At 65.3% G+C, this 113709-nt stretch carries 103 protein-coding genes (1 of these 103 only partly in view); 51 read left to right on the top strand and 52 right to left on the bottom strand.

Annotation, left to right across the window (positions count from 1 at the left end):
* From tkt to ACO1XS_RS05120, 6 genes are all read right to left on the bottom strand, one after another.
* On the bottom strand, positions 1 to 1335 hold the 5' portion of the coding sequence (gene tkt / locus ACO1XS_RS05145; RefSeq protein WP_486390148.1) for a transketolase. It extends 774 nt beyond the left edge of the window; only the first 1335 of its 2109 coding nucleotides appear in the window; the start codon lies at positions 1333 to 1335; the stop codon falls past the left edge of the window.
* A 21-nt stretch (positions 1336 to 1356) separates the two neighbouring features.
* Entirely contained in the window at positions 1357 to 2229 is an 873-nt protein-coding gene (locus ACO1XS_RS05140) for a phosphoribulokinase (RefSeq protein WP_331565965.1), read from the bottom strand.
* 73 nt (positions 2230 to 2302) lie between these two features.
* Positions 2303 to 3388, bottom strand: coding sequence for a class 1 fructose-bisphosphatase (locus tag ACO1XS_RS05135; RefSeq protein WP_331565967.1), 1086 nt, complete (start codon positions 3386 to 3388; stop codon positions 2303 to 2305).
* 22 nt (positions 3389 to 3410) lie between these two features.
* Entirely contained in the window at positions 3411 to 4367 is a 957-nt protein-coding gene (gene cbbX, locus ACO1XS_RS05130) for a CbbX protein (protein ID WP_486390147.1), read from the bottom strand.
* Between the two features lie 2 nt (positions 4368 to 4369).
* Positions 4370 to 4798, bottom strand: coding sequence for a ribulose bisphosphate carboxylase small subunit (locus ACO1XS_RS05125; RefSeq protein ID WP_331565971.1), 429 nt, complete (start codon positions 4796 to 4798; stop codon positions 4370 to 4372).
* A 49-nt stretch (positions 4799 to 4847) separates the two neighbouring features.
* Positions 4848 to 6329: a form I ribulose bisphosphate carboxylase large subunit gene (locus tag ACO1XS_RS05120; RefSeq protein WP_331565973.1), complete on the bottom strand. Its 1482-nt coding sequence runs from the start codon at positions 6327 to 6329 to the stop codon at positions 4848 to 4850.
* Positions 6330 to 6809: 480 nt separating this feature from the next.
* On the opposite strand from ACO1XS_RS05120, the gene pqqA reads away from it, so the two are divergent.
* The 3 genes from pqqA to ACO1XS_RS05105 all read left to right on the top strand — a co-directional run bounded on the left by pqqA (position 6810) and on the right by ACO1XS_RS05105 (position 8370).
* Positions 6810 to 6884, top strand: a complete 75-nt coding sequence (gene pqqA / locus ACO1XS_RS05115) for a pyrroloquinoline quinone precursor peptide PqqA (RefSeq protein WP_331566094.1) — start codon at positions 6810 to 6812, stop codon at positions 6882 to 6884.
* A 103-nt stretch (positions 6885 to 6987) separates the two neighbouring features.
* Positions 6988 to 7605, top strand: a complete 618-nt coding sequence (locus ACO1XS_RS05110; protein WP_331566096.1) for a DUF447 domain-containing protein — start codon at positions 6988 to 6990, stop codon at positions 7603 to 7605.
* Positions 7606 to 7632: 27 nt separating this feature from the next.
* Entirely contained in the window at positions 7633 to 8370 is a 738-nt protein-coding gene (locus tag ACO1XS_RS05105) for a (5-formylfuran-3-yl)methyl phosphate synthase (RefSeq protein WP_331565975.1), read from the top strand.
* Between the two features lie 79 nt (positions 8371 to 8449).
* Here the strand turns inward: ACO1XS_RS05105 and ACO1XS_RS05100 are convergent, their stop codons facing one another.
* The 3 genes from ACO1XS_RS05100 to ACO1XS_RS05090 all read right to left on the bottom strand — a co-directional run bounded on the left by ACO1XS_RS05100 (position 8450) and on the right by ACO1XS_RS05090 (position 11322).
* Complete coding sequence (locus tag ACO1XS_RS05100) at positions 8450 to 9070, bottom strand: amino acid kinase family protein (RefSeq protein ID WP_331565977.1); 621 nt, start codon at positions 9068 to 9070, stop codon at positions 8450 to 8452.
* 63 nt (positions 9071 to 9133) lie between these two features.
* Positions 9134 to 10264 (bottom strand): hydantoinase/oxoprolinase family protein, encoded by a 1131-nt coding sequence (locus tag ACO1XS_RS05095; protein ID WP_486390146.1) that lies wholly within the window; start codon positions 10262 to 10264, stop codon positions 9134 to 9136.
* On the bottom strand, positions 10246 to 11322 hold the full coding sequence (locus ACO1XS_RS05090; protein WP_486390145.1) for an ATP-grasp domain-containing protein: 1077 nt from the start codon (positions 11320 to 11322) through the stop codon (positions 10246 to 10248). The genes ACO1XS_RS05095 and ACO1XS_RS05090 overlap by 19 nt, the downstream gene beginning before the upstream one ends.
* 12 nt (positions 11323 to 11334) lie before the next feature.
* On the opposite strand from ACO1XS_RS05090, the gene ACO1XS_RS05085 reads away from it, so the two are divergent.
* The 10 genes from ACO1XS_RS05085 (at position 11335) to pqqE (ending at position 21315) form a co-directional block, all read left to right on the top strand.
* Positions 11335 to 12072, top strand: coding sequence for a HisA/HisF-related TIM barrel protein (locus tag ACO1XS_RS05085; protein WP_486390144.1), 738 nt, complete (start codon positions 11335 to 11337; stop codon positions 12070 to 12072).
* Between the two features lie 289 nt (positions 12073 to 12361).
* Positions 12362 to 13765 carry a molybdopterin-binding domain-containing protein gene (locus ACO1XS_RS05080; protein ID WP_331565985.1) on the top strand — a complete coding sequence of 468 codons (1404 nt, stop codon included), beginning with the start codon at positions 12362 to 12364 and terminating at the stop codon, positions 13763 to 13765.
* On the top strand, positions 13762 to 15501 hold the full coding sequence (locus tag ACO1XS_RS05075) for a formylmethanofuran dehydrogenase subunit A (protein WP_486390143.1): 1740 nt from the start codon (positions 13762 to 13764) through the stop codon (positions 15499 to 15501). Before ACO1XS_RS05080 ends, ACO1XS_RS05075 begins: the two co-directional genes overlap by 4 nt.
* A 13-nt stretch (positions 15502 to 15514) precedes the next feature.
* Positions 15515 to 16471, top strand: a complete 957-nt coding sequence (gene fhcD, locus ACO1XS_RS05070; RefSeq protein WP_331565989.1) for a formylmethanofuran--tetrahydromethanopterin N-formyltransferase — start codon at positions 15515 to 15517, stop codon at positions 16469 to 16471.
* Positions 16468 to 17304 (top strand): formylmethanofuran dehydrogenase subunit C, encoded by an 837-nt coding sequence (locus ACO1XS_RS05065; RefSeq protein ID WP_486390142.1) that lies wholly within the window; start codon positions 16468 to 16470, stop codon positions 17302 to 17304. Before fhcD ends, ACO1XS_RS05065 begins: the two co-directional genes overlap by 4 nt.
* A gap of 74 nt (positions 17305 to 17378) precedes the next feature.
* On the top strand, positions 17379 to 17999 hold the full coding sequence (locus tag ACO1XS_RS05060) for a cytochrome b (protein ID WP_331565993.1): 621 nt from the start codon (positions 17379 to 17381) through the stop codon (positions 17997 to 17999).
* On the top strand, positions 17996 to 18925 hold the full coding sequence (gene pqqB / locus ACO1XS_RS05055; RefSeq protein WP_486390141.1) for a pyrroloquinoline quinone biosynthesis protein PqqB: 930 nt from the start codon (positions 17996 to 17998) through the stop codon (positions 18923 to 18925). Before ACO1XS_RS05060 ends, pqqB begins: the two co-directional genes overlap by 4 nt.
* Positions 18926 to 19005: 80 nt before the next feature.
* Positions 19006 to 19746, top strand: a complete 741-nt coding sequence (gene pqqC, locus ACO1XS_RS05050; protein WP_331565997.1) for a pyrroloquinoline-quinone synthase PqqC — start codon at positions 19006 to 19008, stop codon at positions 19744 to 19746.
* Positions 19743 to 20033, top strand: a complete 291-nt coding sequence (gene pqqD, locus ACO1XS_RS05045; protein ID WP_486390140.1) for a pyrroloquinoline quinone biosynthesis peptide chaperone PqqD — start codon at positions 19743 to 19745, stop codon at positions 20031 to 20033. The genes pqqC and pqqD overlap by 4 nt, the downstream gene beginning before the upstream one ends.
* A 34-nt stretch (positions 20034 to 20067) precedes the next feature.
* Positions 20068 to 21315 carry a pyrroloquinoline quinone biosynthesis protein PqqE gene (pqqE, locus tag ACO1XS_RS05040; RefSeq protein WP_331565999.1) on the top strand — a complete coding sequence of 416 codons (1248 nt, stop codon included), beginning with the start codon at positions 20068 to 20070 and terminating at the stop codon, positions 21313 to 21315.
* 37 nt (positions 21316 to 21352) lie between these two features.
* Here pqqE and ACO1XS_RS05035 read toward each other — a convergent pair whose 3' ends face one another.
* Entirely contained in the window at positions 21353 to 24601 is a 3249-nt protein-coding gene (locus ACO1XS_RS05035) for a hypothetical protein (protein ID WP_486390139.1), read from the bottom strand.
* 508 nt (positions 24602 to 25109) lie between these two features.
* Here ACO1XS_RS05035 and ACO1XS_RS05030 point away from each other — a divergent pair.
* Positions 25110 to 27452, top strand: a complete 2343-nt coding sequence (locus tag ACO1XS_RS05030) for a TonB-dependent receptor (RefSeq protein WP_486390197.1) — start codon at positions 25110 to 25112, stop codon at positions 27450 to 27452.
* 42 nt (positions 27453 to 27494) lie between these two features.
* Here the strand turns inward: ACO1XS_RS05030 and ACO1XS_RS05025 are convergent, their stop codons facing one another.
* From ACO1XS_RS05025 to ACO1XS_RS04995, 7 genes are read right to left on the bottom strand one after another with little or no spacing between them, the layout of a single operon-like run.
* Positions 27495 to 28571, bottom strand: coding sequence for a YVTN family beta-propeller repeat protein (locus ACO1XS_RS05025; protein ID WP_331566003.1), 1077 nt, complete (start codon positions 28569 to 28571; stop codon positions 27495 to 27497).
* Positions 28572 to 28629: 58 nt separating this feature from the next.
* A complete protein-coding gene (locus tag ACO1XS_RS05020; protein ID WP_486390138.1) occupies positions 28630 to 29619 on the bottom strand; it encodes a vWA domain-containing protein in 990 nt (329 codons plus the stop codon).
* The gene (locus ACO1XS_RS05015) at positions 29616 to 30248 is read right to left on the bottom strand and encodes a hypothetical protein (protein ID WP_486390137.1); all 633 of its coding nucleotides are present in this window, start codon (positions 30246 to 30248) and stop codon (positions 29616 to 29618) included. The genes ACO1XS_RS05020 and ACO1XS_RS05015 overlap by 4 nt, the downstream gene beginning before the upstream one ends.
* Positions 30245 to 31228: a vWA domain-containing protein gene (locus ACO1XS_RS05010; protein WP_331566007.1), complete on the bottom strand. Its 984-nt coding sequence runs from the start codon at positions 31226 to 31228 to the stop codon at positions 30245 to 30247. Before ACO1XS_RS05010 ends, ACO1XS_RS05015 begins: the two co-directional genes overlap by 4 nt.
* A complete protein-coding gene (locus ACO1XS_RS05005) occupies positions 31225 to 32214 on the bottom strand; it encodes a calcium incorporation protein MxaA (protein ID WP_486390136.1) in 990 nt (329 codons plus the stop codon). The genes ACO1XS_RS05010 and ACO1XS_RS05005 overlap by 4 nt, the downstream gene beginning before the upstream one ends.
* Positions 32211 to 33071: a DUF58 domain-containing protein gene (locus ACO1XS_RS05000; protein ID WP_486390135.1), complete on the bottom strand. Its 861-nt coding sequence runs from the start codon at positions 33069 to 33071 to the stop codon at positions 32211 to 32213. The genes ACO1XS_RS05005 and ACO1XS_RS05000 overlap by 4 nt, the downstream gene beginning before the upstream one ends.
* Positions 33072 to 33080: 9 nt before the next feature.
* Entirely contained in the window at positions 33081 to 34100 is a 1020-nt protein-coding gene (locus ACO1XS_RS04995) for an AAA family ATPase (RefSeq protein ID WP_331566013.1), read from the bottom strand.
* 575 nt (positions 34101 to 34675) lie between these two features.
* On the opposite strand from ACO1XS_RS04995, the gene ACO1XS_RS04990 reads away from it, so the two are divergent.
* The 3 genes from ACO1XS_RS04990 (at position 34676) to ACO1XS_RS04980 (ending at position 38440) form a co-directional block, all read left to right on the top strand.
* On the top strand, positions 34676 to 35584 hold the full coding sequence (locus ACO1XS_RS04990) for an aldose epimerase family protein (RefSeq protein ID WP_331566102.1): 909 nt from the start codon (positions 34676 to 34678) through the stop codon (positions 35582 to 35584).
* A gap of 149 nt (positions 35585 to 35733) precedes the next feature.
* The gene (locus tag ACO1XS_RS04985) at positions 35734 to 36444 is read left to right on the top strand and encodes a peptidoglycan DD-metalloendopeptidase family protein (RefSeq protein WP_331566015.1); all 711 of its coding nucleotides are present in this window, start codon (positions 35734 to 35736) and stop codon (positions 36442 to 36444) included.
* A gap of 355 nt (positions 36445 to 36799) precedes the next feature.
* Entirely contained in the window at positions 36800 to 38440 is a 1641-nt protein-coding gene (locus ACO1XS_RS04980) for an acyl-CoA synthetase (protein ID WP_440560691.1), read from the top strand.
* A gap of 22 nt (positions 38441 to 38462) precedes the next feature.
* Here the strand turns inward: ACO1XS_RS04980 and ACO1XS_RS04975 are convergent, their stop codons facing one another.
* Positions 38463 to 38993 (bottom strand): cytochrome b, encoded by a 531-nt coding sequence (locus ACO1XS_RS04975; RefSeq protein WP_486390134.1) that lies wholly within the window; start codon positions 38991 to 38993, stop codon positions 38463 to 38465.
* Between the two features lie 165 nt (positions 38994 to 39158).
* Between ACO1XS_RS04975 and ACO1XS_RS04970 the strand changes: the two genes are divergently transcribed.
* Positions 39159 to 39482: a DUF2288 domain-containing protein gene (locus ACO1XS_RS04970; protein ID WP_331566021.1), complete on the top strand. Its 324-nt coding sequence runs from the start codon at positions 39159 to 39161 to the stop codon at positions 39480 to 39482.
* Positions 39483 to 39571: 89 nt separating this feature from the next.
* Complete coding sequence (locus ACO1XS_RS04965) at positions 39572 to 39739, top strand: hypothetical protein (protein ID WP_331566023.1); 168 nt, start codon at positions 39572 to 39574, stop codon at positions 39737 to 39739.
* A 48-nt stretch (positions 39740 to 39787) separates the two neighbouring features.
* On the opposite strand, the gene ACO1XS_RS04960 is transcribed toward ACO1XS_RS04965, so the two are convergent.
* On the bottom strand, positions 39788 to 40726 hold the full coding sequence (locus tag ACO1XS_RS04960) for a LysR family transcriptional regulator (protein WP_331566025.1): 939 nt from the start codon (positions 40724 to 40726) through the stop codon (positions 39788 to 39790).
* 186 nt (positions 40727 to 40912) lie between these two features.
* Here ACO1XS_RS04960 and ACO1XS_RS04955 point away from each other — a divergent pair, with 186 nt between their 5' ends.
* From ACO1XS_RS04955 to ACO1XS_RS04935, 5 genes are read left to right on the top strand one after another with little or no spacing between them, the layout of a single operon-like run.
* Entirely contained in the window at positions 40913 to 42406 is a 1494-nt protein-coding gene (locus ACO1XS_RS04955) for an efflux transporter outer membrane subunit (RefSeq protein WP_486390196.1), read from the top strand.
* Positions 42407 to 42420: 14 nt separating this feature from the next.
* Positions 42421 to 44640 (top strand): FUSC family protein, encoded by a 2220-nt coding sequence (locus tag ACO1XS_RS04950; protein ID WP_486390195.1) that lies wholly within the window; start codon positions 42421 to 42423, stop codon positions 44638 to 44640.
* On the top strand, positions 44630 to 44830 hold the full coding sequence (locus ACO1XS_RS04945; protein ID WP_331566029.1) for a DUF1656 domain-containing protein: 201 nt from the start codon (positions 44630 to 44632) through the stop codon (positions 44828 to 44830). Before ACO1XS_RS04950 ends, ACO1XS_RS04945 begins: the two co-directional genes overlap by 11 nt.
* A 19-nt stretch (positions 44831 to 44849) precedes the next feature.
* Entirely contained in the window at positions 44850 to 45734 is an 885-nt protein-coding gene (locus ACO1XS_RS04940; protein ID WP_486390133.1) for an efflux RND transporter periplasmic adaptor subunit, read from the top strand.
* Between the two features lie 42 nt (positions 45735 to 45776).
* Positions 45777 to 45926, top strand: a complete 150-nt coding sequence (locus ACO1XS_RS04935; protein WP_486390132.1) for a hypothetical protein — start codon at positions 45777 to 45779, stop codon at positions 45924 to 45926.
* Between the two features lie 345 nt (positions 45927 to 46271).
* On the opposite strand, the gene ACO1XS_RS04930 is transcribed toward ACO1XS_RS04935, so the two are convergent.
* A complete protein-coding gene (locus tag ACO1XS_RS04930; protein WP_331566034.1) occupies positions 46272 to 46715 on the bottom strand; it encodes a hypothetical protein in 444 nt (147 codons plus the stop codon).
* 241 nt (positions 46716 to 46956) lie between these two features.
* Positions 46957 to 48627, bottom strand: a complete 1671-nt coding sequence (locus tag ACO1XS_RS04925; RefSeq protein WP_331566036.1) for a methyl-accepting chemotaxis protein — start codon at positions 48625 to 48627, stop codon at positions 46957 to 46959.
* 431 nt (positions 48628 to 49058) lie between these two features.
* Here ACO1XS_RS04925 and ACO1XS_RS04920 point away from each other — a divergent pair, with 431 nt between their 5' ends.
* The 3 genes from ACO1XS_RS04920 (at position 49059) to ACO1XS_RS04910 (ending at position 52694) form a co-directional block, all read left to right on the top strand.
* A complete protein-coding gene (locus ACO1XS_RS04920; RefSeq protein WP_414720134.1) occupies positions 49059 to 50309 on the top strand; it encodes an MFS transporter in 1251 nt (416 codons plus the stop codon).
* A 126-nt stretch (positions 50310 to 50435) separates the two neighbouring features.
* On the top strand, positions 50436 to 52139 hold the full coding sequence (locus ACO1XS_RS04915) for a S8 family serine peptidase (protein ID WP_486390131.1): 1704 nt from the start codon (positions 50436 to 50438) through the stop codon (positions 52137 to 52139).
* A gap of 12 nt (positions 52140 to 52151) precedes the next feature.
* A complete protein-coding gene (locus ACO1XS_RS04910) occupies positions 52152 to 52694 on the top strand; it encodes a hypothetical protein (RefSeq protein ID WP_486390130.1) in 543 nt (180 codons plus the stop codon).
* A 30-nt stretch (positions 52695 to 52724) separates the two neighbouring features.
* On the opposite strand, the gene ACO1XS_RS04905 is transcribed toward ACO1XS_RS04910, so the two are convergent.
* Both ACO1XS_RS04905 and ACO1XS_RS04900 read right to left on the bottom strand, forming a co-directional pair.
* Positions 52725 to 53555: a 5'-methylthioadenosine/adenosylhomocysteine nucleosidase gene (locus ACO1XS_RS04905; protein WP_486390129.1), complete on the bottom strand. Its 831-nt coding sequence runs from the start codon at positions 53553 to 53555 to the stop codon at positions 52725 to 52727.
* An 8-nt stretch (positions 53556 to 53563) separates the two neighbouring features.
* A complete protein-coding gene (locus ACO1XS_RS04900) occupies positions 53564 to 55936 on the bottom strand; it encodes a UvrD-helicase domain-containing protein (RefSeq protein ID WP_331566044.1) in 2373 nt (790 codons plus the stop codon).
* A 180-nt stretch (positions 55937 to 56116) separates the two neighbouring features.
* Between ACO1XS_RS04900 and ACO1XS_RS04895 the strand changes: the two genes are divergently transcribed.
* Both ACO1XS_RS04895 and galU read left to right on the top strand, forming a co-directional pair.
* A complete protein-coding gene (locus ACO1XS_RS04895) occupies positions 56117 to 58984 on the top strand; it encodes a valine--tRNA ligase (RefSeq protein WP_331566046.1) in 2868 nt (955 codons plus the stop codon).
* 55 nt (positions 58985 to 59039) lie between these two features.
* Positions 59040 to 59921: a UTP--glucose-1-phosphate uridylyltransferase GalU gene (galU, locus tag ACO1XS_RS04890; RefSeq protein WP_331566048.1), complete on the top strand. Its 882-nt coding sequence runs from the start codon at positions 59040 to 59042 to the stop codon at positions 59919 to 59921.
* Between the two features lie 91 nt (positions 59922 to 60012).
* Here the strand turns inward: galU and ACO1XS_RS04885 are convergent, their stop codons facing one another.
* From ACO1XS_RS04885 to ACO1XS_RS04860, 6 genes are all read right to left on the bottom strand, one after another.
* Positions 60013 to 60459 (bottom strand): cupin domain-containing protein, encoded by a 447-nt coding sequence (locus ACO1XS_RS04885; RefSeq protein ID WP_486390128.1) that lies wholly within the window; start codon positions 60457 to 60459, stop codon positions 60013 to 60015.
* A gap of 64 nt (positions 60460 to 60523) precedes the next feature.
* Positions 60524 to 60751 (bottom strand): sulfurtransferase TusA family protein, encoded by a 228-nt coding sequence (locus ACO1XS_RS04880; RefSeq protein ID WP_173254743.1) that lies wholly within the window; start codon positions 60749 to 60751, stop codon positions 60524 to 60526.
* 78 nt (positions 60752 to 60829) lie between these two features.
* Entirely contained in the window at positions 60830 to 62272 is a 1443-nt protein-coding gene (locus ACO1XS_RS04875; protein ID WP_486390127.1) for a virulence factor, read from the bottom strand.
* 362 nt (positions 62273 to 62634) lie between these two features.
* Positions 62635 to 63693, bottom strand: coding sequence for a Gfo/Idh/MocA family oxidoreductase (locus ACO1XS_RS04870; RefSeq protein WP_331566054.1), 1059 nt, complete (start codon positions 63691 to 63693; stop codon positions 62635 to 62637).
* Positions 63694 to 63715: 22 nt separating this feature from the next.
* On the bottom strand, positions 63716 to 64738 hold the full coding sequence (gene iolG, locus ACO1XS_RS04865) for an inositol 2-dehydrogenase (protein ID WP_331566056.1): 1023 nt from the start codon (positions 64736 to 64738) through the stop codon (positions 63716 to 63718).
* Positions 64731 to 65612 carry a MurR/RpiR family transcriptional regulator gene (locus ACO1XS_RS04860; protein WP_440562508.1) on the bottom strand — a complete coding sequence of 294 codons (882 nt, stop codon included), beginning with the start codon at positions 65610 to 65612 and terminating at the stop codon, positions 64731 to 64733. The genes iolG and ACO1XS_RS04860 overlap by 8 nt, the downstream gene beginning before the upstream one ends.
* Positions 65613 to 65837: 225 nt before the next feature.
* Between ACO1XS_RS04860 and ACO1XS_RS04855 the strand changes: the two genes are divergently transcribed.
* The 7 genes from ACO1XS_RS04855 to iolB all read left to right on the top strand — a co-directional run bounded on the left by ACO1XS_RS04855 (position 65838) and on the right by iolB (position 74814).
* Positions 65838 to 66896 (top strand): sugar ABC transporter substrate-binding protein, encoded by a 1059-nt coding sequence (locus tag ACO1XS_RS04855; protein ID WP_331566060.1) that lies wholly within the window; start codon positions 65838 to 65840, stop codon positions 66894 to 66896.
* 133 nt (positions 66897 to 67029) lie between these two features.
* Positions 67030 to 68199, top strand: a complete 1170-nt coding sequence (locus ACO1XS_RS04850; RefSeq protein WP_481581667.1) for an ABC transporter permease — start codon at positions 67030 to 67032, stop codon at positions 68197 to 68199.
* 31 nt (positions 68200 to 68230) lie between these two features.
* Positions 68231 to 69046 carry an ATP-binding cassette domain-containing protein gene (locus ACO1XS_RS04845; protein WP_331566064.1) on the top strand — a complete coding sequence of 272 codons (816 nt, stop codon included), beginning with the start codon at positions 68231 to 68233 and terminating at the stop codon, positions 69044 to 69046.
* A gap of 31 nt (positions 69047 to 69077) precedes the next feature.
* A complete protein-coding gene (locus tag ACO1XS_RS04840; protein WP_486390126.1) occupies positions 69078 to 71093 on the top strand; it encodes a bifunctional 5-dehydro-2-deoxygluconokinase/5-dehydro-2-deoxyphosphogluconate aldolase in 2016 nt (671 codons plus the stop codon).
* Positions 71093 to 73024, top strand: coding sequence for a 3D-(3,5/4)-trihydroxycyclohexane-1,2-dione acylhydrolase (decyclizing) (gene iolD / locus ACO1XS_RS04835; RefSeq protein ID WP_486390125.1), 1932 nt, complete (start codon positions 71093 to 71095; stop codon positions 73022 to 73024). Before ACO1XS_RS04840 ends, iolD begins: the two co-directional genes overlap by 1 nt.
* Positions 73025 to 73084: 60 nt before the next feature.
* A complete protein-coding gene (gene iolE, locus ACO1XS_RS04830) occupies positions 73085 to 74014 on the top strand; it encodes a myo-inosose-2 dehydratase (protein ID WP_440560721.1) in 930 nt (309 codons plus the stop codon).
* Entirely contained in the window at positions 74014 to 74814 is an 801-nt protein-coding gene (iolB, locus tag ACO1XS_RS04825) for a 5-deoxy-glucuronate isomerase (RefSeq protein ID WP_486390124.1), read from the top strand. Before iolE ends, iolB begins: the two co-directional genes overlap by 1 nt.
* Before the next feature lie 107 nt (positions 74815 to 74921).
* Here iolB and ACO1XS_RS04820 read toward each other — a convergent pair whose 3' ends face one another.
* The 8 genes from ACO1XS_RS04820 to ACO1XS_RS04785 form a co-directional block, all read right to left on the bottom strand.
* Entirely contained in the window at positions 74922 to 75347 is a 426-nt protein-coding gene (locus ACO1XS_RS04820; protein ID WP_486390123.1) for a hypothetical protein, read from the bottom strand.
* A 30-nt stretch (positions 75348 to 75377) separates the two neighbouring features.
* Positions 75378 to 75566, bottom strand: a complete 189-nt coding sequence (locus ACO1XS_RS04815; protein ID WP_331566076.1) for a hypothetical protein — start codon at positions 75564 to 75566, stop codon at positions 75378 to 75380.
* A gap of 210 nt (positions 75567 to 75776) precedes the next feature.
* Positions 75777 to 76487 (bottom strand): ABC transporter ATP-binding protein, encoded by a 711-nt coding sequence (locus tag ACO1XS_RS04810; protein ID WP_331566078.1) that lies wholly within the window; start codon positions 76485 to 76487, stop codon positions 75777 to 75779.
* The gene (locus tag ACO1XS_RS04805) at positions 76484 to 77236 is read right to left on the bottom strand and encodes an ABC transporter ATP-binding protein (RefSeq protein ID WP_331566108.1); all 753 of its coding nucleotides are present in this window, start codon (positions 77234 to 77236) and stop codon (positions 76484 to 76486) included. The genes ACO1XS_RS04810 and ACO1XS_RS04805 overlap by 4 nt, the downstream gene beginning before the upstream one ends.
* Positions 77236 to 78510: a branched-chain amino acid ABC transporter permease gene (locus ACO1XS_RS04800; RefSeq protein ID WP_486390122.1), complete on the bottom strand. Its 1275-nt coding sequence runs from the start codon at positions 78508 to 78510 to the stop codon at positions 77236 to 77238. The genes ACO1XS_RS04805 and ACO1XS_RS04800 overlap by 1 nt, the downstream gene beginning before the upstream one ends.
* Positions 78511 to 78514: 4 nt before the next feature.
* Positions 78515 to 79453, bottom strand: coding sequence for a branched-chain amino acid ABC transporter permease (locus tag ACO1XS_RS04795; RefSeq protein WP_331566082.1), 939 nt, complete (start codon positions 79451 to 79453; stop codon positions 78515 to 78517).
* Between the two features lie 13 nt (positions 79454 to 79466).
* Positions 79467 to 80006, bottom strand: a complete 540-nt coding sequence (locus ACO1XS_RS04790) for an NUDIX domain-containing protein (protein WP_173254774.1) — start codon at positions 80004 to 80006, stop codon at positions 79467 to 79469.
* A gap of 47 nt (positions 80007 to 80053) precedes the next feature.
* The gene (locus ACO1XS_RS04785; protein WP_486390194.1) at positions 80054 to 81307 is read right to left on the bottom strand and encodes a YbfB/YjiJ family MFS transporter; all 1254 of its coding nucleotides are present in this window, start codon (positions 81305 to 81307) and stop codon (positions 80054 to 80056) included.
* Positions 81308 to 81412: 105 nt separating this feature from the next.
* On the opposite strand from ACO1XS_RS04785, the gene ACO1XS_RS04780 reads away from it, so the two are divergent.
* Positions 81413 to 82327 (top strand): LysR family transcriptional regulator, encoded by a 915-nt coding sequence (locus tag ACO1XS_RS04780; RefSeq protein WP_331566084.1) that lies wholly within the window; start codon positions 81413 to 81415, stop codon positions 82325 to 82327.
* Here the strand turns inward: ACO1XS_RS04780 and alaS are convergent.
* Positions 82299 to 84923 (bottom strand): alanine--tRNA ligase, encoded by a 2625-nt coding sequence (gene alaS, locus ACO1XS_RS04775; protein WP_486390121.1) that lies wholly within the window; start codon positions 84921 to 84923, stop codon positions 82299 to 82301. The two genes, ACO1XS_RS04780 and alaS, sit on opposite strands and share 29 nt — an antisense overlap.
* A 257-nt stretch (positions 84924 to 85180) precedes the next feature.
* On the opposite strand from alaS, the gene ACO1XS_RS04770 reads away from it, so the two are divergent.
* Positions 85181 to 86401, top strand: coding sequence for a CaiB/BaiF CoA transferase family protein (locus ACO1XS_RS04770; protein ID WP_486390120.1), 1221 nt, complete (start codon positions 85181 to 85183; stop codon positions 86399 to 86401).
* Between the two features lie 51 nt (positions 86402 to 86452).
* Here the strand turns inward: ACO1XS_RS04770 and ACO1XS_RS04765 are convergent, their stop codons facing one another.
* A complete protein-coding gene (locus ACO1XS_RS04765; protein ID WP_331568770.1) occupies positions 86453 to 87004 on the bottom strand; it encodes an RBBP9/YdeN family alpha/beta hydrolase in 552 nt (183 codons plus the stop codon).
* A 231-nt stretch (positions 87005 to 87235) separates the two neighbouring features.
* Here ACO1XS_RS04765 and ACO1XS_RS04760 point away from each other — a divergent pair, with 231 nt between their 5' ends.
* Entirely contained in the window at positions 87236 to 88951 is a 1716-nt protein-coding gene (locus ACO1XS_RS04760) for a glutamine--tRNA ligase/YqeY domain fusion protein (protein WP_331567037.1), read from the top strand.
* 56 nt (positions 88952 to 89007) lie between these two features.
* Here ACO1XS_RS04760 and ACO1XS_RS04755 read toward each other — a convergent pair whose 3' ends face one another.
* The 3 genes from ACO1XS_RS04755 to ACO1XS_RS04745 all read right to left on the bottom strand — a co-directional run bounded on the left by ACO1XS_RS04755 (position 89008) and on the right by ACO1XS_RS04745 (position 91719).
* Positions 89008 to 89457 carry an NUDIX hydrolase gene (locus ACO1XS_RS04755; RefSeq protein ID WP_486390119.1) on the bottom strand — a complete coding sequence of 150 codons (450 nt, stop codon included), beginning with the start codon at positions 89455 to 89457 and terminating at the stop codon, positions 89008 to 89010.
* A 34-nt stretch (positions 89458 to 89491) separates the two neighbouring features.
* Complete coding sequence (gene aqpZ, locus ACO1XS_RS04750) at positions 89492 to 90235, bottom strand: aquaporin Z (protein WP_440560129.1); 744 nt, start codon at positions 90233 to 90235, stop codon at positions 89492 to 89494.
* Positions 90236 to 90369: 134 nt separating this feature from the next.
* A complete protein-coding gene (locus ACO1XS_RS04745; protein ID WP_486390118.1) occupies positions 90370 to 91719 on the bottom strand; it encodes a cytochrome-c peroxidase in 1350 nt (449 codons plus the stop codon).
* A gap of 127 nt (positions 91720 to 91846) precedes the next feature.
* On the opposite strand from ACO1XS_RS04745, the gene ACO1XS_RS04740 reads away from it, so the two are divergent.
* The gene (locus ACO1XS_RS04740) at positions 91847 to 93430 is read left to right on the top strand and encodes an acid phosphatase (protein WP_486390117.1); all 1584 of its coding nucleotides are present in this window, start codon (positions 91847 to 91849) and stop codon (positions 93428 to 93430) included.
* Between the two features lie 30 nt (positions 93431 to 93460).
* Here ACO1XS_RS04740 and ACO1XS_RS04735 read toward each other — a convergent pair whose 3' ends face one another.
* From ACO1XS_RS04735 to ACO1XS_RS04700, 8 genes are all read right to left on the bottom strand, one after another.
* Positions 93461 to 96364, bottom strand: coding sequence for an ATP-binding protein (locus ACO1XS_RS04735; protein WP_486390116.1), 2904 nt, complete (start codon positions 96362 to 96364; stop codon positions 93461 to 93463).
* On the bottom strand, positions 96361 to 97014 hold the full coding sequence (locus ACO1XS_RS04730) for a response regulator transcription factor (protein WP_331567025.1): 654 nt from the start codon (positions 97012 to 97014) through the stop codon (positions 96361 to 96363). Before ACO1XS_RS04730 ends, ACO1XS_RS04735 begins: the two co-directional genes overlap by 4 nt.
* 242 nt (positions 97015 to 97256) lie before the next feature.
* Positions 97257 to 97865, bottom strand: a complete 609-nt coding sequence (locus ACO1XS_RS04725; protein ID WP_486390115.1) for an HrpE/YscL family type III secretion apparatus protein — start codon at positions 97863 to 97865, stop codon at positions 97257 to 97259.
* Positions 97862 to 98467 (bottom strand): hypothetical protein, encoded by a 606-nt coding sequence (locus tag ACO1XS_RS04720; RefSeq protein WP_486390114.1) that lies wholly within the window; start codon positions 98465 to 98467, stop codon positions 97862 to 97864. Before ACO1XS_RS04720 ends, ACO1XS_RS04725 begins: the two co-directional genes overlap by 4 nt.
* Complete coding sequence (locus ACO1XS_RS04715) at positions 98464 to 99231, bottom strand: hypothetical protein (RefSeq protein ID WP_486390113.1); 768 nt, start codon at positions 99229 to 99231, stop codon at positions 98464 to 98466. Before ACO1XS_RS04715 ends, ACO1XS_RS04720 begins: the two co-directional genes overlap by 4 nt.
* Positions 99228 to 99641 (bottom strand): hypothetical protein, encoded by a 414-nt coding sequence (locus ACO1XS_RS04710; protein ID WP_486390112.1) that lies wholly within the window; start codon positions 99639 to 99641, stop codon positions 99228 to 99230. Before ACO1XS_RS04710 ends, ACO1XS_RS04715 begins: the two co-directional genes overlap by 4 nt.
* Before the next feature lie 20 nt (positions 99642 to 99661).
* On the bottom strand, positions 99662 to 99859 hold the full coding sequence (locus tag ACO1XS_RS04705; protein ID WP_486390111.1) for a hypothetical protein: 198 nt from the start codon (positions 99857 to 99859) through the stop codon (positions 99662 to 99664).
* Positions 99860 to 99918: 59 nt separating this feature from the next.
* Positions 99919 to 100200: a type III secretion system major pilin HrpA gene (locus tag ACO1XS_RS04700; protein ID WP_486390110.1), complete on the bottom strand. Its 282-nt coding sequence runs from the start codon at positions 100198 to 100200 to the stop codon at positions 99919 to 99921.
* A gap of 342 nt (positions 100201 to 100542) precedes the next feature.
* On the opposite strand from ACO1XS_RS04700, the gene ACO1XS_RS04695 reads away from it, so the two are divergent.
* Genes ACO1XS_RS04695 through ACO1XS_RS04645 form a run of 11 tightly spaced genes read left to right on the top strand, consistent with a single transcriptional unit; the run spans position 100543 to position 109331 of the window.
* Positions 100543 to 101037: an RNA polymerase sigma factor gene (locus ACO1XS_RS04695; protein WP_486390109.1), complete on the top strand. Its 495-nt coding sequence runs from the start codon at positions 100543 to 100545 to the stop codon at positions 101035 to 101037.
* A gap of 39 nt (positions 101038 to 101076) precedes the next feature.
* Positions 101077 to 101289: a hypothetical protein gene (locus ACO1XS_RS04690; protein ID WP_331567009.1), complete on the top strand. Its 213-nt coding sequence runs from the start codon at positions 101077 to 101079 to the stop codon at positions 101287 to 101289.
* Positions 101276 to 102823: a secretin N-terminal domain-containing protein gene (locus ACO1XS_RS04685; protein WP_486390108.1), complete on the top strand. Its 1548-nt coding sequence runs from the start codon at positions 101276 to 101278 to the stop codon at positions 102821 to 102823. Before ACO1XS_RS04690 ends, ACO1XS_RS04685 begins: the two co-directional genes overlap by 14 nt.
* A gap of 23 nt (positions 102824 to 102846) precedes the next feature.
* Entirely contained in the window at positions 102847 to 103539 is a 693-nt protein-coding gene (locus ACO1XS_RS04680; protein ID WP_486390107.1) for an FHA domain-containing protein, read from the top strand.
* Complete coding sequence (locus tag ACO1XS_RS04675) at positions 103533 to 104939, top strand: FliI/YscN family ATPase (RefSeq protein ID WP_486390106.1); 1407 nt, start codon at positions 103533 to 103535, stop codon at positions 104937 to 104939. The genes ACO1XS_RS04680 and ACO1XS_RS04675 overlap by 7 nt, the downstream gene beginning before the upstream one ends.
* On the top strand, positions 104920 to 105426 hold the full coding sequence (locus ACO1XS_RS04670) for a hypothetical protein (protein WP_486390105.1): 507 nt from the start codon (positions 104920 to 104922) through the stop codon (positions 105424 to 105426). The genes ACO1XS_RS04675 and ACO1XS_RS04670 overlap by 20 nt, the downstream gene beginning before the upstream one ends.
* Positions 105423 to 106472, top strand: coding sequence for a type III secretion system cytoplasmic ring protein SctQ (sctQ, locus tag ACO1XS_RS04665; protein WP_486390104.1), 1050 nt, complete (start codon positions 105423 to 105425; stop codon positions 106470 to 106472). The genes ACO1XS_RS04670 and sctQ overlap by 4 nt, the downstream gene beginning before the upstream one ends.
* On the top strand, positions 106469 to 107131 hold the full coding sequence (gene sctR, locus ACO1XS_RS04660) for a type III secretion system export apparatus subunit SctR (RefSeq protein ID WP_440560285.1): 663 nt from the start codon (positions 106469 to 106471) through the stop codon (positions 107129 to 107131). Before sctQ ends, sctR begins: the two co-directional genes overlap by 4 nt.
* 5 nt (positions 107132 to 107136) lie before the next feature.
* A complete protein-coding gene (locus ACO1XS_RS04655; protein WP_331566995.1) occupies positions 107137 to 107400 on the top strand; it encodes an EscS/YscS/HrcS family type III secretion system export apparatus protein in 264 nt (87 codons plus the stop codon).
* Between the two features lie 6 nt (positions 107401 to 107406).
* Positions 107407 to 108216 (top strand): type III secretion system export apparatus subunit SctT, encoded by an 810-nt coding sequence (sctT, locus tag ACO1XS_RS04650; RefSeq protein WP_486390103.1) that lies wholly within the window; start codon positions 107407 to 107409, stop codon positions 108214 to 108216.
* The gene (locus tag ACO1XS_RS04645) at positions 108213 to 109331 is read left to right on the top strand and encodes an EscU/YscU/HrcU family type III secretion system export apparatus switch protein (RefSeq protein ID WP_486390102.1); all 1119 of its coding nucleotides are present in this window, start codon (positions 108213 to 108215) and stop codon (positions 109329 to 109331) included. Before sctT ends, ACO1XS_RS04645 begins: the two co-directional genes overlap by 4 nt.
* On the opposite strand, the gene ACO1XS_RS04640 is transcribed toward ACO1XS_RS04645, so the two are convergent.
* Positions 109332 to 111449 carry an FHIPEP family type III secretion protein gene (locus ACO1XS_RS04640; protein WP_486390101.1) on the bottom strand — a complete coding sequence of 706 codons (2118 nt, stop codon included), beginning with the start codon at positions 111447 to 111449 and terminating at the stop codon, positions 109332 to 109334. It lies immediately after the preceding gene.
* 74 nt (positions 111450 to 111523) lie between these two features.
* Positions 111524 to 113709, bottom strand: a 2186-nt coding sequence (gene tssM, locus ACO1XS_RS04635) for a type VI secretion system membrane subunit TssM (protein ID WP_486390100.1), incomplete at its 5' end; no start/stop codon positions are given.

Raw genomic sequence — 113709 nt, 5'->3', positions numbered from 1 at the left:
GCCGAACGGCAGATACCCGCGATGCAGTGCGATGCCGTTCATGACCGCACTCATGCCGAACTCCCGCACACCGAAGTGCAGATAGTTTCCGCCGCGCAGGCCGCCGTCGTCGGCTCCGATCTCGACCGCGGCCGCCCAGTCGGTCAGATTCGAGCCCGTCAGGTCGGCGGAGCCGCCGAGCAACTCCGGCAACGCGGCAGCCAGCGCGCCGATGGCAAGCTGAGACGCTTTGCGTGTCGCCACGGATTGCGCGGCGTCGTTGGCCGTGCGCACCATCATCCGCGCCGCCGCGGCCCAGCTTTGCGGCAATGCACCGCTCGCGCGCCGCTCGAACTCCACGGCTTCGCGCGGGAACTCCCGGCGATAGGCGGCAAACCGCTGCGTCCATTGCGCTTCGGCCTGCGCGCCGCGCATCGTTGCATCCCATGACGAACGGACCTCGTCCGGCACGACGAACGGCGCGTGCGGCCAATTCAGCGCCGCACGCATAGCGGCAATCTCCGCCGCGCCCAGCGGCGCGCCGTGGACCTCGTGCGTGCCGGCCTTGGTCGGCGAGCCGCGCCCGATCACCGTCTTGCAACCGATCAACGTCGGACGTCCCGCGCCGCGCGCTTCGACAATCGCGCGATCGACCGCATCGACATCGTGCCCGTCGACATCGCGCACGACGTGCCATCCGTACGCGGCGAATCGCGCCGGTGTATCGTCGGCGAACCAGCCGTCGACATGCCCGTCGATCGAAATGCCGTTATCGTCATAGAGGACGATCAGCTTGTCGAGCCTCAGCGTACCCGCGAGCGAGCACGCCTCGTGCGATAGGCCTTCCATCAGGCACCCGTCGCCGACGAACGCATAGGTATAGTGATCGACGATGCGATGCCCGGGCCGATTGAACTCGCGCGCGAGCAGCGCCTCGGCGAGCGCCATCCCGACGGCGTTCGCGAGACCCTGCCCGAGCGGGCCCGTCGTCGTTTCCACGCCCGGCGTCACGCCCACCTCCGGATGTCCCGGCGTCTTGCTGTGCAGTTGCCTGAAGCGCCGCAGCTCGTCGACCGGCAACGCATAGCCGGTCAAATGCAGCAGCGCATAGAGCAACATCGAGCCGTGGCCGTTGGAGAGCACGAAGCGATCGCGATCGGGCCACGACGGATTGCGCGGGTTGTGCTTCAGATGACGGTCCCAAAGCGCGACTGCGATTTCGGCCATGCCGAGCGGCATGCCCGGGTGGCCGGAGTTGGCTTGCTGGACCGCATCGATTGCGAGCATGCGCAAGGCGTTCGCCATTAGCGCAGTGGCGTTGCCTTCAGCGGGTTGAGCTTGGGCTGCAGCGTTCATGATCGGTCGTCCCTCCTGGCATCAGGCGCGCGCGCGGCGATCCATCAATTGCAGAATCATCGGCGTGAAGATGAGCTGCATTGCAAGCCCCATCTTGCCGCCCGGTACCACGATCACGTTCGGACGCGACATGAACGAGTCGTGCAGCATCGTGAGCAAATATTGGAAGTCGATTCCCTTGGGCCGCGCGAACCGGATCACGACGAAGCTCTCGTCGGGCTGCGGAATCTCGCGCGCGGTGAACGGGTTGGAGGTGTCGACAGTCGGCACGCGCTGGAAGTTGACGTGCGTGCGCGAGAACTGCGGGCAGATGTAGTTCACGTAATCGGGCATGCGGCGAAGGATCGTGTCGACCACCGCTTCATGCGAATAGCCGCGCATCGTCTGGTCGCGATGCAGCTTCTGAATCCACTCGAGGTTGATGATCGGCACGACGCCCACGAGCAGATCCGCATGACGCGCGATGTCGACTGTCCCCGTCACGGCCGCGCCATGCAGCCCTTCGTAAAAGAGCAGATCGCTCCCAGGATCCACGTCCTCCCACGGCGTAAACGTGCCCGCCGGCTGCTGGTAAACAGCCGATTCCTTCTCGTCGTGCACGTAATGCCGAAACCGTCCAGTGCCGTCGCCGGCATAGCTCGAAAAAAGCGCCTCGAGTTCTTCGAGCAGATTCGCCTCGGGGCCGAAATGGCTGAAATTCATGACACCGTCGCGCTCGCGCTGCTGCATCGCATCGCGCATACCGGCACGATCGTAGCGATGAAACGCATCGCCTTCGACGACTTGCGCGTTGATGCGTTCGCGTCGAAAGATATGCGTAAAGCTCTTCATGACGGTTGTCGTACCGGCGCCGCTCGAGCCGGTCACGGCAATGATCGGGTGCTTGACGGACATGCGTGTCTCCGGGAAGTCGTTCTGAATCTGGCTGCAAGCGCGTAACCCGCGGCAAAAACGCCGCGAAAACGCATCAAGCCGGCGTCTCAGGCAAAAAAAGCGAACGCGGCTGAAAAAGCGGAGACGTATAGGGCTTGTCCTCACCGCGATCGAACTCGCGGTGATAGCGGCCGATGCGCTCGACTTCGTTGCGCGAGCCCAGAATCACGGGCACACGCTCGTGCAGCGCGCGCGGCTTCACGTCGAGAATGCGCTCGCGTCCGGTGATCGCCGAACCGCCCGCCTGCTCGATGAGAAAGCTCATCGGGTTGGCCTCGTAGAGCAATCTGAGGCGCCCCGCGACGCCGGGGGTCTTGAAGTCGCGCGGATACATGAAGACCCCGCCGCGCATCAGGATCCGATGGACCTCCGCGACCATCGACGCGATCCAGCGCATGTTGAAATCGCGCTCGCGGCAGCCGGTGCGCCCGTCCTTGCATTCCTGGACGTACCTGCGCACCGGGTCCTCCCAGAACCGCTCGTTCGACGCGTTGATCGCGAATTCGCTCGTCTCGTCGGGAATGCGAATGTCCGAATGCGTGAGCACAAAATTGCCGACATCGCGCTCGAGCGTGAAGCCGTGCGTCCCGTTGCCAACCGAGAGGACGAGCATCGTCGAGGGTCCGTAGATCGCATAGCCGGCCGCGACCTGTTCGTGGCCCGGGCGCAGGAATCCGGTCTCGCCGCTTTGCCCGTCCTTGCAACGCAGGACCGAGAAGATCGAACCCACGACGCCGTTGATATCGATGTTCGACGATCCATCGAGCGGATCGAACGCGAGCAGATACTCGCCACGCGGGTATTCGGATGGGATCGCATAGACTGTCTCCATTTCCTCCGAGACCATCGCCGCGAGCAGACCGTCCCACTCGCAATGCTGGACAAAGATCTCGTTGGTGGCGATATCGAGCTTCTTCTGCTCTTCGCCGTGCGTATTGACCGACTGTGCGGATCCGTAATTGCCGCCGAGCGCGCCGCGCGTGAGCGCCGACGAAATCGTCTTGATCGCCGCGGCGACATCGATCAGCAAGGCCGAGAGCCCAGCGGCCGCCACGGGCGACGGCTGCCGATCGAGCGTGTCGATCAGGAACTTCGAAAGGGTCGTACGTCCGTCCTGCATGGCGCTCTCCTTGACATCGTTTCTAAATCGGGCCGGGCGGCGACGTACCCGCATGGGGCTGGTGCGAGACGCCATTGAGCAGCGAGCCTGCGACGCTTTCGTCGAAGACGCGGCTCGCGCGGATGTCCTCGCTCGTGATGCGCATGAGCGCTGCCGTATCGATCGGCGCGCCGCCCGCAATCGCGCGTGCGAACAAACGCCGGGCCTGGCGCAGCCGCGCGCGGTCGAGCGCGTTGCGCACCGAGCGCGCATTGGCGAAATTCGGCTGGCGCGTGCGGCGCGCGATGTACTCGGTGAACGCTTCGCGTGCATCGGCATCGAACGCGTAATGCATGCCGTCGAGCATGCGCTCGGCGATCTGGACCAGCTCGCCTTGCTCGTAGTCCGGGAATTCGATGTGATGGGCGATGCGCGAGCGGAATCCCGGGTTGCTCTGAAAGAACGTCTCCATGCGCGACGTGTAGCCGGCCAGGATCACGACGAGATCGTCGCGCTGGTTTTCCATCGTCTGCAACAGAATCTCGATGGCCTCCTGACCGTAGTCGCGCTCGTTCTCCGGGCGATAGAGGTAGTACGCCTCGTCGATGAACAGCACGCCGCCCATTGCCCGCTTGAGGACATCGCGCGTTTTGGGCGCGGTATGTCCGATGTATTGACCGACGAGATCGTCGCGCGTCACCGAGACGAGATGGTTGCGACGGATATAGCCGAGCCGATGCAACACCTCGGCCATGCGCAGCGCGACTGTCGTCTTGCCGGTGCCGGGGTTGCCCGAAAAACACATGTGCAGCGTGGGCGCGCCGCTCGCGAGATCGAGTTGCGAGCGGGCCCGCTCGACGATGAGCAGCGCCGCGATTTCGCGAATGCGCGTCTTGACCGGAAGCAGGCCGACGAGATCGCGATCGAGCTCGTCGAGCACCGCCGCAATGCCGGAATCGCGATAAAGACCGGCAAGATCGACGCTTTGGGCGCAGTCCATCGTCAGCCCTTCGCACCGTAGCGCTGACCCTCGGGCGCATTGCTCGCGTAGCTCGTCATGCTGTAGCGCTGAATGCGGCTGCGATCATCGGTCCGTGTCAGACGGAAGCCCGGCTCAACGGCGGGGCGGTTCACGATGAACGACATCCGCATCGTCTCGAAGCTGCGCGTCGAATCGAACGCGTTCACCTTGATGTAGCGATCGGGATAGGTGGTGCGGCAGGCGCGCACTTCCTGCATGACGCCGGCGGCGTCGCGCAGATCGAACATCGGCAGACCCCACATTTCCCAGTACGTGTTGCGAGGATGAGGGTCGTCGGTGAACTCGACCGAGCAGGCCCAGCCCTGGCTGAGGGCATAGTCGATCTGCAGGCCGATCTCCTCGTCGGTCAGATCGGGCAGGAAGGAAAACGTCCCTTGCGTGATTCGCATGACAAAACCTCTCGTTGGTTCGCGGTGATTTCGCGTGGGTTGATCGCGCTCAAGCCACGCTCGGCGTGACCGCATAGTCCGGCGTATCGGTCGATGCGTAGTTGAACGTCACGTCCTTCCACGTATCGAGTGCCTGTTTGAGCGGCGTGCAAAAGCGCGCCGCCGCCTCCAGGATGTCGGGCCCCTCGTTGGCAATGTCGCGCCCTTCGTTGCGCGCCTTCACCATCGCTTCGAGGGCCACCCGATTCGCCGTGGCCCCGGCCTGGATACCGGCCGGATGCCCGATCGTGCCGCCGCCGAACTGCAAAATGGCGTCGTCGCCGAACAGGTCGAGCAGCTGATGCATCTGCCCTGCATGAATCCCGCCAGATGCCACCGGCATCACTTTGCGCAAGCCCGCCCAGGGTTGATCGAAGAAAAGGCCGCGTGACAGGTCCACTTCGTTGCGCGCCTCTCGACACACGTTGTAATACCCCTGTACCGAAAGCGGATCGCCTTCGAGCTTGCCGACGGCGGTGCCCGCATGGGCATGATCGACACCGGCCATGCGCAGCCACTTGGCAATCACGCGAAACGAAATGCCGTGATTGCGTTGCCGCGTATAGGTGCCGTGGCCGGCGCGGTGAAGATGCAGGATCATGTCGTTGCGCCGTGCCCATTTCGACATCGATTGAATCGCGGTCCAGCCGATCACGAGGTCGATCATGACGATGCAAGACCCGAGTTCCTTCGCGAATTCGGCCCGCTCGTACATGTCTTCCATGGTGCCGGCCGTCACGTTCAGGTAATGGCCCTTCACTTCGCCGGTCTCGGCCTGCGCCCGATGGACGGCTTCCATCGCGAAGAGGAAACGGTCGCGCCAGTGCATGAAGGCCTGCGAGTTGATGTTCTCGTCGTCCTTCAGGAAGTCGAGCCCACCCCTGAGGCCTTCATAGACGACACGCCCATAGTTCTTGCCGGACAGGCCGAGCTTCGGCTTCACGGTTGCGCCCAACAACGGCCGCCCGTATTTGTCGAGCCGCTCGCGCTCCACGACGATGCCCGTGGGCGGGCCCTGAAACGTCTTCAGGTAAGCCACCGGAATGCGCATGTCTTCGAGACGCAGCGCCTTGAGCGGCTTGAAGCCGAACACGTTGCCGATGATCGAAGCCGTGAGATTCGCCACGGAGCCTTCCTCGAACAGATCGAGCTCGTAAGCGATATAGGCGAAGTACTGCGGATCGCCCTGGCTCGTTCCGGGCACAGGCTCGATCCGATACGCCTTCGCTCGGTACATGTCGCACGCGGTCAAGCGGTCGGTCCACACCACGGTCCAGGTCGCCGTCGACGATTCGCCGGCCACGGCGGCCGCAGCTTCCTCGGGCTCCACGCCCGCTTGCGGCGTGATTCGAAACATCGCGATGACATCGGTATCCTTCGGCGTGTAGTCCGGCTGCCAGTAGCCCATTTCGCGGTACTTCATCACGCCGGCGGCATATCGCTCGCGCGGAGTGCGTGCCGGCTCGACGGCTGCCTTGCTGAAATCGTTCATGACGTGTCCTCGAATTTGACTCGGCGCGCTTTGCAGCGAGTGGCCAAGCGCTTGAGTTGCACTCTAGGGGAGCACGCATGCGTTGGGAAATCACGATTTCATTCGTGAGCATTAAGCGATGCGTTATCGATTGCGGATGACGAAGCGCGATTGCGTGATATGCGCCGATCGGTTAGTCCCGCCCTGTCCCGTTTCGGAACGGGCTGTAACAGGCGATGTTCCAATCGGCCACGCCTGAAACACTTTGCTGCGTTTTCGTCACACCGCGGGGCTCACGCTAAACCGTGCAAACCTGCCCATCGCCTGTCATACTGGTTGCACGCACGTCGTACGAGTTGAAGGCACCGCACCCTGTGCGCAGGTCCATGCGGCTTCGCGCCTCGGCACGAAGCTTGCGTGACCGACGCTCGCCGCTCGACTCCCGGCAACCTGCCGGGCCCGCCGGCGGCACTTCCCAATGACCGAATGGAGGGACTTTCGATGCAATGGACGACACCTAGCTACTCCGACATGCGTTTCGGCTTCGAAATCACGATGTACATCGCGAATCGTTAAGACCAAGCGCGGGCCGCGTCATGCGGCCCCTTCGCCGGAGCCCGCTGTCCCTTCGTAAAACCCGGCCGGCCGATCGGCACGGTGCACCGTGATGACCTCCGCCATGATCTTCGAGACGATCGTTACCACTGCGGCGCCCGACGGCCGGCCCCACATTGCCCCGATGGGGGTGCGCTACGAGGACGGCTTCGCTGTTCTTTCCCCATTTCGGCCGTCCGCCACGCTCGATAACATCGTCGCCACGCGTGCGGCCGTTCTGAACTTCACCACCGATGTCCGCGTCTTCGCCGGCTGCGTCACGCATTGCGCGACGGATTGGCCGACGATCGCGGCCACGCGCGTCGCGACCGTGCGTCTTGCCGAATCGCTCGCCCACACGGAATTCGAGCTCGAACGCATCGAGGACGACGCTCAGCGCCCCGTGCTGCGCATGAAACCCGTGCACCAGGAGCAGCACGAGCCCTTCGCGGGCTTCAATCGCGCGCAGGCGGCCGTCATCGAAGGCGCCGTGCTGGTGAGCCGCTTGTTCATGTTGCCTGCCGACAAGGTCGATCGCGAAATGGCCTACCTGCAGATCGCCATCGACAAAACCGCCGGCGAGCGCGAGCGCACCGCCTGGAGCTGGCTCGTCGCGGCCATCGCGCGCCATCGCGCCACCGCAACCGTGGGCGCAGCACCCGCTACGGTCGATACACCGCTGGGCGGGCGCGCCCATCATTGACATCCCCACTCACCCTGGAGAGTTTGTATGACCGCATTGCTTGCGAGCGTTCGCTCGGAACAAGAGGCGCTTGCCGCCGCTCACGCCGGCGCCGAACTCATCGATCTCAAGGAGCCGCGCTCCGGTGCGCTCGGCGGTTTGCCCATCGCGCAGATCGGCAGGATTGCCGCCGCGCTGCGCGCACAGTATGCGGTGAAGCCGATCAGCGCGACCATCGGAGACATCGATAGCGAGGACGTCGACGAAGTAGCCGCGCGCGTCATGGACGTGAGCGCGGCCGGAGTCGACTACGTCAAGGTCGGCGTGACGCCGGGCGCCGGCGCGAAGCGATGCCTCGAAGCACTCGCGAGCCTGCCGGCCGCCGTGGTGCCGGTGCTGCTCGCGGACGCCGGCATCGATGCCGCGCTCGTCGCGCATGCCGCGTCGCTCGGATTCGTCGGCGTCATGTTCGACACGGCGGCCAAAGACGGACGCACGCTGTTCGATCATGTCGACGAAGAGACGCTCGGGCACTGGCTCGGGCTCGCGCGCAAGCAAGGCGCGATGAGCGGCATCGCCGGATCGCTCGGCTGGGCGCAACTCGAGCGCATTCGCGCGCTCGCGCCCGATATCGCGGGTTTTCGCGGTGCGCTGTGCGTGGACGGACGCGGCTCGTCGCTCGATCCGCAGCGGGTGACGCAGTGGGCGCAGGCGCTGCATCGGCCCGCTGCCACGCTCGCCGAAGGCGCACCCGGCGCCGCGCCGAGGCCCGCCCCGCACGCCTGAACGGGCGGCTCGCGCACGATCGAGCCGCGGAGATTGCCCGCCGGCTCGATTCGCGGCGCGCTGCGCGCGAAACGCGCCCTCAGGCCGCGCCGCCGACGCGGTCCGCGGCCCACGCGGCCGGCAGGTTCAGCAGCCGCTCATGAACGCGTTCGATGTCGTCCTTGTTGAAAAACTCCACCAGGTAGTTGGCATCCTTGACGTAACCGAGAAACCGCCGGTCCACGATGCCGCTCGAGGCGAGCGATTCGATCGGCTCGCCAAGCTCGATCGGGCAGGACTTCACCACGATCAGGCGCTCTGCGTTGAGCATCGTCGACAGCCACGCCGCGAGGCTGTCCGAGGTCGTATCCCAGTTGCTCATCGCATCGGGCTCGTCGCGCATCAGTGCGGTCGGGACCCAGATCGCCACGCGGCCGTCGCGCAACGCGCGGCGGACTTTCGCCTCGCTCGAGGCCAGCACGAGCTCGGGCGAAAGCCCCTGCATCATCAGTGCGTACTGCGTCATCGCCAGCAGACACATGTTGTGAGCGGCAAGGTCGTTGAAACGCCATTCGGCCTGGTATTGCCGCACCTTGTCGGCGAAATCGCCGCCGCCCGGCACGATCACGACCCGGCCACCGCCCATCTCCGCGAGCTCCGTCAGCCAGCCGCGCAGCGCCGGGTCGTGACTGAGGCTGCCCCCGATCTTGACCACCCACATGATCTTCCTCGCATCGATGATTGCTGTTTGCTGATGTCCCACCCCGGTGCGCCGGTGTTCGCGTCAGGTACGACGCGCCGCCACGCCCGGCGCGCTTGCGTCGAACGGCGAGGCGCGGGCCGCCAGTAGCGCGAGCGCCACGCTCGGCGCGCACGTGGCGGCCCAGTCGCCGCACTGACCCGATGCGCCCGTCAGCGCGCCGATATCGACGTACGGGCGGCCGCGCTCGCGCGCCAGCGCCGCGACGAGGAAGCGCCCGCATCCGGCCCCGACGAGCGGCGCCGATGCGAGCCCGTCGTGGTGGCCCTCGACACGCTCGAGGTTGATGCCGGTTTGCGCCAGCTGCAGCGTGCGCCACCTGAGCGCGAAGCGCAGCCAGTCGGCGTCGCTCGCCTCGCGCGCATCGCGGCCGATCATGCGGGCAAGGCGCACGCGGCTCGCCGCCTCCGTCTTCGGGCCGCCGTCGGCGCTCCCGTGCACGTCATGCGCCGCATCGAGTTCGCCCGTGAGGCGGTAGACGTCGGCCGTCGTCGCGAACCACTCGTTCATGACGTTGACGAAGGTACCGCCGAACGCGACCCGTTGCGCCAGTCCACACAGTGGCGTGCGCACCACGCCTTGATACACGAGTTCGCCGGTGGCGAGCCGGCCCGCATCGTCTCTCGCCTCGGCCACCACCCGCCCATTCGAGATCGGTACGATGTCGGTCGTCGTGCTGCCGATATCGACGAGCACCGCGTCGGGCAAACGCGTTGCGAGCCAACTGGCGGTTGCGAGCCAGTTCGCGGAGGCCACCTGCCGCCACGCATCGGCGCAATGTTGCGCGCTGAGCCACCCAGCATCGCCGCCGTAGAACCGCACGTGCGGGCCCAGCCGTGCGGCGAGCGCCTCGGCGATTGCGCGCACGCCTTCCTCTCGGCTCGCAAACAGATCGACCATCTCGCCCGTCATCGTCACGGCGTGCCGGACATCGGGGCGGGCAGCGGCGGGCCACCGGGCCAGGGCGAGGTCGATTGCCCGATGCAGATGGTCGAGCCCCTGCCATAACGGGCAGGCCCACTGCCCGACATCGTCGATGCGGCCGGACGTGCCCGTTGCGCTGACTTTCAGATGCGCTCCGCCGACATCCCAGCCGAACGTGAGCGCGTAGGGCCCGGCGGCGACGCCCCGGCCGTTCACGGACGCACCCCGCATTCGGCCAACGCGCCGACAACGGCCCTGCTGGCGGGCCGCCCAAGCCTCACACCGTGTGCCGCGAGCAGCGCCTGGGTCAGCCCGCGGCCGCGCGTCGCGGCGAGTTCCGCATAGGCGGTCGTCAAGCGCGGATTGACCTCGATCACGACAGGACCGCGCACCGGGTGCCAGACGACGTCGACGCCGACGAAGCCGCGCAGGCCCGGCATCGCGTCGGCGATACGTCGTGCGAGCGAAGCGAGCGTGCGCCCGCGCGCGCTGCCGAGGTCGACCTGGTCCGCCCGCACGCCGCGGAACTCGACGATCCGCGCCGGCGCCCCCGGCGCGTGACGCAACGTCGCCGCTATGTCCTGACGATTGATGCTGAGGAGCTCGGCGCCCTCTTCGCGGCAAATCAACGACAGACTCAGTGGCTCGCCGTCGACCCATGCCTGGAGCACGGGGTTTCGGCCGACCGCCGCGCGCGAGTCGTATTCCGCGCATGCGGCGGGAAACGAATCGAAGATGAATGTGTCGAGCGCACCTGCGCCGTCGTCGGGTTTGACCACCCACGGGCCGGCCTCGCACTCGCTGCGCCGCGAGGCCTCCGGGGCCCCGGCCGGCTCGACGGGCGAGAGCGCCGGCGTTGTCGCGATGCCCGACGCAGCCAGACGGCAAGCGGTCGCGCGCTTGCTCGATGCGATCCGGATAGCCTCGCGCGAGCAGCCCAGCCAACGTTCGTTTCCGACGGCATCGTGCAGCTCGAGCAACAAGCCGTCGCATTCGGGGGCGATGACCCACGTGTAATCGTGCTCGCGCGCCAGGCGGCCCACGAAGGCGGGAATCGATTCGCCATCGCTGGGCAGACGGTACGCAGTGCCGGGGCGCGGCGTTTCGAAGCGCGAGCTCGCGTAAGTGACCTGCAGGCCGTCGATCTCGCGCAGCTGCCCCACGAGCGCATCGCGCATCATCCGCCCTTCGCCGATCAACGCGCCGAGATCGGCGAGGCCGCCCTCGCGTGCCAACGCGGGATCGAGGCCGCCGCCGGTGAGATACTCGTACACGAAGATCTTGCTCAAAGGACCCACCTCATGCTGGTCATACCGGTTCTCGACTTGCTCGGCGGCCATGCCGTGCGCGCCGTGCGCGGCCGTCGGGACGACTACCGTCCAATCCGCTCGCCGCTCGCCGCCACGAGCGACCCGCTTCTCCTTGCACCCGCGCTCGCCGCCGCAAGCGCTGCCAGCACGCTCTACGTCGCCGATCTCGACGCGATCCTCGCGCGCGGCGATCATGCCCGCACGCTCGCGGCCTTGCGCGTCGCGATGCCCGACATCGAGATATGGCTCGATGCGGGCTTCGCAGACTACGACTCGATGCGCGCAACGTTCGCCCGCATCGATGAAGCCGCGACCTGCTCGGAGTCCGCGCCCCGCGCGCGGCTCGTCCCCGTGTTCGGGACCGAGTCGCTGCGCGACCCCAACGCGCTCGAGGCCGCGCTTGCCGATGGCCTTGCGCCGATCCTCTCGCTCGATTACCGCGCCGGCCAACTCGTCGCGCCTGCTGCTTGCGTCAGCGAGTTCGAGCGCGGCACAGGTTCGTGGCCTGCTCGCGTAATCGCAATGACGCTCGATCAGGTCGGCAGCTACGCAGGCCCTGATCTCGATACTTTCCAGCGCCTGCGCGACGCGGCACCGATCGGTACGACGGTGATCGGTGCCGGCGGCATCCGCGATCGGCGCGACCTCGCCGCGGCGGCCCGATCCGGCGCACCGGCATGGCTGATTGCTTCGGCACTGCACGACGGCCGGCTCGACGCTGAGCGCTAGGCACCGCCGAGCCGCCACGGCAGTGCGATACACAAGTTCCATGCCATCGGCAAAGGCCAAGGCGCGCCGAAAACCCGACACGACACCGCGGCGCCTGGCCTGTGACACTCTGCCCCAAACGGCAAACAACCTGTGCGCGCGGCACATAAGCAGCGCGCATGGCGTCGAACGCTATCGGTATCGGCTCGCTCGCGCACCGAACTGAAACCCCCGATCGAAATCGCCCGCGCGAAGCGAGGTACCGCGCCCTGCGATGGAACTCGGCATAGGCCTTGCTTGATGGCCCCGCATGCCCTACTCGTCTCCCGATCCTTCGAGCGCTGGAGCGCCCGGCGCCGCCGGGCCTGTCCCACCGACGACCGTGCACGACTGGACCTGCCCGTTCTGTCCGCTGCTGTGCGACGACCTGACGCTCACGGTCGAGGCCGGCGGCACGCTCACGGCTGCGCCTGGCGCCTGCAAGCGGCTCAGCGAATCGCTCGGTCGCTATCGCGCGGACGATGCGCGCAGCGCTGCGACGATCGACGGGCAGCCCGCATCGCACGACGAGGCGCTCGCTCGCGCCGCCCAGATGCTCGCCAGCGCGCGCCGGCCGCTCTTCGGCGGCCTCGCCACGGATGTCGCCGGCATCCGCGAGCTCTATGCGCTGGCCGCCGCGTGCGGGGCGACGCTCGATCATCTGCATGGTGTCGCGATGAGTACCGCTACGCGGGTGATGCAAGATCGCGGGGCGTTCTTCACCACGCTTTCGGAAATCCGCTCGCGCGCCGACCTGGTGATCTTCTTCCGTTGCTGTCCCTCCGAGCACTTCCCGCGCTTTTACGAGCGCGCGCTGGGTGTTGCCGGATTTGCGCGTGAGCTGGTCTTTGTCGGCTGCGAGGCGGACCCCGCGGCCAAGGGTTTGCCGAAGGTGCTGACCGAGACCATGCTGCCGCATCTCGACGCCTTCGATCTGGTCGCGCTCTGGTCTGCGCTGGCCGAAGGACGTCCGGCGGCCGCACTCGCTACGCTGCGCGACGACGGGCGCGCAGCCGTCGATGTACTCGGGGCGCTGGCCGCTCGCATCGCGGCTGCGCGTTATACCGTGCTCGTCTACGAACCGGCCGCGCTGCCCAGCTCGCAGCCGGCGCTGCTGATCGAAGGACTGCAGCGCATCGTCAAGGCGGTCAATCGCACGACGCGCGCGGGTGCGCTCGCCCTCGCCGGCGACGACGGCGCGCTCACGGCCAATCAGGCCGTCACCTGGCTCTCGGGATTGCCGCTGCCGCTACGGGTCCCGCGTATCGGGCACGATGAGCGCGGGGGTGGCCAGACCGAACTCGAGCACGACGCGCACCGCCTGCGAACCGATCGATTGCTCACTCACGGCGGCGCAGACGCGCTGGTCTGGATCAGCACCTTCGCACCCACTCGCTGGCCCGATGCGCTGGCCGCGCCGATTCCGGCCATCGTGATCGGCCATCCGGCGCTGGCCGAAGCGGCGAAGGCACGCGGCGCTTCGACGGTGTTCATTCCCGCGGCCACCCCCGGCATCGACGCGCCGGGACACCTCTTTCGCCTCGACGGCTCCGTCGTCGCGCCGCTCAAGGCCGCGCGCGGATTCTCGCTGGCGCCGATGGCCGCGATCGCGGCGGGCATCGCAGACCGGCTGGCTCGCGGCGACGCACATAGCGCGGGGAAAGCGCAGCCATGACCACGATTCGCTTGAAAGGCGGCATGCTCTACGATCCTGCGCACGGCGTGAACGGCGAACGTCGCGATATGGTGTTTCGCGACGGGCGTATCGTCGCGCACGAGGCCGGCGCCCCCGTCGATGAAGAGTACGACGCGACGGGCATGATCGTGATGGCGGGCGGCATCGACTTGCATTCGCATATCGGCGGGGGCAAGACCAATCTCTCGCGCTTGCTGTTGCCGGAGGACCATCGCCGCCGCGAGATCGCGACTGAGGGCGTTCATCCGGACATCGACGCTGCCGCGGCACCGGACACGGCAGGCCGCTATCTGCGGTTGCCTTCGTGCGGAACGTGTACACCCGGGACGCTGGCGACAGGCTATCGATACGCCGAGATGGGCTACACCGCCGCTTTCGAACCCGCCATGATGCCGAGCAATGCGCGCCACACGCACCTGGAGATGGGCGATACGCCGATCATCGATCATGGTGCCTACGTCATGCTCGGCAACGACGACCTGTTCATGCAGCTGCTTTCGGCGCACGAACACGAAGAGCGCATCCGCGATTACGTCGGCTGGACCATCGACGCCAGCAAAGCGCTCGGCGTGAAGGTCGTCAACCCGGGCGGCATTTCGGCGTTCAAATTCAATCAGCGCGCGCTCGATATCGATGAAGCGCATGTCCATTACGGTGTGACGCCGCGCGATGTCGTGCGCACACTCACGCGCGCGCTCACCGGGCTTCGCGTGCCCCACCCGCTGCACGTTCATACGAGCAATCTCGGCGTGCCCGGCAACGTGGCTTCGACGATCGCGACGATGGATGCGGCCGAGGGCTTGCCGATTCACCTGACGCACATCCAGTTCCACAGCTATGGCGTGGAGGGCCCGCGCAAGTTCTCGTCCGGCGCGCGGGCCATCGCCGAAGCCGTCAATGCACGGCCGAATGTCACGATCGACGTGGGCCAGGTCATCTTCGGCCAGACCGTCACCGCCTCGGGCGATACGATGATGCAGTGGCGCAACGCGCCCTTCGCGCAGCCGCGCAAATGGGTCCTCGGCGACATCGAATGCGATGCGGGCTGCGGCGTCGTGCCGTTCCGCTATCGCGAGCAAAGCTATGTCAACGCGCTGCAATGGATCATCGGACTCGAGATCTTCCTGCTCGTCGACGATCCGTGGCGCGTGTCGATGACGACCGACCATCCGAATGGCGGCCCGTTCACGAGTTACCCGCACTTGATCCGATTGCTGATGGACCGGACGTTTCGCGCGGAGCAGCTCGCGAAGCTGCATCCCGAAGCACAGGTCGCGAGCGTATTGCCCGAGCTGCAACGCGAGTTCTCGCTCTACGAGATCGCGATCGTCACGCGCGCGGGACCCGCGAAATTGCTGGGACTCGCCGACCGCGGACACCTCGGCGTGGGCGCAGCCGCCGATATCGCCGTCTATCGCGACGAAGCCGACCGCGAGCGGATGTTCTCGCGGCCGGCTTACGTATTCAAGGACGGCACGCTGATCGCCCGCGACGGCACGCTGCTCGCCGCCCCCACGGGCGGCATCCACTACGTGAGCCCCGAATACGATCGCGACATCGAACGCACGGTGCGCGCCTATAGCGAGCGGCATCTGACCACGAACTTCGCGCACTCGGCCATCAGCGCCGACGAGGTCTGCAGCTGTTGCCGCGGCGGCCGGCTGCTGCCCGTCGAATGCCTTGCGCATCCGCGCGCGGCGCAAACCGGACATTGACGGGCCGACGACGATGAGCCTACCGCGCACGATCAACGGCACCGTCATCGACGACACGTTCGCCGAAGCGTTTCCGATGAAGGCGACACGCCTCGTCATCACGGCGCATACGCCCATATGGGCGCGCCACGCGGCCAATGCGCTCGCCGGCTTCGCCACGTCCGTCATCGGCTGCGGCTGCGAAGCCGGCATCGAACGCGATTGGCACGCCGACGAGACGCCCGACGGACGCCCCGGCGTATCGGTGCTGCTTTTCGCGGTATCGACGAAAGAGCTCGCCAAGCAACTCGAACGGCGTGTCGGCCAATGCGTGCTGACGTGTCCCACCACGGCCGTCTATGCCGGCATCGACGCCGCGACGAGCGCGGCGCCCCTGTCGGACGATGCCGGCATCGGCAGCCGGCTGCGCTTTTTCGGCGACGGCTGGCAGATCGCGAAGATGATCGACGACAAGCGCTACTGGCGCGTGCCGGTCATGGACGGCGAATTCCTGTGCGCGGATACCGTGCCGACCGTCAAAGCCGTCGGCGGCGGCAATTTGCTGCTGCTCGGCGAGCACATCGATGCGACGCTCGCCGCGACTGAGGCCGCCGTCGCCGCGATGCGCAAGCTGCAGAACGTGATCCTGCCGTTTCCAGGGGGCATCGTGCGCTCGGGCTCGAAGGTCGGCTCGAAATATGCCGGTGCGACGGCCTCGACGAACGACGCGTTTTGCCCGACGCTCATCGGTCTATCCGCGAAAAGCGAACTGACGGCCGATGTCGGCTGTGTGCTGGAAATCGTCATCGATGGGCTGACCGAGGCCGATGTCGGCGCGGCGATGACGGCCGGCATTGCCGCGGCGACAGCGCTGGGACGGCCTGCCGGCGTCGTGCGGATCTCGGCCGGCAACTACGGCGGCAAGCTCGGTCCCTATCACTTTCCGTTGCATCGCCTTTCGGAAGGCATCGAAGGAAGCCGGACCCCATGAGCACGACCACGTTACGTCTGAAGACATCGCCCGGCTTCGAGATCGACGGCTCGCCGCTTGCGCCCGACGCGCTTGCCGCGATGCCGCTCGCGACGCTCGAACGCTTCGGCCTGCCTGCAGGCGGCGATACGGTGGCGATCGGCGATCTTTTCGATGTGTCGCGAAGCGAAACGGGCAGCAACGCGGGCGATCCAGCACCCACGCTCGTGATCGAGGGCCAGTGCGAATGGCTTTTGCGCATCGGCGCGGGCATGGAGCGCGGCACGTTGCGGGTGCTCGGCACGGCGGGCGACTACGCGGGCGCGCAAATGCGCGGCGGCACGCTCGCGATCGAGGGCAATGCCGGACACTTCGCGGCCTGCGAAATGCGCGGCGGCCGCTTGAGCATCGCGGGCAACTGCGGCGATTTCGCCGCCGCGGCGCGGGCTGGCGAGATGGAGGGCATGACAGGCGGCACGCTCGCGATCGGCGGCAACGCCGGCGAACGCCTAGCGGACCGCATGCGGCGCGGGCTGGTGACGGTCGGCGGCAATGCGGGTGCCTTTGCGGCGTCGCGGCTCGTCGCCGGCACGATCTGCGTGGCCGGACAAGTCGGGGACCATTACGGCTATGGCATGCGCCGAGGCACGCTCGTGCTCGCCCATGCGCCTGCCGCACTGCCCGCGACCTTCGTCGCGGGCGGGCGCGGCTTCGACGTGTTTTGGGCACTGCTCGTGAAGAGCCTTTCGCGCGAAGCGGCGCCGTTTTCGCGCCTCGCCCCGGACAAGCTGCCTCGGCGCTATGCCGGCGATCTGGCGGTGGACGGCCGAGGGGAAATACTGATCGTCGCATGACGCGCGCGATCGAACTCACGAGCGCTGCGGCGCTCAATGGAGAGAGAGCCGACAGCATCATTCGGGACACGACCATGAGGACCACTGCCGAACCGACTTCCGATCGCCATCGCGACGTGCCGTCTGACGCGTACCGCTTCGCGGCACCGCTCATGGTGCTGCATTGGCTGATCGCATTCGGGATCATTGCGCTGATTGCGCTGGGGCTGTACATGGTCGGTCTGCCCAAAGGGTTGCCCGTCAAAGCGACGCTCATCAATCTTCACAAGTCGCTCGGGCTAACGGTTTTCCTGCTTGTGCTTTTACGCATCCTGGTGCGCGTGGTCGTCGGAAGGCCGCCGCTGCCGCCGATGCGACCGTGGCAACGCGCCGCCGCGCGCACGACGCAGGTCTTTTTATTCGCAGGGATGGTCGCGCTGCCGGTCACCGGCTATCTCGGCTCCTCGTTCAACACTTATGGCACGCGCTGGTGGGGCCTGACGCTGCCGAAATGGGGCTGGGACGACCCCGGGTTGCGCGCGATCTTCTTCGGTGGGCATACTGTACTGGCTTACATGATGATCGGGCTCGTCGCGCTGCACATCGCCGGGGTGTTCAAGCATCAATGGATCGATCGCGACGGCTTGCTGTTCACCATGCTGCCGCGGCGGTCCAAACCGCATAAAGGGGGCGCCCAGCGCCCACATACGGGATGAAAATCAAAGTACTGGGTTCGGCCGCCGGCGGCGGATTTCCTCAGTGGAATTGCAATTGCCATAACTGTGACGGGGTGCGGCGCGGCACCGTCAAGGCGAAGCGCCGTACTCAATCGTCGATTGCCGTCAGCGCGAACGGCGAGGACTGGCTGCTCGTCAACGCATCGCCCGATCTGCTCGCGCAAATCGCCGCCAGTCCCGAGCTGCAGCCCGCGCGGCAGCCGCGCGACACCGGCATCGCGGCTGTGCTCGTCATGGACGCGCAGATCGATCACGTGACGGGCCTGCTGATGCTGCGCGAGCGCGGCACGCCGTTGCCGCTCTACGCGACGCCGGCCGTCTGGCAAGATCTGAGCACGGGTTTCCCGATCGGCCCGATCCTCTCGCACTACTGCGGCGTGGAACATCATGCCATCGCGCTCGACGGCGCACCGATCGAGCTCGCCGCGCTGCCGCGCGTGCGCATCGATCCGTTGCCGCTCACGAGCAAGGCGCCGCCTTATTCGCCGCATCGCGAGGCACCGGAGCGCGGCGACAACATCGGGCTCGTCATCACGAATCTCGATACGGGCAAGCGCGCGTTTTACGCGCCTGGGCTCGGCGTGCTCGAACCTCATGTACTGGCGGCCATGCAGGATATGGATCTGCTGCTCGTCGACGGTACGACCTGGACGAACGATGAAATGATTCGTCTCGGTTTTTCGAAAAAGACCGCCGCGGACATGGGCCATTTGCCTCAATCGGGCCCGGGCGGCATGATCGAGGTGCTCGACGGAATCGGCGCGTCGCCTGCGCGGCCGGTGCGCAAGGTCCTGATTCACATCAACAACACGAACCCGATCCTGGTGGAAGATGGTCCCGAGCGCCGCACGCTCGCCGAGCACGGCATCGAACTCGCCGAAGACGGCATGACGTTCGAGCTCTAGTGCGCCGCGGTCCGCCGCCGCAAAACCAATGCGATGATGCGCTACAGGCTGGGCACGGGCGCAACAGGAGACGAAAACCGATGAACGTGAACGATACATTCGGCACGGCGCCCGTGCCTGCGGTCGATCCCGCGCTGCCGGCCTGGAGCCGGGAGGAATTCGAAGCGCAACTGCGGGCAAAAGGCGCCGGCTATCACATCCATCATCCTTTCAACGTGCGGATGACGAGCGGACAATGCTCGCGCGAGCAGATTCGCGGCTGGGTGGCCAATCGCTTCTATTACCAGATCAGGATTCCGATCAAGGATGCGGCCATCCTCTCCAATTGTCCCGATCGCGAGACGCGCCGCCAATGGGTCGTGCGCATTCTCGATCACGATGGCTACGGCGACAATGCCGGCGGAATCGAAGCGTGGTCTCGCCTCGGCGAAGCCGTCGGACTGACACGCGACGCGCTCTGGTCGCTCGAGCAGGTGACGCCGGGCGTGCGCTTTGCCGTCGACGCCTATGTCAATTTCGCGCGCCGTGCGCCTTGGCAGGAGGCCGTCTGCTCTTCGCTGACCGAAATGTTCGCGCCGCAAATCCACAAGGACCGGCTGGCGACATGGCCGCAGCATTATCCGTGGATCGACCCGGACGGTCTCGCCTATTTCCGTTCGCGCATTCCGCTCGCACAGCGCGATGTCGAGCACGGCCTGAAGGTCACGCTCGCGCATTTCACGCGCCGCGACCAGCAAGAGCGTGCGCTCACGATCCTGCAATTCAAGCTCGACATTCTCTGGTCGATGCTCGACTCCATCGAAAAGGCATTCCCGGCATGAACGCAACCTCGCATGAATCGAGCGCGGCGACGCCCGCCGAGCGCCCCTCGCTCAAAGCGGTTTTCCGGCTGCAATGGGAACCGGCGCAAAACGCCCATGTGCTGCTCTACCCCGAGGGCATGGTCAAGCTCAACCAAAGCGCCGCCGAAATCCTGAAGCGCTGCGACGGCACGCGCGATCTGCAGGCGCTCGTCGCCGAGCTCGAGCGTGCGTTCGAGACGACCGGGATCGAGGCCGAGGTGCGTGCGTTCCTCGCCGAAGCGCGCACGCGCGGATGGATCGCTTAGCCTGTCGCCAGGTCGAAATCGACGGAGCCATGTCATGACCGATCTCGTTTCTCCCGTCGCGGGTGCCACGGCCGACGACGCCCAAGCCGCCGGGGGCGTCGCTCCTCCGCTGTGGCTGCTTGCCGAGCTGACGTACCGTTGCCCGCTGCACTGCGTTTTTTGTTATAACCCGGTCGACTACGCGGCGAACCGGCAGGAGCTCGATACCGCGCAGTGGATCGCCGTGCTGCGCGAGGCCCGCGCGCTCGGCGCCGCGCAACTCGGTTTCTCGGGCGGCGAGCCGCTGCTGCGCGATGACCTCGAGGAACTCGTGGCCGTCGCGCGAGAGCTGGGCTTTTATACGAATCTCATCACCTCGGGCATCGGGCTGACCGATGCGCGCCTCGGTGCGCTCAAGAAGGCCGGGCTCGATCACATCCAGCTGTCGTTTCAGGACTCGACGCAGGAGCTGAACGATTTCCTGAGCAGCACGCGTACGTTCGATCTGAAATGCCGTGTGGCCGAGGCCATCAAACGCCATGGCTTCCCGATGGTGCTCAATTGCGTGCTGCATCGCTATAACCTGCCGCATGTCGACAAGATCATCGAGATGGCGCTCGCGATGGGCGCCGAGTACCTCGAGCTCGCCAACACGCAGTACTACGGCTGGGCATACAAGAACCGCGCGCAACTGCTGCCTACGCAAGAACAGCTGGTGGAGGCCGAAGCCGTCGTCGAACGCTACCGGCAATCGCACGGCGATCGCTGCCGGATCTTCTTCGTGGTACCCGATTACTTCGAGCGCCGCCCGAAGCGCTGCATGAACGGCTGGGGCGCGGTGTTTCTCGGCATCGCGCCGGACGGTACCGCGCTGCCGTGCCACGCGGCACGCTCGCTGCCGGGCCTTTCGTTCCCGAACGTGACCGATACGGCATTGGCCGATATCTGGTATCGAAGCGACGCGTTCAACCGATTTCGCGGCTTCGAATGGATGAAGGAGCCTTGCAGAAGTTGCGAAGAAAAAACGAAGGATCTCGGCGGTTGCCGTTGCCAGGCCTATCTGCTTACGGGCGACGCGGCCAACGCCGATCCGGTCTGCGACAAGTCGCCCGCGCACGCGCAAATCGTGCAGTTCGTCGAGCGGGCGAGCGAAGTCGCAGCCGGGGCGGGCGGTGCCACGCAACAGCCGATCTTCTTTCGCAACGACGCCAATTCGCGCAAGCTCGGCGGGCTTTCGCACGAGGCGGATGCACAGAGCGGGGGCGCATGCGGCACGCGCAACGAGGCTGGAGCCAAGTCGTGACATCGGTGCGCATTTGTCGGCGCCCCCACCCGGTCCACTACGTTCCCAGTACCGCCAGCTCCCGAACGCCCGACACGCTCTGCAGACTCTGAGCGTTGAGCAGGAACGACAAGCCCAGTGCGCGTTGCGCGCCGAGCGACTCATAAGCATAGAGCGACTGCCTGCGCCAACTGCTTTCGCCGGCGAGCACATGGCGGATATCGGCATTGATGCGTGCCAGCTCGCGTGCTTCGGCGGCGCTGAGCTTCGGCGGTCGCTCGTAACGCTGCTTCAGATGAAACAGGAAGTCGAGCCGCTTGGCCGCCTCGCCGGTCATATCCCAGCGCTCGCCCATCACCACGTTGCCGGCAGCGGAGCCTTTCTTGATCGCAACGATGATGTCGTCGAGCTTCTTCACTGCATCCTTGTCTCCGCCAAGAGCGGCAAGCCACTCCGCACGATAGCAATCGACATATTGCTTGAACTCCTTGAACGTGCCGAACTCCGTATCCCGGAACGTATGCTTCGGTACGATACGATCGCTATCGTGACCGATGCGCAGCGCTGCGTTCGTATTCTTCGCAAAGAGTTTTGTGCCGACGCCTATATACGGCGCCGATGGAAACGAGAAAGCCGCTAAATGCGGCGCATGGGCATGCCCATTGTGATGGGGCTGTGCACCCTGATGGAGTTGCGCGCCCGGCAAGCCCTCCACAATGGTGAACGCAACGGGCGTCACCCGCCCGCTCGCCACCGCTGCAACATCGATCCCGTGGTTGCCTGTCTTGTCGACGAGCCGCGATTGGGCCTTGTGAACCAGCGTCGTGCCTGCCGAGATCGACGGTCCCCATTTGGTCGCGGCGGTGCCGACCCGCGCGGTGGCGCTGGCGGAACCCGACGTCGCGCTAGTCCGGTCCCGGTTGTCGGTCCAGCTCACGGAGAGCGCCGGGTCTTTCCAGTAACGCTGCGCGAGGCCCGACCACATTTCTTCCGCAGTCCTCGGACGGCCGCTGTTCGGCCCCGAAGTGCGCAGCGCACCGAGTGCACCGAGCATCTTGGTGCGCCATGCGTCCGGGATACCCTGCGCTTCGTCATCGGATCGGCGGGTGCGAATCGTCACGCCACACGGGCCGCCCGTATTGCGGCTGCGGCGTGCTCCACCCGAAACGCCCAGCATGGCAAGCCCCTTCTTGCCGAATGACCATCCCGCGAAGCCGCCTATGCCGCCGTAAATGGCATTGCGCGAATCCGTGCCGATAAAAATGTGTCCGAAATGCTGATTCGAGCCGATGTCGATGACGGCATGCCGTCCTTTGATTGCGCCGAGATCGGGCAACGCGGCGACCATTGGCACGGCTGCCGCACTCGACAAGGCAGCGAGCGATTCGGACGTCACGCTCGCGACACCGTATGAGCCGCCGCTGCTCAAGCGGATGTCGTAGGTGTCGGGCATCTCTTTCGCGATCGCATCGATGGCATCGAGTTGCGCTGCGCTATCGCCGGGCTTCGGCCGCACGTCGACAAAGCGTGCTTCGAATGCACGGATTTTCTGAGCAACGGTGTCGGGCAGCAGCGAAGTATGCGCGCCCTCGTCACTGTCGGCGCCGCCGGCTTTGTTCGCGGGTCGCCAGGCATGCTCGCCCCAATCGCGCAACAGCGAGGGCGTCATCCTTTTTTCCAGTTGACGCAGGGCCGCTCGTATCGCTTCGCTATTGCGTCTACGGTCTCCCAGCTCCTCGCGCGGCAGCGGGGAAATCGTCTTGCCCGGTTGCGCCGAGGTCGAAGGAACCGCTTCTGTCTCGCCACCATGGTCGACCCCGAAGTAGGCCGCGCTCTCCTTCTTGCTAAGCGGTATTCGGTTCGGCGTGAGCGCGCGTGCGCGAACGGCGATCGCCTCCAGATCGGAGGACGAAAACCGATAGCTCGATCGCAACCCCTTCGATGCCATACGCTGATGCCACTGGTCCAACGCAGCGATCTTCAGCGCATATTGCACCTTTTCGGGGCTGGGTACCGTACTGTCGTTCAAGCATTCGAGGAGACGCGCCTTCACAGCGTCGAGCGCATCGGTGAAAAGGGCAAATTCGTGATGAGGCTGACGCAGCATCAGTCCGTTCGTCCCGAGGTTTTGCAGGGCCGAGAGCGGCGACTTGCGCAGCCCGAAGAATCCGGACATCGCGCGTGAAACGAAGCTCGTTTCGGCCGCGCGGTCCGCGTACGTCAGGAGTTTGAAGAGACGATGCTGGCATTTCGAAAGGTCGGTTCCGGCTCCCTCGCGATCGAAGCCGTTGCGCCAGGCGAAGTAGGCTTCAGCCAGATGTCGAGGGCAATCGGCGGCTGGAGCGGCGCGCAGGAGATTGGCCGCCTTCAGCGCCTTGACGGCAAGCGTATTGGTCGGATCGACGAGCCAGGCCGGCACCGGGTCCGAGGCCATGTCGACGGGTTCGATCCGGTTGCCTGACGAAGCGCGCGGCCGCTCCCGCTCCGCAATGGGCAGCGCGGCCTCGGCGATCGTCGAAAGCGCATCGAGGCTCGTTGGGCCGATCTCCGACGCGGGTTTGTTTGCCAGCAAAACCTCGGCCACGCGCAGGGCCTGGCGAAACGCTTCGCGCTGGATCTCAGCGCTCGTGGCGTCGCCATACGCTTGCGGCGGCAACGTGTGCGGCGCAATCGCGAGCAGTGTCTCCATGCCGATGCCGCTCGTTCCCAGCGCGATTTGCAGTGCGAGGACGTCAGCCTGGACTCTCGGTGAGGCGGACGTATCGCCTTCGATGAGAGCCGTCAATGCAGCCTGCGCGCGAAGCGGGTCGCCATTCGTCGCTCGCGCAAGCGCGTCCGATACCATGATCGTGCATGTGCCGGCCTGGACAACCGCTTCGCCGCCACGGCCGTGCGCGGCCGTGTCGCGCTCCAGCAGATATTTGCTCAACGTCTCGGTCAACCGGTCGATATCCCCTGCCTGGAACCGTCCGTTGCGTATGACCTCTTTCCACTGTGTGTCGATGTAGCGTCGCGCGCCCTTCGGCGTGTCGATATCGACCGGTAATCCGAAGCGAATCTCGGCTCGCGTGGAGACCGATTTGTCTTGCGGTACGACGGCATCGATATTGCGTTCGTGTTTATGGCCCAACGAACGCGGCGGCTTGGGATCGTTCCCGGGCAGTATCGACGCGTCGCCCGCGGCCGCCTCGGGCTTTGGCTTCGCGCGCGTGGGTCGAGTCTTCGTCGTGCCGTAGAACGGATAAGCGATAGTCAACGACGTCGCTTTCAACGTGCGTTTGGATAGCGTTTTCAGGTTGGCGAACATGCCGCGGTCACCGCGGCGGTGAATGTCGGTGGATGCGGGCCTCGCCGACGCGAGAGAGCCATCGAGGAGCGTTGTCTCAAGGCTTTCTGCCTGAGCCGAGAGTGGCGATGCGAAAGGGAATACCGATCTGCTGCGCAACATTTTTTACCTCGCATTTTTATTGATGAGGTTGCTGCATGAACGGAATGCACGGACTGGAAGCGATGCGCCGGCCCGACATCCACCGAGGCATCACGGATGACATTTTTTTGTCAGACGAATTAAAGGCCGGTCTTGGCGAGAGAAAATCCGGCGAACGGAGCGAAATCGTCACGCTGCGTTCGCCGGCGTCGCGACGAACGCACGGTGCCTCGCATCGACTCGAGACGCGCGCGAACAAAGTCGTGGAAATCGAAGACCGAGCATCGATTCCAAGTAGCCAATGCGATGCTTGCGCGCGGCAATGGAACCCGGCACGATCAAGCCTCCGATGCATAGACGACGCAACCAGCGAGCGGGAATGGAGACTATGAAAAAGATCGCGCGTGCGATGCACCTCAGGCGACCGCCGAGATTCAGCCTGGTGCTCGCTGGCGCATTGACCGGCTTGTCGGCACCCGTGCTCGCACAGCAGACACCGGCTGCTGCCCCTGCTGCCCCTGCGGCGCCGACAAACTCGCCGCAATCGACACCGGCCCCCGTCTCCGGTTCGACCGTCCTCGCACCGGTCATCATTGTCGGCACCACACCGTTGCTCGGCCTGGGCACCCCGCTATCGCAGGTGCCCGCCAACGTCCAAACGGTCCGTGCGCGCGATCTGGACCGCCAGCACCGGGCGACCCTCGCCGATTACTTCGAGAAAAATCTGCCGAGCGTCGATATCAACGAAGCGCAAGGCAATCCCTATCAAACCGATGTCAACTATCGCGGTTTCACCGCATCGCCGCTGCTCGGAACACCGCAAGGACTCTCGGTATTCGTCGATGGCGTCCGGGTGAACGAGCCGTTCGGCGACGTCGTGAATTGGGACCTCATTCCCGAAGCCGCCATCGACACGATGCAGTTGATCCCGGGCTCGAACCCGACCTACGGTCTGAATACGCTCGGCGGCGCACTCGTCATCACGACACGCAACGGCAAGACGAGCCCCGGCGGCGAAGCGGAGCTCACCGCGGGCTCATGGGGCCGCAAGACGGCGCAAATTCAGCAAGGCGGCACGCTCGGCGCACACATCGATTACTACTTCACCGCAAACGCGGCCAACGACAACGGCTGGGCCGCACACAACGCGAGCCGCGTGCGCCAGGCATTCGGCAAACTGCGCTATACCGATGCCGATACGACACTCGCGGTTTCGGCGGGCGGTGCCGACAACACGCTCGAAGGGGCCCAAGCGCTGCCGCGTTCGTTCCTCGGCAACCCGAGCCAGCCCTACACCTTCCCCGATCGCAATCGAAACAGCGTCGGCTATCTGACGCTCTCGGGCGATCGCGCGCTCAACGACACGTTCCAGCTGAGCGGCAATGCCTATTACCGGCACTATCGAAACGGCAATCTGAGCAGCAATACCAACAGCGATTTCGGCACCGCCGACGCGACGGGCGTCATCGATACGCTGCAAGGTACCAATCAGCAATCGGTCGTCACCACCGACAGCTACGGCGCGAACCTGCAATTGACGACGCTCGGCACGATTGCCGGACACGACAACCAGCTCGTCACCGGTGTGTCCGCCGACATCGCGAACTCGCGCTACACGGCTGCCCTGCAAGACGCGTTCTTCAACGACCAACGCGAGGCCATCGGCATTGGCGGTTTCGCGCCGCAAACAGATGCGAAGACACGCAGCGCCAATTACGGCATCTACCTTTCGGACACCTTCTCGCTTTCGAAGCAGTGGACGCTGACGCTGGCCGGGCGCTACAACTGGTCCAGCGCACAAATCGGCGACGCGAGCGGCACGCAGCCGCAACTCGACGGTCGACACGTGTTTTCACGCTTCAATCCGGCTGCCGGCATCAACTGGAACCCGACACCGGCTTTCACCACCTATGTCACCTACAACGAAGGCATGCGCGTTCCGACAGCCATCGAGCTGGCCTGCGCCGATCCGAGTGCACCGTGCTCGCTGCCCAACGATTTTCTGAGCGACCCGGCGCTCAAACCGGTCATCTCGAAGACGTTCGAGATCGGAGCGCGCGGCAAACTGGGCGACGCGACGAGCTGGAGCGCCGCCGTCTATCGCACCTCGCTCAACGACGATATCCAGTTCATCGGCAGCGCCGGCAGTGCGCAAGGGTTCTTCCAGAATGTCGGCACGACCCGGCGGCAAGGCATCGAGCTCGCCGGGCGAACGAAGTTCGGTGGGTTAGGCATCGGCGCGAGCTACAGCTATGTCGATGCCACCTATCGAACGGCATGGACCGAACACAGCGCGAGCAATTCGAGCGCCGACGCGAGCGGCGATATCACGGTCAAACCGGGCGACAAAGTACCAGGCATTCCCGCACATACGTTCAAGCTGCGCGCCGATTACAGTGCGACGCCGAAGTGGGACGTCGGCGGGAACCTGACCTACCGCGGCAGCATCTTCGCCCGCGGCGACGAAAACAACGCCGACACGCACGGCAGGATCGCGGGCTACTTCCTCATCGATCTCGACACGACCTACCGCATGACCAAACAGCTTCAGGTCTTCGCGCGCGTGACGAACCTGCTCGACAAGCGCTACGCAAGCTTCGGCGTGCTGGGCGCGAATGTTTTCAACGGTCCGAATCACACGTTCGACGGCGCCAACCCGGTGAACGAACAGTTCGTCGGGGTGGGCGCGCCGCGCGGGATGTGGGTGGGTCTACGCTATGCGTGGAACTGATGCCGCGGCATACGCGCCGCGGCTCGCTCACAGGGGACGCTCTTACCGGGACTCGATCGACCCGTCGCTCGGCGGATAGGTGACGATGCCCCACGCAAGCGGCAGACTGCCGATCTGCTTGATCGGCGCGTAGGTCTTCGCGTCGAGCACATAGACGGCATCGGAGCGCCCGCACGCGAGCATCAGCTTGCTGCCGTCGGGCGTGAAGCTGAAGTGCCAGCAGCGCTGGCCAATGGGCGCGTCGGTGACATGCGCATAGGTCTGCGCATCGAAGACCTGCAGCGTCTTGTCACGTGCCGCAGCCACGATGATATGCTTGCCCGCCGGTCCGTAGGCGATACCGTAGGGGCCGAGCTTCGTATCGACTGTCTTCACCACGTGGTAATCGCTCGCATCGAGCACGACGAATTTGCTCAGCGATTCGAGCGTGACGACATAGGTCTTGCCGTCGGGCGACGCCTTGATCCCGCGGGGCCGCCCGCCCGCGGCCAGCTTGATGGTCGTGACCGGCTCGGCCGTATCGGTGCGGTAGACCGAGACGGTATCGTCGCCTTCGTTCGTCACGAGCATCAGGCTGCCGTCGCGCGAGAACTCGACACCCTCCGTCTCATGCCCGCTCTTCACCGAGCGGATCACCCGCCACGTCTTCAGATCGACCACTGCGATCTCGGCGGGCGGCTTGTTCGCATCGTCGTCATCGCCACCGCCCTTGCCGCCCGCCGCGGACGGCTCGGGCTTGCCCGTATCGCCCGGCTCATAGGTGACATAGGCCCGTCCCCCGTGTACGCGCACATACTCGGGGTTCTTGCCGATCTTCACGTGCTCGACGACTTTACCCGATGCCGTGTCGATGGCGGCCAGCTCGCCCGTGTTCTTGTCGGCCACCAGGAGGCGCGTGCCGTCGTCGTTGAGGCCCAGCCCGCGCGGGCCGCTCGCGCCGATCGAAAACGTCTTCTCGAGCGTCATGCTGTCGAGGTCGATGACCCCGACCCCCGCCTTCTCGCTCGTGACGTAAGCCACCGGCGCCGCCGCGTGCGCGGCACTTGCCATGACGAGTGCGGCAGCGGCAATCGCGAGAGGCCTTGCCGCGCATGCGCGTTGATATCGTGTCTCCAGCATATTGTTCGTTCTCCGTGATGAATCGAGTGCAAGCTCGAGCGGCGGATGACGCCCGCCGTCAAGGTATCCCATTATCGGCAGCGGTGACAACGCCCCCGTCCGGGCGCGCGTCGCGAATCGCGCCCCGCGGGCGCCACGGTCGGAATCGAAGCGAGGCGAGGTAGCGCCCGACGAGCACGATGAGCGCAAGCATGGCGGGAATGCGGCGCACGTCCGTCGGCACGCGTTCGCGATGGGCGAAACGTACGTCGCGCAGCGCTCGCGCGAGCGAGTCGGCACTGCTCAAGCGCCGGTACGAGAAGCCGATGCGCGCGGCGACCTTCGCGAGATACTCGCCTTGCAACGCCGAAAGCTCTTCATGGCTTTCGGCCGTCGGCGAAGCGCGCAGCGACGGCGGGACCTGGACCACCTCCGACGCCCCCCAGAACCCGATGCGATTGCCGTCGGCATCGATCTTCGGAACCGGCGCAGGTTGGTCGCCGCCGACGCCGATCAGCCAACCGCCTACCCCCGGCAAGGCGATATCGACCTCGGGGGAGTTCGACGGCAAGATGGGCGGCGCCTCCTGCCCGTCGGTGAAGAAGACGACTTCGACGCCGCGCCCAAGCTCTCGCGCCACACGCACCGCCGAATAAACGCCGCCCTCGGCAATGCGGCTCCAGTTCGTCCAGCGCATGCGGCCATCGATGCCTTCGAGCGATGCGAGCAGCGCGTCGAAGTTGCGGCAAACCTCGATCGGCGGCATGAGCGGCAGCGTGGCTTGCCCCGTGAAGATGCTCCAGCCGATCTTCGAACCGCAGGGCAAGCGCGTGAGCGCCTCCCGCATGGTCGCCTTCGCGAACGCGAGCCGGCTCACCGGCGCGCCTGCCGCGGTCATGTCTTCGGTCTGCATGCTTTGCGTGATGTCGAACGTGACCATGTAGGTGAAGGTATCGCGCGGCAACTCGATACGCGGAAAGAAGAGCGCGATGGCGAGCAACACCGCCGCCGCGACGGTCGCCGCATCGCGCGATTGCGCCATGACGCGCACGCGTTCGCGCAGTGTCACGGCAAATCCTCGCTCTTTGCGCCGCGCAGCTTGATGTCGCGCTTGCTCGTCCCGTTGGCGGCATCCGTATCGGCGACGGTCTCGGGTGCGACGCGCAAGGCGCGCTCGAGGTTGTACCGCGCATCCCAATCGTCAGGCGCGACGCGAAGCAGCGCGCGATAGCGCGCCTTGGCCTGTTCGACGAGCGGCAGCGAGCGTAATGACTGGGCTGCGTCGCCCGCGCCCTGGCGAAGATACATATTGGCCAAATCGAACAGCGCCGCGCGGCCGATGGCGTCGTGCGGCCCGTCTTCGGCGAGCGCTTCGAAAACGCTGCCGGCCTCGCCATAGCGCTTGGCGGACGACAAGGCGATCGCCCATGCGAGTCTCGCCTCACGCGACGCACCGTGTTTCTGCGCTTCCCCTCCAGGCCTTCGCGCAACGGTTGCAGCCACGCGCTCGCTTCCGGAAGAGACTTGCGCCTGCGATTGCACCGGTGCCTGTCCCTGCCCCTTCGCGGCGTCGGCAATGGCGGCCACCTCGCCGTTGATATGCGCAGCGTGTGCGAGCTTCAGTGCCTGAGCGCCCGCGTACACCGCACACACGAGGCTCACGGCGGCGAACGCGAGATGAACCGACCTGCGTCTCATGCCCAGCTCCTGACCTGAATCGCGCGCGAGGCGATCACGAGCGCGCAGCACACGAGGGCGAGCGCAAAGCACCAAGGGCTGCGGTCCTGGCGCGGTAGACGTTCGACAAAGGAGACGGGAAAGTTCTGCTGGCGATTGATCTCATTCATCGCGGCCGTCATTGCGCCTGCATCGCCCGCCTGAAACAATCGATAAGGCGTTTTGAGCGTCAGAAAGAACCGATGCAGCTGGGCCTCCGGCGAGTCGCCTTCCGCTCGCGCGGCGCGATCGAGCTCGGGGCTGAACACGCTGCTGCGCAAATAGATGAAGTAAAGCGCGATCCGGTTGCGCTCGAGCCCTTCAGCGATTCGCGCACGGGCCGCGGCATCGAGCAGCGCGCCGCCGTCGGACACGAGCACGATCGCGCGATGGCCCGTCCAGGGCCGTTCGTCGAACTGAGCGATCGCGGCGATGAGACCGCGGCCAAGCTGGGTGTCCGGCTGGCCGCGCCCGATCTTCGTCCCGTCGATCGCATCGCGGATGATTGCGTGATCGTAGGTGAACGGCATCGCGAGCACGGGGCTGATGCCGAACATCATGAAGGCCAGGCGATCGTTCGGGCGACCGTCGACGAAATCCGTCAGCGCGGCGCGTGCGACCGCGTTCTTCGAGACCCCCGACGTATTGACGCCTTTGCTCGCCATGACGCCGTTCATGCTGCCGCTGCGATCCATCAGGATCAGAATTTCCGCGCCGCGGCCGGTGCGCCGCGCTTCGAGATGAGACCGGCCAGGACCGGCGAGGCCCACCACGATGGCCGCGATGGCGAGCGCCGCCGCCACACGCGCGACGAATCCGAGCCAGCGTCCGAGCCGGTCCCGCGGCATCCAGGCCGCCCACGAAAACGGCAACGTCTCGCCGCGCCGCGGCAAGAGCGGCAGCAGCGCGAGCGGCAGCCATAGCAGCATCGCGGGCGACGTGAAGTCGAGAGACGCGCTCATCGATGCCGGTCCTTTTCCGCGCGATAAAGCGAACGCGTCAGCGCCGCGAGCACGGGCGGCGATGGCTCTACGGCAAGCCCGCCCGGCAGCTCGTCGGGCGTCAACGAGAAGAAGCGGACGTCCGAGCGCAGATAGAACTGCTCCAACTGCGGCCGCAACGGCTGCAGCCAGGGCGCGCGGGCGAGAAGCCGGGGCAACGAGCTCCGTTGCACGACGAAGCCCGCCGTTTCGTTCACCGCTTGATGGACGATCCGCCATGCTGCATCCGAATACTCGCCGCCGTCATTGGCCATCCCTTGCCGGCGAAGCTCGCGCCAAGCGCGCGCGAACGGCAAGCGAGCGGCGTCGCGGCGGTTTCGCGCGACCCACCACGCCAGCCACGCGAGGAGCGTGGCGGCCAGGCCGCCGAGGCCGATCGCGATGCGCCGCTCGATCGGCGCAACTGCGAGCGGCGCCGGGCCGCGATCGGGCTGCATCGCGGTCAGCCCACCGGTGTCGAATGCGGCATCCGGTGCGAGCGGACCGATGCTGATCGGCCAGGCCGGAATGCGCAACACGTCGCCGGCGCGTGTGCGCAACGCAAGCGCCGGCAGTTCGGCTTGCGTAAGCGCGCTCGGCGCGTTCGTCACCTGATACGCGAGCAGGAGCCAGCGACTGCCGTCGGCCGCCGTTTCGATGCGAGCCGGAAGCCGCTCGAGCCAGACATCGACGCGGCCGCCCGAGGGCAGCACCGGTTCCTCGCCGCCACCGGAGCGCCCGGCCCCGGCAAGCCGCACGCGCTGCACGAGGACATCGCCGATCGTATGACCGAACGCGCGCGGCTCATCGACGTGGGCAATTGCATCGGTCGCAGCAACGCCCATCGTCGGCGCCCCGCCCCCCAGCGCGAGCGCAGCGCAAATCGCCCATGCAGCCCGGGCCGCGAGCGAACGTCGTGCCGCAACCCGTCCCGTCCTTGCGCGAAGCAAGCGTATGACGCGACTCATGCGCTTTGCTCCATGAAGTATTGCGAGAGCGCTTCGCCATCGAACCCGCCCTCGATGTAGAACGGACGCACGCTGCGCTTCGCGAACAACACGTCGATCTCGCCACGGCGGCGCGCCACCGCCTCGCGCCACGCGGTGCGCACGCGCGGCGAGAGCCACACCGTCCTGCGCGCGCCCGACTCCACGTCATGGACCGCGAGCAGCCGACCATCGTCGGGTGGCGCGAGCTCAGCGGGGTCCCAAACGACGATCGGCACGACACAGGCATGCGCGAGCGTATCGAGCACAGCCGGCAGCGCATCGAGCGGCCAGTGGAAGTCCGAGGCGATGAAGACGAGCCCTGGGCGCCCCGCGAGCGGCATCAACGCGCGCGCAAGGCCCGCCGCGCCATGACCGTCGTGGCCCGTGCGCGCGGCGCGCAGCATGCCGGCCATGACCTCGCCGGCGCCGCGGCCATGGCGCGGCGGCATGAAGAGATCGTCGCGCTCCATCGCATCGAACGCGCTCATGCCCACCCGGTCGCCGGAGCGAAACGCGCTGAAGCCGAGTGCCTCGACGAAATCGGCGACGATGTCGAGCTTCGTGCGACGGGCACCGAAGCGCATCGAGGACGACACATCCACCACCGCGTGTACGGGCACGGCGACACGTTGCAAGCTCAGGCGCACGAGCCATTCGCGCCGCACCGATTGCACGCTGGCACGCAAGTCGAGGCGCCTCGGGTCGGGAAAGTCGACGAGCCGCGCATGCATGGCGAACTCCTGGCCCGCCCCCAGGCTCGTGCCCGGATGCGAGCCAGGACGCGAGCCGCTTGCGCGCCCCGGCAGGCGATAGTGGAATTCGGTCGGTCCGTTCATGCTGTCGGGTCAGGGCACCGCCAGCCGCGCGACGATGGCGTCGATGAGCGCCTGCGCCAACTCGTGCCGGCGCAACTCGTAGATCGGCGTAAAGAAGACGCGATGGCCGAGCGCGGCGGGCAGCACCGCTTGAATGTCGTCGGGGCTCACATGCGAGCGGCCGCCCAGCCACGCGTTCACGCGTGCGGCGCGCACGAGCGCACTCATGCCGCGCGGGCTTGCCCCGGCCAGAATCAGCCGATCCATCTCGACGCCTTCGAGCGCCACGCCGAAGCGTTGCGGCGCTTCGGTCGCCTGCCAGATCTCGAGCAGATAGCGCTCGATCGCCGCGCTCGCGTGAATGCCCCGCTGGATCGCCGCCCCCATCGCGTTGAGCCGTTCCCAGGCCACGACGCCCGGGCGCACCTGCTCGACGAGCGCATCCGCATCGTGAAACGCCGTATCGAAGACGAGCGCGCGCCGCACCTCGGCGTCCTCGGGGGTCGGCATATTGAGCTCGAAGAGAAACCGGTCGCGCGCCGCCGAGGCGAGCTCGAAAGTCTCCTCTTTCTCGACCTTGTTGCGATCGGCGAACACCGTCATGTGCGGGAAGCGATATTCGCGATCGAACGCCGCGACCGAGCGCTCGGCCATCGCCCTCAGCAACAGCGATTGAACCTGCGGACGGGCGCGGTTGATCTCGTTGAAAAAGAACGTGGTGAGCTGCTCGCCGCGCCGCAGGAGCGGCCCCGGATCGATGCGAGGCTTACCTTGCGCATCGACATAGGTGTGATAGACGAGATCCCCGGGCATCAGGTCGATCGTGCCTTCGATGCGCTCGAACGCTCCGCCGACGGCACGCGCGAACGCGCGCAACACCGTGGTCTTGCCGACGCCCACCCCGCCTTCGAGCAGGACGTGGCCGCGCGCGAACAGCGCGACGGTGATCAAGCGAATGGTCTGCTGCTGGCCGATGACGACCTTGCCCACCTCGTCTTCGAGGCGCAAGGCGTCGCTACGCCAGTCTTGAAGCTCTTCCCCCAATGCCATCGATCGATCCCCCACCCGCCGCATAGCCGAGCGCCGCGCGCGAAACGCGCGCTCCTCGCGCAAGGCCGCTTCGGCCGGCCCCGGGTCTAAGCAGAGTTCATGCCGAAGCGAGGGGACGAATGCGCGCGTCGCGCCGGGCGTGCCTGGCCGTCGAAGGACGGACGCTTGCCGCGCAAGCAACGCTGTCTGTCACGGCACGCCGGGACAGACTGTCACCGAAAGGACAGAGGGGCCGCCCGCGCAGACGTTGCGGGGCGGATCGAGACATTCGCCGCGAACGATCAGCGGGCGATGCGATAAAAGAACAGCGCCGTGCTGCCGGCAAACATGCCGAACAGCGTGAGCGCCATTGCCATTGCGAGATCCATGCGTTCTCCAGAGGGACGGGAGGGGCGGCACCGGCAACCGTTTCGGGCGGCACGAAAGTCGCATTATGGGCATCCCCCCATGCCGGACAAAGTCGAGATTTCCCGAGCAAGGGTTTTTCCCAAGCCGCAGCTGGCGCACAATACCGGCTTCGGCGCACACCGGCCCGGTGGCCTGCGCCGCCTCTTCCCCGCTACCCACGGACCATGATGACCCGCTTTCAAGATCACGACATCGTAGAACTGCGCCACGGCGACTCGCTCATTCGCGTCGCACCTCAATTCGGCGGCCGCCTGCTCTCCTGGGACATCGGCGCCGAACCGGTCATCTACTGGCCCGATCAGGCGGATTGGAGTCAGCTCGCCCGTGTGCGCGGCGGCAATCCGCTGCTTTTCCCGTTTCTCGGCCGCCATCGCGTGGACGGCCGGCTCGGAGAATGGCGCGATAGCGCGGACGTCGTGCGGCACATGCCGATGCACGGCTTTGCGCGCGATTTGCCGTTCGCGGCCACGGTCGATGCCGACGGGCGCGGCATCCGCATGACGCTGACCGATACGGAGGAGACCCGCGAAGCCTACCCGTTCGCCTTCCGTTTCGAAGCCTGCTACCGGCTCGTCGATGACCAGACGCTCGAGGTGTCGCTGACCACGGCCAATACCGGCACCCAGCCGCTGCCGTCCTACCCCGGCCACCATTTTTATTTCGCACTGCCGCATGAGATGCGCGCGCACACCACGCTCGAGCTGCCCGCGACGGACCGGCGGCACCAGCTCGACGACGGCGCCATCACCGCGCCGGTCCCGGGCGAGCCGAGCTACACGCTCGACGAGGCACGCATCCACGACCGCTTCCATTGTCTGCGTGCGATTCCGTCCGCGCCGATCAGCATCGTCTGCCCACCGCTTCGCAAGCGGATCGAGATCGATCTCGACCGGCCGGGTTCGGTGCCCTGGTATGCGGTGACGACGTGGACGGAGAAAGACACTTCCGACTTCTACTGCGTGGAACCCTGGCTCGGGCTGCCCGACGCGATCCATAACGGCTTCGGCTTGCGCTGGATCGCCCGGGGGGAGAGCCACACGGCCATCCTGCGCATTTCGGTCTCGAATATCGGCTGACTGCCGACTGACCGTGGGCTGACTGCCGGCTGACTGTGGGCCGACATCGCCGCCGCGCGCTCGCAAGCCGTTAAAATCCGACGTTTGGAGCGCGCCGCGCCGCCCGCCGGGGCTGCCGCGGCTCGCTCGTGTCGTTCAAGCGAGGATCAATGTCGAGAACAACGATGAGGCGGCTGGCCGCCGCCGCGATGGCGGCGACGCTGGCCGCATGCGGCACGCCCGGTGTCGCGCCGGGGTACTACCGCGTGGAACGCGGGGACACGATATCGAAGATTGCGCGTGCACACCGCCAATCGATACCGAGCATCGTGCGCTGGAACAATCTCACGAACCCCGATGCCATCGAGGTCGGACAAGTGCTGCGCGTGGCCCCGCCCGGTGCGGGCTCGACGCGTACCGCACCTGGCGACGTCCGCACGACACCCGGCACCGCCTCCGCGGGCGTCACGCCCCGCGCGGGTTCCGCGACGGAGGCCACGCCCGTGCCCTCCTCGCGCATCGCGCTCGTATGGCCCGCCCAAGGTACGACCGTGCGCACCTTCGATGGCGCCAGCTCGAAGGGCATCGATATCGCCAATGCGGTGGGGACGCCCGTCGTCGCCGCGGCTGGCGGAACCGTCGTCTACGCGGGCAACGGCCTGCGCGGCTACGGTAATCTGCTCATCGTCAAACATAACGCGGACTATCTCACCGCCTATGCTCATAACAGCAAATTGCTGGTACAGGAAGGCCAGACGGTCTCGCAAGGCCAGCAAATCGCCGCCATGGGCGACAGCGACAACGATCGGGTCGCGCTGCACTTCGAATTGCGGTACAAAGGACAGTCGATCGATCCCGCGCGCTATCTCCCGACACGTTGAAAGCGCAACGGTCAGTAGTCCTGATGATTATTGCGCCTCTCGCACGACGCCCGCCGCTCGCCAAAAAAAAGGCCCGGCAGTGCCGGGCCAACGGGGGTTCGGCGCATTGAGGCAAAGGACCGGTTCGCCGTGCGCCGAGTAGCAATCTAGTCGTTCGGTGCAACGCCCACAATCGCCGGGGGGCCGCAAGTGATCTGAATGTCCGGCAAAGCCGAGGTAATGTCAGGGAAACGATGATTCAATGAGGATTAAGCTGATTTAACGGCGAAATCTTTCTTCAGAAATTATTATGTAATTGCGGTCATTTCCAATCAGTTCAATCAAGCGTCGGACGAATTGCTGGAGCGAGACAGATATGCTGACGAAGACCGATACCTACGAAACCCTCGCGCGTTCTTTCGCGTGGCACATTCCCGCACGCTACAACATTGGCGTCGATGCGTGCGACAAATGGGCCGATGGAAGCGGCCGCCTTGCCCTCGTATACGAAAGCAGCGACGGCACGATCGCGCGCTACAGCTTCGACGACTTGAAGGCGCTCTCGAACCGGCTTGCATCGAGCTTCGCGGCTCGCGGCATTACCCGCGGCGAGCGCATCGGCATCTTCCTGCCGCAGGCGCCCGAAACGGCGCTTGCCCATCTGGCGGCCTACAAGCTGGGGGCGGTTGCCGTGCCGCTGTTCGCGCTGTTCGGTCAGGAAGCGCTCGAATATCGCCTCGCCAACAGCGGTGCCGCGGCACTCGTCACGAACGCGGCAGGCCTCGCGAAAATCGCACCGATCCGCGCCGCGCTGCCCGAGTTGAAAGCGGTGTACTGCATCGATGGCGACGCTCCGTTCGCGGCGCTACCCGAGGCGCTCGCCTTCTGGCCCGAGCTCGAATCCCACTCGCCCGAGTTCACGCCAGCCGATACGCACGCCGACGACCCCGCGGTCATCATCTATACCTCGGGCACGACCGGCAAACCGAAAGGTGCGTTGCATGGCCACCGCGTCCTGCTCGGCCACCTGCCCGGTGTCGAGATGCCGCTGTCATTCTTCCCCGACCATGCGCGGATGATATGGACGCCGGCGGATTGGGCCTGGATCGGCGGACTGCTCGACGTTCTGCTGCCCGCCTGGCACCACGGCGTGCCGGTGCTTGCGCGCCGCTTCGAGAAGTTCGAGCCCGAAGCCGCGTTCGATCTGATGGCCCGCCATGGCGTCACGCATGCGTTCTTGCCGCCCACGGCGCTCAAGATGCTGCGTACGGTCGGCTCGCCGCGCGAGCGCTACGCGCTTTCGCTCGTCGCGGTTTCGAGCGGGGGCGAATCGCTCGGCGAAGAGTTGATCGAATGGGGCCGGGCGGCGCTTGGCGTCACGCTCAACGAGTTCTACGGGCAAACCGAGTGCAACGTCGTACTCAGTTCGTGCAGCACGCTGTTCGAGCCGCGCATCGGCTCGATCGGCAAAGCCGTGCCGGGCCATCGCGTCGCCATCGTCGACGACGAAGGACGCGAACTGCCGCCGGGCACCGAAGGCAACATCGGCATCCGTTCGCCCGATCCGGTGATGTTCCTCGGCTATTGGCGCAATGAGGAAGCGACCCGCGAGAAGTTCGCCGGCGATTACCTGCTGACGGGCGATCTCGGCGTGCTGGACGCGGACGGCTTTTTCCGCTTCGTCGGCCGCAACGACGATGTCATCACGAGCGCCGGCTACCGGATCGGCCCGGGGCCCATCGAAGATTGCCTGCTCGGCCACCCCGCCGTGCGGCTCGCGGCCGTCGTCGGCGTACCCGACCCGACGCGCACCGAGATCGTCAAGGCGTTCATCGTACTAAACCCGGGCTTTGCCCCGTCGCCCGCACTGGAGCGCGAAATTCAGGAGCATGTGAAGACGCGCCTTGCCGCGCACGAATATCCTCGGGCCGTCGCTTTCGTGACGAACCTGCCGATGACGGCGACCGGCAAAATCATTCGCCGTGCGCTGCGCGAGAGCCCGCCCGACTCGGTTTAGGCGCGACCCGCGATGGCGGGCGTCAGGCCATGCGCCGAAGCACGCCGTCGCGCAAAATGAAGTGGTGATAAAGCGCACCGGCGAGATGCAGGCCGATGAGACCCAGCAACCCCCAGGCGAGCACCTGATGAAGGTCGCCCATTTCATGGCCGAGCGGCGAGCCGGTGGGGGAAAGCGCCGGCAACGGAATGACGCCGAATAGCGTGACGTGCCAGCCGCGCGAGGAAGCGTTGATCCAGCCCATCACCGGCTGCACGATGAGAAGCGCATAAAGAAGGCCATGCGTGAGGCGCGCGACGAGGCGCATCGAGGGTGTCGTTTCGACGACGTCGGGTTCGCGTCGCAGCAGGCGCCAAACGATTCGTACGAGCATGACCGCGATGATGACGGTGCCGATCTCGAGATGCCACGTAATGAGGCCGACCGGCTGGGTCCCTCTATGAATCGCGGGCATCGTCCATGCGAGCGCATACTGCACGACGATCAGTGCGACGATGAGCCAATGCAAAGCGCGGGCAAATGGGTCGTAGCGCGAAGTCGAAATCGCTGCCATGAGCGGATGTCCTTTGAAGTGAATGATCGGGTAGCCATTTGAGCGACGACGGATTTTAGCGTGCCGGACAGTCCGCAACATTACCGCCCGTTACCCGATACAACCGAGCATCGAAAACCGGCAATCAGTTATAGTGACGCCCGCCTTGAACCGCATATTCCCATCATGAGTTCCGAACATCCCGACGCCGGCAACGGCCAACACAGCCCGCTCTATCTGAAACTGCTCGGCGAAACGGCCAAGATCGGCTGGAGCGAGCTCGAGCGCTTTTTTGCGCGGGGCATGCTGCTGCTCGTCGCACGCGATCTCGACCTCGTGAGCGTGGCCGAAGCCGTTGCCGCAGACGATTCGCAACAAGTGGCGCAATGGCTGTCGGCCGGGCTCGTCGAGCGGCTGCAAGCGGAAACGGCGGCCGAATTCGCCGAGCGCGACCCCGAACTCTGGGCTGTCGTCGTCTCGCCGTGGGTCTGCGTGCAGGCGCGCGGCTGACGCCCTCCGCTTAGCGCTGCGCTATTCCTCCGATTCGCCAAGAAGTGTCCTAATATGTACTCGTCGCTTCATGGCGAAAGGAGGCATCCATGGACGCTGAATCGATCGCCGGCCTGGTCGGACTCGGAGTGGGCCTGCTGGTGCTGGTCGGGCTGACAATCTTCGAATCGCGCTCGTACAAGCGCGAACATGGCGAAGGCATCCTTCACCACTGGCTCTCGGCCCATCACATGCTCGACTGGCGCCGGAAACACTGATGGCGTCGAGCGTCGCGCGCACCCCGCGTGACGCCTGCGTGACGCCTGTCAGGTCGATGCGAATTGCCGAAGCGCGGCTTGCTCCGCAGCCAGCGTCGCGGGCAGTTCTGCGCGCATGAAATCCACCCACGTCCTGATCTTCGCATCGAGATATTCGCGTGACGAATAGAGCGCGTGGATGTTCATCGGCTGCGACGTATAGTCGGGCAGGACCCAACGCAGGTCGCCGCTTTTCAAACCTCGCATGACCGTATAAGTCGGCAAGACGGCGATGCCCATGCCCTCGCGCACGGCCATTGCCATTGCCTCCGCGCCGTTGACCTGAAACGGTGCGGGAGGCAGCACGAACGTTTCGGCGCCGTTGGGGCCGTCGAAATCCCATTTGTCGAACGTCGAGCCCGGCGTCACGAGCCGCAGACAGACGTGATCGGCCAGTTCGCCCGGCGTTTTGGGCACGCCGTGCGTTTCGAGATAGGCGGGCGATGCGCACGCGATGCTGAACGCGGTGCCGAGCCGCTGCGATATCAACCCCGAATCGGGCAGGTGGTAGCCGAGTACCAGCGAGACGTCGAAGCCTTCGTCGAGCAGATCGGGGGTGCGCTGCGCCAACGTGAGTTCGACCGACACGTCCGGGTAGCGCTGCCGGTAGCGGCCGATCGCGGGCACGACGTAATGTCCGCCGAAGCTCGCCATCGCGTGCATGCGCAGTTTCCCCGACGGTCGCGCGTGGGCATCGCTTGCTTCGGCCTCGGCCTCTTCCACGTAGGCAAGGATCTGCTGGCAGCGGCGCAAGTAACGCTCGCCCGCCTCGGTGAGCGCAATGCGCCGCGTCGTGCGATTCAAAAGACGCGTGTGCAGATGCGCCTCCAGATCGGATACCGCGCGCGAAGCGTAAGCGGTCGTCGTATTCAAATGCTGCGCAGCCGCGGTGAAGCTGCCCGATTCAACGACGCGCGCGAAAACGCGCATGTTCTGAAGCGTGTCCATAGCCGGTTTTCCCTTCAACGATGCGGCTCGATTGTTGCACGGCCCGCAACGTCGATTATCTCAAAATCCGCAAAGATCTCTTACATCCTTACCGCTTATTCCACAATGAGGCAAAAAATATAATCGATTCGGTCTATTACCGCTGTCGAGGAGAGAATCGTGCTACTGCGGATCGGGAAACGAGGCATGGTGTTCTCGTTTCTTGCACTACTGATGATAATGACCGGCTGCGCAAGCACGCACGGCATTACACCGCAGGCGCAGCTGCCGGACGCCGCGACGCTCGAGGTCGGTCCCGCCATCGACGCGGCGAACGCGAGCGCGCAGTGGCCGAAGACCGACTGGTGGCAAGCGTTCGGCGACCCGCAGCTCGATACGCTCGTGCATACCGCAATCGCGTCGAACCCGACACTCGCGGCCGCTTCGGCCCGCGTGCGCGAAGCGGCGTCGATAGCAGGCGTGGCCGAGGCAGCCGAAGGTCCGCAGGTCGCCGGCAGCCTCGACATCACGCGACAGCACTGGCCGGAGAACGTCTATTACGGTCCCGGACCGCTCGCGGGACGCACCACCTGGAACAATACGGGCGCCTTGCGCCTGTCTTACCGCCTCGACTTGTGGGGGCACGAAAAGAACGCGACCGAGCAAGCGCTCGATGTCGCACACGCACGCGCGGCCGATGCGCGTGCCGCCCAGCTCGAAATCGAGGCCAACGTCGTACGCGCTTATATCGATTTCGCTCAGCATTACGCCTTGCTGGATATCGCGACCGATGTGCTCGCGCGCCAGCGGCAATTGGCCGACCTGGCGCGGCGGCGCCTCGCCGGTGGCATCGGCACGCAGCTCGAGCTCAGCCAGGCCGAGGCGCCGCTGCCCGAGTATGAACGGACCGTCGAGGCGCGCCGGGAGGCCATCGAACTCGATCGGAACCAGCTTGCCGCACTGCTCGGCAAAGGTCCCGGTGCCGGCGCCACCCTCGTGCGCCCGGCACTTGCACTGAATGCACGTGCGGAGCTTCCTACCCACCTGCCGGCCGAGCTGATCGGTCATCGGCCCGACGTCGTCGCCGCGCGCTGGACTGTGGCCGGCGAGGCACGCGGCATCGACGTGGCGCACGCGGCGTTCTATCCGAACATCGACTTGGTGGCAACGCTCGGCGGCTACGCGGCGGCCGGTCCGCTATTCGGTTTCCTGCGCGCTGCGAGCGGCGGCTGGACCGGTGGACCGGCGCTGTCGTTGCCGGTCTTCGACAGCGGCGCCCTGCGCGCGCGCCTTGGCGCAGCCGCCGCGAGCTATGACGTGGCGGTTGCCCGCTACGATCAATCGATCGTCGGCGCGCTCAAGGAGATCGCCGATGCAACGGTGCGCCTGCGCTCGCTGGACATGCAGCAGCACGATGCGGAGCGCGCCGCCGATGCCGCCGAGCGCAGCTATCGCCTCGCCAATCGCGGCTTCCAGCGCGGGCTCACCGATTACGTCAATGTCATCGTCGAAGAGACGCGCTGGCTCGGCGCCAAAGAACGCGTCGCCGAGATCCGTGCCGCGCGGCTCGCGGCCTATGCGACGCTGATGACCGCGCTGGGCGGTGGATTGGCGACGCCCGCCGACGGGCCGGCCGACGAGCACCTGATGCCGGCGCATAGCGTGCAGGCCGCGCGTGCCGGCCTCCGGTCGACACGATGATGGGGCGAGCGATGATGTCCGACAACGCGAACGCTATCGTCTCCCGTACCACGGCTGGGCGCGCCGCGCTGAGCGACTGGTGGGACACCGAGGGGCGCACCTGGATACACGTGGCCAAGGCGCTGCTGGCAGCATTCGCCGCGCTTGCCATTGCGCTGCGGCTCGATCTGCCGCAACCCCGCACGGCCATGACCACGGTCTTCATCGTCATGCAGCCGCAAAGCGGCGCCGTGCTCGCGAAGAGCTTCTACCGGATCGGCGGTACGCTCGTCGGCCTCGTCGCCACACTTGCGCTCGTTGCGCTGTTCTCGCAGCAGCCCGAGTTGTTTCTTGGCGCGCTCGCACTTTGGACCGGCATCTGCACGGCCGGCGCGGCGCGCAACCGCAATTTCCGCTCGTACGGGTTTCTGCTCGCGGGTTATACGGCCGCGCTGATCGGCATTCCCGCCGCGCAGCATCCCGACGGCGCGTTTCTCGCCGCGCTCACGCGCGCGGCCGAGGTTTCGCTCGGCGTCGTGTGTGCCGGCTTCGTGAGCGCACTCGTGTTGCCGCAGCATGCCAGCGACCAGATGCGCAGCACCGTGCGCGCGCGCTTTTCGAAGTTCGTCGAGTACGTGGCATCCGCGCTCGCCGGGAACATGGCACGCGAGCAGATCGAGCGTACCAACGCGCGCTTTCTGGCCGAGATCGTCGGCTTCGAGGCCATGCGCAGCATCGCCGTCTTCGAAAGCCACGATGCCCGCTTGCGTAGCGGGCGCCTCGCTCGTTTGAACCGCGAGTTCATGACGGCCTCTACTCGCTTTCACAGTCTGCATCAGTTGATGAACCGCCTGCGCGCTGCGGGCGCGCGTGAGATCATCAACGCGCTCGAACCGTATTTCTCCGAGCTTGCACCGATGCTCTATACGCCGGGCGAGCCGGTGCTCAGGGCAGCCGATGCGACACGCTCCGCCGACCGGCTTCAGCACTTCAAGCGCGAGCTGCCAAGCCGCATGCGCGCAACGCGCGAGCAGCTGAGCGCGCTATCCGATTCGGCGCTGCTCGACTTCGATACCGCTTCCGAGCTGCTCTATCGTTTCGTCGACGACATGCACGCTTATGCGCAAACCTATGCGTCGCTCGCAACGGCCAGCCATGCGCGCGAACGTTCGCCGGAGCGCTACGAGCCGAAAACGAGCGCCGTCGTCACCGCAATCGCCGGCGTGCGGGGCGCCATCGTCATGGCCGCGCTGAGCGCGTTCTGGCTCGCCACCGCCTGGCCGAGCGGCGCCACGCTCGTTCTGAACGCAGCGGCGGTTTGCGCGCTCGCGTCATCGTCGCCGCGCCCGACCCGCATGGCGCTGCAAATGAGCATCGGAACATTGCTGGCGGCAGCGGCGGGCGCGATCGTCGTGTTCGGCGTCTACCCTCGTATCGATGGGCTTACCCTCCTGTGCGCGGTGCTGGCGCCGCCGCTCGCGTTCGGTGTGTTTCTTGCCACGCGCCCCAAGCTGGCCGGCATCGGCGCGGGCTTCTGCATTTTCTTTTGTGTGCTGGCGGGGCCCGACAACCTCATGCAGTACGATCCGGCCGGATTTGCCGACAACACGCTCGCGCTGATTTTGTCGATGGTTGCCTGTGCCGCCGCGTTCGCTGTGCTGCTGCCGCCCTCCACGCCCTGGCTCATCGGCCATCTCGTCGCGGACTTGCGGCGCCAGGTGGCGCTCGCCTGCCGCGCGCCGCTCGCCAGCGTACGGGCCCGCTTCGAAAGCCGCGCCCGCGATATCGCATTTCAGGCTTACGCGGTGGCCGAACGCACGCCGGCCGCGCAGCGCGATGCGCTGGCCTGGCTCGTCGCCGTGCTCGAAGTCGGCCACGCCGTGATCGACCTGCGCGGCGAGCTCGTCGGGCTGCCGCGCGACGCGCGTTATGCGCCGACGATGCCCTGGCGGCGCAGCATCGCAGCCGCGGAGCGCGAGCTTGCGGCGCTGTTCGAACGCCCGCGCGGCAGGCGTCTCGACGCGGCGCTCGCGGCGAGTGTCGACGCCATCGCCGCCACCCGGCAGGTGCTCGTCGCTTTTGCGCCGCCACGCGAAGAGCGTCATCGCCTGCAGCGCATCCTGAGCCACTTGCACTTCCTGCGCACCGCGCTGATGGATCCGCAATCGCCGCTCGCGGCGTTCGCCTCGCACGGGCGGCGCGCGAACGAAGGCGGCGATGTGCCGCCCCACCATGGAGCTCGCCATGCCACGTGATCTCGCCATTTTCGGCGCCTACGTACCGGCCATCGTACCGCTTTGCGTCGGCGGTGCCGCGCTCACCTGGCTGCTCGATCGCCTGCTTGCGGCCGTGGGGCTGTATCGCCTCGTCTGGCATCCGTCGCTGCTGCGCGCGAGCCTGCTCGTGACCGTATGCGGCGCGCTCGGCCTGGCCGTCTATCGTTGAATCATCGTTCGAGCCCATCATGAACACTTCCGCAGCTCACCATCCGGCATGGCGTTACGTCATCAGCTTCATTGCGACGGCCCTGGTGTTCGTCGCCGCGCTGGCGATCGGCCGCACACTCTGGATTCACTACATGGACGAGCCCTGGACACGCGATGGGCGCGTGCGCGCCGAGATCGTCAATGTTGCGCCCGATGTATCCGGTGCTGTCGTCGATCTGCCTGTCGTCGATAACGGGTTCGTCAAGAAAGGCCAGGTGCTGATGCGCATCGACCCATCGCACTATCAGGTTGCCGTCGAGCAGGCCGAAGCGGCCGTCGCGGCGCGCCGGGCCGAATGGCAGATGCGCCGTGCCGATGCCCAACGGCGCGCCGATATGGACAGTCTCGTCGTCTCGAAGGAAAGCCGCGAGAACGCTTCGCAATCGGCGGCGTCGGCCGAAGCGCAGTATCGGCAGGCACTCGCGGCGCTCGACGCGGCGAAGCTCAATCTTGCGCGCACGACCGTCGTCTCGCCTGTGGACGGGTATGTCACCAACCTGTCGCTTTACCGCGGCGACTATGCGACGGCGGGCGCGCCGAAGCTTGCGATCATCGACAGCCGCTCGTTCTGGGTCTATGGGTATTTCGAGGAAACGAAGCTGCCGCGCGTGAAGATCGGCGACACGGCCGAGATTCGCCTCATGAGCGGCGGCACGCTGAAAGGCCATGTCGAAAGCATTTCGCGCGGCATTTACGACCGCGACAATCCGCAAAGCCGGCAACTCGTCGCCGATGTGAATCCGACGTTCAACTGGGTACGTTTGGCTCAGCGCGTGCCGGTGCGCATCCATATCGACGAGGTGCCGGCGGGCGTCATGCTTGCCGCCGGCACGACGTGTACGGTGGTTGTTTCGCCGAGTTGATCGGGATCGGCGCTTGAATATGCGCGGTCCCGAACCTCACCGGTGCCTGGCGCGCAACCGGTCTTCTCTGACGCGCTCGTCGTGCACTCGTTGCTCATGAACTCGTTCGTCGTGCAACCGTTGTTCGTGGATGCGCTCGTCGCGCAACCGTTGCTCATGAACGCGTTCATCATGCAACCGCTCCTCCCGTAACCGGAGTTCGCGCACGCATTCGCGATCCGGCCTCGCCCCGGGTAGCCGGGCCTCTTCGCAACGTCCCGCCCGGGCAGATCCGGCGCACGCCTGCCCTGGCGCCGACGCCGAGCACGACGGGTCGCCAGGCCCGGGAAAAGCCTGCGCCAGCGCGTTTGCCGATGCAAACCACAACGCGCACGCCGTACTTCCCGCCAATACCGATAAGCGCATCGGCAACATCCGATCTCCTTGACGAGCCGGACATGAAGATAACGCGCGCATTCCGGTCGCTCGCAGGGAACGAGCGAAACGACGTACCGTGGAGCGAATGCTGTTACGCATCGCTCATCGGCTTGCTTGCACCTATGGCGTGCCGTGCAGGATCGCTACCGTCTGCACGCCATAGCGTACGAGGTAACCGCCATGCTCGGCCTGCCAGGCGCGGGCCGTTGCGTGGTCAGGAAACCAGTTGGTCGCGAAATCGGCGAAGCATCCCGCATCGAAGCGCAATGCATCGAGCTCGGCACGCGGACGCGTATCTACGCCGCGCTTGCAAGCGGCCCAATCGGGGTAGCCAAGCTCGGCCGCGAGCATGTTGAGTACGTGCTTGAGCCGAATCCCTTCGCGCGCAGCGAAGAGTTCGGCGAGCGTATGCGCCGGAACCACACTGGCCGCCTTGATTCGCCTCAGCACGGGCAAAGCGCGGCTTGCGTCGGCGTGCGCGGCGCGCAGCAACCGGCGCGCATGGTGGCGCAGAAACTCGACGTGGGAAACATCGGAACGGGTGGGATTGGCGGTGGACCACATGAACGCTCTCCTTTCATTGCGCCGTTCTCGCTGCGGCTTGAAGGTCGAGGTTGCGATTGCGTCCGAGAGGATCGTTCGACTGCTACGGCAGGTGCGGCGGCTTTCGCGAGAACGGGCGCCCTGCCGCGCCCGCCGCGCATTCTAACGCGAGATTGGAGGATGTGCACGCGGTGGCGGTCGGCAGTCGTTGCAGCGGGTTACCTTCGCCGGAACCAGCGCGCCGCTCGCCTTCCTCGCCAACTCACCCGTGCAGCTTGAACTTCCCAACGAGCCGCTTGAGCGCCTTGGCCTGATCGTCGAGCGAACGTGCCGCCGCGGTCGCCTCTTCCACAAGCGCCGCGTTCTGCTGCGTCCCCGCATCCATCTGCGTGACCGCGCGGTTGATTTCCTCGATACCCGAACTCTGCTCCGTCGATGCCGCGGAAATCTCGCCCATGATGTCGGTGACACGCTTGACCGCCTTCACCACCTCATCCATCGTGCGACCCGCGTCCTCGGCCAGCGTCGAGCCGTTTTCGACGCGTTCGAGCGAGGTGTTGATCAGCGTCTTGATTTCCTTGGCCGCGGCGGCACTGCGCTGCGCAAGCGATCGCACCTCCCCCGCGACAACGGCGAATCCGCGCCCCTGCTCGCCCGCGCGTGCCGCTTCCACGGCCGCGTTGAGCGCCAGAATATTGGTCTGAAACGCAATGCCGTCGATGACGCCGATGATGTCGCCGATATTCTTCGCGCTCTCGTTGATTTCGCCCATCGTCGTGACGACGCGCGAGACCACCGAACCGCACGTCGACGCAATCTCCGAAGCGTTATTCGCCAGCGAGCTCGCCTGCTTCGCGTTATCGGCGTTTTGGCGCACGGTTGAAGTCAACTGCTCCATGCTCGATGCGGTGCGCTCGAGCGAGACGGCCTGTTGCTCGGTGCGCTGCGACAGATCGAGATTACCCATCGAAATCTCGCCTGCCGCCGACGAAATAGCCTCGGCACTCGCCGCAATCTCGCCCACCGTCCCAGCAAGCCCGGTGCGCATTTCCGAGAGCGCGTAGAGCATGCTCGACGTGTCCTTCTTGCCGAGCGCGATCGGGTGCGAAAGATCGCCCGATGCGATCTGGCTCGCGATGTCCTTGGCATAGACCGGCTCACCGCCCAGCTGGCGCGTCAGGCGCCGCACGACCCACTCGCTGACGACGATGGCGACCCCGATCAACGCGGCCGTCATCGCGGCCATCATGACGAAGGACGATTTGAAGATGAATGCCGATGCGTCGATCGTCGCTTTCGCCTGGGCGCCGCGCGCGGCGACGAGTGCATCGACGAGCTTTTCGAGCTTGCCCGTTTCCACGAGCAGCGAGACATCCTGCATGCCGACTTGCCAATTCATTTGCGACAGGTCGAGCGGCTGCGCCTTCATGAGCGTGACGAAATCGCGTAGATGCCCGGCCCAGGCCGATACCGCCGCTGACAGCTTCGTTTGCTGCTCGAGCGCGGCCTTGTCACCGACATCGGTGTATTGCTTGAGCGTGCCGAGCTCGCCGTTGATCGCGACAAGACCCCTGTCGATTTCGGCTCCGAGTTCGTCGCGTTCCTTGGCCGTCGTCGCCGTAAGCAGCATCTTTTGCGCGCGGCTCGAGCGCAGCATGTTGCCCCGCACCTCTTCCGCGGCCCGGCTGGCCACATGTCCCTGTTCGTAGATCGACCGGGAGGAGTCGTTCAGGCGGCTGATCTGCGCGAGGGCGAATATGCCGATCGCCAGCGTACCGGCGAGCAATACCGCGAATGCCAGTCGCAACGACATCTTGACCGACAGTCCGCTCAGACGCCCCTTTACGCCGACGCCGCGCGATCTGCCGTCCGCCACCGCATCATCGGGCACGAACTTCGCGCCCGCACGCAATCCCCGCGAAACCACCTTCATGCAACCCCCTTCTTCTGGATAATGCCCCACCTTGTGGGCGGGTTGGACGGCACATGCGGCCGCTACCGTTGGTCAACGGCATATTCGGCGGCCTTCTTGAGGCGCGGAGCACGAGTGAAAACCCGCATTCCGCACGCATTTTTTGCATGCCTTTCCCGCATGCCGGTGGGGTTATAACGTGTCAAAAAGCGCCGGAACAGGAAACCCGGCATGCTTTGCGGGTAAGCCGAGCGCTACCGCGGCGGATCATCGATATACCGGCGCATCCGACGATGATGTCTCGTTGGCGACAAACAATGTCCGAGTTGTCTTTTTAAGACAACCTACACTTACGAAATCGGACCGGCACCGCTCGGCCTTCGTCCGGGTCTTGCTCGCGCCCGCGTCGCTCGACGAAGCGACGGATGCTCACTCATTTCAGGATGCCTGGCATGCAAAAAAACGCTCTCGCGGCGAATGCCGCGCCTAACATGCCCGCCCCCACGGCTGCCGCCGGCGGTATACAGCGCACCGTTTATTCCGTTCTGGGGGCAATCAGCTTCTCGCACCTGCTGAACGACATGATTCAGTCGCTCGTGCTGGCGATTTATCCGATGCTCAAAGCGAACTTTTCGCTGTCGTTCGCGCAAGTCGGCCTCATCACGCTGACCTATCAGATCACGGCATCGCTGCTGCAACCGCTCGTCGGGATCTATACCGACAAGCGTCCGCAGCCGTACTCGCTGCCGGTCGGCATGGGGTTCACGTTGAGCGGGCTGCTCTTGATGTCCGTTGCCCCGAGCTTCGGTGTACTGCTCGTCGCGGCGGCGCTCGTCGGATGCGGTTCGTCCGTGTTCCACCCCGAGTCGTCGCGCGTGGCGCGCATGGCCTCGGGAGGCCGCTACGGGCTCGCGCAGTCGCTGTTTCAGGTGGGCGGCAACGCCGGTACCTCACTGGGCCCGCTGCTCGCCGCGCTCGTCATCATTCCTCACGGCCAACGCAGCATCGCCTGGTTTTCGGTTGCGGCGCTGGTCGCCATCGTCGTGCTCGCGCAAGTCGGCCGCTGGTACAACCGGCATCCGGCCACGAAGAAAAAGGCGCGGGTCCGCGCAGGCCACCCGTCACTTTCCAGGCAACGCGTCGCGCTCGCTATCGGCGTGCTGGTGCTGCTCGTGTTCTCGAAGTACTTCTACCTCGCGAGCATCAACAGCTACTTCACCTTTTATCTGATCGACAAGTTCCATCTGAGCGTGCAGGCCGCGCAGATCCATCTGTTCGTCTTCCTGGCGTCCGTCGCGGCGGGGACGATCGTGGGCGGCCCGATCGGCGATCGCGTCGGGCGCAAGTATGTGATCTGGGTGTCGATCCTTGGCGTCGCTCCGTTCACGCTGCTGCTGCCGTACGCGAATTTGTTCTGGACCAGCGTGCTGACCGTGCTCATCGGTCTCGTGCTCGCCTCGGCGTTCTCGGCCATTCTGGTCTACGCGCAGGAGCTGATCCCGGGCAACGTCGGGATGGTGGCCGGCTTGTTCTTCGGGTTCGCGTTCGGCCTCGGCGGGATCGGCGCAGCCGTGCTCGGCAAGCTGGCGGACGTGACGAGCATCGACTACGTCTACAAGGTCTGTTCGTTCCTGCCGCTGATCGGCATTCTCACCGTCTTGCTGCCCGACGTCGAACAAAAGCGGCAAGCTCGCGCCGCCTAGTCCAAGCACCTTGCCCCGCACATCGCGGGGCTCAATTCGTCCGAATTCTCCCCCCCGCGGCGGGGGCGAGAACTGAAAACGACTACCTTGCGCCATCGGGTCCACCGTTACCGCAAGGAGTCGTGAATGACCGTTTTCCAGCGAGGCAGAAGCACTCGCCCTCTGGCGTTGCCGCCTGTCCCCGCATCGCGTGCCCTGCTCGCCACCCTCCTGTCGAGCATGCTAGCCGCATGCAGTGGCGGCGACGACGCGCCCGCGGCCACTGCCAGTCCCGCCCCCGTCGACGCACGGCCGCCCGCCGATCCGCTCTTCCAATACCAATGGCATCTCGTCAATACCGGCCAGCTCGTCCGTCCCGACCGCTGGTGGCGGGGGACGCCGGGTGTCGATATCAACGTCGCGCCCGTGTGGAACCAGGGCTTCGAGGGTCACGGCGTCACCGTTGCGGTGGTGGACGACGGCATCGAGATCGGGCACGAGGACTTGCGTGCCAACATTGCCAGCGGACTGAGCCGCAACTATGTGACGGACGGTGGGGACCCCACTCCTTCCATCGAGGAGAGGGCTCACGGCACGTCCGTGGCGGGCATCATCGCCGCCGCGCGCAACAGCCTCGGAGGCGTCGGCGTTGCGCCCGGCGCCAAACTCGCGGGCCTCAACTTACTGTTGAGCAGAAACGAGTCCGACCTCGCCGACGCGCTGGGTCTGGGCATCGCCGATGGCCGCATCGCCGTCTCCAACAACAGTTGGGGCTCCGCCAACGTTGCCATGCCCGGCATGCGCGATGTGATCGAAGAGGAGATCGTCCGCAAAGGCGTCGACGAAGGCCGCAACGGTAAAGGGATCGTCTACGTTTTCGCCGCTGGCAACGGCAACAAGGATTTCAATGAGTCGACGCAGCCCCGCCTGCCTCACTACGGATGGAGCAACTTCGACCGCTATGTACCGACGCAAGCGCTAGCGGTATGTGCCGTCAACGCAAACGGCGTTGCGTCCGAGTATTCGTCGAACGGTACGAACCTTCTCGTCTGCGCGCCGAGCGACGACATGCCCGACGCGCGCGGCGTACCGCAGGGCCCCGCCATAACGACGACAAAGCCCTACGGCAAATACACGCATGAATCGGGCGGCACCTCGTCCGCGGCGCCGATGGTCTCGGGCGTGGTCGCACTGATGCTGCAGGCGAACCCGGAACTGACGTGGCGCGACGTGCGACTTGTTCTCGCGCGCACAGCTCGCATCCTGCCGTCGATGGAAAACGACCCCGGTGCCAATTGGATTACCACTGGCGCGACGAATCCGTACACGGGCAATCCGTATCGCTACAGCACCCGATACGGCTTCGGCCTCGTCGATGCCCAAGCCGCGGTCTCGTACGCGCAGCGCATCAAATCGGTCGGCGGCTCGCATCAGGCGTTCTGGGCGCAGCCATGCGGGGGCTCCGTCAGTGACGACGATCATGCGGCAGAGGCAACGGGTTCCGTCGAGCGAACGTTCAAAATGTCCTGCGGCAACCGCACGGTTGAATTCCTCGAAGCCGACATTGCGCTCGAGCATCCGAATTTCCGCGCGTTGCGCGTAACGCTGGAATCCCCTCGCGGTACCAAGCTGCTGCTGAGCCCCGAGTACTCCCGCTGCGTGGCTTCATACGAGAACTACGGCCTGCCCGCCGAGGCATGCAGTTCCGAAATGTTCGACCACCGCTTCCGGACTCACGCCGTCACGGCCCTCGACGAACCGGTGAGCGGCGACTGGACGCTGCGGATCGAGGATGCCCTGAACACGGGCGAACCGATCCACCTGCGCAGCGCCACGCTTGGCATCTACTGAACGAGGACCATCATGTTACGACCCGCTCTCTTCGCCATGGGCGTTATCACACTGCTTTGCGCCACGGGACAAGCTCCCGCCGTCGCCTCCGAGGCGCCGGCGCCCACTTACTGGTACAACGGCGATACCAAAGTGCCGCTCTACCGCCAACCGCAATTGCAGGCCCGGGGCCATCGAGAGACAGCGCCGCGCGGCGCAGCGCGTATCGCGGCCGGACGGAATTTGCCCCCCATCTACGAACGCGCACCGCAGGAGTCGGCCGGCAGCCCGTCCGCACTCACCGTATATTCGACCCGCGCCGATTGGCGCCGCGGAAAACTCATGGTCCAGGCACCGGGCGTCGTGTTCACGGTCGCGGACGGCGAACGCGCGAAACGCGCCGAGGCTTGGCTCGCCGAACGCGGATTGCGCGCCAAACCCCTTGCAGACGGCGCCGCATACAAGATCGACAACGTCTCGGGCGTACAGGCACTCAACGTGGCAAATGCACTTTATGAGAGCAAGCTCGTGCGCCATGCGCAGCCGAATTGGATGATCGACATCGACCGCCAGTAGTCACGCGACGAATCGCTCGTGGACCTGGCGCTAGGCGCCCGCCGGCGCGGCAGCGTCCGCATAAGCGCGCAAGAAGCGTTGCAGCACGCCCGAAGAATAAGCGCCGGCGATATCGCTCAAGAATGTGGTGAACAAGGCGGTGGCATGATCGTCGGCCGTGTCCGAAATCGTCCGCACGATCGCGTGCGGTACGTCATGCTCATAGCAGACCTGCGCTATGGCCGCACCTTCCATCTCGACGGCCATCGCCTCGGGCAATGCATGCGCCAGCGCGCGTACTTCAGTCGTGCTCGAGACGAACCTGTCACCGCTGATGATCAAGCCACGGTGCACGTGCGGCGCCGCAAACCCAAAGCGTTCGGCCAGCATTGCGCCTTCGTCGGCAAGAAACCGCTGACAGGCGGTTGCAAGCAGGTCGGCCAGCAGCGCATCGGTGGGAAAGTGCGCGCGCTCGAGCAGCGGCACCTCATAGCGCGGGAAAAGCGGCGAAGCGTCGAGATCGTGCTGCAGCGAGGAATCGGCGACCACGATATCGCCCACTCGCACGCCGGGGCCGACGCCACCCGCGACGCCCGTGAAGATCATCGAATGGACACCGAAGACGTGAATCAGCGCGCTCGCGCTGGCGGCCGCCGCGACTTTGCCGACCCGCGCAAGCGTGGTCACGCAGGGCACGCCGTAGGCGGTGCCTACGTGATAGTCGCGCCGGCCGAGCGTCACCGTGCGCGTCTCGCCCTCAGCGCGCATCGCTTCGACGAGATCGCCCAGCTCTTGCGGCAGCGCCGCCAGCACGCCCAGGCGGCGCACGGCCTGCTCGCCGCGGTGTGCGGCGCCGCTGCCGCTATCGTTGTACGTGCCCATCCGCACCCTCACTCGACCACTTGCAGTTTGGCGACGGCGAGTGCGAGCCACTTCTCCCCGTGCCGCTTGAATCGGACATGCGCGCGCGCATCCGCACCGCTGCCTTCGAGCGCGGTGATAGCGCCTTCGCCGAACTTCGTGTGAAACACCTGCTGGCCGACCCGGAAACCCGTATCGGCCGCGCGCTGTTCGTTCGCAAACGCGGGCAGCGGCGCCGCGGGCGCCTCGGCGGCGGCGTAACCGCCGTAGCGTTGTTGCTCGCGGCCGGGCCGCGCGAACCAATCGCGCCCCCAAGCGGCATTGTCGGATCGGCCGCCCCAGCGCGCGCCCGCTTCGGCTTTCGGCGTCAGCCACTTCAGCGTGGCCTGCGGCAGCTCATCGAAAAACCGCGAACGCACGTTGTAGCGCGTCTGGCCGTGCAACATGCGGCTTTGCGCAAAAGAGAGGTACAGACGCTCCTTAGCGCGTGTGATCGCCACGTACATGAGGCGGCGCTCCTCCTCGAGCCCGTCCGGGTCGATCGCACTGTTTTCATGCGGGAAAAGCCCTTCCTCGAGCCCCGAAATGAAGACAGCCGTGAATTCGAGTCCCTTCGCCGCGTGCACCGTCATCAGTTGCACGGCGTCCTGGCCCGCCTGCGCCTGGGAATCGCCCGCTTCGAGCGACGCGTGCGAAAGAAAGCCCGCAAGCGGCGTCATCGTGTCCGGGTTTTGCGCGGGGTCGCCCAGCCCCGGCGCGTCGAGTACGGTCACGCCCGCGTCGTCCGGATCGGGCGCAAGAGCCGGTGCGGCGGTAGCGCCCGGTGCGAGCGGTATCGAACGTGCGGGGGTATCGAGACCGTAGCCCTCCTCGCTCACGAACGCGGCAGCCGCGTTGACGAGCTCCTGCAAGTTCTCGAGCCTGTCTTGCCCCTCGCGCTCGCCCTCATAGAAAGCCGCGAGACCGCTCCCGCGCACGACATGCTCGACAGTCTCCGGCAGGCTCATGCGCTCGGTTTCGGCGCGCATCTTCGCAATGAGATTCGCGAACGCGGCAAGGCTCGAACCGGCTTTTCCGGTCACGTAGGGAATGGCGGCCGCCATGGAACAGTTGTAAAGCCGCGCCGCGTCGGCTAGCTGCTCGATCGAGCGCGCGCCGATACCGCGTGTCGGAAAATTCACGACGCGTGTGAAGGCCGTATCGTCGTTTGGATTGTCGATGAGCCGCAGATACGCCAAGGCATGCTTGACCTCCTGCCGCTCGAAGAAGCGCAGCCCACCGTAGACGCGGTATGCAACGCCGGCGTTGACGAGCGTATGCTCGATCGCGCGCGATTGCGCGTTGCTGCGATAAAGGATGGCCATCTCGCTGCGCGCGAGCCCGTTGTTCATGAGCGCGCGGATTTCCTCGACGATCCAGGCGGCCTCCTGCGTGTCCGTGGCCGCCTCGTAGACCCGTACGGGCTCGCCGTGGCCCGCATCGGTGCGCAGGTTCTTGCCGAGCCGGCGCGCATTGTTCGCGATCAGTTCGTTGGCGGCGTCGAGAATGTGCCCGTGCGAGCGGTAGTTCTGTTCGAGTTTGATCAGATGCCGCACGTTGAACTCGCGCTCGAAATCGCGCATGTTGCCGACGTTCGCCCCGCGAAACGCGTAGATGGACTGATCGTCGTCGCCGACAGCGAAAATGGCATTCGACTGTCCGGCCAGCATCTTGAGCCATGCGTACTGGAGCTTGTTCGTATCCTGGAATTCGTCGACGAGGATGTGGCGAAAGCGCGCCTGATAGTGCGCGCGCAGCGGCGCATTGTGCGCGAGCAACTCGTAGCAGCGCAGGAGCAGTTCGGGGAAGTCGACGACGCCTTCGCGCTGGCATTGTTGCTCGTAGGCGCGGTAGAGCTCGACGAACTTCAGGTTGAAGTTGTCGGTGGCATCCACCTGATCGGGCCGCAGCCCCTGCTCCTTCGCATTGTTGATGAAGTACTGCAGATTCTTCGGAGGATATTTTTCGTCGTCGACGTTCAAGCCCTTCATCAGCCGCTTGATCGCCGAAAGCTGATCGGCCGTATCGAGAATCTGGAACGTGGCGGGCAGCGCCGCATCGCGATGATGGGCGCGCAGCATCCGATTGCACAGACCGTGAAACGTGCCGATCCACATGCCGCGCGTGTCGATCGGCAACAGCGCCGACAACCGCGCCATCATTTCACGCGCCGCCTTGTTCGTGAACGTGACCGCGAGCACCGTCGCAGGCGACGCGAGCCCCTGCTGGATCAGCCATGCGATCCGTGTAATGAGCACGCGCGTTTTGCCGCTACCGGCACCGGCCAGAATCAGCGCCGGTTCGTTCGGCAGCGTGACGGCCGCGAGTTGTTCGGGGTTCAGATTGGCAAGCAGATCGGGCATGGAGGGGGCGATAGACGAGGCACGGCGCCCATTATAGCCAGCGGGAGTGCGCCGGCGCTCGCCTACCGGCGCATCGGGCCAAGGCGCTCGGCCCGCCGACGCGGCCGCCCGAACGTGCGACCCTTTATAATTCAACGTTTCGTACGGTCTTTTCATGCATCTTTCCGCGGATTTCCAACCATGAGCGACACCACGCTGGCGAAGAGTTTCGAGCCCCAGACGATCGAGGCCCAATGGGGGCCCGAATGGGAAAGACGCGGCTACGCCGCCCCGTCTTTCGAGCCGGGCCGGCCCAATTTCTCGATTCAGCTGCCGCCGCCGAACGTCACGGGCACCCTGCATATGGGGCACGCGTTCAACCAGACGATCATGGACGGTTTGACGCGCTATCACCGCATGCTCGGCGACAACACGCTCTGGCTGCCCGGCACGGACCACGCGGGCATCGCCACGCAGATCGTCGTCGAACGCCAGCTCGATCAGCAAGGCGTGTCGCGTCACGATCTCGGGCGCGAGCAGTTCGTCGAACGTGTCTGGGCCTGGAAGACGCAATCGGGCTCCACGATCACCCAGCAGGTGCGGCGCCTCGGCGCATCGATCGATTGGTCGCGCGAATATTTCACGATGGACGAGAAGATGTCGAAAGTGGTCTCCGACGTCTTCGTCCGGCTTTACGAGCAAGGTCTCATTTACCGCGGCAAGCGGCTCGTGAACTGGGACCCGGTGCTGATGACCGCGGTATCCGATCTCGAAGTGGCGAGCGAGGAGGAAAACGGCCATCTCTGGCATATCCGCTATCCGCTCGTCGACGGTAGCGGACACCTCACCGTGGCCACGACGCGCCCCGAAACGATGCTCGGCGACGTTGCCCTGATGGTCCATCCTGAGGATGAACGCTATGCGGCGCTGATCGGCAAGAAGGCAAAGCTGCCGCTCACCGATCGGGAAATTCCGATCATCGCCGACGATTACGTGGACCGCGAGTTCGGTACGGGTGTCGTGAAAGTGACGCCCGCGCACGATTTCAACGACTATCAGGTCGGCCAGCGTCATGGGCTGCCGCAAGTCGAAATCCTCACGCTCGACGCGAAGATCAACGACAACGCACCCGCGGCCTATCGCGGTCTCGATCGTTTCGAAGCCCGAAAGCGCATCGTGGCCGATCTGGATCAGGCGGGCCTGCTCGAAGCGGTCAAGCCCCACAAGCTGATGGTGCCGCGCGGGGACCGTACCGGTGTCGTGCTGGAGCCGATGCTGACCGATCAATGGTTCGTCGCGATGAGCAAGCCGGCGCCCGCCGGCACGTTCAACCCCGGCAAGTCGATCGCCGAAACGGCGCTCGATGTCGTGCGTCGCGGCGATATCCGGTTCGTGCCCGAAAACTGGACTTCCACCTACTATCAGTGGCTCGAGAACATTCAGGACTGGTGCATTTCGCGCCAGCTCTGGTGGGGCCACCAGATTCCGGCCTGGTATGGCGAGAACGGTGAAGTGTTTGTTGCGCACAGCGAAGACGCGGCGCGCGCGCAAGCCGCGGAACGCGGTTATACGGGCGCGTTGAAGCGCGATGAAGACGTGCTCGACACCTGGTTTTCGTCGGCGCTCGTGCCGTTCTCGTCGCTGGGCTGGCCAAACGAGACGAAAGAGCTGCAGTGCTTCCTGCCCTCCTCGGTGCTCGTCACGGGCTTCGACATCATCTTTTTCTGGGTCGCGCGCATGATCATGATGACGACCCACTTCACCGGGCGCGTTCCGTTCGGGACCGTCTATGTTCACGGGCTCGTGCGCGACCACGAAGGCCAGAAGATGTCCAAGAGCAAGGGCAACACGCTCGACCCGATCGATATCGTCGATGGCATCGATCTGGAAACGCTGGTGTCCAAGCGCACGACCGGCCTCATGAACCCGAAACAGGCCGAATCGATCGAGAAAAAGACACGCAAGGAGTTTCCGAACGGCATTGCCGCGTTCGGCACCGATGCGCTGCGCTTCACGATGGCTTCCATGGCGACGCTCGGGCGCAACGTCAACTTCGACCTCGCGCGCTGCGAGGGCTATCGCAATTTTTGTAACAAATTGTGGAACGCGACGCGCTTCGTCCTGATGAACTGCGAAGGCCACGATTGCGGATTTTCGAAACCGAAGCCCTGCGCGCCTGGCGACTGCGCGGCCGGCGGCTACACCGATTTCTCGCAGGCGGACCGGTGGATCGTCTCGCTGCTGCAGCGAACCGAAGCCGAGGTGGAAAAGGGTTTCACGGATTACCGCTTCGACAACGTCGCGAACACGATTTACAAGTTCGTCTGGGACGAGTATTGCGACTGGTACCTCGAGCTGGCCAAGGTGCAGATCCAAAACGGCACGCCGGCTCAGCAGCGCGCCACGCGCCGCACGCTGTTGCGTGTGCTCGAAACGGTGCTGCGGCTCGCGCATCCGATCATCCCGTTCATTACCGAGGCGCTATGGCAAAAGGTCGCGCCGCTCACCGACAGCTACCCGCAGGACGCAGCCCCCGGTGCCGCGTCCGTCATGGTGCAGCCCTACCCGCGCGCGCGGGAGAGCAAGATCGACGAGGCGGCCGAGCGCTGGGCAGCCGATCTGAAGGCCGCCGTCGACGCCTGCCGCAATCTGCGCGGGGAAATGAACCTGTCGCCCGCGACGAAGGTGCCGCTGCTCGTGCACGGCGACGCCACCCGTTGGACGAGCTTTGCGGCCTATGCGCAGGCGCTTGCGCGCCTTTCCGAGGTGCGCATCATTCCGGACGAGGCCACGCTGGATCGCGAAGCGCACGGCGCGCCCACCGCAATCGCCGGGGGCGACCGGCTCGTGCTGAAGGTCGAGATCGACGTCGGGGCAGAGCGGGAGCGCCTTGGCAAGGAAATTGCTCGGCTTGACACGGAAATTACCAAGTGCGCTGCGAAACTTGGCAACGAATCTTTTGTCGCAAAAGCACCGGCCGCGGTCGTGGAGCAGGAGCAAAAAAGGCTGTCACAATACAGGGACACCGTCGCCAAGCTGAGCGCGCAGCTGGCACGGCTGCCTGTATGACGCGTGCCGGACGAGTCGTTTCGACGAAGCCAATCGATAAAATCAGGGTAATGCCATGCTAAAAGTCACCAAGGCAGTCTTTCCCGTGGCCGGTCTCGGCACACGGTTTCTTCCCGCCACCAAGGCGAGCCCCAAGGAGATGCTGCCGATCGTCGACAAACCACTGATCCAGTATGCGGTGGAAGAAGCGATGTCAGCAGGCATCACCGAAATGATTTTCGTGACCGGACGCAGCAAGCGCGCGATCGAAGACCACTTCGATAAGTCCTATGAGATCGAAGCGGAGCTCGAGGCACGCGGCAAGGAGCGGCTGCTCGAACTCGTGCGCAGCATCAAGCCGAGCCATGTCGACTGCTTCTACGTGCGGCAGCCGGAGGCGCTCGGGTTGGGGCACGCGGTGCTGTGTGCCGAGAAGCTCGTCGGCGACAATCCGTTCGCCGTCATCCTCGCGGACGACCTGCTCTACGGGGTGCCGAGTGTCATGAAGCAGATGGTCGACGTGTTCGACCACTATCACAGCTCGGTCATCGGCGTTGAGGAGATTCCGCCGCAAGAGACGAAGTCTTACGGCATCGTCGATGGCAAGGAATGGGAAGACGCGATCATCAAGATGTCGGGCATCGTCGAGAAGCCGGCGCCTGATGTTGCGCCGTCGAATCTCGGCGTGGTTGGCCGGTATGTCCTGAAACCCCGCATTTTCGAGCATTTGCGTTCGATCAAGCCCGGTACCGGCGGTGAGATTCAGCTCACCGATGCGATTCAGTCGTTGCTCTCGGACGAGCAGGTGCTTGCGTACAAGTATCACGGCACGCGTTTCGATTGCGGCAGCAAGCTCGGGTATCTCAAGGCAACGGTGGAGTTCGCGCTGCGCCATCCCGAAGTGGCCGAAGAGTTCGAGCATTACCTGCGTACGCGCTCGCCGGTGATGGATAGCTAGGATTGGGTGTGCGGGCGGCGCGAGTGACGCACTCGCCGCCGTTCGCAACTGGTTGAGGGCGTGCTGCGGTTGGATTGAAAGCGATCGTCGTTCAGTGCGGTGGGGCCGCTGGCACGAGCCCGTACCTGGACATGACCTCGATAAGTTTCTCGCGGTCGGGCGGGCCGCCGGCATTGACGATTGCTCCGACATCACGAAAATACTGAGCGCCAATGTCGGGAGTCAGAACAATCAACGCGCGGGCAATGCCATCATGTGGATTGCTGAAGTGATGGACCGATCCGCGTGCCGTGAACATCCATTCCCCTGGTGTCAGGTCTCGGACTACCCCATCGACCGAGTACCGAAGCATGCCCTCGAGCACATAGACGCATTCTTCGTTACCTGTATGGCTGTGTGGCGGGGGAACATGCGCGTTAGGGGGCACGGTCAACTCGAAAACACCCATCCCGCCTGTCGCAGTTCCATCTATCAGGTATTGGATCTTCAATTGACCCACGTGGATTGATTCGCGTGTCGCCGCGCCGCTGAGAGTCATGTTCAAACTCCTCGAGATTACGGATTCTTATCGATCCGTCGACGTTGTCCGCGAGCCGCGCCGCTCACCGGCGACGCATCAAAAACACGAACGTCTTATCCTGCGCCGAACTTTCGACGATCTCATTGCCCGTTTGCTTGGCGAACGCCGCAAAATCGCGCTGCGAGCCCGGATCGGTTGCCAGCACCTTCAGAATCTGTCCGCTCTGCATGTCAGCCAGCGCCTTTTTCGCGCGCAAAATCGGCAGCGGACAATTGAGCCCGCGCGCGTCGACTTCCTTGTGAATTTCCATCGGTGATCGGCCTTCGTCGTGAACGGCTCGGCCACGTCAGCCGTGGCCAGTTGAATCGAGCAACGTAAACGTGGAATTTTACCGCAGCGCACCGCGCGACGCTTGCGTGATAGCTTCTCCCCACCATGGCAGCTCCCCGCTGCTCCAACTGCGAGCACAGAACTGTCCGGCGCCGAGAGCGGCGCCATCGGGCCGCTCGGGAGGCACAACGACAACGGCGACCGGACGATCGGAATCGGTCGTCCCCGCAACGAGCACCTTGTTGCCGACATGGTTCGCCCGGCCGATCGCCATCGCGATGTTGGTGAGCGCGCTACCTGCGCCCATATCGCCCAGGCGCGCCGCCGTGTTGAAGCTTTGCTTGCGGGAATCGAAGGCTACAAGCGTTTCGGTCAACGAACGGCCAAGCGTGCCAAGCCGCGCCGATGCGAGATCGCTACCCGCTCCGGCGTCATGGATCACGTAATCGATATTTGCTACTTCGCTATGCGCATAGGCAGCCGCCATCGCAACGGTATCTCGCCATGCTTCGAGCGCCCGCACCGCACCTGGCCTCGGAACGTAGTTCTTGATACTCCCGGTGACCGCCCTGCCGATCCATGCAAGCGGCTCGCACCGCGCCTCGTAACGTGGCCCCGCAAGCACCAGCAACGCCATAGTCTCGCTGGACTGTTTGCCTTTCGACGGGCGATCCGGTGCGTCCCAGTTCATCACCCACACGCTCTTGTCCGGATTCTCCTGCAGATAGTCCATCGCCGCATTCAGAGAGGCGAAGCCGGCATTCGCGCCGCCACGCGTCAAATTCACCCGCGGACACACCTGAGCGCCGCGGCCGTCCAGCGGCGCACTCTGACGAGCGAATTCACGGACGAGCCGCCCGCGCACATACTCTTGGACTTCAGCGGGATCGAGCCGATAAGCTGGGATGGCGTATTCCACGCGTATATCGCGGATATCCGCCCCGGGACCAAAGCCGTCAAAGCGCCCGCGGGCGAGCAGCCCGAACATTTCATCGATATAGCTTTGATGGGTTCGATGGAACGTTTCGCTATCGCCGTTTTGACCTGCGGCTGTCAGCACAGGCCGCATGGCGCCAGGTTTCATCGCGCTCGTTCCCGGCCAATCACAAACCTGATCCGGCTTGATCAAGCCAAGTGTCCAGAGAATTCGCCATTCGGTCGGATAATCGCGTCGACACAGTGGATTGAGCCAAATAACGCCGACCACCTGGGCCATGTCCAACGCCCCGCGCTCCTCCCCCGCGGACGCCGGTTTCGATTCGTCGCGCACCTCGTCTCGAGCGCTATCGAAACCCGTCAGCGCGAAGCAAGCCACGAAAACGTAGAAGCTCACCGTCAGCGGCAAAATCAGCAATCTCCTTATCAGGTCGTCCGTCGTCAAATACCCTATCTCGACGACGCTCATTCTCACGAGCGGAAAAACACAAATGCCGAACGAGAGCACCGTCAATGCAGCCGCCCAACCAACCTTGTTGCCATTCACCAGGATCACTCGATTCACAGCAACCTCCGGTCTATAAAAAGATGCCCTTATCCGATTATCTGGATTTCGCAGGGCGATAAGCCGCGGCACGACCCACAGGCCACGCCATACGGTGGAATGTTCGCCGCACGAAAAAATGAGCGCGCCCCATCCTCGACATAAGCCGATTAGCATTCCTAATTATCGAGATGGAAAATGACGTGTGATGCGGAAACAACTGCGGCAGAACTGAGCGATAAACTACCGACGGAAAAGATCGGCGAAATCGATGCTCGGGTTTCTCGGACGAACGCCCGAAAGAACAAGACGGGCCTGCTCAACAGGCCCGTCGCAAGGGATCGGTTCCACGCAGTGGCGAGCGATATGCCACTGCGCCACAGCTATAGCGCGACAGGTTGTCCGCTTTCGAGCGCCCGACGCAGCGCCTGTCCGATACGCGTCGCTTCGAGCGCGTCGGCAAGCGAGGCTCCGGACGCCACACCGTCGCCCGGGCCACCGGACGCAGCCGATGCGACCGACGCGACAAAAGCCTGCGCTTCGCACAAAAACGCCTCTTCGAAACGATCGAAGAACGTCGGCGTGCATTCGTTTCGCACACCGCGTTCATCGTAGATCTCGACGCGATTGGCGCGCGGATTCTGACCGATGGTGAGCGCACCCGACGTACCGATCACCTCGCTGTGCGTATCGTTTCCATGCGCCATCGTTCGCGAAGCGTAAAAAACCGCAAGCCGGCCGCCCTCGAATTCGACGACCCCCACGCCATTGTCGACATCGCCGCACTCGCGCAAGCCCTCGTGCAGCGCGATCGTGCCCGTCGCATAAGCACGCGTGGCGCGCGCGTTGCCGAAGAACCAACGCGCGATATCGATATCGTGCACGGTGCAGTCGAGAAAAATACCGCCCGAGGTGGGCGCAAAGCGGACGAAGAACCCTTCCGGATCGTTCTTGTCCGTCGTCTGCGAGCGGATCATGAACGGCCGCCCTATCTGGCCCGCGGCCACTTTGTCGTATGCATCGCGGTAGCTGGGATCGAAGCGGCGCATGAACCCGATCGTCGCAATGAGCGACGGATGCTCGCGCGCCACGGCCAGCACGCGCTCGCACTCGGCCACATCGAGCGACAACGGCTTCTCGCAAAACACATGCTTGCCCGCTCGCAGCGCGGCCACGATCTGCTCGGCGTGCAGCGACGAAGGCGTCACGAGCCACACCGCATCGATTTCGCTGTCGGCAAGGAGGGCTGCGTAATCGGCATGAAGCCGCGGCCCGGGCAGCGCCTCGCGCGCCCAAGCGCGCTCCGCCTCGACGGGACTGCAAACGGCTGTCAGTACCGCTCCCGGAACCCGGTAGGCCAGATTCATGGCGTGCCGGGCGCCGAGGCGGCCAAGCCCTGCTACGCCGATCCTGATCGGCGCGTGGTTGGCAATAGTCGTCATCTCCACACTCCACCCGGTTCGATCAAGCCGCCGTTTCGTCGATGCGCACCGCGCGCCCTTCGCGCCACGAACGCGTCGCCGCCTCGGCCAGCTCGAGCGCCTTCACGCCGTCGGCAATGGTCGTGCGTACGGCTGTGCCGCGCGTCACCGCATCGAAAAAATGGGCAATTTCATTCGCGTACGCGGTACGGTAGCGCTCGAGAAAAAACGCCTCGGGAACGTCGGTCGATACGGCCCGCGCGCTGAATGCCGTCACCTCCGTCGGCCGTACATTGCCCGCCTGCAGCATCCCGCCGCTGCCGAGCACTTCGAAACGCTGATCGTAGCCATAGGCGGCACGCCGTGTCGTATTGATCTGGCAAAGCCGCCCACCCTTCGTGCGGATCGTGACCGCGGTCGAATCCGCATCCCCCGCCTGCTCGATCGCCGGATCCGTCAGGCAGCTGCCCGTCGCATGCAGCGACTCGGCTTCATCGCCGAGTATCCAGCGGAAAATGTCGAAGTCGTGAATGAGCATGTCCTTGAAGATGCCGCCCGAGCGCTTGATGTATTCGACGGGCGGTGCGCCCGGATCCCGGCTCGTCACGACGAGCATCTCGGGCGTACCGATCTCCCCCGCATCGAGCCGTGCCTTGACGGCGGCGAACGTCGGATCGAAGCGGCGCTGAAACCCGATCATGCAAACCACGCCTGCGCGCTCGACCGCTTGCGCGCAGGCACGCGCGCGTTCGAGCGCGAGATCGACGGGCTTTTCGCAAAACACATGTTTGCCCTGCGCGGCCGAGCGCTCGATCAGATCCGCGTGCGTATCCGTGCTCGAGCAGATGACCGTCGCACCGATCGAGCGGTCGCCGAGCGCGACATCGGCCTCGACGACTTCCGCACCATGCTCGCGCGCCAATGCTTCGGCCGCTTCACGGTTCACATCGACCACATACTTGAGCCGAACACCCGGCTGCCGCGCGAGATTGCCTGCGTGAATGCGGCCAATGCGGCCCGCCCCGAACACGGCGACGTTCATGGTGCCGTGGGTCTTGTCAGTCATCGTATCCTCCAGTGTCTTTGGATTCTTCAACTTTGAGTTCGAGCCTGTAGGCCAGCGCGACGAAAAGCGCCTGACACAGGCAGATCGTGCTTGTCAGCGCGCGAAATGCAAACGCGCTGCCCTCCTTCACAAACAGTTGCGCGCTGGCATACCGCGCGAGCGGAGACAGGCGGCTATCGGTAATGACGAGCGTTTGCGCCTGGTGATGATGCGCGACGCGCAGGCAATACTGCGTTTCGCGGCCATAGGGTTCGAAGCTGATGGCGACGACGACGTCGCCCTTTTTCACGCTGCGGATCTGCTCCCGGTACATACCGCCGAAGCCGGAAATCAGATGCACGCGCTTGGCTGTGTGCTGGAGCGCATAGACGATGTAGCTCGCCACGGCGAAAGAGCGGCGCACGCCCACCACGTAGATGTTTTCCGCGCGTTCAAGCATCGTCACGGCCGCGTCGAACTGCTCGTCGTCGAGCGAGGCATCGAGCTCGTCCAATCCGTTGCGGCAGGCCGTGATGAATTCGCGCGCCATCGTCCGGCCCGACAGGCGTCCCGGCTTGTCGTCGATCAGCTTGCGGATACGCTGCTTGTAGGTCTGCCCCGAAGGGTTGTGGCCCGTGTAGGCCTGCTTGAACACTTCCTGCAGATCGGAAAACCCGGAAAACCCGAAGCGCTGCGCGAAACGGACGACGGCCGACGGGTGCACGCCGCAACTCGCCGCGATGTCGCTCGTGCGGTCCACCATGACACTCGAGCGGTGCTGCTCGAGATACGTGGCCACGCTTTTCAGTTGCCGCGGCAGCGAGTCGTACGCATCCGCGACACGCTGCATCAACTCTTCGACGCTCGGAAGCTGATCTGTGCTGTCTTCCTGCATGACTGATGTCCCCTCTGTTCTCCCGCACTGCACAACGCTTAGCGCAGCAGGCGATGGATGCGGATTATAGGCGTTGGCCCGTCGAAATGGAATGAATTTTCCATTTCTCACATGGATGAAATTTTCTTTGCAATCTCACGCGAGTTCGCCTACTCTTTTCCGTGAGCGATATGGCGGGTTCTGCGCCGCGCTCGTCACAACATAACTTCGAACAGGTGGAGACAAATGAGACAAGGCAACCGCAAGGCCGCTTTGAAGACGATCGCGGCAACGCTCGCATCGGGGCTCGCCATCGCATTCACGGCGTTCGCCGCGCCGGCCGCCCAGGCGGCCGATGCGAAATTCGTGCTGATCAGCCACGCGCCCGATTCCGATTCCTGGTGGAACACGATCAAGAATGCGATCAAGCAGGCCGACGAGGACTTCAACGTTCAGACCGATTACCGCAATCCGCCCAACGGCGACTTGTCGGACATGGCGCGTCTCATCGAGCAGGCGGCGGCACGCAACTATGACGGCGTCATTGCGACGATCGCCGATTACGACGTGCTGAAGGGTTCGATCAAGAAGGTGACGGACAAGCACATTCCGCTCGTGACGATCAACTCGGGCACGGAACAGCAGAGCAAGGAACTGGGCGCGATCATGCATATCGGCCAGCCCGAATACGCGGCAGGTCATGCCGCCGGCCTGAAGGCGAAGGCGGCGGGCGTCAAGTCGTTCCTCTGCGTCAATCACTACGCAACGAACCCTGCCTCGTTCGAGCGCTGCCGCGGTTTCGCCGAGGCGCTCGGCGTCAATTTCAAGACCTCGACGCTCGATGCGGGCACCGATCCGACGGGCATTCAGACGAAGGTTCAGGCATACCTGCGCAACCATCCGGACACCGGCGGCGTGCTCGCGCTCGGCCCCAATTCGGCTGAGCCGACGATCAAGGCACTGCAGCAAATGGGCAAGGCCGGGAAGATCTGGTTCGCGACGTTCGACTTCTCGCAAGATATCGCGAACGGCATCAAGGACGGCACGATCCAGTTCGCGATCGACCAGCAGCCCTACTTGCAAGGCTATATCCCGGTTGCCGTGCTGGCCATCGTAAAGAAGGACCACACGACCGATCCGGTCAAGATCGAGAAGATCCTGCAAAGCAACGAGAAGTTCAAGAAGCGTCTGGCCGACTACGGTCTGGACCCCGTCTATGAGGCGACCACGATCCGCTCCGGCCCCGGCTTCATCACCAAGGAGAACGTCGATAAGGTCGTCAAGTTCGCGGGCCAGTACCGCTGAACGCAGCCGCGCTTAGCCCAGGCGCATAAGCGCGGCTCGACCTCCGATTCCACTTTTCTTGCGCGGCACGAACGGGCTTGGCCCGGGGATGCCTGGCCCGGTTCGCCCGCGCGATTCAGCTTGGAGACATTCGATGAGCGTCACCGATCAAATCCACGGCAACCCGAGCCACCCCGAGCAGCCGGGTTCCTCCCCAAGCGCCGCTTCCGCGGCGGCCGCCGACGAACGCGTGCGCCGCGAGTCGTGGTTCAAACATCTGCTCAACCGTCCCGAATTCGCCGCGCTCGCCGGCACGGTCATGGTGTTTCTCGTCTTCGCGCTCGGTGCGCGCGATTCGGGCATGTTCAACCTCGACGGCATCATGAACTGGTCGCAGGTTGCCGCCTATCTCGGCATCCTGTCCGTCGGCGCATGTCTGCTCATGATCGCCGGCGAGTTCGATCTGTCGATCGGTTCGATGATCGGGTTCGCGGGCATGATGGTCGCCCTGCCGACGATGTACTTCCATTGGCCGATCGAACTCTCGATTCTGTTCGCCTTCGTGGGCTCGATGGCGCTCGGCGCGCTCAATGGCTATCTCGTCATGCGCACGAGGCTGCCGTCGTTCATCGTCACGCTTGCTTTTCTCTTCATTCTGCGCGGCCTGACGCTCGCGCTGTCCGTCATGTTCGCGGATCGAACGATCATCTCGGGCGTCGGCGACGTGGCCACACACAGCGCAATCGCGCATACGCTCTTCCAGGGCGTCGCGTTCCACGATTTTTTCCGCTGGCTCGCGCATATCGGCATCGTGCGGTTGCTCGATAACGGCGAACCGCTCGTGCCCGGCGTGCCGAAGGTAATCGTCTGGTGGATCGCGCTCGCCGCCGTCGGCGCCTTCACGCTTGCCAAGACTCGCTTCGGCAACTGGATCTTCGCCGTCGGCGGCGACGCCAACGCGGCCAAGAATGTCGGCGTGCCCGTTCGGCGCGTCAAGATCCGGCTTTTCGTGCTGACCGCGTTTTGCTCGTGCCTCTTTGCGGTGCTGCAAGTCTGCGACATCGGTTCGGCCGCGGCCGACCGCGGCCTGCAAAAGGAGTTCGAGGCCATCATCGCCGCGGTGATCGGCGGCACGCTGCTCACGGGCGGCTATGGCTCCGTCGTCGGCGCGTCGTTCGGCGCACTCATCTTCGGTGTCGTGCAGATCGGCATCAGCTACACGAATATCGATTCGGACTGGTTCCGCGTATTCCTCGGCCTGATGCTGCTTTTCGCCGTGCTCTTCAATCACTACGTCCGCAGCCGCGTCGCGACGTCGCGCTAAGCGCGAACTCCGAACGACAGGAGACTGAACGATGTCTACCCTCGAACACCCAACGACGAACGACGACGATTTCATCCTCGCGCTCGAAAACGTGAGCCGCTACTTCGGCAATGTCATTGCACTCAAGGATGTCACGATCAAGCTGCGGCGCGGCGAGGTCCACTGCCTGCTCGGCGACAACGGCGCCGGCAAGTCGACGCTCATCAAGACGCTCGCGGGCGTGCATGCGCCGAGCGAAGGCACTTATCGCGTCGACGGCAAACCCGTGCATTTCGCTTCGCCGAAAGACGCGCTCGACCTGGGCATCGCGACCGTCTATCAGGATCTCGCGCTCGTGCCGCTCATGTCCGTTGCGCGCAATTTCTTCATGGGCCGCGAGCCGCAGAAAAAGCTTTTCGGGCTCGTGAACGTCATGGATATCGAAACGGCGGCGCAGACGGCTCATGACAAACTGGCCGAAATGGGCATCCACGTGCGCGATGCGAACCAGCCGATCGGCACGATGTCGGGCGGCGAGCGCCAGTGCCTCGCCATCGCACGCGCGATTCACTTCGGCGCGCGTGTCCTGATCCTCGACGAGCCGACCGCGGCGCTCGGCGTCAAGCAAAGCTTCAATGTCCTCAGGCTGATCCACAAGGCACGCGAGCGCGGCATTTCCGTTATCTTCATCACTCACAACGTCCATCACGCCTATCCGATCGGCGACTCGTTCACGCTGCTCAATCGAGGCCGCTCGATGGGCACGTTCACGAAGGAAACGATCAGCAAGGAAGCCGTTCTCGACATGATGGCGGGCGGCGCCGAGATGCAAAAGATGATCGCCGAACTCGATGGCGCCACGATCTGACACGCCCTTTCACAACGATCCCGAACTTTCCATGGCAGCGAACCAACCTACCCTCGCCACGGCCACGCCGAGTCGCTTCGCGCCGGGCCGCACCCGCGACATCATCTGCCTCGGCCGGCTCGCGGTCGATCTCTACGCTCAACAGATCGGCGCGCGACTGGAAGACGTGTCGAGCTTCGCCAAATATCTCGGCGGCTCCTCGGCCAACATTGCCTTCGGCTGCGCCCGGCTCGGCCTCGCCTCGGCGATGCTCGCACGCGTCGGCAACGACCATATGGGCCGTTTTCTGACCGAAACGCTCGCGCTCGAAGGCTGCGACGTCAGCCACACGCGCGTCGACACGGATCGGCTCACCGCGCTCGTGCTGCTCGGTCTGAAGGACCGCGATACGTTTCCGCTCATCTTTTATCGCGAAAACTGCGCCGATATGGCGATCGACGAAAGCGACTTCGACGAGGCATTCATCGCCTCCAGCAAGGCGCTCCTAATCACGGGCACGCATTTCTCGACCGAGCGCGTCAATCGCGCGAGCCGCCGCGCGCTCGATTACGCGCGCCGCAATCAAGTCCGCACGGTGCTCGATATCGACTATCGGCCGGTGCTTTGGGGCCTCACGGGCAAAGCGGACGGAGAAACGCGCTTCATCGCGAACGAGAGCGTGACCGCGCACTTGCAGCGCATCCTGCCGCTTTTCGATCTCGTCATCGGCACGGAGGAGGAGTTCCGCATCGCCGGGGGCAAGCATGAACTCGTCGATGCGCTGGCGATGGTGCGCGCGGTCACGAGCGCCACGCTGGTCGTCAAGCGCGGGCCGCTCGGCTGCACGATCGTCGATGGGGCCGTGCCCGCATCGATCGACGATGCGCCGACTTATCGCGGTGTAGAAGTGGAAGTCCTCAACGTGCTCGGCGCGGGGGATGCGTTCGCCTCGGGTTTTCTGTCCGAGTGGCTACGCGACGCGCCGTTCGAGCGCTGCGCGCAGACCGCCAACATCTGCGGCGCGCTCGTGGTGGCGCGCCATGCGTGCGCCCCGGCGATGCCCACGCCAGCCGAGCTCGCCTACTTCCGCGAAGCCGCCGCGCAGGACCCGGCCCGCATGCGCCGCCCCGATCGCGATGCCGCCCTCTCGCGGCTGCATCGCGTCAGCGTCAAGCGCACGCCGCGCGATGAAGTCCTGGGCTTTGCCTTCGATCATCGGAATCAGTTCTTCGAGTTGGCGCAGCAAACCGGTGCCGACGAGACGCGCATCGCCGCGCTCAAGCAGCTTTTCGTGCAAGCCGTCGCGCTCACCGAGAAAAGCCTCGCGCTCGAGGGACGCATCGGCGTGCTCATCGACGATCGCTACGGGCAGGATGCGCTGAACGCGGCAACGGGCCGCGGCTGGTGGATCGGTCGTCCGGTCGAGCTGCCGGGGTCGCTCCCGCTCGTCTTCGAGCACGGCCGTTCCATCGGCACGACCCTCGCAAGCTGGCCGCGCGAGCACGTCGTCAAGTGCCTCGTCCAGTACCACCCCGACGCGCCGATGGACGAACGCATCGAGCAGGAAGCGCAGCTGCGCGCGCTTTATGACGCGGCTCAGGCCAGCGGACACGAGCTGTTGCTCGAAGTCATCCCGCCGAAGCGCGCCGCGCTCCCCGACGCGCCCGACACGGTCTACCGCGCGCTCAAGCGTCTCTACAACCTAGGCATTCAACCCGAATGGTGGAAGCTCGCGCCCATGACGGCCGTGCAATGGCAAGCGATCGACGCGCTCATCGCCGAGCGCGATCCTTACTGCCGCGGTGTCGTGCTGCTCGGCTTGTCGGCTGGCGTCGAGCAGTTGGCGGAGGGCTTTCGCGCCGCTGCCGCGTCGACGGCCTGCAAAGGCTTCACGGTCGGGCGCACGATTTTCCACGAGCCGAGTCGCGCCTGGCTCGCAGGGGAGATCGGCGACGACGCCTTGATCGCGAACGTACGCGAAAGATTCGAAACATTGATCGGCGCATGGCGCGCGGCGCGCGCGAATGCCACGCCGCATGCGTCGACCGCAAACTCGGAGGCCGCGTGATGAATGCACCCGAAAACGCTCCGGACCCGAACCTCGCTCGGCACGCCGGTACGGGCGCTACCGTCCGTCTCACCGCCGCGCAGGCACTCGTCAGGTTTCTCGCTGCGCAGCGCGTGTCGATCGACGCCGACGACGGCCAGACCGAGACCGTGCCGCTTTTCGGCGGCGTATTCGCCATCTTCGGCCACGGCAATGTAGCCGGCGTCGGTGAGGCGCTCTATCAGCACCGCGAAGTACTGCCCACCTATCGCGCACACAACGAGCAAGCGATGGCGCATGCGGCCATCGCCTATGCGAAAGCGCATTTTCGCCGCCGCATGATGGCCGTGACGACCTCGATCGGACCGGGCGCGACGAATCTCGTCACGGCGGCGGCGCTCGCTCATGTCAATCGATTGCCCGTCCTGCTGCTGCCCGGCGATATCTTCGTCTCGCGCGCACCGGACCCGGTGCTGCAGCAGGTCGAGGACTTCCACGACGGCGGCGTCTCCGCCAATGACACGCTCAAACCGGTATCGCGATACTTCGATCGCATCGTCCATCCGGCGCAACTGCTGACCGCTCTGCCGCGTGCGCTGCGCGTGCTGACCGACGCCGCGCTGTGCGGCCCCGTCACGCTCGCGATGCCGCAAGACGTCCAGGCTATGGCATACGATTTCCCGGTCGATTTCTTCGCGACGCGGCTGGTCACGTTCCACTCGCCGGCCCCGAGCGCCGCGGAACTGGATGCCGCGCTCGCAGCCTTGCAACGCGCCACGAACCCGATGATCGTCGCCGGCGGCGGTGTGCTCTACAGCCGCGGTGCCGCCGCCGCGCTCGCGGCGCTGGCCGAACGGCACGGCATCCCGGTTGCGGAGACGCAAGCCGGCAAAAGCACGCTGCCTTGGGATCATCCGCTCAATGTCGGTGCGATCGGCGTCACGGGCTCGAGCGCCGCCAACGCGCTCGCGCACGAAGCCGATTGCGTGCTGGCCATCGGCACGCGCCTGCAGGACTTCACGACGGGCTCGAACACGCTCTTCACGCAAGCCGAAGTGGTCTGTGTCAACGCGAATATGTTCGATGGGATCAAGCATCGCGCGGCGCCTGTCATCGCCGACGCCTGCGCGGCAATCGACGCGCTCGCGGCTTGTCTCGGGTCATGGCGGGCGAGCACGGCCTGGACCGAACGCGCACGCCAACTGGCCGGCCAATGGCGAGACACGGTTACGCAGCGCACCCATGCGGAGCCCGTAGCGGGCAAACTGCCGTACGACGCCGACGTCATCGGCGCTGTCCAGCGCTCCTCCGCCCGCTCGGCAGCCGAGGATATCGCGGTATGCGCGGCGGGAACGCTGCCGGCCGAATTGCATAAGCTTTGGCGGGCCGCACGCCCGGGCGGCTATCACGTCGAGTATGGCTATTCGTGCATGGGCTACGAAATCGCCGGTGGCCTCGGGGTGAAGCTGGCCAGGCCGCAGCGCGAAGTGATCGTTCTCGTGGGCGATGGCAGCTATCTGATGATGAACAGCGAGATCGCCACGTCCGTGATGCTGGGGGCCAAGCTCATCGTCGTCGTGCTCGACAATCGTGGCTACGGCTGCATCAACCGGCTGCAGCAAGCCTGCGGCGGCGCGCCGTTCAACAACCTATTCGACGATTGCCTGCAAGGCCCGCTGGGCGCACCTGCGATCGACTTCGCCGCTCACGCGCGGTCACTGGGCGCGCATGCCGAACACGTGGCCGACGCGGCCGGCCTCGAAGCGGCGCTCGCGCGCGCACGTGCGGCCGATCGAACGACGGTGCTCGTCATCGACACCGATCCCGCCCGCACGACCGACGATGGGGGCTGGTGGTGGGAAGTCGCCGTGCCGGCCGTATCGGAGCGCGAGGCGGTACGCGCAGCGCGCGCCGACTACGAAGCGCAGCTCGCGGCACGCGGCACGCGCTAAAAGTTAATTTGCGACTGGCGGCAGCCAGGCGCAAAGACAGATTACACATCGAGGATCAGCATGAGTGCTTTCGAAGTCCGCATCGGCATCAATCCGCTGTCGTGGATGAATGACGACCTCCCCTCGCTGGGAGGCGAAACGCCGCTCGAAGTCGCCCTGACGGAAGGCCGGCAGATCGGCTACGAGGGGTTCGAACTCGGCAACAAATTTCCGCGCGAACCGCAGGCCCTGAAGGCACTGCTTGCGCAATACGACCTCTCGCTCGTCTCGGGGTGGTATTCGGGCCGGCTCGCGCAACGCAGCGCGGAAGAAGAAATTGCCGCCGTCGGACCGCACCTCGAACTGCTCGCGAAAAACGGCGCGACGGTGATGGTCTACGGCGAAGTCGCCGACACGATCCAAGGCTCGCCGCTACCGCTTTTTCAGCGGCCGCGGTTCTTCACCGAGGCGCAATGGAGCACCTACGCCGAACGGCTCGAGCGCTTCGCGCGTTACACCCTTTCGCAAGGCGTGCGCGTCGCTTATCACCATCACATGGGGGCCTATGTCGAAACGCCGGCCGATGTCGATGAACTGATGAAGCGCACGACCGATGCCGTCGGCTTGCTGCTCGACACGGGCCATATCACGTTCGCGGGAGGCGACCCGCTCGCGCTGCTGGAACGGTACGCCGCGCGCGTTTGCCACGTGCACTGCAAGGATGTCCGCCCCGATGTCGTCAAGCTCGCCCGCAATCGCGACTGGAGCTTCCTCGAAGCGGTCATCAACGGCGCGTTCACGGTACCGGGAGATGGCGCGGTCGATTTCGCGTCGGTGATCGGCAAGCTCAGGGAGATCGGCTATCGCGGCTGGCTCGTCGTCGAAGCCGAGCAGGATCCCGTCATCGCGCCCAGCTATGCGTACGCCGAGAAAGGGTACCGGACGCTGCGCGCGCTCGTCGATGCGCCATCGTTCGCACCGAACGCCCCCACTACCAGGGAGATCGCCTGATGAGCCTGCTCGTGAAAGCCCAACGCGAGGGCTCGACGATCGCACGCGTCACACCTGAATCGGCCGGCTGGCGTTATGTCGGCTTTGCCGCCCACAGATTGAGCGAGGGCGAGGCACTCGACGTTCATGAAGCGGCGCGCGAAGTCTGCATCGTCGTGCTGAGCGGCACCGTAACGATCGAGGCCGACGGTCAGCGGTTCTCGAGCATCGGTACGCGCGCCAGTGTTTTCGAGGACACGTCCCCCTACGCGCTGTACCTCCCGCCCGGCAAACGCGCGACGGTGCGCGCCGAACGCAGCGCGGAAATCGGCGTCGCAAGCGCGCCGGGTACGGGCCGCTACCCGATGCGTTTGATCGAGCCGTCGCAAATGAAGCGTTCCGTTCGCGGCAAAGGACTCAATACGCGCTATGTTTGCGACATCCTGCCGCAAACCGAGCCCGCCGAATCACTGCTCGTCGTCGAAGTGCGCACGCCGGGCGGGCACGCATCGAGCTATCCGCCGCACAAGCATGATGCCGACAACATTCCGCTCGAAAGTTCGCTCGAAGAGACGTATTACCATCGGCTCGATCCGCCGCAAGGGTTCGCGTTCCAGCGCGTCTATACGGACAGCCGCGATATCGACGAATCGATGGCAGTCGAAAATCACGATGTCGTGATGGTGCCGCGCGGCTATCATCCTGTCGTCGTGCCGTACGGATACGACTCCTACTACCTCAACGTCATGGCCGGGCCGCAGCGCGTCTGGCACTTCAAGAACGATCCCGCGCACGAGTGGATCATGACGCGCGACGTTTGAGAAGGTCCGGCATTGTTTCAACGCCGAGTGCACACGCTGATGCATCGCCAGACGATCGCCGCGCCGCTACAGGTGACGGCGCGGCGATACGCGCGACGGGTGGAGGCTCAAAAGACCCGCGAGCGATTTTCCGCGGATGCCAGCGGCTCGACGTCGACGAATTCCATCTTCATCGAGAGCGGTCCCTCACTCGTGGTCGAATAACGGACCGCGGGCGCGTTGAGGACGCTCTCGTCCGTTACGCCGAGCCATCCCGTTTCCTGCTCTCGCCCAATAGTGCTCTGGTAGCCGCCGGCCGAGCCATAGTCGACGTCGAGCCCGTCGGCAACGATCAGTCCCACTGCGTGGGCGTCGATCTCGCCGCTGTCTTCGGCCGGCACGAAAAGCTCGGCCGAGCGCCCCGGCGGCAAGCGGTAGGGCTTCGCCTTCGGGCGACCATCAAGTATCAGAACCTGGTCGTCCCAGTTCGGGTCGCCGGAAATGAAAATGTCGCGGCTCGATTGGTTGCTCACTCGTACGATGGCATCGCTCAAGGTTCGACTCTCCTTTGAAAGCGCCGAACCTCAAAACGAGAACGGCGGAGCTTCGCTACGAAACAGCGCGCATTGATTGGCCATCTGTGCGAATCCGTTCATCGGTGGCGGATAAGGTTCGCCTGCCACGAATCTGCTACCGCTTTGCGCGATCGACTCATAAACGAGCGTCGGCTCGGGGAACTCGGGACTACTGACCGTATTGATTGGATAAGCCATTGCGTGCTCTCCTCAGACTGGACTGGACTGACGCCACTGCACGCGTGCTCCGGGCTGAAGCCGCATCTGCAGAAGCGGGATGATCCTATCCGGGCCGGTATCGGACCGGGCTCGACGCGCACCGACTATCGGACGCTCGGAAGCACGAGGCGCGTCATCGCAATCGAGACCGGCTATCTCGAAGTAAAAGCAGGGAAAGCGGCCGTCGACTCACTGTCCAACCGCGATCCATTCATCGACGATATGCGAGCCCAGCGCTTGCATCGGGCCGTCGAATACGAGGCGCCCATGCCCCATGACGGCAACGCGTCGGGCAATGTCTCGCGCGATAGTGAAGCGCTGCTCGATCAGCAGCACCGCGCCGCCCTCCTCGCCAAGTTCGCACAGGCAGCGCAGCACGTCGGCCACTGCCTGCGGCGCCAGGCCTTCGGTAGGTTCGTCGACGATCATGAGGCGCGGCTCGCCAAGCCATGCCCGCGCAAGCGCCAGCATCTGCTGCTCGCCGCCCGAGAGCCTGCCCGCTTGCGTGCGGCGCCGGGCCGCGAGCATCGGAAACCGGTCATAGGCGCGCTCGAGCGCGGCGCGTATGGCCTGTCGCCGCTTGCCGGGTTTGACGCCGAGCTGCAGATTCTCATCGACGGAGAGTTCGGCAAAGACATCGCGCCGTTCGGCCACATAACCAATCCCGCGCCGGGCGATCTCGAAGGTCGGTTGCGCGATCAGTTCGTCACCGTCGAAGCAAACCGATCCCTCACGCGCGACCAGCCCGACCAGCGCTTTCGCGAACGTCGATCTGCCCGCGCCGTTGCGTCCGACGAGCGCGACGATTTCACCGGCGTCGATGGACAGATCGACGTCGCGAAGCACCTGCATTTCGCCGTAAAAAGCGCGCAACCCGCGCACGGTGAGCAGCGTGCTCATGAGAGTGGCCTGTCGCCGAGATAAGCGGCACGCACGCGCGCATCGGCACGAATCTCGTCCGGCGTGCCGCTCGCCACGATGCGCCCCTGCACGAGTACCGAGATGCGATCGGCCAGGCCGAACACGGCCTCCATATCGTGCTCGATCATGAGGAGGGTTTTGCCCGCGCTCGCCGTGCGCAGCAGCGCAATGGCCCGGCGCGCTTCCTCGCGGTTCAAGCCCGCAGTCGGCTCGTCGACGAGCAGTGTCGTCGCGCCGCTCGCCAGCGCGATGCCGAGATCGAGCGCGCGCGCGTCGCCATAGCTGAGCGCCGCCGCAGGCGCATCGGCATGGCCGCTCAACGCGAGCGCCTCGAGCACTTCCCACGCACGCCGGTCGACCTCGCGCGAGCCGGCAAGATAGCGCCGCCAACCCAGCGAGCAGGCGCTGCCGCAGCGCACCGCGCAGCGCAGGTTTTCGAGCACGGTCATCCGCTCGAACACACTCGTCGTCTGGAAGCTCCGCGCAAGGCCCCGTCGCGCGATCGCGTGCGCCGCGCGCCCGGTGATATCGGTACCGTCGAGCACGACGCGCCCTCTGTGCGGGCGACGGATGCCGGCAATGACGTCGAATAGCGTCGACTTGCCCGCACCGTTCGGCCCGATCAGGGCGTGGCGCTCCCCGGCCTCGATCGAAAGATCGATACCGCGCAACACCTCGGTCGCGCCGAAGCGCTGCTCGATGCCTGTCAGCGCGAGCGCCGCGCGCATCATGACCGCGCTCCTCGATGCGCCGCCCCGCCGTGCCCGCTCGTTCGCGCGCGCCGCGCATGAAGCGCCGCGATCGCACCGACGCACGCGAGCGCGGCCACGACCGCCCAGGTCATCGGCGAGGCCTCATCGAACCGGTACGCGCCGACGTGCCATTGCCCTCCCGCATCGGCTGCGAATTGACGCGCATAGAGCGTCTCGACAGCGAGCACGCAAGCTGCGAGCGCAGCCAGCCACGCCACGGCACTCGAGAGCGCCGCGCGCACCATGGCGAGCCGTTCGGACCGGCCGAGCGTGGGGAGCCGCCCGATCGCCGCGAAGCCATGGCCGACGATACCGACGATACCGTTGGGTGCGCGCATTACGATCGCCACGAAAATGAGCCCGAGATAGAGCGGCCATGCGCGCGTCACCGACGCCAGCCCGACGCTGAAGCCGGTCAGCACGGCCGCGCCGAGCACCGGTCCGAAAAACGACGCGCTGCCGCCCATCACCGTTGCGATCAGCACGTCGCCCGAGCGGGCCATACTCAGGCCTTCGGACGATGCGACTTCGATGTCGATGAGGGTCAGCGTTCCCGCCACGCCCGCAAAAAACGCGGAGACGACGACCATTGCATAGCGAACACGGCGCGGGTCGGTACCGAGTGCGGACACGCGCCGTTCGTTGTCCCGCACCGCGTTGGCCAGCCGCGCGAACGGTGTGCGCACCAGCGCCGCCATCGCTGCGCAGGCCAGCATGCACCATGCCGCTACCACCGCGTAGGCTTCGCGCGCCGGTCCGAACGTCCAGTGGCCCCAGGCCGGTCCGGCCGCACGATCGATGACAACGCCGGCGGCGTCGCCGAAACCGGTCGGCGCCGCCCAGACGACAGCGAGCGCCAGCTCGCCGATCCCGAGCGTGATCATGGCAAACGCGGTGCCGGCCCGGCGTGTCGCGATGAAGCCGAATGGCACGGCCAGTGCGGCACCGGCCATGCCGCCCACGAGCGGCAGGTAGGGCAAGGCGATCCCGTAACGGTTGAAGGCCTGCGCGGCCACGAATGCCGCGAGCCCCGAATAGGCCGCGTGACCAAACGAGAGCAAGCCCGTCTCACCGAGCAGCAGGTTGTAGGACAGCGCGAGGACGATCATCGCCGCGGTTTGCGCGAGATAGGCAAGGAGCCCTCGATACTCGGCCGTGAGCGCCAGCGGCGCGGCGAGAAAGGCGACAAGCACGACCCACGGGGCGAGCGCGCGTAGGGCGCGCGATGCGGGACGCTGCGGGGCACTCATCGGCTCATGCGGCATCGCCGCGCGTTCCGGCGATCCCTCGCGGGCGGCATACGAGCATCGCCACGAGCAGCAGGTACGGCACGAGCGGCGCAAGCTGGGCGAGCGTCAGCGCCCCCCACCGTGAAGGCAAAGCGAGCCCGGCCGCATCGGCGAGCGCGGCGAGCCGCCACGGGCTGGCAGCCGCGAAAGTCTGAAGACAACCGATCAGGACAGAGGCCGCGAGGGCGCCGCCGATCGAGCCGAGCCCCCCAACGATGACGACGACGAAGACGATCGATCCCATCGACTCGGCCATCCCCGGCTCGACGACGAAAAGCGGTGCACCGACGACGCCGGCCAGCGCGGCGAGGCCCGTGCCCAGTGCAAAAACGAGCGTGCCGATACGCGGCACATCGTGGCCCAGTGCTTCCACGGCCTGCCGCGCGCCAAGTGCGGCGCGCAGGACGAGGCCGGTCCGCGAAAGATGCAGGACGGCGTAAAGCAGCGCGAGCATGACGAGCGCCGTCGCCATCACGAAGGCGCGATAGCGAGGGAAAGCGGCCGAGTCGAATACGAACAACGGCGCATCGAGTACCGCGGGCACCGGGGCCGCGAGCGTGCCGGGTCCCCAAATGAATTTGACGGCTTCCCCAAGAAGATAGGCGAGCCCGAACGTCAGCAGCAATTCGTGCAACGCGCCTTGAGCGCGCACGTGACGCAGCAATAGCCGCTCGACGAGCGCACCGGCCGCGCCCACGACGGCGGGTGCCGCAACGATCGCAACCCAGAAGCTCCAATGGGCACCGATTGCCGCGCCGACATACGCGCCGAGCATGTAAAAGCTTGCATGCGCGACGTTGAGGACGCCGAGAAAACTGAAGATCAGCGTCAAGCCCGACGAAAGCATGAAAAGCAGCAGCCCGTAGCTGATGCCGTTCATGGCATCGACGATGAATGTGCTCATGATGCCGCGGACGTCACTGCCCCGGCCTGTCCACGAACTCGAACGGCAGGCCCCGCCGGCGCATCCATTCGGCCAGGGCCTGACCGGTCCCCGCACGCCATGGACGCAGCTTCGCGGGCTCGACGAGCCGATATTCGAGCAGCTCCGGCGACAGCGAAATCGTTCCGTGGGCCTGCACGTGATACGCGATGATGAGCTCGTTCTTTCGAATGAATTCATAGACGCCGATCAGCTCGGTCGTCTCGGCATGCAGCGACGTTTCTTCGCGCACTTCCCGCGCAATTCCGGCTTCAGGCGTCTCGCCGTTTTCGAGAAAACCAGTGATCAAGGCAAACACGCCCTCCGCCCAGGCCGCATTGCGGGCGAGCAGAATTTTGCCTTCGTACTCGACGATTGCCGCGACGACAGGCACCGGGTTGTGCCAGTGAACGAACCCGCAGTCCCCATCGGGACAGACGCGGCGCGTGCGGCCACCCTCCTCGGCAGCATCGTCGCGCTCGACGAGCGGCTTCGTGCAATGCGGGCAGTATCGATAATCGCTGGAAACGTTCATGGATGGCGCGGAATGTGACTGCCGGCCAGGGCCGGAACGCGCACATTCTAACGGCTTTGCTTTTCGCGCGCGGCGCCCGTGCTCCACATCGCCAATACCGCGAGCCCCACGGCGCCGGCAACGAGCAGGCCGGCAGCCAGCCAAAGCGCCGGCGAGAACGAGCCGACGCGCGCCGCAATCGGCGCGGCCACGAGCGGCCCGACGATCTGTCCAAGGCCGTAGGCCGCCGTCGCATAACCCATCAGTCCCGCGGCGCGCTCCCCCTTCAGCCGGCGCGCCTCGCGCATCGCAAAAAGCGTGATGGCCGTGAACGGGAATCCGATCAGGATGCTGCCGAGCGCAAAGCCCGCGACGTTCGGAAACACGATGCCAAGCGCAATACCGGCCGCTTGCAGCAGATAACAGACGGCGAGCAGGCTCCGGTTGTCCCACGCGGGCGGCACCCGCGCGGCGAGCAGCGCGCCCGGAATCAATGCGGCGCCGAACATCGGCCAGAACAGGTCGGGCCACGCCGAGCCGGGCAACGCGTGACGGGCGATAACGGGCAAAAACGTCGCGGTGATGATGTAGCCGAAGCCCGGCAACCCATAGAGCAGCACGAGCCACGCGCCTTGCGCACGGGCGCGCGGCTCGGATGGAACATGCGCATCGGCCGCCCCCCTCGCAGCCGGTGCGGCGCCTGCCTTCGCCGAGGAGGCGTGGGCCGCGCCGTCGTCGGCAAACGTGCGCCAGATCGGAACCGCGAACACGGCGCAGAGCACCCCGAAACCGATCCACCCGGCCGCCGCCCCATAGCGGGCGAGCAGGCCCGCAAAAAGCCCCGTGACGACAATGCCGATGCCCGGCCCCGTATAGATCAGCCCGCCCCACGCGTGCGCACCGCGCCGCGCCAGGCGCGCCAGCCCCCACTGCGAGGCGAACACGAACGTCCAGGCGCTCACCGCCCCGGCCGCGAAACGAATCGCTGCCCAGACCCAGAACGCGTCGACGAGGCCCATCGCGCACGTGAGAACGACAGTCGCCGCGAGCCCCGCGCGGACCACCCGCCCCGGCTCGACGCGCAGCGCCGCGCAAGTGAGCGCGCCGACGAAATAGCCGGCGTAATTCGCCGATGCCAACCAGCCGCCTCCGCGCAGATCGAGCGCGCCGCCATGCAGCATCAGCGGTAAAAGCGGCGTGAAAGCGAAACGTCCCACCCCCAACGCGACAGCCAGGACGACCATACAGGCGAGCGCCACCCGCGCGGGGCTGGGCTGAGCGGCAACCGACGGAGTGTAGCTTCGTGGCACGGAATGGCTCATGGCGATAGGGGTGGCGCGCGGCGGTTCGGACAGGAAAATCATAGCTTGACCGTTCGTTCTCGAAAAATGAATAATTACGAACGCAATCATCTTCGAGAGAGAACTATGGATCTCGCTGCGCTGACCGTCTTTCGCGCGGTCGTCCGGGAAAACGGCGTCACGCGCGCCGCGATGAAGCTCAACCGCGTGCAGTCGAACGTCACGACGCGGGTCAAGCAATTGGAGGCGGAGCTCGGCACACCGCTGTTCGTGCGCGATGGGCGCAGGCTCGTCCTGACGCCGGCCGGCGAAACGCTGCTGCCGTACGCCGAACGGTTGCTCGCGCTGGCCGACGAAGCCCGTCAGGCGCTCGTCGACGATAAGCCTCGTGGGCGATTGTCACTGGGTACGATGGAAAGCACCGCGGCAACGCGGCTGCCGAGCTTGCTCGCGAGCTATCACCAGCGGTGGCCCGACGTAGCGCTCGAACTGACGACGGCCACGACGGGCTGTCTGCACGAACGGCTCGTGAAATTCGAAATCGATGCGGCATTGATGGCGCGGCCACCCGAGCCGGGCATGCTCGACGAATCGCTCGACAGCGTCCCCGTCTTTCAGGAGTCGCTCGTCATGCTGACGCCGCGCGGCCATCGGCCGATTCGGCAAGCGTCCGATATTGCGCTGTCGACACTCGTCGCGTTCGAGCGCGGCTGCTCGTATCGCGAATATATCGAGCGATGGTACGCCGGTCATGGCATTCGCCCGGCCCGTGTGCTCGAGCTCGGCTCATATCATGCGATCGTGGCCTGCGTGGCCGCGGGCGCGGGTGTGGCCGTCGCCCCACGCTCGGTGCTCGAACTGCTGCCGCGCGGTGCGGACGACGTGGCGGTCCATGCGCTCGACGAACTGGACGCGATCGACACGCTGCTCGTCTGGCGCCGAGGGCAGTGCTCGGCGGCGCTCAAGGCGCTGCGCGAGCTGCTGCTCGCCGCGCGATCGAGCGCCGCGGCGATCAAAGCTGAGCGCGCACCCACCCGGTAACGGCGGCCAGTGCGGCGGGCAGCCCAGCGGGCTCGGTACCGCCGGCCTGCGCCATGTCGGGGCGGCCGCCGCCCTTGCCGCCGACTTGCTGGGCAACGAAGTTGACGAGCTCGCCGGCCTTGACCTTCTTGCTCGCCTCCGGCGTCACGCCTGCGATGAGGCTGACCTTGCCGCCGTCGACGGCGGCAAGCACGACGGCCGCGTGCTTGAGCTTGTCCTTGAGCTTGTCCACGGTCTCGCGAAGCGTTTTGACGTCGGCGCCGTCGAGCGTCGCGGCGAGAACCTGCACGCCGGCGACATCGACGGCCTTCGCCACCAGTTCGTCGCCCTGGCTCGACGCGAGCTTGGACTTCAGCGCCGCGAGTTCCTTCTCGAGCGATTTGACCTGCTCCTGCACTTGCCCGATGCGCTGCGTGAGCTCCGAAGGCGGCGCCTTGAGCGCCGCGGCCGCGGCAGCCAACTGCGCCTCGAGCGTCTGCGTGTAGCGCACGGCGTTATCGCCCGTCAGCGCCTCGACGCGGCGTACACCGGCCGCGACGCCGGTCTCCGCGACGATCTTGAAGAAACCGATATCGCCTGTGCGATGCACGTGCGTGCCGCCGCAAAGCTCGCGCGAAAAACCGAGATCGAGCACCCGCACCTCGTCACCGTATTTTTCGCCGAAAAGCGCCATGGCGCCGCCCTTCACCGCTTCGTCGAATGGCATGACGCGTACGACGCCGGGCGCGTTGGCGAGAATTTCCGCATTGACGATGTCTTCGACACGGCGGATTTGGTCGTCCGTCAACGGCGCGTTATGAACGAAGTCGAAACGCGTTTTGTCGGGATCGACGAGGGAGCCTTTTTGTTGCACGTGCGCGCCGAGCACTTCACGCAACGCCTTGTGCATCAGGTGCGTCGCCGAATGGTTGCGCGCGGTGCGTGCGCGGCGGATCGCGTCGATCTCGGCCTTGACGACGTCGCCCACCTTCAGCGTGCCCTGCTCGAGCGTGCCATGATGGCCGATCACGTCGGCCTGGACCTTGAGCGTATCGAGCACTGCGAAGCGCACGCTGGCGTTGGCAATGACGCCCGTATCGCCCACTTGACCGCCCGATTCCGCATAAAACGGCGTGTGATCGAGCACGACGACGGCCTGCTGCCCAGGGGCGACCTGCGTGACGGCCGAGCCGTCGACATAGAGCGCGACGACTTTGGCGTCGTCGAAGATCTGTTCCTCGTAGCCGTGGAACGTCGTCTTGGCGCCCGAGTATTCGAGACCTTGCGCCATCTTGAACTTGCCGGCCGCGCGAGCCTGCTCGCGCTGGCGCGACATCGCTTCGTCGAACGCGGGTTCGTCCACCGTCACGTCGCGCTCGCGGCAGACATCGGCCGTCAGATCGAGCGGAAAGCCATAGGTATCGTGGAGCTTGAAAGCGACTTCGCCATCGAGCGTCTTCCCGCCCTTGGACGCGAGATCGGCCAGCGCCGATTCGAGGATCGACATGCCGTGCTCGATCGTCTCGAAAAAGCGCTCTTCTTCCTGGCGCAGCACGTCCGTCACGCGTGCTTGCGCATCGGCGAGCTCGGGATAGGCGGCTCCCATCTCTTTGACGAGATCGGCTACCAGCTTATGGAAGAACGGCCGCTTGCAGCCGAGCTTGTAGCCATGGCGGATGGCGCGGCGCACGATCCGGCGCAGCACGTAGCCGCGGCCCTCGTTGCCCGGAATCACGCCGTCGACGATCAGGAACGAACACGCGCGAATATGGTCGGCGATAACCTTCAGCGAATTGTTGCCGAGATCCGCCACGCCCGTTTCGCGCGCGGCCGCCTTGATGAGCGCCTCGAAGAGGTCGATCTCGTAGTTGCTGTGGACGTGCTGCAGCACCGCCGCAATGCGTTCGAGGCCCATGCCCGTGTCGACACAGGGCTTGGGCAGCGGCGTCATGTTGCCCTGGGCGTCGCGGTTGAACTGCATGAACACGAGGTTCCATATCTCGATGTAGCGGTCGCCGTCTTCCTCGGGCGATCCGGGCGGGCCGCCCCAGACTTCGGGACCATGATCGTAGAAGATCTCCGAGCAGGGGCCGCACGGGCCCGTGTCCGCCATCTGCCAGAAGTTGTCCGAGGCGTAGCGGGCGCCCTTGTTGTCGCCGATGCGGATGATGCGCTCGCGCGGCACGCCGAGCTCATCGGCCCAGATGCCGTAGGCCTCGTCGTCCTCCTGATAGACCGTGACCCAGAGTTTGTCCTTCGGCAGCCGGTAGACTTCGGTCAGGAGTTCCCAGGCGTAACGGATTGCGTCGCGCTTGAAATAGTCGCCAAACGAGAAATTGCCGAGCATCTCGAAGAACGTATGGTGCCGCGCCGTGTAGCCGACGTTTTCGAGGTCGTTGTGCTTGCCGCCCGCGCGCACGCTGCGCTGGGCCGTCGTGGCGCGCGTGTAGGGACGCGACTCGGCGCCGAGAAACACGTCTTTGAATTGCACCATGCCCGAATTGGTGAAGAGCAGCGTCGGGTCGTTGCCCGGCACGAGGCTCGACGAGCGGACGATCGTGTGGCCCTTCGATTCGAAGAACTTGAGGAATTTCTCGCGGATTTCGGCGGCTTTCATAAGGGACTGGGGACGTTCTCGATTGGAAACCCGGCGCCCACGCTTGCCGCGGGCGGGCGATTTCGCCTAAACGACCAATTATACGGAAATGTCGCCGGATTGCCCTTGCCAAGGGATGCCGGCGCAGCGAGGCTCGAGTCCGCGACGCCACGAAGCGCGGAACAAAGGCAGTCTGGGCCCGACGCCAAAAACCGCTTAACATGCCAACGACGCTGGCGGCTCATGCCGGCTGCCGATCCAAGGAGACATCGACCGACATGGGAGCGCTCAGTCATATCCGCGTGCTCGACCTCACCCGCGTGCTCGCCGGCCCTTGGTGCGCGCAGACGCTTGCCGATCTCGGCGCCGATGTCATCAAAATCGAACGTCCCGGCACGGGTGACGACACGCGCCACTGGGGCCCGCCCTATCTGAAAACACCCGACGGCACCGATACGCGCGAGGCAGCCTATTACCTGTGCGCAAATCGCAACAAGCGCTCGGTCACGGTCGACATAGCGACGCCCGATGGGCAGAGAATCGTTCGGGACCTCGCGGCGCAAAGCGACGTCGTACTCGAAAACTACAAGGTGGGGCAGCTCGCCAAGTACGGGCTCGACTACGCCTCGCTCGCGCAGGTCAAACCGGACCTCATCTATTGCTCGGTGACGGGCTTCGGCCAAACGGGCCCACTCGCCGAACGCGCCGGCTACGACTTCATCGTCCAAGGCATGGGCGGCTTCATGAGCGTGACGGGCGAGCGCGACAGCCTGCCCGGCGGCGGGCCGCAAAAAGCCGGCGTGGCCATCGCCGACCTGATGACAGGGATGTATACGACGGTCGCCGTGCTCGCCGCGCTGGCGCATCGCGAGCGAACAGGCATCGGCCAATACATCGACATGGCGCTGCTCGATGTGCAAGTCGCGATGCTCGCGAATATGGGCTCGAACTATCTGACGAGCGGCCGGCCTCCGCAGCGTTGGGGCAATGCACATCAGAACATCGTGCCTTATCAGGCATTCCAAACGAGCGACGGATGGATCATCCTCGCGGTAGGCAACGATGCGCAATTCCGCAAGTTCGTGCAGGTGGGCGGCCGCCCGGAACTCGCCGACGACGCGCGCTTCGCAACGAACCCCGAGCGCGTGCGTCACCGCGAGGCGCTCGTGCCGATCGTCGCCGACATGGTGAAGGCGCGCGGCAAGCGCGAGTGGATCGAATTGCTCGAAGCCGTCGGCGTACCATGCGGGCCGATCAACGATCTCGCCGAGGTGTTCGACAACGAGCAAGTCCAAGCGCGCGGCATGCGGGTGAGCGTGCCGCACCCGAGCGGTGCACAGGCCGCGCTCGTGCGCAATCCGATCGTGATGAGCGAGACGCCGCCCCAAGTGCGGACCGCCCCGCCGATGCTGGGCGAACACACCGAGGAAGTACTGCGCGGCCTTCTGGGCTACGACGGCGCGGCGATCGCCGATTTGCGCGCACGCGCGGTCATCTGAGCGGCGCGCGGCGGGAGGCGGCAGAGCCCGGCTTCCAATGCCCCGACGCGATCAGCTTTCGAGCGAAGCAAGCCATGCCAGCCCTTCGGGCCAGTCGCCCAGCCCACTTTCGGCGTTGATGTGACCGCGTGGACCAATGTCGATGAAGCGGCTACCCCAGGCCTTCGCGCAGCGCTCGGCGAAGGCGACCCCTCCGTACGGATCGTCGCTGCTCGCGACGACGATCGTCGGAAACGGCAGCGGCTCCATCGGCACATGCTCGTAGCCGTTCGCATCGGCCGGAAATTCCGCCCCGTGCGGATCGGGCACGGCCACCAGCAACGCCCCCGCCACCTTCGATGCCGCACGGTCGCTGTAATGACGCGCCGCCCAAACCACGGCGGTCAAACAGCCGAGGCTGTGCGCCGCGATCCGGACTGGCTGCGGGCCAGATGCCGAAATGGCGCGATCGAGCGCGTCGCACCAATCGTCGCAGACGGGACGCTCCCAATCGGGCATGGCCACGCGCACGAACGTCGGATCGAGCGCCTCCCAGCGCGTTTGCCAGTGTCCGGGGCCGGAATTGGCATAACCGGGCAGAACCAAGGTTTGCTTCGCACTCATGATCGGATGAATCCCTGCTTGGGCGCATGTCGAGTCGACGGCGCGTTTCGGCCGCCGCCGCGTAGTATAAGCGGGGAACGATGACGAATGAGGAGCCGGATCGCTTCGCCATTTCGCGCGTCGAACGTTGAGTCACGCGACCGGCCGCCGGCCCGCCGGGAGCCGCTCAGGTAGAATGATCGGAACCCGCGCGGGCACGGCCCGCCTATTTTGCCGATTCTCATTTTCCGCATGAACAACGAACGCAACGATGCGACGGCCGCTGTGCCGTCCAACTTCATTCGCAACATCATCGACGAAGACAATCGCACCGCGAAATGGGGCGGGCGCGTCGAAACGCGCTTTCCCCCCGAGCCGAACGGTTATCTGCATATCGGTCACGCGAAGAGCATCTGCCTGAACTTCGGTATCGCCCGCGATTACGGCGGCGTTTGTCATCTGCGCCTTGACGACACCAATCCCGAAAAAGAGAGCGTCGAATACGTCGACTCCATCGTCGATGCCGTGCACTGGCTCGGCTTCGATTGGGAAAAAGACGGCCAAACGCATCGCTACTACGCGAGCGACTACTACGGCAAGCTCTATGAGTTCGCCGAACTGTTGATCACGCGCGGCAAGGCTTATGTCGATAGCCAGTCGGCCGAGGAGATGCGCCACGGGCGCGGCACGCTGACGGAGCCGGGCACGCCCTCCCCTTATCGCGAGCGCTCGCCGCAAGAGAGCCTCGATCTTTTCCGCCGCATGAAAGCGGGCGAGTTCCAGGAAGGCGAACACGTCCTGCGCGCGAAGATCGACATGAGCTCGCCGAACTTGAACATGCGCGACCCGGTGCTCTATCGCATCCGCTTTGCACATCACTACCGCACAGCGGACCAGTGGTGCATCTATCCGATGTACGACTACACGCACTGCATCTCGGACGCGCTCGAAAACATCACGCATTCGCTTTGCACGCTCGAATTCGAGGATCATCGTCCGCTTTACGACTGGATACTCAACGAGCTGGCCGACGCGGGCGTGTTCACGCGTCCTTTACCGCAGCAAATCGAATTTTCGCGGCTCAACCTGACCTATGCGATCACGAGCAAGCGCAAGCTGTTGCAACTCGTGACCGAAGGACATGTCGACGGCTGGGACGATCCGCGCATGCCGACCATCGTCGGTGTGCGCCGCCGCGGCTTCACGCCTGAGAGCATTCGGCTTTTTTGCGACCGCATCGGCGTGACGAAGGTCGATTCATGGATCGACATGAGCGTGTTCGAAGGCGCGCTGCGCGACGATCTCGACGATAAAGCGCCGCGCACCGCGGCCGTGCTCGATCCGCTCAAGCTCGTGATCGACAACTTCCCCGCCGATCTGTCGGAGCCGTGCACCGCGCCGGTCCACCCGCACCACCCGGAGCGCGGCGAGCGCACGTTCCCGATCTCGCGCGAGCTTTGGATCGAGCGCGAGGACTTCGTGGAGAACCCACCGAAGGGATATTTCCGTCTCTTTCCGGGCAACAAGGTGCGTCTGCGCTACGGCTACGTGATCGAGTGCACGGGTGCGGAAAAAGACGATCAAGGCAATATCGTCGCCGTGCACTGCAATTACTTCCCGGACAGCAAGTCCGGCACGGAAGGCGCCAACCAGTACAAGGTCAAGGGCAATATCCACTGGGTCAGCGCAAAGCATGCGGTTGCGACGGAGGTTCGGCTTTACGATCGCCTGTTCAAGGAAGCGCAGCCTGATGCGGGCGGCCGCAATTTCCTCGAGGCGCTGAACCCCGATTCGAAACGCGTCGTGAACGCCTACCTCGAACCCGGCGCCGAGACGATGCAACCCGAAGATCGTTGCCAGTTCGAACGTCATGGCTATTTCGTCGCCGATCGCCATGACTCGAAACCGGGCAAGCCCGTCTTCAACCGGATCGTCGGACTGCGCGACAGCTGGGGCAAGCCGGCCTGACGAGATGAGCCCCGGTGGCGCAGGGGCTTTCAGCCGTATCGGCAGCCCGACGCGAATTACAACGTCCTATGCAGTTCGGTCAGTGAAAGCGCCGTTTCGAAGAGCCGCGTCAGGCTGCGGCTCGCGAAGCGCCCCACCTCCATCGGCGCCACCCAACGGAACGCATCCATCTCCGGAATCATCGAGCCGTCCTTGCGGCTAGGAAAAAGCGACGTGCAATTGCAGTGCGCGAGATCGATTTCTCCCTCTCCAGCGCGCGCCGCAAAAAGATGCAGATCCTTGTCCCGCCGATAAACAAAGCGCCCGAGGTCCTTCAGACGCTCGGGCGCAAACTCGATGCTGGTCTCCTCGCACAATTCGCGCAGCGCCGTATCGATCGGCGCCTCCCCCGTTTCGCCTTGTCCTTTTGGAATGTCCCAATGCGTCGTATCCGTCGCATGGGCAAGCAATACATATCCACGCCGGTCGAGCACAACGACACCGCACGATACGCTGCGCTCGCTCATCGGCTAGTGGCCTGCCAACCCCAGCCGGCCCGGCTCACGTCGTCGCAGCCCGACCGACGGCGGCCTTGGGTGCAGGTTCGAGCACGAGCCGATAGATCGCGCCGCCCACCGCCCCACCCACGAGCGGCACGACCCAGAAAAACCAAAGCTGACCGAGCGCCCAACCTCCCTCGAACAGGGCCACGCCGGTACTGCGGGCCGGATTGACCGATGTGTTGGTCACGGGAATGCTGATCAGGTGGATCAACGTCAACGCAAGGCCGATCGCGATCGGCGCAAAACCGGCGGGAGCCCGCTTGTCCGTTGCGCCGAGGATGATCAGTACAAAAAACGCCGTCAGCACGAACTCGGTCATCGCCGCCGCCGTCGCGGAATAGCCACCGGGCGAATGTGCCCCGTAGCCGTTGGACGCGAATCCGCCCGCCATGTCGAACCCCGGCTTGCCGGTCGCAATGCAATAAAGCACGCCGCCCGCGGCAACCGCGCCGAGCACCTGCGCGACGATATAAGGTCCCACCTCGTATGCGGGAAAGCGCCCGCCGGCGCACAGTCCCACCGTCACAGCCGGATTGAAATGGGCACCCGAGATGTGGCCTACAGCGTAAGCCATCGTCAGCACGGTGAGTCCGAACGCCAATGCCACGCCGGCAAACCCGATCCCCAACTCCGGGTACGCGGCAGCGAGAACGGCGCTGCCGCAGCCGCCCAACACCAGCCAGAAGGTACCGAGGAATTCCGCCGCAAGCCGCTTCGTCATGTGTCGCTCTCGATAGGTCATGAGGTATGACGATCCTAGGCTAGGCATTGCAACAACTCAAGCCGTACGAGGCCGCCGGCACCCGATTTGACGAAATTTCATAATTTGTGGGATTTGGCCACGTGTAACCGTGTTACGCGACTCGACGTACGCGCTCATTCGGCCGGCGTCGCTTCGTAGCCGTCGGTCAACGTCCGCAAGAACGCGATGACATCGCGAATCTCGCGCGCGTCGAGCGCCGCCTTGCCGCCGCGCTGTCGGTCGAAAGGGGGCTCGGTATTGATGTTGGCCCAGTACCGCTTCGGCAGATCGTCGAATTTGACGACGCGACCGCTGACGACCGGATAGAACCGCTCGGGGTGCGTGTCGCGCTCGGCATAAAAGCGCAAGACCTCCTCGAGCGACCGATAGATGCCGTTATGAAAAAAGGTTTGCCGCGTGGCGACGTTGCGTAGCGTCGGCGTCCGGAACAGTCCACAGAATTCGTCGCGCCCGACCAAGTCCGTGCGCCAAGGCCCGCATGCGCCCAGATCGAAGAACCGAGGGTCGCGATTCGCCGCGAGTGCGCGGTTGCGCGGCACGCCGAGTGCGATCAGGCCAAAGTCGGTAAAAAGGGGCGGCGAGCCGTCTTTGGCTCGCTGGCTCGGATGGCAGCTCGCGCAGTTGCCTTTGCGTTCGTCGTTGAATAGTTGCAGGCCGCTCAACTCCGCCTCGCTCAACGCGGCACGGCCGGCAAGATAAGCGTCGTACTTGCTCGTGTAGGGAGAGAACACCGACGGCTTTTCCTCGAATACGGCGAGCGCGTCCAACACCGCATCGAACGTAGCGTGATCGTCGTCGAGCACGCGCGCGCCGAATGCCGCGCGAAACGTCTCGGCGTAAGGTGCCGCACGCACGGCCGCGGCGACCCGTGCCGGCGTGCTGCCCATTTCGAATGGCGAGAGCAGCGGAACGGCCGCCTGCGCGCGATGCGTGTCGACACGGCCGTCCCATGTCAAGCCGCCGGTCGGGCCCGCGTCGACGCTCTCGTCGCCTTCGTCGTCGGAGTCGTGATAGTGCTCGCTGAAAGCGGGTACCCATTGCGAGTACATCAATGTCGGCACCGCGCGATAGCCGGGTTGGCGCAGATCCGTCCCCCCCAGTTGAACAGATAAGGCATTGGGCGGCCCGAACGCGTGCGCGGGGCTATGGCACGACGCGCAGGCGAGCTTGCCCGAGCCCGATAGCGACGGGTCGAAAAAAAGCTCCTCGCCCAGTGCAGTCTTCATGCGAATCGACGCATACACGTTCGCACGCGTCGCACCGCTTCCGATGCCGAGCTCGGCCGCTTCGCCCGGCCGCGGCCCCTGCTCGGGGCGCGTACAGGCAGCAAGGGGCGCGATCGCGCAAACCGCGCTTGCAATGGCCAAGGCGCTTCGCAGGCGCCGCCCGATGGCGGACACGCGCTCGCCGGCCACACGCGTCACCGCGCTCGCGCACGCGCGTGCGTTGAACTCCACGTCCAACCTCCCCGTTTCGACGTCAGGAAAAAGACACGTTATCGCGATAAACTGCGGCGACCCGCGCGGGCTGCACCGGCGCACCGATAGATGCCATGCGGCATGAAACGCTCGATCCGAAGGAGAACAAGCGATGCGCAAGAATACGAGAAAATACCTTGCTGCGGCTACCATTGCCGCCATCGTCGCGTTGGGCGGTTGCGCCAATGGCACGCTGGACGAACGGCAAGACTTGTCGAGCGTGCGCAATATCGTCGTCATCTATGCGGAAAACCGCAGCTTCGACAACCTTTACGGCAGCTTCCCGGGTGCCGACGGTCTGCAGAACATCTCGGCCGCGAGCGCCCGCCAGCTCGATCGCGACGGCAAGCCGTTACCGAGCTTGCCGCCCATCTGGAACGGCCTCACGCAACGCGGGGTCATACCGGCGGTGACGCAATCGGCAACGCGCGACCTGCCGAACGCGCCGTTCGCCATTGACGACCCGAACGGCTTCAACACATCGCGCCACGTCGCCACGCGCGATCTTTGGCATCGTTTCTACGAAAACCAGATGCAGATCGACGGCGGCAAGAACGACATGTTTGCCGCCTGGGCCGATTCCGGCGGTCTCACGATGGGCCACTACGCGGCCGATACCTCGACACTGCCGCTCTGGAAGATCGCCCAGCAATATACGCTTGCCGATCATTTCTTCATGAGCGCATTCGGCGGCTCGTTCCTGAATCACCAGTGGCTCGCGTGTGCTTGCACGCCGGTGTACCCGAACGCCGACAAGAGTCCGGCGGCGCACCTCGTTTCGGCGGTCGAGCCCGACGGCGTCACGCTCAAGGTGGCGGCCAACTCGCCCAGTTCGGCGATAGCCGGGCCACCGAAGTTCGTCAACTCGAACAACCTGACGCCGGACTTCTACGCCGTGAATACGATGCAGCCGGCCTACCAGCCGAGCGGCAACGCACCGGCGGCCGGCGGCGATCCGCGCTTCGCCGATCCCGCCAACCCGACGACGCTGCCGCCGCAAACGCAACGGCATATCGGCGACGCACTCAACGACGCCGGCGTTTCCTGGGCCTGGTACGGCGGTGCCTGGAATGCCGCGCTCGAAGCGACGAATCGGGGCGACGTCATTTACGGCCCGGCCCGGTCGGCCCCCAACTTCCAGCCGCATCATCAACCGTTCAACTATTTTGCCGACATGGCGCCCGGCACGGAGAATCGCGCGCGACACCTGCTCGACGGTGGCGTCAATGGAAGCAAGTTCATCGAGACGATCGACAACGGCACGTTGCCGCAAGTGGCGTTCTATAAGCCGCAAGGCAACCTCAACGAGCACCCCGGCTATGCGGACGTCGAATCGGGCGATCGTCATATTGCCGATGTCATCGCGCATCTGCAAAAGAGTCCGCAGTGGCAGCACATGGTCGTGATCGTGACGTATGACGAGAACGGCGGCTTCTGGGATCACGCGGCCCCGCCGAAAGGCGACCGCTTCGGCCCCGCGACCCGGATTCCCGCGATCATCGTTTCGCCGTTCGCGAAAAAGAACTACGTCGATCACACGCAATACGATACGACTTCGATCCTGCGCTTCATCTCGCGCCGCTTCGCGCTCAAAGAGCTGCCCGGCCTCAAGATCCGCAATGAAGCACTCGTCGCGCACGGCAATATGCCGATGGGCGATTTGACGAACGCGCTCGACCTCGACGGCGATCGATGATCCGATAATCCGGGCGGCCGGCAAACAGGCTCAGGACGGCGCGCCGGCCGCGCTGTCCGACATTTCCCCGGTCGCACGGGAAATCGCGGTCTGCAACTCGAAGAGCGCCCCATGCGGCGGCTCGCCGTTTTCCAGGCAAGCTTCCAGGCGCGTTGCCGCCTGAGCGACGGCTTGCAGATGAAACCACGCGGCGGTACCGACGATGCGATGCACGATCTCCTTCGCGCGCACGGTGTCTTGCTCCAGCGATAGTCCCAACAAGGCCGAAAGCTCGCTGACGAGCGTGCGCTGCAGCTTTTCCCACAGATCCGTATGCCGCTCGGAGGGAATGCCCGCCTTCTCCAATTCGACGATGGGCGGCGCCACGATGCCGTGCTGCTGGAGCAGCGTGCGCAAAGCGTCGATGCCGACCGGCTTCACGAATACGTCGTCGGCACCCGCGGTGAAGCAAGCCTCGCGCTGCTGCGGCATCGCATTCGCCGTCAGTGCGATCAGCGGCATGCGGCGCCGCCCCAGCTTGCGCTCGAGCTCGCGAATGTGTCGGATCAGCGCGACACCGTCCATTCCCGGCATCATGCAATCGGTGATCACCATCGCGTAGGCCTGGCGTTCGACCATCCTCAGCGCCTGCGCGCCATCGACAGCCGTGTGGCACTCGGCGATGCGCAGCGTCACGATCTGACGCTTGAGCACTTCCCGGTTGATCTCTTGATCCTCGACGACCAATATTTGCAACGGCCCCGTTGCTGCCGCAGCCGGCTCGGCCGTCGTACGATGCGACGCGGTATCGCGGCACGGCGCGCGTACCGCCGGATCGATCCGCAGCGGCAAATCGATGGCGATCGTCGTGCCGCGGCCGAGTTCGCTGGTCAGCGCAATGGTGCCGCCCATCGATTCGATCAACCGCTTGCAGATCACGAGCCCGAGTCCGGTGCCAGGCGGTCGGCTCGCGCTCGACGAGCGCGCCTGCGCGAACGGCGCGAAAAGGCGCGCCTGGTCCTCCTGCGCGATGCCGATGCCCGTATCGGCCACCTCGATCACGACATGCTCGATTCCGTTTTCACGCAGACGCAGCTTGACCGACAACGAAACGAAGCCATAGTCCGTGAACTTCGACGCATTGCCCAGCAGATTCAGCAGCACCTGTCCGAGGCGCTGAGCGTCGCCGAGATATCGCGGCGCAAGGTCCCGGGCGACTTCGACCGCAAAACGCAACCCTTTGCGTTCGAGTTCCGGCGCGGCGATACCGGCTGTACGTTGCGCCACGTCGGCCAGCGAAAACGGCTGACATTCGAGCGTCAGTTCACCGTTCTCGCTCTTCGCGAAGTCGAGAACGTCGTTGAGAATGCGCAACAGAATTTCAGCCGCGTTGCGCGCCATGTCGACGAGATGCTGGTCGTCGGACGGCAGCCTGCCGTGATCGAGCAACTGCAAAATGCCGACGACACCGCTCATCGGTGTCCGGATCTCATGGCTCACGGTGGCAAGGAAGACATCGCGCGCCCGGGATGCCTCCTCCGCATCGTGCTTCGCATCGATCAGTGCGGTCTGCGTCTCCTTGGTTTCGGTGATGTCGCGAACGTACCCGCTCCAGACGATTTCCCCGCGCGCGTGAAACTGGGGTGCCGCTTCGAGTTCGACCCACGTCGGGCGAGGTGCGTTAAGCGACAGTGCGAGCTCGGCGCGCACCGTTTCGAGCGAACGCGTCGAATGCAGGAAACGGTGCATCAACCGGAATCGCGCCTGCGCGTCGAGCGCAACCAAAAAGCGCTTGAAAAGTTCGTCCGCCCTGGCAGCTCGCGGGTTGAGCCAATCGTAGGCGCGGCGATTCACGAAGACGAGCGTGAAAGGGACGGCAGCGGCATGCTTGGTCCGTATGAACCGCAGTTGAAACACGATCGCGGGCAACGACTGAGTGAGTTCCACGAGCTGCCGTTCGGTCGAGCGCCGCTGCCGTACCTCTTTACGAAGCCGAAGCATGTAGACGCACAAGACCGCAAGGAAAAGCGCCGTCAATACGGCGATCGGCGTCAGGACGATCCACAGCGTTCGGGCCGGTACGCCGAACGTGAAGCGCGCCGATAGCCAGCTGTTCTGGATATGCTCGCGCTCGCTTTCGGGAATCGCGGCGAGCGCCCGGTTGATGAGCGGGATGAGTGGAGCATATTGCGGCCCGACGCCGAACGACAGTTCCTCGACATAGCCTGCCGGCGCGGCGATGCGCAGGACGCCCTCGTATTTTTCGCGAACGAGGCGGTCGATGACGCCCAGATTGCCGATGTAAGCGTAGGCCTTGCCTTGTGCGACGGCATCGAGCCCCTCCTCGGCCGAGCTTACGATGACTTTATGCGTGTCGTGCATGCCCGGCAGTTCCGCCGTGAGCGCGTCGGAGTCTTTTACGATCGCAACCTCCGCACCGGAAATGTCGCCGGCGCCCGCGATGAAGGGTGCCGTTTCGCGCGTCACGATGACGAGCGGGTAGCGACCATAGGGAGTCGTGTATTTGAACGTGCTGTTGAGACCGTCCGATCGCGACGTCGCGACGACAAGGTCGAGTCCGCCCTCATTGGCAAGCTGCACCGTCTTCGCCCATGACCCGGTGGGCACGATGTGAAGCCGCAAACCGAGCGTTTGGCGAACGAAGTCCAGGTAATCCGCCGAGATACCGCCGACGCGACCCGATGGGTCGAGGAATGCGATCGGCGCCCAGTGGGGATCGGTGCCGATCCGCAGCGGCGGCAACGATTCCAGATAGGCTCGCTCCTGCGGCGACAGCGCAATGCGCAGATCCCAGCCAATGTGGGGCGGTTGCTCGTCCTGTCCATGCGTTTGGCAGCCGGCGATCGACAGGGCAAGGATGATGCAAGCCAGCCCGACGATGCGCCCGACGCAAGCGCCTACGACTCGCCCGCACGAACCGGCTTGCGCGTTCATGTCAGAAACACGTTGTTCTTGCGGCAATATTCGAGCAGTTGCTGGCTATTGTGCGCACCCAGTTTGCGTTGCGCGCTCACCTTGTGACGGCTGATCGTCTTGACGCTCCGGTTCAACCGCTGGGCAATTTCGGTCGGACTCTGACCTTGGACGAAAAGCCGGATCACCTCGAGTTCCGCTGTCGTCAGCTTCGCCTCATGACCGACGCGGGTACCGACGATGCTCGCGCCCGCGAGCAGTGACTGGAGCCCGGGACTCAGATAAGAGCGCCCCTGCGACACGGCAAGCAATGCGTAATGCAGTTCCGTGACACCGCCGGCTTTTTCGACGATGGCCTTGACGCCTTTGGCGATCAGCTTGTTGAGAATGGCGGCATTGCGCAAAGCAGTGACGACGACAATGGGCGCATTCGGGCGAAGCCGCATCAAACGATCGACCAATGCCATGCCATCCTGGGTGATCTCGCCAGGCATCGAATAGTCGGTGACGATCGCGTCGCACGGCTCGCTTTGAACCACCGCGATCAGTTCGTCCGAACTGGACGCTTCGGCAACGATTTCCGCGACGCCGCTCGCCTCGATAGCGAGACGAATGCCATAGCGGACGATGGCATGGTCGTCAGCGAGAATGATGCGCAATGATTTGTTCATGGTTGACCTCCGAGCCGACGCAAGTCGCCGAATGGCGCGGCACGCCGATATGCGCATTGCGCAGGAGGGCGACTCGAACCCGGGTTTGCTTGCGAAAATCAAAAATACTAAAGGGCATCAGTCGAACCGATAATACGAAAAATCTTGAAAATGGAAATCCCGAACGCAGACAATTACATCTCGATATCGTCCAACCCCGGTGAAATACCAACATATGGGAACAAGCGGCCCGATTTGCCTAATCAACCGCGCTCGAGAAATCGTTCGATGATCGATTCCCATTCGATCTCCCACGCTCCGTTTTCCACCTCGAGGCGGCAATGACCCCGAGGCAGCGAGGCGTCTGCTTGCACCGCCCACGGCAGCCCGATGCGTGCGGCATCGTCGCCAAGCGCCATTGCATCGTCCGGACTGACGAACAGACAACCGGTCGCCTCCGCGCCCGCGCATTCACGCAGAGCTTGTGCGCAGATCTGCATACGCTGCGCCGGCGGCAATGTCGCGGCCAGCCGTCTTATCGCCACGGCCAGCGCCGCATCGAGTGTCGTTTCGAGCCGCGCCGCTAGGGCATCGCGGCACGTTCGATACGCGGCCTCGAGTTCGATGGCGCGCTCGAGCAAGGCGGCATCGGCGCTGCGACGACGCCGCCCGCATTCGAGCGAGGTTTGCCCGTGCAGCGCGGCGGCTTCGTCACGCGCCCGCGCAATGAGTGCATCGGCTTCGCGGCGTACGACTTTCGCATAGTCGATCGCTTCACCGAGCGCATCAAGATCTGCGCGCCGAAGCACGGTCCGCGTGATCGGCACGGGACACTCCGGAGGCGTAGCGATGCGGCGGGAGACAAAACTCATGAACCGGTATTCGCATGGAGCGCGCGCAGCCGCCGGAGCACGGCAAGCCAAAGCGTGACGCACAACGTCACATCGATCCGCTCGATGACGAGCCATGCGTCGGTCGCCAACCGTTGCGGTGTTCGCATCATCGAGACGCGGGCTGCCACGTCGGGCCAGCCGGCCTCGGCCATTGCAGACAACACGTTCAGGCCGCAAACCGTCGCATCCCATTGCGCACCGCCGAATGGTACGAGACGCGCATCGATGCAATTGACTTCACGATAGCGAAGCGCGATCGATAATCGCGGCTGCGCCGCCCTGCCCACGTCCTGGACGCCTCCCGCTCGCACGAGTGCGATCCATCCGAAGACCGCCGCTGCCTCGACCATCATGGCCGGCGGCGCGGCGAGCGCCTCGAACCATCGGATATCGGCCGGCGGTGACCAGCACCGTCCAAGCTCGAACGCATCGATCCAGCCGCGAAACAGCAATCGTTGGCCCGCTACGCCGGCAGGAGGCACCGCCGCCGATGCGCCGTATCGCCGATGCCAATCGGCATGGGCCCAGCGCCACGGAGAGCACCAGAACGCCGGCCAGCCGTCATCGGGTGGTCCGCTCATCGCTTCGCTGCGCGCAAGCGCGTCACCCAACGGCGCAGATGCCATCCCAACATCGCTGTGCCCGCCGTGCCGAGTGCCGCTGCCGCCGCCCATGCCGTATAGGACTGACGCACGACGGCTCCGGGGCCGGCTCGCACCGCCGCAGCAGCGGGCTCGCGCTCCTTGACCAGCATCACGGCGACATGTCGATCGTCCTCGCCGGCCAGCCCCGGCACGCCGTTCTTGACGAGCCGTACAAGGCCCGGCAGAAGGCCCGTCAGATCGATATCGGGCCGATGCTTGATGAGCAACGACGCGGAGGCCGGCACGAGGGGCGCACCGGGCGAGGGCCGCTCCGGCGGTACGACGCGGGCACGCACCGACACCACACCGTCGATGTCGAGAATGACGCTTTCCAGCGCTGCTTCGAGCGCATGGACATAACGGGTCCGCTCTTCGAGCGGGCTCGGCAACAGTCCTTTGCCGGTGAATGCATCGGCCAACCCACGACGGGGCTGCCGCGGCAGCCCGGCATCGCGCAGCGCGCCGGCCGCGCCGTAGAAGTCGGCGTCGGTTACGGACAGTACGACGTCGTCCTTGTCCCCCGTTCGCTCGACATCGATTCCGCGGTGACGCAACGCGGCCTGGATTTCGTTGGCGGCCTGGACATCGGACGAGCGAAACAGTTCGACTCGCGCATCGCAGCCGGCCAGCGCCAGCGCGAGCCCCGCTGCGACCGATCTGCCAACGCGGCAACGACGTGACGATGCGGCGCCATGCGTCATGACGCGGTGATCAGTTGTTTCAGCGAAGCTGTCGCAGTGCCAACGAGCTTCGCGGCCCACAACACATCGAGTTGATACGCTGCCATGAGCCTTGCCTGACGGTGCATCGCGATCGCGATATCGGCCGTGCCCGCGCCGTTCGCATGAGCCTTGACGATGCGCTCGGGCAACTGGCGAGCTTCGATGCGGGTGCGGGCGATATGCTCGAGGTGCCCCTCGAGAAAATCGAGCGCCGAGGAATGGGCCGGCGCGCGCGGCTCGAGCGCGCGCAGCGATGCGCCGGCCAGCGGTGCCTCGGCCAGCGCCTGCGCGAACTCGGCGCCCTCGCGGGCGAGGGCGGGAGCATCGGTTGCCGGCACGACGCCGACGGCGGGAAACGCCCGGAAATCGGAACGGTGCAACGCGTCCATGGTCTCGCTCCTGGCCGGCATCAAGCCTTGATTTGCTGCGTCAGTTGGCGAAGCGAGTTGATGAGCTCGGTCAACATGCGCGAGTGCGACGCATCGAGACCGGCTTGCGCATCGACCCGGTGCTTTTGCTCCGCAAACGCGAGCGCGGCGTGAGACACCGTGTCGATCGCACGTACGCGCTGCGCCATCCGGTCCATCGCCGCGGCTTGAACATCCATCGACATATCGTTCCTTGAAGTGATTCGGCCACCGCGCGATAGGGCGGCGGGCCACGCGATCAAAAATGAATGCCTTGCGCTGCTTTGTGCGCGGCATTTTGCATCTTGGTCGCGGAGTCGAGCTGACCGCTCGCGATGCTGTTGGCCGTATCGGCCATCATTTTCTGGATATTGGCCTCGGTCTGTAATTCGATCGTCTTCAACTGCATGTTCTGCTGACGTTTGAAAACACTGCCCATCTGATCGAGGTTTTCGGTTCCGTCGGCCGAAACGGCCGACGAGGCGGCACTGGCCAATGCGCTCAGCGCGCTGAGTGCGGGAATCACGGCTGCGAAGGTCATGGCGAACTCTCCCTGGTGTCGGTGAAATGTTTTTACGCTTCCCGGAATCGACGAGTACCGGGAAGAAATCGACACCTTAGTAACAACGCACGCGCACCGGTTCCATCCAGTGGCGAGCCGGTGCCGGGATGCCGCGACGAGCGGGGGGGCGCCGAACGGAACCGGCCCGTGCGCATCGATGCGATCCGTTCGGCCCGGTGCGTAACATCGTCCGATTTTCATATCAAAATCGGCTGCAGCTGGGGCCTGGCGCGACGATCGCGGCTATTCCAAACCGCAAAACATTCGACGCTCATGATTTCGAGGCCTTCGGACCTGCCGGCGCCCCTTGCCGACGCTGATGTGTCCGTTGTATTCGACGACTGGTACCGCTCGCACGCGCTTGCCATTCAACGCTTCATCATGCGTCGGGTGCGTAGCGCCGAAGATGCGGAAGACATCCTCCAGTCCACCTATCTCGGCGCATGGGAAAACCGGTCGTCCTATCGAGGCACGGCGCATCCGAAAACGTGGCTCACGGCCATCGCGCTGAACATCGTGCGCAATTACGTCAATCGCACCGCGGACTACCGGTTCATCGTCGAAAGCATCGACGAACACGAAGAAGAACTCGTCGACACGCTCGCTCCCGAGCGCCGCATGTCGATCAACCAGCGCTTTGCGCAATTCATCGAATTCGCGCAGTCGCTTCCGCCCGAGCAGCAACGCATGATCGAGCTGCTCTTTATCGACGACGTCAGCTACGTGCAGGTCGCGCAACGGCTCGGCATCCCCGTCGGCACGGTGCGCTCGCGGCTCGCCCGGCTGCGCGCGAAACTCGAGCGGCACTGCGCATGAACCGCCCCCCTCTCCCAGGCCACGCTCGACGGACGATCCATGACACCCACACTGAGCCCCACCGAACTCCAACTCACGCGCGCGATCGAGCACGCCGATCAGGTTCGCGCTACGCTTTCGCCGGGCGCTCCCGAGCAGTGGCAGCGCTACGTCGATGCGCTGCGCGGCGTTTCGCTCGCCAACTGGAGCGCAACGAGCGATCTGCAGACGAAGTTCCTGCTGGCGCGTGCGGTGCTCAATGAAATCCGTTGAATGGCTGCGCCGATGCGCGCTCGCACTCATCGGCGCGATCGTTCTCGGGGCCGCCAGCGCACGCGCGGGCGAATCACCGCATGACGGGCTCGATGCGCCCTATGCGTTTCAAGCGGCGCAATCGACGCCGCTCGATGCGCTCGATCGCTTCGCCAAGGATCACGGACTGCGGCTTCGCCTCGCCGACGAGCGCGGGCGCGCAAACGATAGCTGGCGCACGGCGCGCCTCGCCGGATGGCTTCGGGCGGAGACCGGCCGCGACTTTCTCGAGCAACTCGCCCGCACCCATCATTTCGATTGGTTCGTCGCGAACCGCACACTGTATGTAAGCGCACGCACCGCTTCGCGCGTCGAACGCATGGCGCTCGGCGGCCTCGACCCGGAAGCGGCGCGCGCGGCGCTGGCAGCCGTCGGGCTCTATGAGCCGCGCTTCGGCTGGGGCGCACTGCCCGGCCAGGATGCGGTGCTCGTCGGTGGGCCGGGCGAGTATCGCTCGCTGCTGCGCCGGTTCCTTTCGCACCGTCCGACCACCGGCGCAGCCGCCGAGCCGCAGCCGATGGTCTTCGTGCTGCGCCACGCGCAGGCGGCCGATGGGCCCGCGCCCGAGCGCGGCAATGCACCGCGGCCCGGCGTCGCATCGATTCTTCGCCAGTTGCTGACCGGCGAAGACACGCACCCGCCAAGGCACGGTTTCGGGCTCCCTCAGGCTTCGGTACCCGATTTGCCCGGCGTCGCCGCACCCACCCCATTGCCGCTCGTCGATGCGATCTTTCCGAGCCGGACCGGCACCGCACCCGTCATGCCTGTACTGCCCGATACGCAGTCCAGCGCCGCGCTGCCGCGGAGCTCACGCCGCGCGGATATCGTCGTCGCCGCCGACGAGCGAACGAACACGGTGTTCGTGTGGGCCGATCTTGCCCTGCGCACACGCGTGGCGCAACTCGTCGAAGCGCTCGATCGGCCGCAGCCGATGGTATCGATGGAAGTGCTCGTTCTCGAGACAGAGGATGCGGCGCTCATGCCGCCCGCCGCGGAACACGCGTCGGGCCGCGGCCCCGACATCGCGGTGCAGGGCGCGAGCGCTGCCGATGCCCAACGCGATGCACGATGGCTGAACGCACTCGCCGAACACCGCGCGCGCGTGCTCAACCGGCAACGCATCGTCGGCTTCGCGAACCGGCACCTGGGCCTGGCGATCGGCGCGGAAGAGCCGAGTGCGCCCGCCCCGTCGTCGGCGCCGAGTGCCGACCACGCGAACGGTCGGTCAGCGCCGCGTGGCGACGCACTCGATCTCGTTGCGCGTGTCCTGCCGGCGCCGCCGAGCGGCCCGGCAGCGATCTCCGTCGACATCGGGCTCGCCATGCGGCAGCCAACCGGGTTGCCCGGGCAGGAATGGGCCAGCACGAGCAGCACCGAACTGACGACGGCGGTGGTGCTCGAATCCGGCGCGCCGCCGCGGCTCGTTGCCGTCTACCCGGTCGCCACATCGCGCGCGCGTCAACGTGCAGTGCTTCTTAGTGCGCACGCGCTCTAACCCGAACGCAGTCATCCCTTCCCATGCTCGAACTTCGCATCTTGAGCGGCTTGCATCGCGGCGCCGCATTTCCGCTCGACGGCGACACGATTCGCCTCGGCAGCAGTCCCGACAACGATCTGGTGCTGTGCGATCCGGGTATGCCGGCGCACGCCGGAACATTCTCGCGCGGAGTCGACGATGTATGGTCGTTTCGCGCCGGCGGCACAGGCAAGGCCGCCTGTCCGATCCTGGTAGGCGCCGGGACACAGGTGGCGATCGGCCCCGCTTGCACGAAAATCGCCGACGAACAGGCGCCGTGGGACGCGGGCCTGGCATCGTCGAGCCCGGCGGGCAGCGGCGGTTGGCGGGCAGCATTGCGTACTTCGATCACCGAGCTGGCCTGCGTTGCGGCGTGCGCCGCGATCCTGCTCGGCGCAGCGTTGCTATGGCTCGGGTCCACGCGAAACGCACGTCCCATCGACGCGGCAGGCAATGCACCTGCGGCATCGCAAACGGTCCGGCCTGTCGAGGCATCGATCTATCCGCCGCCCCTGACGGTCGCACGCGCCCCGCTCGACGTCGCGAGCGTACGCCACGGCCGCCACGGCTTCGTCGTCACGCGTGAAGGACAAGTCCTGGCGCCCGGCTATCGATGGCGCGATTACACGCTCCAACGAATCGAGCCGCACAAGATCGTGTTCTCGGGTGCGGGCGTCGCGGAGCTCGCATGGTGACGTTCGCGCGCCCGTCGTCCGATGCGTGCGATTCGGCCGATGCCGCCTTGCTCGAAGCCCGCCTCGCGGCGTGGCTAGGCCGGGTGAACGAGCGCTGCGCCGGCCGGACCACTGCGCATGCACTGGGTCATGTCGTCGAAGTCAGCGCCACGCTCATCGCCGCGCGATTGCCTCGCGCCAAAGTCGGGCACTTGTGCGAGCTCGATTGCGTCGACGTGCATGGCCATCCGATGCTCGCCGAAGTCATCGGTTTCAACGATTCACGCACGCTGCTCGCTCCGCTTGCGGCTACGCAGGGCCTGGCACCGGGCATGTCGCTGCGATCGCTGGGACGCCCGCACGACGTCGAAGCGGGAAGACATTTGCTGGGTCGGCTGCTCGATGGCCTCGGGCGACCGCTCGATGCCTCGCCCCCCGTCGTGCCATCGGGCCGGCACACGCCGCGTGGATGCGTGCGCCGGCCCGTGCTGGCAGATCCGCCTGTGCCGCTCGCACGGCCGCGCATCGTCGATGCGCTGACGACGGGCATTCGCGCGCTCGATGGGGCGTTGACGTTGGGCCGCGGTCAACGCATCGGTCTTTTCGCGGGACCGGGTTGCGGCAAGACGACGTTGATCGGCGCGCTCGCACGCGGCATCGACGCCGACGCCGTCGTCCTCGGACTCGTCGGCGAGCGCGGCCGCGAACTCAATGAATTCCTCGAGCGGGAGCTCGATTCCGCTGTGGCCGCGCGAACCGTCGTCGTCTGCGCCACCTCCGAGCGCCCCGCCATGGAGCGCGTGCGCGCCGCTTTCACGGCCACGGCGATCGCGGAGGGGCTCAGCGCGAACGGCGCTCATGTACTGCTGCTCGTCGATTCGCTCACGCGCGTCGCTCGGGCTCAACGGGAGATCGGCATCGCGGCCGGGGAGCCGACAGGGCACGCTGGGTTGCCCCCCTCCGTCTACGCGATGCTGCCGCGCCTCACCGAGCGAGCCGGGCCGTTGCCGCGGGGCTCGATCACTGCCGTCTATACGGTATTGACCGAAACGTCGACGCTCGATCCGATCGCCGAAGAAGCGCGCTCGCTGCTCGACGGGCACATCGTGCTGTCGACGGAACTGGCCCAGCGCGGGCATTTTCCCGCGATCGACATACTCGCGAGTACGAGCCGCGCGATGGACGCGATCGTCGCCGAAACGCATCGAAACGACGCGGCTCGATTGCGATGCCTTTTGTCGCGGCATCGCGATCTTCAGCTACTGCTGACGCTCGGCGAGTATCAAGCAGGGCGCGACACCGAAAACGACGACGCCGTCGCGCGTCATCCGCGCCTTCTCGCATTCCTGCGTCAAGACACGCGTACGCCGTGCCCATGGCGCGATACGCTCGAGCAACTGCATGCCGTCGTCGCTAATTGATCCACGCGTCCTGCGCCTGTTGGGCAGACGGGCGGAGGCCCGGCTCGCACGGGCCGGCGAGCTCGTCGCCGATGCCTGGCGCGATGCGAGCGCGGCATCTCACGAACTCGAATGCGCGCGCCGCGTGCTGGCTAGCCTCGACCTCGAACTCGCGCGCACACGCGAAGCGCTTCGGCGCCGCATTGCGCAAGGCGCTTCCCATATCGACTTCCTGAACCGCAACGATTTCGCGTGCCATGAGCACGCTTATACGCATCTCATGGCGCGCCGCTCCAACGCAGGCTCCGCTGTCGACACGGGGAACAAGCGATTCGAGGCCGCACGCGCGGCGCTGGCCGCAGCCCATGACATCCAGCGCAGGTGTTGGCGCCAGCGGGAAAAATATCGGCTGGCCGAGCGACTGTCGGCTGGAGTGGGCATCGAGGATCCCGACGGCCTGTCGTCGCTGGCGGTATCGTCGACACCACCGATGCGAGTGCAGGGATGACGCATCCGCACCGCGCAATAGTCCTGCGCCGAGCAGACGCCGCTCGCGTCGCGAAAAGCCGGCTCGCCCGCGTACCGGCCCTGCGCGTCTCGCTGGGCGACGCCAGTACCGCAACGCTCGAGCTGCGTGGCGCGGCGCCCACCGCTTTCGTCGAAGGCCGCGGGCTCGCCATCTCAACCCGCTTTGGCGGCATGAGTTGGCACGATTGCGAAGCATGGTTGCTCGCGCTGACAGGCATCGATCCGGGTCTGGCCGAGCACCGCGCGGCGCGGGAGGCCTTCGTGCACTACGCACTGGCGGCATTGCCCACACCGCTCGGCGCCGCGCTCGGCGACCCCCGCTACGAGGCGTGCGCAGCGCCTTCGCAAAGTTCGCGCGCCGGCAGTGACAACATCCTCACCGTCAGCCTCAGTTGCACGATGCCGCACCTGCGCGTTGCGATGCTCGTGCGCGTCAATGCCGATGCGCTCAACGAGATGATCGAGCACGGCCCCTGGCAATTCCCGTCGCCCGCCATCGCCCCGTGGCTCGAGCACTTGCCCAGTCGCGCACGCGTGATCGCCGGAACGCTCGCGATGCCGTCCGCCGACATTTCATCGCTCGCGAGCGGTGACATCCTCCGCCTGCCCTCGTCCGCGTTCGACACGGCCGGCGTCGGACGTGTCGTTTTCGCCGGCCTCGCCTGGCAAGTCCGCTGGCGCGACGCCGATTCCAGCTTCGAAGTCCTTCATGCGATGCACGACGATACCTCCTCCCCTCGCCCGTCAACCACCGGCTTGCCGCCCGATACCCCGAGCCCGGTCGACCCGGCGCGCCTGCCCGTGCAGTTGTCGTTCGTCATCGGCACCCTCGATCTGCCGCTGGGCGCGCTCGCCGCCGCCAGCGGAGGCACGCTGCTTCGGCTCGCCGAGGGCATGCCGCCGACCGTGCGCATCGAAGCCAACGGTGTGCCCGTCGGCTATGGCGAACTCGTCGATCTCGACGGCCGGCTGGCCGTCGAGATCACGCAATGGCACAGCGAGTCCGGGAACGGCGCTTCGCCATGACGCCCGATCAGCACCCGCTCGCCCTGCTCGTCCTGCTCGGCACGCTTTCGTTGCTTCCGCTTGCCGCGATCACGATGACTTCCTATCTGAAGATATCGGTCGTCCTCGTCCTTGTACGCAACGCAATCGGCGTGCAGCAAGCGCCGCCCGCGCTCGCACTCAACGCCGTGGCGCTGGCCGCCACGCTTTTCGTGATGGCGCCGACGCTGAGCGCGTGCCTGGACGAAGCGCAACGGAGCGCCTCATCGGCAACGGCCGGCGCCGTTTCGGGACGCGAGCAGATCGCGCGGGCCCAGGCGATCGCCGAACCGCTACGTCAGTTCATGCTGCGTAACAGCAGACTGGAAGAACGCGAACGGTTCGTCGAGCTAGCGCTGCACGGTTCGCCCGACAGGACGCGAGCGGCCGCCGCGAATGACTGGAGCATCGTCGTCCCCGCATTCGTCGTCTCGGAACTGCAGGCCGCATTCGAAATCGGCTTGATTCTTTTCGTTCCATTCGTCGTCATCGATTTACTCGTCTCCAATGTCCTGCTCGCGCTCGGTATGCAAATGGTGCCGCCCACGATGGTTTCGCTGCCGCTCAAGTTGCTGCTTTTCGTGGTCGCGAACGGATGGGGTCGTCTCATCGAAGCGCTCGTCGTTTCGTATCGAAGCTGAAGCCGATGCCCGATTCCCTCGCCTTCATGCAGCATGCGCTCATTCTCACGTTCAAGATGTCGCTGATCGTCGCGCTCGTTGCCGCCTGTGCGGGTGTCACGATGTCGCTCGTGTTATCCGCCTTCCAGATCCAGGATCAAACGCTGCCGTACGCCGTCAAGCTCGTGGTCGTCTGCGCAACGCTCGCCGCGAGCGCCCACTCGTTCGGTATCGAACTCGTCCGCCTGGTCGAACAAGCATTCGCGCTCGCCGCGCTGCCGCGCGGATGAACGTCCATGCCCGATCCGCTCACGAACCCGCTCGGCCCGCTGCTGCCCCTCGTTCTTGCCCTCGGTCTCGGCGCGCTCCGCTGGGTGCCCGCACTGATCCTCGTGCCGATCTTCGCTCCGCACGCGCTGTCGCGCATCGCACGCATCGCCGTTGCACTGGCGCTTGCGCTGCCCATCGTGCCGGGTCTGCTGCCAGCCATCGCGGCGCGCGCGCCAAGCCCCGATCTCGCACTGGGCCTGGCAGCGAAGGAATGCGCTATCGGCCTACTGCTCGCGACCGTCCTCGCCGTGCCATTGTGGGCCGTCGAGTCAGCGGGGACCTGTCTCGACTATCAACGCGGCGCGAACCCACAGGCGCTCGACCCGACCGCATCGCCGGACGCCTCGGTCTTCGGCGCCTTGTTCAAGCACGCCTCCTGCGTCTATCTGATCCACGCCGGCGCGCTTCATGCACTCGTCGCCGTCGTCTACGCAAGCTTCGCCGTCTGGCCGCCACTCGCGTGGCTGCCCGCGCTGGATAGCGGCACGTGGGCCGCGATCGAGCCATTGCTGACGGCCATGATGCGTCTGGCCGTCCTGCTCGCGCTGCCCTATTTGCTCGCACTCGTTCTCGTCGAAGTCTGCTTCGCCGTGCTCTCGCGAGCTGCTCCGCGGTTTCCGGCGTATGTCGCAACGTTGCCGTTCAAAAGCGTCCTCGCGGTGCTCGTCGTCGCGCTGAGTCTGCCCGCGCTCCTCGATGCGCTCGCCCAGGCCACCTTCGCGCATGCCGAGGCCACCATGCACCTCCTCGGTCGCATGCGCGCCGATAGGCCATGAGCGAGAAGTCACTGCCGCCTTCCGAGAAGCGGTTGCGCGATGCGCGCGCCAAGGGTAACGTGGCACGCAGCGAGCCGCTCGGCGCATTGCTCGTCCTCGCCGCATCGACGGAGCTTCTTTTCTGGGGGCTCGACGCCGCCTGCGATGCCTGGCTCGATATAGCGGGCCTCGCGCTGGAGGCGATCTCCGCCGCGCGCCCGCTCGCTTCGGCGGCGCGGCTCGTGAGTGCATGCGCGCGGCTCATGGTGCCTGTCCTCGCTTGCATCGGCGCGACCGCTTTCGCTGCAACCGTATGCGGCGCGTGGATGGCAGGGTCAATGCATTTCTCGCCGAAAGTGCTGGCGCCGTCGCTCGCGCGGCTCGATCCGCTTGCACATTTTCGGCAGCTCGTTTCCGCTCGACATCTCACGGCGCTGGCCATATCGCTCGTCAGCGCCGCGGTACTCGGCATAGCGGCCACGCTCGCACTCGCCGATCGTGTACAAATCGTGCCGACGCTGCTCGCCCGGCAATCGTTGGCTGCGAACTGGCAAGCCGGCGTCGAAACCGCCCACTTCGTGATCCGCGTGCTGCTGGCCGCGCTTGTCGCTCCCGCATTCGCCAGCGTGTGGCTCGCGAAACGCCATCATCGGCGCGGACTGCGCATGTCGCATCGCGACATGAAAGAGGAACTGAAGCAGACCGCCGGCGACCCGCAAGTCCGGGCGCGCTTGCGCTCGGCGCTCATCGAGGCATTGCTGGCCCCTGCCGGCCCGACGCTCGATGCGCCTCGTTCGGGCCGCGCGCTCGTGACGAATCCGGAGCATATTGCCGTCATGCTCCACTACGACGGCAAAACGCAATCGGTGCCAGTCGTCGTTGCCAAAGGCGTGGATGAAGCCGCCCGGCAGATGATCGACGCGGCACATCTGACCGAGATTCCCGTTTTCCACTTCCGCAAGCTCGCACGGCGGCTTCATGCCGACGTCCAGGTCGAAGCCACGATTCCCGCGGATTGCTATCGCGCTGTGGCGGTCGTCTACCGGCTCGTGGACGAACTCGATACGCTCGATGCACGCTGCACCGAACCGATCGAAATCGACGATCTCTTCTTCGACGAACGAGCCGAGATGTGATCACGCCGCATCGCGCGAGATCGTCCCCACCGCGCGCACACGCTGCGTCGGCGTCAGTTCCGTATAGGCCAGCACATAGGCGTCGAACACTTCGTCGCGCAGCAAGAGCCGCAGCGGGCGGCGCAAGTCCTGTGCCGTCAGCACGACGGGTGTCGCGCCATGCTCGTCCGGCGGCCGGCATAGCTCGGCCGCGCGCGTCAGCAAGTGCCCGGCGGTCTCGGGATCGATCGCAAACGTCCATCCCTGCGCGTTCTGTTGCAGCGAAGCGCGCAACGTATCTTCGAGCGCGCGATCGACGAGTACCGCGTGAAGTATGCCGTCGCGCGCGAATTCCTGGCATATCTGCGCCTGGAGCGCGAGGCGCACATGTTCGGCGAGCATCGCCGTGTCCTTCTCCCTCGGCGCCCAACTGACGAGCGTCTCGACGATGACGCGTACGTTGCGAATCGACACGCGCTCGCCGACGAGCAACCGCAGCACTTCGGCGAAACGTGGCAGCGGCATCACCTGCGCCAGCTCCTTGGCCGCGGCCGGCGTTTCGCGCTGAAGCCAGCCGAACACGAGCTGCGCTTCATGGATCCCGACGAAGCGCGCTGCATGACGATGCAGCACCTGCGTGACGAGCCGCTCGAAATAGTCGACGGCATCGATGCCCGATGCGAGCGCGCCGGCGTCGATCCAACGCTCGCGTTCGATCCACACCGCCTTCGCAATGAGCTGGTAGCGCTGCGCAACCGTATGTACACGAAGCGCGTCGTCGGATATCGCCTCTTCCCTGACACACAGGCTGTCGCAATGAAAGCGTCCATCCGCGGCAACGACCTCGTGAATGGCCACTTCGTAGGCATCGCCTTCGAGCCGGCGCACACGCTGGATGTCGATGTTCGGCACGGTCATGCCATGATGCAGCACGAGCCGGTTGCGCGCGCGCCGCGCGGCGCGCTCGAATCGAGCGAACCGCTCGTCGCCGGCCATGTGCTCCGAGATGAATACGACGATCGGCCGTATCGGCACGATCTGCCGCATGTCGCATTCGTCAGGGATCGGCGAATCCGGGTGCATCTCCGGCTCGCCCTTGCGGCGGGAATCGACGCCGGCCCGCTCGCGGCGCAGGCCGAGCGCACCGAAGCCGAGCATCGATGCCGAGACGAGCGCGAACGCTATCCACGGCATCCCGGGTACGGCGGCAAACGCTGCCGCAACGGTGCCGGCGACGATCCATGCCGCCGGCGCCGCCCGCATCTGGCCGAGCACTTCGCGGCCAAGCGTCGTGCCCTGCGGCGTCTGCGCCTCACCGCCGCGCGTGATGAGGACAGCCGCGGCGATCGAGATCAACAGCGCCGGGATTTGCGCCATCAGACCGTTGCCGATGGTCAACACGGCATAGCGATGAAGCGCCTCGCCAACCGTCATGTCCTTGTAGATGACACCGATGGCCATGCCCGCCGTCAGGTTGACGATCACGATCACGAATCCCGCCACCGCATCGCCCTTCACGAACTTCATGGCGCCATCCATGGCGCCGTGCATCCGGCTTTCGCGCGCGAGCTCCGCGCGCAGGTGCGCCACCATGTCCGGGCGCGCGAGGCCGGCGCGCACGTCGGCATCGATGGCCATCTGCCGTCCCGGCATCGAGTCGAGCGAAAAACGCGCGGCCACCTCCGCCACGCGCTCGGCCCCCTTGGTAATGACGACGAACTGCACGACCGCCACGATAAAGAACACGATGGCACCGACGACGACGTGATCGCCGGCGACGAACCGGCCGAATGTCTCGACGATCGCCCCTGCGTCGGCGTGCATCAGAATCGAACGGCTCGTGCTGATCTCGAGGCCGAGCCTGAAGAGCGTCGTCAACAGCAGCACCGCCGGGAAGCTCGAGAAGGCGACCGCATTCGGCAGATAGAGCGAAAGCGCGATGAGCAACAGCGCTGTCGCGATATTGAGTGCGACGAGCGCGTCGATGACCGGCGTCGGCAACGGCAGCACCATCATGAACACGACAAGCGCGACGATGATAGCCACGACGGCATCGCTGCGCGCGCCGAATCGATGCAGCCATTCGAGCGTGCGCGCGAAAACTATGCGCGGTCCACCCTGAGCATGATTGATATCCATAGCGCATTGAGTAACGCGCGGACCCCGAGCGGTTCCCTGGGTACGCGCTTCAGGCGCGCTCCGGCACGCTATGGTTAGAGCGTATCGACAAGCTGGAACTTGCTCAGCGCGTCCAATGCGAACGGATTGACGACGCTGCTGGCCGCGAGATCGAGCGACACTTTTCTGCCGCCGAAATCGAAGCTCAGATCGAAGCTGTCGGCCCGCTTGCGTGTCAGCTTGCCCAGGTCGAGCAAGCGAAACAGGCCCCACTGGCCCTGGGCATCGACCGCGCTGCGCCCGTCGGCCGCCGCGGGTGCGAAGTCGATTCGCGTGGGCTGAGGTGCCGTTGCGCCGGGCCAGTCGAACGAGACGGCGCGTCGCGGATCGTGCTGATAGTCGAGTGTTTTACCGGCGAGCGTCAGCATGAAACGCGTCAACGCAGGATCCATCGATTCGGGCGTGAGCGCGAAGCGCACCTGCATCGTCCGGCTGCCGTCCGGAAAGAACGCGTCGCGAATCGCCGCCGCTTCGCGGAACATCTCGAGCGTCTTCGCCGACATGCCCAGCGCTTTCGCCGACGGTTTCCAGGTCCAGTGGGGCGTGGACATATCGACATACTGCTGCACGTTGTTGCGGAAAAACGTATCGATGAGACCGCCGGGACCGAATACGCGCGAGAAATCGTCGAGCGTTACGTCGACTTGCGACGTCCTCACGAACGGATAGCGTCCGTCCAGCGCGGCGTGACCGAAAGGCGCGACGCTCGCGCGCCATAGCGCGTCGAGGCGCAACCGCTCGCCGGCAAGCGTCGCCGCGGTACCGCTTGCGGAGAGTCCGCGCAACATGCCGGCCATCGGTTGCGGCACACCGAGCGCGGCTTGATCGAGTGCCGTGAGCGCATCGCCCGGCGGCGCGGGGAGGCCATTCGCATGGGCGGCTTCGACGGCGTCGAGAAAAGCGCCTGCCGCGGCAAGCTCGCGCTGCACCTCATCGAGCGCCGACGGTTGAGCGTCACGGCCCGACGCCACGAACCGATGCAACGCTTCGAAATGGCTGTCCACGGGCCGGCCATCCGGGGGGCGGCCATCCGTGGACCGGCCACCCGCCACGGGCGCTCCCGAAGCCCCCGGCGCGGGCCCATTCGCCGACGTAGCATGCTTCGCACGCCCTGAGCCGAAGATCGTTCCGGCACGCGCGAGCATGGTCCGCCATATCGATTGCGTCGCAGGCCCCGGGCCCTTACCGCCATCGAGGGCACCAGTCGCATCGCCGGCCAACGTCGTTTGCGTGGCCGCCGTCATCAGAAACGTGCGCAGCGGCGAATCCGGCCGTGCCAGGAATTTCACGATCGACGCGCCGTCACTTCCTTTCGGCAGCGGCCGCAGCGAGACGTCGTTCAGGATGCCGTCCCATGCCGCGATGTAACGGTCGAAATAATAGCGGTCGATGTCGCCGCTCAGCATCGCCCGGCGTGCGGGATCGCCCGCCGGTGCCATGGTGCGGCCCATCACCCAGGCATTGCGATCGAGCGCTTGCAAGGCCGCCTCGCGCAACCCCAGATACCGCGCGTAGCCTTGGCGCGTGTAGGCCCCCGGCACGCCGTCGGTCAGCGGCTTGCCGCTTTTGCGAATGAGGACGAGCCCCGCGTCGTCGCCGCCCATCATGTCGACCGAAAGCGGCTGCGGCATCGCTTTTTCGAGCTCGGGACGTATCGTGTCGAAGACGCGCTCGGCCACCGGAACGGTACCGATGGCGGCACGCGCGCTCCCGACGAGCTCCGCATCGAGCGGCACGTCGGCCTTGAAGCTGCCCGTCCCGAAGAGCGCGTCGACATGCTCGAGCCAATCGGCTCGTTGGGCGTCGGTGAGCGGCAGCGAGCGCGCGTCGCTGGCGGCCCATGTCCGTACGGCGGAGGCATCGAAGTGGACTCGATCGCCCAGCATCAGATAAACGCGCAGCGCGGCGTAGCGAGCCCCCGCATCGAGGCCCGGAGCCGTCAATGCGCGAGCGAGCCGTCGCGCGACGAACGGCTCGATCGTCGCGCGCAGCAACGCCTGGTACCGCAACCTGGCAGCGGTGCCGAGCTGCTCGCTCTGGCTCAGCCCGAAGCGGGAGGCGAGCGGCACGCGCGCGTCGCGCTGCGCATAACCGAGCGGCAGATTCCTCGCGGCATCGAGCACCGGCAGCATCGAAGCCGGCGCGTCCGAGTCCACGCCGACGCGGGCCAGCTGAGTCAACCTCAGGTCCGCGCGCTCGAGGGCCGCTATCGATGCGAGAT

This window comes from Trinickia sp. (assembly GCF_057351765.1).
Note: the sequence above shows the minus strand (reverse complement) of the source record. Positions and strands in the feature narration are given on the sequence as shown.

Excerpts from the sequence above, each read along its gene's own strand:
- ACO1XS_RS04780 (WP_331566084.1), top strand. The coding sequence starts at position 81,413 with ATGGATCTCGCTGCGCTGACCGTCTTTCGCGCGGTCGTCCGGGAAAAC.
- ACO1XS_RS05105 (WP_331565975.1), top strand. The coding sequence starts at position 7,633 with ATGACCGCATTGCTTGCGAGCGTTCGCTCGGAACAAGAGGCGCTTGCC.
- ACO1XS_RS04880 (WP_173254743.1), bottom strand. The coding sequence starts at position 60,751 with ATGGAAATTCACAAGGAAGTCGACGCGCGCGGGCTCAATTGTCCGCTG.
- iolB (WP_486390124.1), top strand. The coding sequence starts at position 74,014 with ATGAGCCTGCTCGTGAAAGCCCAACGCGAGGGCTCGACGATCGCACGC.
- ACO1XS_RS05110 (WP_331566096.1), top strand. The coding sequence starts at position 6,988 with ATGATCTTCGAGACGATCGTTACCACTGCGGCGCCCGACGGCCGGCCC.
- ACO1XS_RS04840 (WP_486390126.1), top strand. The coding sequence starts at position 69,078 with ATGGCAGCGAACCAACCTACCCTCGCCACGGCCACGCCGAGTCGCTTC.
- ACO1XS_RS04990 (WP_331566102.1), top strand. The coding sequence starts at position 34,676 with ATGACCCGCTTTCAAGATCACGACATCGTAGAACTGCGCCACGGCGAC.
- ACO1XS_RS04760 (WP_331567037.1), top strand. The coding sequence starts at position 87,236 with ATGAACAACGAACGCAACGATGCGACGGCCGCTGTGCCGTCCAACTTC.
- ACO1XS_RS05075 (WP_486390143.1), top strand. The coding sequence starts at position 13,762 with ATGACCACGATTCGCTTGAAAGGCGGCATGCTCTACGATCCTGCGCAC.
- ACO1XS_RS04730 (WP_331567025.1), bottom strand. The coding sequence starts at position 97,014 with ATGAACAAATCATTGCGCATCATTCTCGCTGACGACCATGCCATCGTC.
- ACO1XS_RS04905 (WP_486390129.1), bottom strand. The coding sequence starts at position 53,555 with ATGGGCACGTACAACGATAGCGGCAGCGGCGCCGCACACCGCGGCGAG.
- ACO1XS_RS04810 (WP_331566078.1), bottom strand. The coding sequence starts at position 76,487 with ATGAGCACGCTGCTCACCGTGCGCGGGTTGCGCGCTTTTTACGGCGAA.
- pqqE (WP_331565999.1), top strand. The coding sequence starts at position 20,068 with ATGACCGATCTCGTTTCTCCCGTCGCGGGTGCCACGGCCGACGACGCC.
- ACO1XS_RS04640 (WP_486390101.1), bottom strand. The coding sequence starts at position 111,449 with ATGGATATCAATCATGCTCAGGGTGGACCGCGCATAGTTTTCGCGCGC.
- pqqC (WP_331565997.1), top strand. The coding sequence starts at position 19,006 with ATGAACGTGAACGATACATTCGGCACGGCGCCCGTGCCTGCGGTCGAT.
- ACO1XS_RS04870 (WP_331566054.1), bottom strand. The coding sequence starts at position 63,693 with ATGACGACTATTGCCAACCACGCGCCGATCAGGATCGGCGTAGCAGGG.
- ACO1XS_RS04645 (WP_486390102.1), top strand. The coding sequence starts at position 108,213 with ATGAGCGAGAAGTCACTGCCGCCTTCCGAGAAGCGGTTGCGCGATGCG.
- ACO1XS_RS04975 (WP_486390134.1), bottom strand. The coding sequence starts at position 38,993 with ATGGCAGCGATTTCGACTTCGCGCTACGACCCATTTGCCCGCGCTTTG.
- ACO1XS_RS04845 (WP_331566064.1), top strand. The coding sequence starts at position 68,231 with ATGTCTACCCTCGAACACCCAACGACGAACGACGACGATTTCATCCTC.
- ACO1XS_RS04925 (WP_331566036.1), bottom strand. The coding sequence starts at position 48,627 with ATGAAGGTGGTTTCGCGGGGATTGCGTGCGGGCGCGAAGTTCGTGCCC.
- ACO1XS_RS04960 (WP_331566025.1), bottom strand. The coding sequence starts at position 40,726 with ATGGACACGCTTCAGAACATGCGCGTTTTCGCGCGCGTCGTTGAATCG.
- ACO1XS_RS04735 (WP_486390116.1), bottom strand. The coding sequence starts at position 96,364 with ATGAACGCGCAAGCCGGTTCGTGCGGGCGAGTCGTAGGCGCTTGCGTC.
- ACO1XS_RS04725 (WP_486390115.1), bottom strand. The coding sequence starts at position 97,865 with ATGAGTTTTGTCTCCCGCCGCATCGCTACGCCTCCGGAGTGTCCCGTG.
- ACO1XS_RS04800 (WP_486390122.1), bottom strand. The coding sequence starts at position 78,510 with ATGAGTGCCCCGCAGCGTCCCGCATCGCGCGCCCTACGCGCGCTCGCC.
- ACO1XS_RS04910 (WP_486390130.1), top strand. The coding sequence starts at position 52,152 with ATGTTACGACCCGCTCTCTTCGCCATGGGCGTTATCACACTGCTTTGC.
- ACO1XS_RS04755 (WP_486390119.1), bottom strand. The coding sequence starts at position 89,457 with ATGAGCGAGCGCAGCGTATCGTGCGGTGTCGTTGTGCTCGACCGGCGT.
- ACO1XS_RS04815 (WP_331566076.1), bottom strand. The coding sequence starts at position 75,566 with ATGGCTTATCCAATCAATACGGTCAGTAGTCCCGAGTTCCCCGAGCCG.
- ACO1XS_RS05005 (WP_486390136.1), bottom strand. The coding sequence starts at position 32,214 with ATGAGTCGCGTCATACGCTTGCTTCGCGCAAGGACGGGACGGGTTGCG.
- sctQ (WP_486390104.1), top strand. The coding sequence starts at position 105,423 with ATGACGCATCCGCACCGCGCAATAGTCCTGCGCCGAGCAGACGCCGCT.
- ACO1XS_RS05030 (WP_486390197.1), top strand. The coding sequence starts at position 25,110 with ATGAAAAAGATCGCGCGTGCGATGCACCTCAGGCGACCGCCGAGATTC.
- ACO1XS_RS04965 (WP_331566023.1), top strand. The coding sequence starts at position 39,572 with ATGGACGCTGAATCGATCGCCGGCCTGGTCGGACTCGGAGTGGGCCTG.
- pqqB (WP_486390141.1), top strand. The coding sequence starts at position 17,996 with ATGAAAATCAAAGTACTGGGTTCGGCCGCCGGCGGCGGATTTCCTCAG.
- ACO1XS_RS04920 (WP_414720134.1), top strand. The coding sequence starts at position 49,059 with ATGCAAAAAAACGCTCTCGCGGCGAATGCCGCGCCTAACATGCCCGCC.
- ACO1XS_RS04680 (WP_486390107.1), top strand. The coding sequence starts at position 102,847 with ATGCTCGAACTTCGCATCTTGAGCGGCTTGCATCGCGGCGCCGCATTT.
- ACO1XS_RS04950 (WP_486390195.1), top strand. The coding sequence starts at position 42,421 with ATGTCCGACAACGCGAACGCTATCGTCTCCCGTACCACGGCTGGGCGC.
- ACO1XS_RS04915 (WP_486390131.1), top strand. The coding sequence starts at position 50,436 with ATGACCGTTTTCCAGCGAGGCAGAAGCACTCGCCCTCTGGCGTTGCCG.
- ACO1XS_RS04970 (WP_331566021.1), top strand. The coding sequence starts at position 39,159 with ATGAGTTCCGAACATCCCGACGCCGGCAACGGCCAACACAGCCCGCTC.
- ACO1XS_RS05125 (WP_331565971.1), bottom strand. The coding sequence starts at position 4,798 with ATGCGAATCACGCAAGGGACGTTTTCCTTCCTGCCCGATCTGACCGAC.
- ACO1XS_RS04790 (WP_173254774.1), bottom strand. The coding sequence starts at position 80,006 with ATGAACGTTTCCAGCGATTATCGATACTGCCCGCATTGCACGAAGCCG.
- ACO1XS_RS05135 (WP_331565967.1), bottom strand. The coding sequence starts at position 3,388 with ATGCAGGACGGACGTACGACCCTTTCGAAGTTCCTGATCGACACGCTC.
- ACO1XS_RS04940 (WP_486390133.1), top strand. The coding sequence starts at position 44,850 with ATGAACACTTCCGCAGCTCACCATCCGGCATGGCGTTACGTCATCAGC.
- iolG (WP_331566056.1), bottom strand. The coding sequence starts at position 64,738 with ATGACTGACAAGACCCACGGCACCATGAACGTCGCCGTGTTCGGGGCG.
- ACO1XS_RS05000 (WP_486390135.1), bottom strand. The coding sequence starts at position 33,071 with ATGAACGGACCGACCGAATTCCACTATCGCCTGCCGGGGCGCGCAAGC.
- ACO1XS_RS04700 (WP_486390110.1), bottom strand. The coding sequence starts at position 100,200 with ATGACCTTCGCAGCCGTGATTCCCGCACTCAGCGCGCTGAGCGCATTG.
- alaS (WP_486390121.1), bottom strand. The coding sequence starts at position 84,923 with ATGAAAGCCGCCGAAATCCGCGAGAAATTCCTCAAGTTCTTCGAATCG.
- iolE (WP_440560721.1), top strand. The coding sequence starts at position 73,085 with ATGAGTGCTTTCGAAGTCCGCATCGGCATCAATCCGCTGTCGTGGATG.
- ACO1XS_RS04900 (WP_331566044.1), bottom strand. The coding sequence starts at position 55,936 with ATGCCCGATCTGCTTGCCAATCTGAACCCCGAACAACTCGCGGCCGTC.
- ACO1XS_RS05095 (WP_486390146.1), bottom strand. The coding sequence starts at position 10,264 with ATGCGGGGTGCGTCCGTGAACGGCCGGGGCGTCGCCGCCGGGCCCTAC.
- ACO1XS_RS04980 (WP_440560691.1), top strand. The coding sequence starts at position 36,800 with ATGCTGACGAAGACCGATACCTACGAAACCCTCGCGCGTTCTTTCGCG.
- ACO1XS_RS05120 (WP_331565973.1), bottom strand. The coding sequence starts at position 6,329 with ATGAACGATTTCAGCAAGGCAGCCGTCGAGCCGGCACGCACTCCGCGC.
- ACO1XS_RS04855 (WP_331566060.1), top strand. The coding sequence starts at position 65,838 with ATGAGACAAGGCAACCGCAAGGCCGCTTTGAAGACGATCGCGGCAACG.
- ACO1XS_RS04685 (WP_486390108.1), top strand. The coding sequence starts at position 101,276 with ATGAAATCCGTTGAATGGCTGCGCCGATGCGCGCTCGCACTCATCGGC.
- ACO1XS_RS04860 (WP_440562508.1), bottom strand. The coding sequence starts at position 65,612 with ATGCAGGAAGACAGCACAGATCAGCTTCCGAGCGTCGAAGAGTTGATG.
- ACO1XS_RS04720 (WP_486390114.1), bottom strand. The coding sequence starts at position 98,467 with ATGAGCGGACCACCCGATGACGGCTGGCCGGCGTTCTGGTGCTCTCCG.
- ACO1XS_RS05015 (WP_486390137.1), bottom strand. The coding sequence starts at position 30,248 with ATGAGACGCAGGTCGGTTCATCTCGCGTTCGCCGCCGTGAGCCTCGTG.
- ACO1XS_RS04705 (WP_486390111.1), bottom strand. The coding sequence starts at position 99,859 with ATGGATGTTCAAGCCGCGGCGATGGACCGGATGGCGCAGCGCGTACGT.
- pqqD (WP_486390140.1), top strand. The coding sequence starts at position 19,743 with ATGAACGCAACCTCGCATGAATCGAGCGCGGCGACGCCCGCCGAGCGC.
- ACO1XS_RS04690 (WP_331567009.1), top strand. The coding sequence starts at position 101,077 with ATGACACCCACACTGAGCCCCACCGAACTCCAACTCACGCGCGCGATC.
- ACO1XS_RS05035 (WP_486390139.1), bottom strand. The coding sequence starts at position 24,601 with ATGTTCGCCAACCTGAAAACGCTATCCAAACGCACGTTGAAAGCGACG.
- ACO1XS_RS04805 (WP_331566108.1), bottom strand. The coding sequence starts at position 77,236 with ATGCGCGCGGCGCTCGCGCTGACAGGCATCGAGCAGCGCTTCGGCGCG.
- ACO1XS_RS04895 (WP_331566046.1), top strand. The coding sequence starts at position 56,117 with ATGAGCGACACCACGCTGGCGAAGAGTTTCGAGCCCCAGACGATCGAG.
- ACO1XS_RS04795 (WP_331566082.1), bottom strand. The coding sequence starts at position 79,453 with ATGAGCACATTCATCGTCGATGCCATGAACGGCATCAGCTACGGGCTG.
- ACO1XS_RS05140 (WP_331565965.1), bottom strand. The coding sequence starts at position 2,229 with ATGTCCGTCAAGCACCCGATCATTGCCGTGACCGGCTCGAGCGGCGCC.
- ACO1XS_RS04770 (WP_486390120.1), top strand. The coding sequence starts at position 85,181 with ATGGGAGCGCTCAGTCATATCCGCGTGCTCGACCTCACCCGCGTGCTC.
- ACO1XS_RS05060 (WP_331565993.1), top strand. The coding sequence starts at position 17,379 with ATGAGGACCACTGCCGAACCGACTTCCGATCGCCATCGCGACGTGCCG.
- ACO1XS_RS04740 (WP_486390117.1), top strand. The coding sequence starts at position 91,847 with ATGCGCAAGAATACGAGAAAATACCTTGCTGCGGCTACCATTGCCGCC.
- cbbX (WP_486390147.1), bottom strand. The coding sequence starts at position 4,367 with ATGGACTGCGCCCAAAGCGTCGATCTTGCCGGTCTTTATCGCGATTCC.
- ACO1XS_RS04885 (WP_486390128.1), bottom strand. The coding sequence starts at position 60,459 with ATGACTCTCAGCGGCGCGGCGACACGCGAATCAATCCACGTGGGTCAA.
- galU (WP_331566048.1), top strand. The coding sequence starts at position 59,040 with ATGCTAAAAGTCACCAAGGCAGTCTTTCCCGTGGCCGGTCTCGGCACA.
- aqpZ (WP_440560129.1), bottom strand. The coding sequence starts at position 90,235 with ATGACCTATCGAGAGCGACACATGACGAAGCGGCTTGCGGCGGAATTC.
- ACO1XS_RS04955 (WP_486390196.1), top strand. The coding sequence starts at position 40,913 with ATGGTGTTCTCGTTTCTTGCACTACTGATGATAATGACCGGCTGCGCA.
- ACO1XS_RS04850 (WP_481581667.1), top strand. The coding sequence starts at position 67,030 with ATGAGCGTCACCGATCAAATCCACGGCAACCCGAGCCACCCCGAGCAG.
- iolD (WP_486390125.1), top strand. The coding sequence starts at position 71,093 with ATGAATGCACCCGAAAACGCTCCGGACCCGAACCTCGCTCGGCACGCC.
- sctT (WP_486390103.1), top strand. The coding sequence starts at position 107,407 with ATGCCCGATCCGCTCACGAACCCGCTCGGCCCGCTGCTGCCCCTCGTT.
- ACO1XS_RS05065 (WP_486390142.1), top strand. The coding sequence starts at position 16,468 with ATGAGCACGACCACGTTACGTCTGAAGACATCGCCCGGCTTCGAGATC.
- ACO1XS_RS04945 (WP_331566029.1), top strand. The coding sequence starts at position 44,630 with ATGCCACGTGATCTCGCCATTTTCGGCGCCTACGTACCGGCCATCGTA.
- ACO1XS_RS04930 (WP_331566034.1), bottom strand. The coding sequence starts at position 46,715 with ATGTGGTCCACCGCCAATCCCACCCGTTCCGATGTTTCCCACGTCGAG.
- ACO1XS_RS05100 (WP_331565977.1), bottom strand. The coding sequence starts at position 9,070 with ATGTGGGTGGTCAAGATCGGGGGCAGCCTCAGTCACGACCCGGCGCTG.
- ACO1XS_RS04785 (WP_486390194.1), bottom strand. The coding sequence starts at position 81,307 with ATGAGCCATTCCGTGCCACGAAGCTACACTCCGTCGGTTGCCGCTCAG.
- sctR (WP_440560285.1), top strand. The coding sequence starts at position 106,469 with ATGACGCCCGATCAGCACCCGCTCGCCCTGCTCGTCCTGCTCGGCACG.
- ACO1XS_RS04715 (WP_486390113.1), bottom strand. The coding sequence starts at position 99,231 with ATGACGCATGGCGCCGCATCGTCACGTCGTTGCCGCGTTGGCAGATCG.
- ACO1XS_RS04655 (WP_331566995.1), top strand. The coding sequence starts at position 107,137 with ATGCCCGATTCCCTCGCCTTCATGCAGCATGCGCTCATTCTCACGTTC.
- ACO1XS_RS05080 (WP_331565985.1), top strand. The coding sequence starts at position 12,362 with ATGCCCTACTCGTCTCCCGATCCTTCGAGCGCTGGAGCGCCCGGCGCC.
- ACO1XS_RS05085 (WP_486390144.1), top strand. The coding sequence starts at position 11,335 with ATGCTGGTCATACCGGTTCTCGACTTGCTCGGCGGCCATGCCGTGCGC.
- ACO1XS_RS04670 (WP_486390105.1), top strand. The coding sequence starts at position 104,920 with ATGCCGTCGTCGCTAATTGATCCACGCGTCCTGCGCCTGTTGGGCAGA.
- ACO1XS_RS04995 (WP_331566013.1), bottom strand. The coding sequence starts at position 34,100 with ATGGCATTGGGGGAAGAGCTTCAAGACTGGCGTAGCGACGCCTTGCGC.
- ACO1XS_RS04710 (WP_486390112.1), bottom strand. The coding sequence starts at position 99,641 with ATGGACGCGTTGCACCGTTCCGATTTCCGGGCGTTTCCCGCCGTCGGC.
- fhcD (WP_331565989.1), top strand. The coding sequence starts at position 15,515 with ATGAGCCTACCGCGCACGATCAACGGCACCGTCATCGACGACACGTTC.
- ACO1XS_RS04765 (WP_331568770.1), bottom strand. The coding sequence starts at position 87,004 with ATGAGTGCGAAGCAAACCTTGGTTCTGCCCGGTTATGCCAATTCCGGC.
- ACO1XS_RS04675 (WP_486390106.1), top strand. The coding sequence starts at position 103,533 with ATGGTGACGTTCGCGCGCCCGTCGTCCGATGCGTGCGATTCGGCCGAT.
- ACO1XS_RS05025 (WP_331566003.1), bottom strand. The coding sequence starts at position 28,571 with ATGCTGGAGACACGATATCAACGCGCATGCGCGGCAAGGCCTCTCGCG.
- ACO1XS_RS04985 (WP_331566015.1), top strand. The coding sequence starts at position 35,734 with ATGTCGAGAACAACGATGAGGCGGCTGGCCGCCGCCGCGATGGCGGCG.
- ACO1XS_RS05010 (WP_331566007.1), bottom strand. The coding sequence starts at position 31,228 with ATGAGCGCGTCTCTCGACTTCACGTCGCCCGCGATGCTGCTATGGCTG.